This is a genomic window from Sulfurimonas sp. CVO (genome assembly GCF_009883775.1).
In the GTDB taxonomy this organism is placed as follows: domain Bacteria; phylum Campylobacterota; class Campylobacteria; order Campylobacterales; family Sulfurimonadaceae; genus Sulfurimonas; species Sulfurimonas xiamenensis.
Map to the genome: position 1 here is coordinate 1 of NZ_CP033720.1, position 115,343 is coordinate 115,343.

Here is a 115,343-nt window from a genome sequence, read left to right on the forward strand (position 1 = left end):
AAAAACTCTTTCACAGATTAAGAAGCCATTAAGAATCATTTCTCTATAATTCCCCTCCACAAACAGAGAGACCTAAAGTTTAGGATTAAAAATCTAGGTTTGAGATCATTGAAAACTAAGCAAGTAAATAGACTTTAATAACTAGAGATAGTTAGATTGGTCATTAATAAGTTTACTTAGAAATAACTAAAATAACAACAACCGTCTATTCTATTTGGTCTCTATTAAATTAGAGATACCCAATAGTATAGATACTATACAAAGTCTATCAGATGTTCACGCACTGATAGCAACATAAAGCCAATGATTTAATAATCTTGGGCAAAGATTAAACAATTCAATTATGGAGAGTTTGATCCTGGCTCAGAGTGAACGCTGGCGGCGTGCTTAACACATGCAAGTCGAACGGTAACGCAAAGTGCTTGCACTTTGGCGACGAGTGGCGCACGGGTGAGTAATATATAGTTAATGTACCTTCAAGACCGGGATAGCCATTGGAAACGATGATTAATACCGGATACACCTTCATACCATAAGATATGAAGGGAAATGTTTTTTCGCTTGAAGATCAGACTATATCCCATCAGTTTGTTGGTGAGGTAAGAGCTCACCAAGACTATGACGGGTAGCGGGTTTGAGAGGATGATCCGCCACACTGGTACTGAGACACGGACCAGACTCCTACGGGAGGCAGCAGTGAGGAATATTGCACAATGGAGGAAACTCTGATGCAGCAACGCCGCGTGGAGGATGACGCATTTCGGTGTGTAAACTCCTTTTATATGTCAAGAAAATGACGGTAGCATATGAATAAGCACCGGCTAACTCCGTGCCAGCAGCCGCGGTAATACGGAGGGTGCAAGCGTTACTCGGAATCACTGGGCGTAAAGGACGCGTAGGCGGGATATCAAGTCAGGTGTGAAATCCTACAGCTTAACTGTAGAACTGCACTTGAAACTGGTAACCTAGAGTATGGGAGGGGGAGATGGAATTAGTGGTGTAGGGGTAAAATCCGTAGATATCACTAGGAATACCTAAAGCGAAGGCGATCTCCTGGAACATAACTGACGCTAAGGCGTGAAAGCGTGGGGAGCAAACAGGATTAGATACCCTGGTAGTCCACGCCCTAAACGATGAACACTAGTCGTCGTGATGCTTGTCATTGCGGTGATGCACTTAACAGATTAAGTGTTCCGCCTGGGGAGTACGGTCGCAAGATTAAAACTCAAAGGAATAGACGGGGACCCGCACAAGTGGTGGAGCATGTGGTTTAATTCGAAGATACGCGAAGAACCTTACCTGGCCTTGACATTGATAGAATACTGTAGAGATACGGTAGTGCCCTTCGGGGAGCTTGAAAACAGGTGCTGCACGGCTGTCGTCAGCTCGTGTCGTGAGATGTTGGGTTAAGTCCCGCAACGAGCGCAACCCTCGTCCTTAGTTGCCAGCAGGTTAAGCTGGGCACTCTAAGGAGACTGCCTTCGCAAGGAGGAGGAAGGTGAGGACGACGTCAAGTCATCATGGCCCTTACGGCCAGGGCTACACACGTGCTACAATGGGGCGTACAGAGTGTTGCAATACCGCGAGGTGGAGCCAATCACTTAAAGCGTCTCTCAGTTCGGATTGGAGTCTGCAACTCGACTCCATGAAGCTGGAATCACTAGTAATCGTAGATCAGCAATGCTACGGTGAATACGTTCCCGGGTCTTGTACTCACCGCCCGTCACACCATGGGAGTTGATTTCACCCGAAATTGGGAAGCTAACCTTCGGGAGGCTACCACTTACGGTGGAATTAGCGACTGGGGTGAAGTCGTAACAAGGTAACCGTAGGAGAACCTGCGGTTGGATCACCTCCTTTCTAGAGTAAAGAGAAAACATTCGTTTGTTTATCTCATACAAAGAAAATCTCACAAGAGAAATAGTTATTTTAGTCTTTTACTTGCTTAGTTTTCAGTGATCTGTGTTCATTTGAAATATTAGATTGTTAAGGGAATATCTCTCAAACATAAGTTTGGGAGGGATTTTAACTTTAATCAAGGCGGGTTCTTTGCTGAATGAGGAGCATAGTTATACTATGTGACGATTGAAGTAAAGGTTCCAACGAAGAGTAAAGCTAAAAGCACCCCAAAAGGGCCTATAGCTCAGCTGGTTAGAGTGCACCCCTGATAAGGGTGAGGTCCCAGGTTCAAGTCCTGGTAGGCCCACCATTTTTTGGAAATTTGCACTTGATAAGTTTGCTCACATACATTTAGTATGCTTCGCAACCTTATCAAGCACAACTTTCTCAAAAAACCAAATATAAGTCTTTAATTGAAAAGATTTATATTTGGTTTTATACCAAAAGTTCATTAAATTATCATTGTTAAAGTCAATAAAATATAGTTAAGAAAGATAACTGGATATATATTAAGTTATATATAAAGAAGTCAATTAATAATTATATCAACTAAATAACTACAATTAAACAGGCACTGTCTTACATTAAGTAAGGTAGTGAACGCAACATAGAATAAAAAAGATATTAAGGGCCATAGGTGGATGCCTTGGCTAGTAGAGGCGATGAAAGACGTACTAGGCTGCGAAAAGCCTCGGGGAGCTGCCAAGAAGCTTTGATCCGGGGATTTCTGAATGGGGCGACCCAGCATGGCGCGAGTCATGTTACCCTACGGGGGGCGAACTCAGGGAAGTGAAACATCTCAGTACCTGAAGGAAAAGAAATCAAACGAGATTCCCATAGTAGCGGCGAGCGAAAAGGGATTAGGGCACTTAGTGATAATATATTTGTTAGCTGAACACTTTGGAAAGAGTGAACATAGAGGGTGATATTCCCGTAAGCGAAAACATTTGTATGGTACTAGACTGAGGAATGAGTAGGTCGGGACACGTGTTATCTTGACTGAATATGGGGGGACCACCCTCCAACCCTAAATACTACTACTAGACCGATAGCGAACAAGTACCGTGAGGGAAAGGTGAAAAGGACTGCGGTGAGCAGAGTGAAATAGAACCTGAAACCTATGGCTTACAATCATTCGGAGCACTATTATATATAAGTGTGACGGACTGCCTTTTGCATAATGAGCCTGCGAGTTGTGGTATCTGGCAAGGTTAATCGAACGAGAAGCCGTAGCGAAAGCGAGTCTTAATAGGGCGAATTAGTCAGATGCTGCAGACCCGAAACTGAGTGATCTATCCATGAGCAGGTTGAAGCTGGTGTAAGAGCCAGTGGAGGACCGAACCCGCTGGCGTTGAAAAGTCTTGGGATGACTTGTGGATAGGGGTGAAAGGCCAATCAAACTCAGTGATAGCTGGTTCTCTCCGAAATATATTTAGGTATAGCCTCGAGCATTAGCATGAAGGGGTAGAGCACTGACAGGGCTAGGGCTGCTTACCGCGGTACCAAACCCTATCAAACTCCGAATACTTCATGTGTAACCTCGGGAGTCAGGCGGTGGGTGATAAAATCCATCGTCAAGAGGGGAACAACCCAGACTAGCAGCTAAGGTCCCAAAGTCTTGTCTAAGTGGAAAAGGATGTGAAGTTGCTGTGACAACCAGGAGGTTGGCTTAGAAGCAGCCACCCTTTAAAGAAAGCGTAACAGCTCACTGGTCTAGCGATTTTGCGCCGAAAATATAACGGGGCTAAGACAAGCACCGAAGCTCTAGGTTGTAGTACATCATTAAGTTCTCAGAGAAGAGATATTCAAAGAGATATATTTAAAACTTTACGGAGTGAAGTTTTAAAATGCCTCAGGGGATAAGAAGAGATACTTAGGATTTAATGATGTACTACAGCGGTAGGAGAGCGTTCCAGTCAGCGTAGAAGCCATACCGGCAAGGAGTGGTGGAGCGGCTGGAAGTGAGCATGCAGGCATGAGTAGCGAGAAAAGAAGTGAGAATCTTCTTCGCCGTAAACCCAAGGTTTCCTACGCGATGCTCGTCATCGTAGGGTTAGTCGGGACCTAAGTCGAGTCCGAGAGGGGTAGACGATGGCAAATCGGTTAATATTCCGATACCGACTGTTGTTCGCTTGAGTGATGGGGGGACGCATAGAGTTAATTGAGCTCACTGATGGAATAGTGGGTCGAAGGATGTAGGTTGTATCATAGGCAAATCCGTGATACATTAGACCGAGATCTTACAGGCAGAGCAATCTCTTCGGAGAGCGCTTTGAATCAATGATACTGTCGTGCCGAGAAAAGCCTCTAAACGAGAACAGCAGTTGCCCGTACCGTAAACCGACACAGGTGGGTGAGATGAGTATTCTAAGGCGCGTGGATGAACCCTGGTTAAGGAACTCTGCAAACTAGCACCGTATCTTCGGTATAAGGTGTGCCCTATTTGTAAATGGACTTGCTCCATGAAGCATTGACGGGTCGCAGCAAAGTGTCCCTCCCGACTGTTTACCAAAAACACAGCACTCTGCTAACTCGTAAGAGGATGTATAGGGTGTGACGCCTGCCCGGTGCTTGAATGTTAAATGGATTGCTTAGCTCACGCGAAGGCTTGAAATGAAGCACAAGTAAACGGCGGCCGTAACTATAACGGTCCTAAGGTAGCGAAATTCCTTGTCGGTTAAATACCGACCTGCATGAATGGCGTAACGAGATGGGAGCTGTCTCAACCAGGGATCCAGTGAAATTGTAGTGGAGGTGAAAATTCCTCCTACCCGCGGAAAGACGGAAAGACCCCGTGCACCTTTACTATAGCTTGACATTGCTATTGGGATATTCATGTGCAGGATAGGTGGGAGCCGTTGAATCTATGACGCCAGTTGTAGATGAGGCATCCTTGAGATACCACCCTTGAATATTCTGATAGCTAACTCGGTACGATTATCTCGTGCGAGGACAATGTCTGGTGGGTAGTTTGACTGGGGCGGTCGCCTCCTAAAAAGTAACGGAGGCTTACAAAGGTTAGTTCAGAAGGGTTGGAAATCCTTCGTAGAGTATAATGGCATAAACTAGCCTGACTGTGAGAGAGACAACTCGAGCAGAGTCGAAAGACGGTCATAGTGATCCGGTGGTTCTGTGTGGAAGGGCCATCGCTCAAAGGATAAAAGGTACGCCGGGGATAACAGGCTGATCTCCCCCAAGAGCTCACATCGACGGGGAGGTTTGGCACCTCGATGTCGGCTCATCGCATCCTGGGGCTGGAGCAGGTCCCAAGGGTATGGCTGTTCGCCATTTAAAGCGGTACGCGAGCTGGGTTCAGAACGTCGTGAGACAGTTCGGTCCCTATCTTCCGTGGGCGTAGGAGAGTTGAGGAGAGCTGACCCTAGTACGAGAGGACCGGGTTGGACATGCCACTGGTGCACCAGTTGTTCTGCCAAGAGCATCGCTGGGTAGCTACGCATGGATGAGATAACCGCTGAAAGCATCTAAGCGGGAAGCCAACTCCAAGATGAACTCTCCCTGAAGTACGCTTGAAGACTACAAGCTTGATAGGCTGGATGTGTACGCAGAGTAATCTGTTTAGCTGACCAGTACTAATAGTACGTTTGTCTTTTTTACATATCGTTCACTACCTTACTTAGTGTATAGGTGTCTGAAGTAGTTATTTAGTGATTAGTGATTAGTGATTAGTGATTAGTCGGCGGTTTTACCTAAACCCTAACATCTAAACCCTAAACCCTGAAATGTTGACTTTAACAATGAAAATCTTCTCTAATCTTTACAGATTATATATGAGGGCACACAATAAGCTCGGTTTACTGAGCGTGAGCCTGACGCTTAGTCAAACTTAGCGTTAGCGTAGACAAAGGAATTACTTCCTTTGTCGTGTCTTTATATATGATCTGTCTAGGTGGCTATAGAGAGAGGGAAACGCCTGGCCCCATTCCGAACCCAGAAGCTAAGCCTCTCATCGCTGATAATACTGCATCTTTCAGGTGTGGAAATGTAGGTCGCTGCCTAGTTGATCATTTCTTCTTTTATTGACAATCGATTAAAATTATTAAATTACAATCAAAGGTAAAGCGTGATAATCTGATTATTACAATATAATTTTGCAGTAAAATCCCAACTCTTTTTTTGAGTTAGAATTTTTATAAATTATATTAATTTAGCTTCTCTTTTTCCTTCTTTAATTTCACCAATTAAATAACCGTCACATTTAGCAAGAACAGTATCAACATCTTCTTCTTTGACAACCAAAATCATACCGATACCCATATTAAATGCTCTATACATTTCATCTGTATCTACATATTGTGACATTAGTTCAAAAATCGGTAAAACTCTTATATCATCTTTTCTTATTTCAGCTCTTAAATTTTCTGGTAATACACGAGGCAAGTTCTCAACTATTCCTCCCCCGGTTATATGGGCAAGAGCAACAATTTTATTTTTTAGCTCTTTAAATGTTTTTACATATATTTTTGTAGGTTCTAGGAGGGTTTCGATAAGTGGTTTTCCATCAAAATCATCATTAAAATTTAGATTCATTTTTTCAAAAAGAACTTTTCTTGCTAAAGAAAATCCGTTTGAATGCAAACCTGAACTCGGAAGTGCTATCAACTTATGTCCTGCTTTTACAAGAGAAACTCTATCCATTTCACTTTTTTCTGCAACACCTACTGCAAAACCTGCTAAATCATAATCATCATGAGAGTACATACCTGGCATTTCTGCTGTTTCTCCACCAATTAACGCACACTCACTTCTTCTACATCCCTCAGCAATTCCGGCAACAACATTTGTTGCAGTAGCTACATCAAGTTTTCCTGTTGCGTAGTAATCTAAAAAGAAAGAGGGAGTACCGAAATTGCAGATAAGATCGTTTACGCACATGGCAACTAAATCAATTCCGACAGTGTTATGTATACCTGAGTCAATAGCAAGTTTTAGTTTTGTTCCAACTCCGTCAGTTGCTGCAAGCATTACCGGCTCTTTGAAGCCGCTAGGAAGTTCAAATGCTCCTGCAAAAGAGCCAATTCCACCAAGAACACCTGGAATTTTTGTTGATTTTACTAAGGGTTTGATATTTTCTACAAAACTATTGCCGGCATCTATGTCAACACCGGCATCTTTATAGCTTATTTGGCTCATTTTTGGCTCCAATATTAAAATATGAAATTATATCTAATGAGAGTTAAAGCCAGAGTTAATTTATTTAATAGAGCATTTTTTAGTAATAATGCAAAGCGGGCAGAAATTTACAATTCCTGCTATAAGGGGAATAACTCCTAGATAAAACCAAGCGTTACCCATAAATAAACCTACTGCTATTAGAGTTAAACCGACTATTATTCTGATAACTCTACAATTTTTTCTTATTTTGTCATAATTCATATAATTTGAATCCTTAATTGTTTTAATATTAAGATATTATTATATTTATACAAACAAATAATTGACTTAAAGTTATCTATTATTTAAACTTTTTAAAGCTTTTTAATGCAAATATGCTAAAATCGCACTAAAACAAACTAGGAATTATAAATATGAGAGATTTTATATATGCGGAGATGATGGTACATGTGCCTGTTTGTACCTCTAAAGAGGCAGAGGATATTTTAATTATAAGTGATAATGCAAAGAAGTTGTCTGCTGAAACAGCAAGACACAGTGAAGCTAATTTAAAAGTGATCAATTGTTCACTTAATGAAATAAGTGCTTTAGACAATAAGAGTTACGATGTAATAATATCTGAAATGCCTAGTGACGAAATATTTTTTTCTCAAGTAAACCGAGTTTTAAAAGATGATGGACAATTCGTCACTACGCATCCATCTCTGGATGATGTTGAATCAAATAAAAAATTAATGATTATCCTAGCAAAATATTTTAAAATAATTATGCCATATAATATAGGAGATGGTTCAACTGCGCTCTTTTGTTCGAAAGAGTATCATCCGACTGCAGATATAAATCTTCAAAGAGCAGATATGATTGACGGATTGAATTATTACAATAGTGATATTCACTATGCTGCTTTTGCGATGGGTAACTATATTCGCAAAGAGTATTTAGGGTTTATTAAAAACTAATGGCTTTTCGTTATGCTATAGCACTTACAGGAGGGATTGCAACGGGAAAGAGTACTGTTGCATCTCTACTTGCCCTTAATGGAATGAGGGTTATAGATGCAGATAGTATATCTCATGAGATTTTAGATGCTTCAAGTGAATGGGTGAGAAAAACTTTTGGGGATGAATTTTTAAATGATTCAAAAGTAGATCGAGCAAAACTTGGTAAGTTAATTTTTTCTGATAAAGAGGCAAAAAAAAAATTAGAAGAGTTTTTGCATCCAAAGATAAGAGCTGAGATAGAGCGAAGAAGCAAGAAGCAGGACAGTTTTAAATTTCCATATCTTATAGATATTCCTCTTTTTTTTGAAAATGGCGGATATGATATAAAAGATAGTGTTGTTGTTTATGCCCCGCCTAAAATTCAACTTGAGAGATTTATGAAAAGAAACGGCTACTCCAAGGAGGAGTCGCTTAGACGAATAGAGTCTCAGATGGATATAGAAGAGAAGAGAAAAAGAGCAACTTGGGTTATAGACAACTCAAAAGATTTAAAGCATCTTCAGCGTGAGTGCGAAGAGTTTGTTGAGAAGATAAAAGCCAAATATCTGGAGAAAAAATGATAGTTTCAAAATATAGCGCAAGTGGAAATGACTTTGTGATTTTTCATACTTTTGTAAAAAAGAACAGAAGTGAACTGGCGAAAAAACTTTGTCATAGACAAGAGGGAGTAGGGGCTGATGGCTTAATTGTTTTGATTCCAAAAAGTTCATTAGATAATGATTATGATTTTGAATGGCAATTTTACAACTCTGACGGGAGTGAAGCAGAGATGTGCGGAAACGGCTCAAGAGCATGCGCTCACTACGCATTTGCAAATGAGCTTGCTCCTGGTAAAATGAGTTTTTTAACGGTTGCTGGAGTTATAAATGCAGAGGTTGAGGCATCTAACGCAAAGGGCGGAATGGTTTTGAGTGAGCTGACTCCTCCTCAAATCTTAGAGACAAATATAGAGCATAACGGCAAAAGATGGTTCAAGTTAAATACCGGAGTGCCGCATCTTGTGCATATTTGCGATGATATAGAATTCTTTGATATAGCAGAGGCAAGAGAGCTAAGAAAAAAACATAATGCAAATATAAATATAGTTTTTGTAGATGGCAAAAATCTGCGTGTCAGAACATACGAACGCGGTGTGGAGGATGAAACTTTTGCATGCGGAACGGGAATGGCGGCATCTTTTTATATTGCTTATAAAGAGGGGTTAGTGTCAAATAACATCAAGGTCTATCCAAAAAGCGGCGAGACTCTTTATCTCGGTGTAAATGAGAGAAGTATTACTTTTAAGGGTGAAGTAAAAAAAATTTTTGTAACAGAAATTTAAAAACAGACAGGTTCTGTTTTTAAATAATTTAGAGTCCGGCTGCCTCGACGATTTTAGCTTGATGGTCTGCAATAAGCGGCTCTATTATTTCATCAAGAAGTCCGCCGTGCATAATTTCACTTAGTCTATAGAGAGTTAAGCCGATTCTATGATCAGAGATGCGATTTTGCGGGTAGTTGTATGTTCTAATTCGCCCACTTCTATCTCCCGTTCCAACTTGAGCAGAACGGTTTGCACTGTCTTTTGCAAGTGCTTCTTGCATTTCAAGGTCATAAAGTCTCGCTTTTAAAACTTTCATCGCTTTTTCTCTGTTTTTGTGCTGCGACTTCTGGTCTTGGTTTGTTACGACCAAGCCAGTCGGCAAGTGGGTTATCCTAACGGCAGAGTCTGTCGTGTTGACACTTTGTCCGCCGCACCCGCTTGATCGCATAACATCAATTTTAAGATCATTTTCGTTTATTTGCACTTCTACATCTTCTACCTCAGGCATAACCGCAACAGTAATTGCCGAGGTATGTACACGACCTTGTGATTCTGTTGCCGGGACACGCTGAACACGATGTGTTCCGCCTTCATATTTCAATCTGCTATAAACCTGATCACCTTTTATAAGCGCAATTACCTCTTTAAATCCGCCTGCATCAGATGGAGATGAGCTTAAAAGTTCAATCTTCCATCCTTTAAGATCAGCATAGCGGGTGTATGCTTCAAAAAGATCACCAACGAAGATAGCCGCTTCATCACCGCCTGCTCCAGCGCGAAGTTCAACAATAATATTTCTATCATCATTTGGGTCTTTCGGAAGAAGCAGAAGTTTTATGTCGTTTTCAAGTTGAGGAATTTTTGGCTCAAGTGATTTAAGCTCCTCTTTTGCCATCTCAAACATATCCGAATCGCCAAGCATAGCTTTTGCATCTGCAATTTCAGCAAGTACACTCTTGTACTCTCTTGCTTTTTCAACTATTGGTAAAAGTGAAGATTGTTCTTTTGAGAGAGCGGTCATTCTTTTGATATCAGAGGTTATGTCAGGAGAACTTAGCAGTTCGCCAAGCTCTTCATAACGATTGATAAACGGGGTAAGTTTATCGGCTAACATTTATAGTGTTAACCTTATAGTGCGTTTACAGCTCTGTGTAGACGACTAATCTTTCTAGCAGCAGTCTCTTTTTTTAAGACACCTTTGCTTACAAATTTTTGAATTTGTTTGTTTGCTACTGTCATTGCCGATGTAGCTTCTTCTTTGTTACCTGCTGTTACTGCAGAACGAACATCTTTTACAATGTTTTTAAGACGAGTTCTGTAAAAACGATTACGCTCAGAACGAACGATTGTTTGGCGAATTCTCTTAATTGATGACTTGTGATTTGCCATGCATGAGTCCTTCTCATAAAAATTTAGTGCAGAATGTTAGCTTAAATATAATTAAAATTAAGTTAAAGCCAAGGTAAATGAGAAAAATTTAAACATTATTCTTTAAATATGTTAAAATACAGCACTTAAAAATTATGGAAATGGCATGAAATTATTTGGAACAGATGGTGTAAGAGGTGAAGCCGGTACTTTTTTAACAGCAGAACTTGCAATGAGAGTGGCAATGGCTGCAGGGATTTATTTTAAGGCACACTCTAAAACCAATAAAATTTTAGTTGGAAAAGATACGCGCAGAAGCGGGTATATGATAGAAAATGCAATAGTTAGCGGACTTACAGCTATTGGATATGATGTGATTCAAATTGGGCCAATGCCTACTCCTGCAATTGCATATATTACAGAAAATATGCGTTGTGATGCGGGAATAATGATTAGTGCATCTCATAACTCCTTTGAAGACAATGGAATTAAATTTTTTGATGGTAATGGAGACAAACTTTCCAATAATGCTGAAAGAGAGATAGAGAAAATATATTTTAACAATGAATTGATTCAAGATGCGCAGGTTAGTGGTAAAAATATAGGTAAAGCTAAAAGAATTGATGATGTTATAGGCCGTTATATAGTGCAGCTTAAGAACTCGTTTCCAATGGATCTTTCTCTTAAAAACATACGCATAGTTCTTGATACTGCAAATGGAGCAGGATATGTAGTCGGGCCAACTGTTTTAGAAGAGTTGGGTGCCGAGGTTATAGTTTTGCATAACACTCCTGACGGTTTTAATATAAACAATGGATGCGGAGCACTTCATACGAAAGAACTTTGTGAAAATGTGGTTAAATACAGGGCAGATTTAGGAATAGCTCTTGATGGTGATGCAGACAGAGTTGTAATAGTTGATGAAAATGGCGAAGTTGTAGATGGAGATCAGCTTCTTGGTGCTCTTGGAGTGTATATGAAAGAGAGCGGCACTTTAAAAGGCGATGGCATTGTCTCAACTGTTATGAGTAATAAGGGATTAGATGACTTTATGGCTGAAAAAGGGTTGAAACTATTTCGTTCAGATGTTGGTGATAAAAATGTTTTAGAGCTGATGAAAAAAGAGAAGATCAATTTTGGAGGGGAGCAGAGCGGTCATGTTATTATAAGCGATTTTGCAAAAACGGGAGATGGTTTAGTCTCTTCACTGCAAGTACTTGCTCTCTTGTTAAAAACAAAACAAAAAGCATCTGTCGCTCTTAGGCCTTTTAAACTTTATCCTCAAAAATTGGTAAATATAAATGTAAAAGTTAAAAAACCGCTTCAGGATATAGAAGGTCTTGATGAAAAGTTAAAAGAGCTTGATGCTCAAGAAATTTATCATTTGGTACGATACTCAGGAACAGAGAATAAACTTAGAGTGCTTTTAGAATCCAAAGATGCTAAAAAAATGAATTTATATATGCAAAATATGGTGCAATTTTTCCAAAAAGCTTTAAATGCATAGTAAAATTATTCGTCTTATAACAATACTTTTTTTTACAACGGTTGGAATTTTTGTAATAGACCAAAATATTAAGTCACTTTTTTTAGATGGTTTGAGGTATTACGGCGAGTGTATTGATTTGATTTTGGTTTATAATAAAGGTGTGGCATTTTCAATGTTCGCTTTTTTAGATGAATGGCTAAAATATATCCAGCTGGTGTTAATTTTGGGCATACTAATTTATATTGTTTATTTAAGAGAGGTTTGTTATGCTTTTCCGGCGGGATTGTTGCTTGGCGGTGCATTTTCAAATATATATGACCGCTTTATTCACGGCGGTGTCGTTGATATGGTCTATTGGCATTGCGGATTTGATTTTGCAGTTTTTAATTTTGCCGATGTAATGATAGATGTTGCTGTTGTTTGGATATTGTTTCTTAACTTAAAACCCAAGTTTTGTAAAAACTGACTTAAAGATAGATAAAAGCAGATTTAGGATATTATTGCTAAAAATATATAGTTATAAACTTATAATAAAGGAAATTGATGAAAATCAAAGTAAATAGAATAAATAGCGCTAATGCTGAAATCGAAGCAGAGATTTCAAAAGAGACAATTAACTCAAAGTTAGAAAAAATAGCTAAAGAGTTAACAAAAACTGCATCTGTTCAAGGTTTTCGTAAAGGAAAGGTACCTGTAGCTGTTGTAAAAAAACAGTATGGAGAGCGTCTTATTCAAGATGCAGAATCAGAAGCATTGCGTGATGTTTTAAACAAAGGGCTTGATGAACTAGAAGTTGCAATGAGTGCTTTAATCGGTGAACCAAATATTTCTAAATTTAACAAAAGCGATGATAAAATTGAAGCAACTGTTAAAGTTGCAATGAGACCACAAATAAATTTAGAAAGCTACATTGAAATGGTTGAAGAGTTTGACAAGCCTGTTATTACTGATAAAGAGGTTGGCGAAAGAATTGAAAAAATTGCTGACTCTCAAGCAAAATTTGTTGATTTAAAGAGAAAAAGAGCAGCAAAAGATGGTGACAGTGTAACTATCGATTTTGAAGGTTCAATTGACGGAGAGCTTTTTGAAGGCGGAGCAGCAAAAGAGTTTGCTTTAGTGCTTGGTTCAGGTCAATTTATTCCAGGCTTTGAAGATCAGATAATCGGAATGAAAATTGGCGAAGAGAAAGTTGTAAAAGTCACTTTCCCTGAAAATTATGGTTCTGACAAATTAGCAGGTAAAGATGCTGAGTTTAAAGTTACACTTCATAATATTCAAGAAAAAGAAAAAGTCGAAATTGATGATGCATTTGCTGAAAAACTTCTTGCAGGACAAGATGATAAAAGTTTGGAGAATTTAAAAGCTCAAGTAAAAGCTCAATTAGAAAATGAAGCAATTGGAAAACTATATAATGATGAGTTGAAACCTGCACTATTAGAGACATTTGTAGCTAATATCAATTTTGATTTGCCGCAGTTTGTTGTTGATCAGGAAATTGATGTTGCGCTTAATAAAAAAGCAGGCACAATGAGCGAAGATGAGATTAAAGAGCTTCGTGAAGACGCGGCCAAATTAGAGGCACTTCGTGAAAGTTTCCGTGAAGAGGCAGAGAGAAGTGTAAAAGCTACTTTTATTATTGATGCACTAGCAACTGCTGAAAATATAAAAGTTGACGAAAATGAAGTTATGCAGATTGTTTATTATGAAGCAATGCAAATGGGGCAAGATCCTAAAGAGGCATATGATAAATATAAAGAAGCTGGTTATCTGCCTGCTATTCAAATGTCAATGGTTGAGGATAAAGTACTTTCACAAATTCTTAACTCTAAAATGAAAGAAGTTTAGTAAAAATGAGTTATGTTCCTTATGTAGTTGAAAAAACAGCGCGCGGTGAGCGTTCTTATGATATCTATTCTCGTCTTTTAAAAGATAGAATCATTATGTTAAGCGGAGAGGTTAATGATGCAGTTGCCTCTTCTATCGTAGCGCAGATGCTTTTTCTAGAAGCAGAAGATCCGGAAAAGGATATCTACTTCTATATAAATTCTCCAGGCGGAGTTGTAACCGCCGGTATGGCTATATATGACACAATGAATTATATCCATCCAGATGTAGCTACTATTTGTGTTGGTCAAGCTGCATCAATGGGAGCATTTTTGCTCTCAAGCGGAACAAAGGGTAAAAGATATGCACTTCCGCATGCCAGAATAATGATACATCAGCCTTTAGGTGGAGCGCAGGGTCAAGCGACTGATATAGCTATTCAAGCGAAGGAAATTCTTCGTATGAAAGAGGAATTAAATACTATTTTGGCAAAAAATAGCGGTCAAAGTATCGAAAAAATAGAGAAAGATACAGATAGAGATAATTTTATGAGTGCGGCTGAATGTAAAAACTATGGGATTATTGACGAAGTTTTAGTACAAAAAAACAAAAAATAGATAACATAAGGAGTTTGTCGTGTCAGGAACATTTAGAAGTGAAATAGATTCTAATGTTACAGATTCAGAGACATATTCAGAAGCAAAAAATAGTGTAATAATAGAATCTGAGTATGATTTGGGCGTATATTCAAAAGAAGTTTTAGCAATCTTAATAAAAAATGATATACCTCCAACTCCTAATAATTTTTCAATATATTTTGATAAGCTTTTAAAAAAAAAGAGTCAAACTTTTCGTGATCATATTATTTCTATACTTGAGTTTGAAGAGAACACTAAAGATGAAGAGAGTGTTTTAGCAGAGCAGAGTTTAAAAGAAGGTTTTTTGTTAATGAAAAACATTCTTAGTGCCACTGCAAATTTATATAAAAATATATTTTTTATGACAAAAATACTTACAAAAAGAAAACAAGAGCTTGAAGAATGCTCAAATATCCAAGAAACAAAAAGTGTTTTATTATCTTTAGAATCAGACATTTCAAAATTAACTGTTATTTTGAAAAAACGCGGTAGTAGTATAAAAAGTGTATATAATAATAGTATAGAAATTTTAAAAAATATTCAAAGCAATACAAAATTTCATGATAAATATGGTATTTATAACAAACGGTATTTAATAACAAAAATAGAGCAAGAGATAGAACTTGTGCGCAAATTCAAATATAAAAGTTCTCTTATTATGACTGAAGCAATTTATGAGCTTGGAGATGTAAACAATGATAAAGCTGTTGTATTGTTAAGAAAAACAGTTGCACGACTTCTCTTTAAAACATCAAAAAGAAATGATATAGTTGCTTATTATGAAAATGATCTGTTTGTAATGCTTTTAAAACATACAGATATTGAGGGTGCAAAACAAGCTAGCAAAAGAATTTATGACTTGGTTTCAAATAGTAGTTTTCTCTTAGCAGATCGTGAAATAAAACTAAAAATTTCTATAGGAATTACAAACATTACTGAAAATAATTCAGTAGAAGAGATTATCTCCAGTGCAAAGAACGGAATTAAAAAAGTATATGAAAATCCTGATTTAGATTTTGCAGTTTTACTTAGAAATAGTTAATAGTGAGTATAAAAAATGAAGTTAAAAATAGTAGAGTATCCGGACAGAAAGTTAAAAGAGAAATCTGAAATAGTTAAACAGTTTGATAAAGAGTTGCACAAACTGCTTGATGCAATGTATGAGATGATGATCAAATCAAACGGTATCGGCCTTGCAGCAATTCAAGTTGGATATGCAAAACAAGCTCTTCTTTTAAATCTTCCTGATGAAAATGATGAACAATCTATAGATAATTTAATTGAGATGATAAATCCAACAATTATCAAAACAAGTGGAGAGACAACTTATCAAGAGGGATGTTTAAGTGTTCCCAGTTTTTACGAAGATGTAGATAGATATGAGAGTGTAACGGTTAATTATCAAGATAGATATGGGAATAAAAAAACTTTAGATGCAGATGGGCTGCTTAGTATCGCTATTCAGCATGAAATAGATCATTTAAAAGGCATTTTATTTATTGACAAACTCTCATATTCTCGCAGAAAAAAATTTGAAAAAGAGTATAAAAAAATGCAAAAAGAGAAAAAACCTTCTAAAAAATAAGATTTCACATGACACATTGTCATATTTTTTCACATTTAAAAATTATAAGAGTAAAATAGTACCAACTTAATAAAGGTTGGCATTATGAAGATGGTCTCTTGTGCTACATACGAAGGCATTGAAGCAAAAGTTGTGCATGTTGAATCTACTCTTACAAAAGGTTTGCCATCTTTTAGTGTAGTTGGGATGGCTAGTGCTTCTATAAATGAAGCAAAGGAGCGTGTTAAATCTGCACTTCTTAGCAATGAATTTACATTTCCTCCAAAGCGCATTACAATAAACCTTGCTCCAAGTGATGTTAAAAAAGAGGGAAGCCAGTTTGATCTAAGTATCGCACTATTAATCGCACTTGATTATATTGAGGATGATTTTAGTGAGTGGTTTGTTTTTGGAGAACTCGGTCTTGATGGCGTTGTCAAGGAAAATATACAGCTTTATCCTCTTCTGCTCTCACTTGCAAATCAAAAAATTATAAAAAAAGCGGTTGTTCCTTATGAGAGTTTGGAGAAGCTTTCTAACATACCAAAAATTGAGTTTTATGGAGTAAAAACACTTAATGAAGCTATAGAACTTTTAAAAAATCCAAACAATGCAGTGCCAAATATTATTTATAAAAAAATAGAGTATCCAAGTTATACAATAAATGATAAAGAGTACTATTTTTATGATAACTATATTGAAGATTTTTTAGATGTAAAGGGTCAAGAAGTTGCCAAAAGAGCAGCATTGATAAGTGCTGCCGGATTTCATAACTTGCTTTTAGAAGGTAGTCCGGGTTGTGGAAAAAGCATGATCGCACAAAGGCTTCGCTATATTTTGCCTCCACTTAGCAGTGATGAAATTTTAGATATCGCAAAACTTGATGCGCTTGAAGCAAAAGAACCTAATTTTAAACCGCTTAGAAGCTATAGAGCTCCTCATCACTCATCTACAACTGCAAGTATATTTGGCGGCGGAAGCAGCAGGGCTAAAATTGGTGAAGTGGGGCTGGCACATAGAGGTTTGCTCTTTTTTGATGAGCTGCCTCACTTTCAAAAGAGCGTTTTAGAGGCGCTTCGTGAGCCTTTGCAGGATAATAAAATAAGAGTATCAAGAGTAAATGCAAAAGTAGAGTATCCAAGTGATTTTTTATTTGTAAGCGCTATGAACCCGTGCCCATGCGGTAATCTTTTAAATAATCAAAAAGAGTGCAGGTGCAGTGAATTAGAGATACAGAGATATAAAAACAGGCTCTCAGATCCATTTTTGGATAGAATAGATATATGTGTTGTTATGCAGCACTCTAATGTAAATGACAGGGCGAGTATAAGTTCAAAAGAGATGCATAAACAAGTTATTGAAGTTCATAAACGAGTAAAACTGAGAGGACAGGAACATTTTAATGCAAAATTAAGTGATGCTCAAATAGAGAAATATTGTATTTTAAATGCTGAGGCAAAAGAGATTTTAGATATAGCTGTTACGCGTTTTGCTCTCTCTTTTAGGAGTATTAAAAAGATTCAGAAAGTTTCACTTACTATTGCTGATTTAGAGGGAAGCGATATAATAGGTAAAAACCATATTTTGGAGGCGTTAAGTTACAGAAAAAGAGGATAGAGAGAGTTGAAATTTCTCTATCCTTATTGGGTGAATTTAAAATTCATCTTCAGATTTTAAAATACCCTGTATCTCTACATTTAATTTTACAATTTCGCTTACAACAACGCCACCTGCTTCTAATGCTTGATTCCATGTAATATCATAATCTCTTCTGTCAATCTCTCCGCTAAGGCTTAATCCTGCTCTTTGTTTGCCCCATGGATCTGTAATAGTTCCTCCAAAATCATAGTCAAGAACAACATCTTTCGTTGTATTTTTTATAGTAAGTTTTCCATAGGCTTTATCGCCTTTTACTTTATCTAGAATAAAAGTTACTTTTGGAAATTGCTCTGCATTAAAAATCTCAGCTGATTTAAGATGTGCATCTCTTTTTGCAATATTTGTATTAATAGAGTTAACATCCATTTCGCCTTTTAATGCAACAAGATTGTTTTTTTCATCAAGCTCAAAGTTGCCATCAAACTTTTGAAATTCTCCATTTACAGTGCTTATCATCATATGTTTTACCGAAAAACCGACATTTGTATGAGAAGCGTCAATACTATAAACACCTCCAAATAGTGTGCTAACTCCAAGCAGTAATAATACAATTAATAATTGCAATTTTTTCATCTTTTCATCCTTTTCTTGTATTTGAAATATTATAGTATTAAATAGCTCTAAGAGGCTATTAACTTTATCAATTAATATTGTTTTTTAAGTAAAATAACAAAAAATTATACATTATAATATGTTGCATTTGGATGATATACCACTAAAGCAGATGTTGACTGCTCGGGGTGGATTTGAAATGTTTCACTCAGCTTGATTCCGAACTCTTCAGGTTTTAAAAGATTGAAAAGAGGACGGTTTAGTTCAAGGTCAGGACATGCAGCATATCCAAATGAGTATCTTGAGCCTTGGTATTTGTTCATCTGCACATCGCTTAGTTTGTTTCCCTCACCTTTAGATATATTTAAATCTAGCCGTATTTGTTTATGAGCTATCTCTGCCAATGCTTCTGCAAGCTCAACTCCAAGTCCATGAAACTGATAATATTCTGTATAGTTTCCTTTATCATAAATTTCTCGTTCGATTTCGCTTAGTTTTGAGCCTGCGCTTACACATGTAAATGCTACAACATCATGTCTGTCTCTGTGAAAAAAATCACTTAGCGCACGATGAGGTTCTTTGGATTGTCTTGGAAAAGTGAACTCCTCTATCGCTCTGCCTATTACTTTATTTAACGGTTCATGATTTATCTCATCTTTTGAGTTATATCCTTCGCTTGAGTCAAAAATTAAAAGGGTGTTGTCATCGCTTCTGCATGGCCAGTATCCGTAAAGAATAGTTGGTTCAAAAAGTTTTTCTTCAATGAATCTTTTCTTTAGTTTTTCATACGCCGGCCAAACAATCTCATCAAGCTGTTTTTGGTACGCCTCTTTTGTCATTCCTTTTGAGCTGTATCCCCAGCGAGATTTGAAAAGAAGTTTATGGTTGATCCACTCAAATGCCATTTCAATTTGATGAGGAGCAAGTTTTAGTTCTCTTCTGCCCCAAAACGGCGGAGTAGGTACTTCAATATCGCGAGAAGGCATCTTTAGCTCTTCAAACGGGGGAATAACTATCTCCTCTTTGACCTTTACGACCTTCTCTTCGCCCTCTTTGCCGTGCAGATCGGTATCAAAATTTCCAGCCTCGATGCGACTCATGGCGGTTACTCCGTCAAACGCATCTTTGCAGTAAAAGATTGGACCGTCATAGAAAGGGCGGCAAAAGTCATCTATAAAAGAGCGGGTAAGTGCCGCACCGCCAAGCAGGATGGGGATCTTTATCCCTTCTCTCTGGAGCGCTTCAAGATTCTCTTTCATCACCTGTGTGGATTTGACCAAAAGACCACTCATCCCGATAGCATCGGCATTTGACTCTTTAAGTGTTTTTACAAAGTCGTCAAGTTCGACTTTAATGCCCAGGTTAATAACCTTATATCCGTTGTTCGAGAGAATGATGTCTACAAGATTTTTACCTACATCGTGAACATCGCCTTTAACCGTTCCAAGAATGAGCGTAGTATCTACTTTTTTGTCAATTTTTGGCAGGTACGGGTTTAGATAATCGACCGTTTTTTTCATGGTCTCGGCACTCTGAAGAACAAACGGCAGTTGCATTTGCCCTGAGCCAAATAGCTCTCCCACCACTTTCATAGCGTTAATGAGTATCTCGTTTACGATTTTTTCGGGTGCGATCTTATGGCGTACCTCTTCAACAAGCGGGATCATCCTCTCTTTATCGCCGTCCATTAAAAGCTTGGCGATCTTCTCCTCATCGCTCATAGCAAGATATGTCTCATCAACTGCCTGATTGTCAACCGCCTCTTTTGTGCTGAAGTGCTCTATAAACTCAAAAAGAGATGCAGAGTTTGGTTTGCGGTTAAAAATAAGGTTGTCACAAATCTCTTGATCCTCTTTTGAGATCTTGTTAATGGGAATAATATGCTGTACATTTATAATAACGCTTGTAAGTCCTGCCTCTATACAGTGGTGCAGAAACATAGAGTTGAGGTAGGGACGCGCATCTTTGTCAAGTCCGAAGGAGATATTTGAGAGTCCTAAAATTGCTCCGACTTCAGGGTGCCTTTTGCGCAGCTCGCGTATCGCTTCAATAGTGTTTATTCCGGCATCTACATACTCTTCGTCACCGCTCCCAAGTGTAAATGTAAGGAGGTCAAAGACCAGATTTTCGGCTCTTATGCCGTGCTTTTTGATGGCAAGCTCGTAGATACGCTCTGCGACTTCAAGCTTACGCTCAACCGTTTTTGCCATTCCCTGCTCATCAATGGTAAGACAAACAAGCGCGGCACCAAATTTTTTAGCCAAAGAACAGACCGCATCAAACTTCTCTATGCCGTCTTCAAGATTTACGGAGTTAATGATAGGTTTTCCTCCTATAAGCTTTAGAGCTTCTTCAAGTGCTGCCGTCTGCGTGGAGTCCGGCATAAGAGGAAGTGCTATCTTTTGAGCATAAAGGCTCATTACGCGGTTCATATCTTTTGTTTCATCACGCCCAGCAAACCCTACACTTACATCTAAAACATGCGCGCCGACTCTTACTTGCTGCTGCGCAACACTAAGTGTGCCTTCATAATCCTCTGCCAAAAGAAGTTCTCTAAATGCTTTGGAACCCGTTGCATTGCTTCTCTCGCCGACAAGCAAAACAGATGACTCTTGTGTAAGCGAAACAGTGTTAAAGAGTGAAGCGAGCCCATTCTCTTGAGCCCCGGAAGGCTCTTTTGGCGCACTGTTTGATACTCTGTTTACAAGAGCGCGGATGTGCTGAGGTGTTGTTCCGCAGCATCCGCCTAAAAAGCTCACTCCGTCGTAGCTTAAGAACTTCTCCTGCTTGTCTGCAAACTCATCGGGACCCATCGGGTAGTATGTGTAACCTCCGCGGTTTTGCGGAAGACCTGCATTTGCGTGAACGCTTATCGGTTTATGCCACAGTTCGCTTAGCGTCTTTATATGTTTCTCAACCTGCTCGGGTCCGGTACCGCAGTTAAATCCAAGCGAGATAATGTCAAAAGGCTCTAAGATAGTGGCTATTGTAGAGGCGTCAGTTCCGATAAGCATCGTCCCGCTTAACTCAATGGTAACCGAGACCATGATCGGGATCTCCACCTCTCTTTGTCTGCATGCCTCTTGGCACGCATGAAGAGCGGCTTTTATCTGAAGCGGGTCTTGGCAGGTCTCAAGCAAGAAAACATCTACTCCGCCGTCAATCAAAGCCAGACAAAACTCTGTATACCCCTCGTACATCTCATCATAAGTAATATGTCCTAGTGATGGGAGTTTTGTGCCCGGTCCGATAGAGCCCAGAACAAATCTCGGGTGCTTGGGAGTACTGAACTTTGCACACTCTTTTTTGACAAGCTCCGCACCGGCACGGGTGAGCTCATAGGCTCGATTTCCGATACCGTACTCATCCAAAACCCATGAAAATGAACCGAAGGTGTTTGTCGTGATAAGGTCTGCGCCCGCTGTTAGATAGGCGTGAAAAATTTCGCTCAAAACTTCAGGGCATGTGACATTTAGAAGTTCGTTGCACCCTTCGTTGCCCTCCCAAGACTCTTTTGGGATCTTTTCATCACGCTGTTGAAGCTGTGTACCCATCGCCCCGTCAATGATAAGAGGCCTATTTTTTATAGTTTTTAAGATATACTCTTTTGTTGTCATGTTATCGCCATAATATATAAATTGGCTAAATTTTATCAAAATTGAGCATAAACGACACTTTTAAAAATTGTTCAATTAGTTATAATTATTATTATTACATATAATTTTAAAAATAATTTGCTATAATGTTGGCAGAAAAATGTCAAGGAGTGGATATGAGTGAAAAGAAAACCAATATAAAGCTGCCAACCCCATGGAGAATAAAGCGATACTATTTTTTTATTTTTTTAACAGTGGTTTCTTTAATATTACCATGGATAAAGATAGATGAGAGTCACTTTTTTTTACTAAGTTTTGATAAATTACAACTGCATCTTGCGTTTGTTCAGTTTGATATGCAAGAGTTATATCTTATGCCATTTTTACTTATGATCCTTTTTTTAGGTATTTTTGGCATGACTGTTCTGGGCGGGCGTGTTTTTTGCGGATGGATCTGTCCTCAAACGATATTTCGCGTAATTTATCGTGATTTGATAGAAACAAAACTTTTAAAACTTAGAAAACGAATAAAAAACAAACAGCAAGAACCTGATATGAGTCTTACTGAAAATAAAATAAAAAAAGTTATAGCAATTTTAATTTGGACTGCTCTTTCATTGCTTGCGAGTGCTAATTTACTCTGGTATTTTGTTCCTCCTGAAGATTTTTTTAGTTATTTGGCAAATCCTTCTGATCATATGATTTTGGTCGGAACACTTCTGATATCAGCACTTTTTCTTATTTATGATATAGTTTTTTTACAAGAAGATTACTGTATTTATGTCTGTCCATATTCAAGGATTCAATCTGTTTTATATGATGAACATACTGTTATGGCTCTTTATAATACAAATAGAGGCGGACATATTTATAATGAAGCCAAAGAGAAAATATTTACAAAACAAAAAGATCTTCAAGCATTTGAACCTCATGCAGAGTGCACCGCATGTGAGAGTTGTGTAACCGTATGCCCCACCCATATTGATATAAGAAAAGGATTGCAGTTAGAGTGTATCAACTGTTTGGAGTGTGTGGATGCTTGTACTGTTGTTATGGGAAAACTCGGCAAGCCATCACTTGTTACATGGTCAAGTAATTATGAGACAATAGAGAAAAAAGGAAAAACACAATACTTCCGCCCCAAAGTTCTTGCTTATGTCGCTTTGCTTGTTGGTCTAGCTGTAGGCATGGTTATAATGGGGAGCAAAAAAGAGAATATGCTTTTAAATATAAATAAAGAGAATCGACTCTACTCTATCAGTACATCTTCTGATGGAAGAGTAATTGTTGATAACGCTTATGAGTTCTTACTTCAAAATACACAAAATGAGAAGATGAAATACTACTTTGAGGTTATTCTGCCAAAGGATATAAAAGGAGGGCTAGAGATACTTAAACCAAAAGAGCCTTTTTATGTTGTTCCCGGAGTTAAAAAGAAAAAAATTGTAGTTTTAAGAACATATGACAAACTTGCTGATGATGCAAGACATGATACTATCGTTCCTATTACGATTCGAGCATATGCTCTTGGTCATGAAGATGAGATAGTAGTTTTTAGAGACTCTACTTTTACCTATCCAAGAGCCGATGTTATAGAGGATAAAAAATAATTTACATTTAAAAGATAATTCGGTAGACTTTAAAAGTTGCGTTTTAAAGGTCTATCGATGTTTAAAAAAATTTTACTCTCCATTTTTGTGCTATATAGTTTTTTAGGTTTTATAGTTCTGCCATATGTTGTAAAGCCTCAAATTGAAAATATTGTAGCATCAGAGACAAAATCCAAGCTCTCCATAGAGGATATATACTTTAATCCATTTAATTTTATAATCGAGATTAGCGGTATTTCTCTTAAAACTTTTGATGGCGAGAAGATAGCATCGCTAGATATGCTGGCAGTAGATTTAGAACCGCATTCTCTTTTTAAAGCAGCTTTGCATGTAAAAAGTATCATACTTTACAAACCTCAAATTTTTGCTGTTTATAACAGCGATAAAACATTTAACTTTAGCAAAATAATAAAAGAGAATAGTAATAAAGATGCAGAAGTAAAAGAGCCTGTAAAACTTCCTAGAGTTATTGTTGGAAGTATACGAGTTGAGGATGGAAATTTAGAGTATGAGGATTTTACAAATAGTTCAAAATTTGAATTGGCGTTAAATCCTATAAATATAAAATTGGTTAATATAGATACAAAAGATTTTAGTTCCAGTGATGCGACACTTAGATTTTATACTGTTTTAAGTGACGGAGGAGAGATAGATTTTAGAAGTAATATAGTAAGTTTAAAGCCTTTAAAACTTGAGGGAAATTTTAAGTTTGATATGATTAAACTTTATACAAATTGGAAATATATACAGGATAAAATCGGTATTGAAGTGGCTGATGGAACTATGTTTTTAAGTGCAAAATATTCCTTAAATATAGATGATTTAAATGCTACAAAGATAGATGAGGTCTATTTTAGTTTAAATAATTTAAGGGTAAAACCAAAAGATGAATATAAGGATATCTTAAATCTTGAGTTACTTCATATAGATAATGCTGTAATAAAACCAATGATACAGTATGTGTATATACCAAATATTGATTTGTACTCATTAACAGCAACAGTAAAAAGAGATAAAAATGGCGATGTTGACTGGGTAGGATATTTAAAAAATCAGCAAGAAATACCGGAAAAAAAGCAAGACAAAAAGCAAGAGGGCAACCCTGTTTTATGGAATGTTTTTGCAAAAAATATTACTCTTAAAAAAATAGGAGTTGATTTAGAAGATAGCAGCGTTATACCTTCTGTTCATACAAAATTAAATGAATTGAATATTGCTTTAAATAATGTTACTTTATCTGGCGAAAAGCCATTTTTATATGATATAAATTTTCTTATAAATGATAAATTTGCATGTGATTTAAGAGGAGATGTCAAACATAAAGAGCTAGAAATAAATACATACATTCAATGTAAAGATTTTGATTTTGTTCACTACAATCCATACATAGACCAAATTGCTTCAAAAGAGTTAAAGACTTATAATATTGTTTTAAAAGACGCTGTGACCTATTTTGATGTTAATGCCACTTTAAAAGATGAAAATTCAGAGTTGTATGTTTTTGTAAATGATTCTAATTTTTCTCTTAATAATTTTGTTTTAAATAAAAAAGATAAAAATGAAAAATTGGTAAATTTTAGCAGTCTTGATATAAAAGGTGTCAATTTAGATACAAAAACAAAAAATGTAGCGATAGAAAATATTGCGCTTAATGCCCTTGGCATATATGCTAAAAGAGATAAAAACGGAGTTATGAATTTTGAAAAACTTATAGAGCCAAAACAGAGTCCTTCAAGCAGTACTGAAAAAGAGAGTAATAAAAATGAAGAGGGATACAGAGTAAAGGTAGAATCTTTTGATATTAATGCTGCAAAAGTTAGTTTTGATGATATTGCTATCCAAAAGAGTGCAAAAACAACGCTTGATAAAATCAATCTGCATGCAAAAAATATAGACTCTAAAGAAAACAGCTGGCTGAAATATGATTTGGCACTGAAAGTAAATAATCAGGGAGTTGTAAAATCTAGCGGGGATATAATGCATACTCCACTGGAGCAAAAGGGTATGTTTGAAGTAAGTAAAATATCGCTTAAAGAGTTTAATCCCTATCTTCAAGAGAATACATTTTTAAAAATCAATGATGGTTATTTAAGCTTAAACGGCAAAACAGTTTTTAAGCAGGAGAGTGCAAAAAAAGATGCAAAAGTTGACGCAGATGTAAAAGTGGAGAAGTTTTTTTTACATGACAGCAGGGACAATAGTAAAATAGCATCTTTTTTAAAAGCTGATTTAAAGTCGTTTCATTTTAAAACTGCTCCAAACTCTTTATTTATTGATGAGGCACTTCTTGACTCTTTTTATCTTGATGCAGTTATAGATAAAAACAAAAGCATGAATCTTGCGAAACTTGTAAAACAAAAAGAGTCAAAAAACCAAGAAACACAGAAGCAAACAACTAAAACAAAAAGCGAAGATAATGAAAAATTTATATTTAAATTATCAAAGTTCAGGGTTACAAATGGAAGGGCTGATTTTGCAGATTATTCACTTCCTGTTGATTTTAAAACATCTATACATGATTTAAACGGGGATATTTATGCTATTTCAAACAATAAAGGCGAAGAAACAAAAATAGAGATAGATGGGGCAGTGGATACATATGCTTCAACAGAGTTAAAAGGAAGTTTTGATAGTTCAAATATAAAGTCGTTTTTAGATATAGCTTTTAATTTTAAAAATTTAAATCTTAACTCCATAAGCGGTTATAGTGCACAATTTGCAGGATATAAAATAGATAAAGGTAAACTTTTTCTTGATTTAAAATATCAAATAAATAACTCTGAGCTTAGCAGTAGAAACAATATTGTGATAAAAAGCATTGAACTCGGAGACACTATAAAGGATAAGAACATTAAAAAACTGCCGCTTGGTTTTGCTATTGCACTTCTTGAAGATAAAAACGGCGTTATTGATATAAAGTTGCCGATTGAGGGAAATATAGATAAGCCAGATTTTAAGTATGGGTCTTTGGTAGTTAAAACCTTAGCAAATCTTATAGTAAAAGCTGTTACATCGCCTTTTAAATTTTTGGGTGAAGTTATGGGCATTAATGGAGAAGAATTAAAAAATATAGATTTTGAAGCTGGTGAAATTATTGTTATAAATTCTCAAATAAACAAACTTGATAATATTGCAAATATATTGTTGAAAAAACCAAAACTTAATATTTTGATTGCAGGCAGTTATGATAAAGCAAAAGATTTTAAAGCAATTAAGTCTAAAAAACTCAAACAAGAAATAGCAAAGACAAATAAACAGAATCAACCGACAATTAAAGTTCTAGAAAAAATATACACACAATCAGGCAGGGATATAAAAGCTTTAAAAGATGAGCTTAAAAAGAGAACTAAAAGCGAGATGTCGGCTGATGAATATCAAAAAGAGCTATATGCCAAATGTTTAGAAATTCAAAATGTTACTATGGATGAGTTGAAAAACCTAGCAAATTTAAGGGCAAAATATATTCAAAACTATTTAGTAATTAAAAAAAATATTGAAGCAAAAAAAATATTTTTAAGAGAAGTTAAAGAGGTGAGTAATTCACAAAGTAGTGTTGTGAGCATAGAGCTTGAACTTGGAGTAAAATAGAATTTAAAGTAATTTTGATATAATTTTCTTTTATATTAGTTAAGATAAAGGGGGTTGTATGCCATTTTCGGAAGAAAATAGAAAAGGTACTTTTAGTGGCATTATTTTTGTAGCAATTTTTGCTGCAGCGGCTACTATGATTTCAGATATTGGTTTTGTAAAAGCTCTTGGAATTTCTCCTCTTGTTATAGGTATAGTTATAGGTATATTTTATGCAAACACGCTTCATAATAAAACTCCAAAAGAGTGGAGCCCGGGAATAACTTTCTCCGCAAAAAAAATTTTACGCTTTGCTATAGTATTTTATGGTTTTCGCATTACATTTCAGCAGATTGCAGAAGTCGGATTAGAAGGGTTTATGGTCTCTCTTATTATGCTCTCAACAACTTTTTTACTTGGAACCTGGGCAGGACAAAAACTTTTTAAAATGGACAGAGATACCTCTATGCTAAATGCTTCGGGAGCTTCCGTTTGCGGCGCAGCGGCAGTTTTAGCAACAGAGCCTGTTTTAAAAGCAGAGGAGCACAAAGCTGCAATTGCTGTTTCAATGGTTGTTTTGTTTGGAACAATAGCAATGTTTGTATATCCTGTACTTTACAATATGGGCGTGTTTGATATGACTGCAAAAGAGTTTGGAATCTATGTCGGAGGAACCATTCATGAGGTTGCACAGGTTGTTGCAGTTCCGGCTTCCATACCTGGTGCACCTGAAGAGATGGCAAATTCTGCAGTCATTGTAAAAATGACAAGAGTTATTATGATCGCACCTATGTTAATTATATTGGGAATTTATCTCTCATATAGCTCGAAAAAAAGCGGTAGCGAAGCTGGCGGTGTTAAACTTGTGATTCCTTGGTTTGCAGTTTATTTTATTGGTATGGCGGGATTTAATTCACTTGGCTTTGTTCCGCAGAATATTGTTGATATTATAAATGAAATAGATACTTTTTTATTGACTATGGCGATGACAGCACTTGGAATAGGAACTGTATTTTCAAAATTTAAAGGTTTAGGTTTAGCCCCTGTTTATACATCAGGATTAATGTTTGTCTGGCTGATGGTAGGTGGTTACTTTATAACAAAATGGGTTGTAGGGGTATTTTAAGTGTTTGTAATTTTTAACTAAAAAAGTATATAATAAGATTAAATCTAAACATATACAGAGTCGGTAAGATTGCTATATCTATCAAGTGCATTTAATTATTTTTACTGGTTCTTTAAAAATTTTTTGTGTAAAAAGAGTGTGTGTTTTACTGAAAGCACAGAGATATTTTTTAGAGATTTTAGAAAAAAATAAAAAATAATAGTGGTATAAAATATGGTATATAAATAATGGATACATTTTTTTTAGAGTTTCATGACCCGTTGTTTGGGGTAATAATCTTTTTCGTTCTTATTTTTGTAATAACATTTTTTTCATATTGGTTTGCTAAGTTTAAGAAAAAAGAGGATTATAAACACCTTGATAAATTTTTAAAACAGTTTCATTCTCTTCCTTCTCAAAATGAGTTAAAAGTATTAATTACAAAAGGGGAACTTTCTGAAAAATCATGGCTTCTACTTGCAAACTCTTATGTAAAAAGCGGTAATTATGAAAAAGGCATTGAGATTTATAGTGAACTTTTAAAAGTTGGCGATAAATCAAATTACAGAGATACTATGTTTTTGCTTGGAAAAACCTATTTTAAAGCCGGTTTTTTAGAGAGAGCAAAGCAGGTTTTTTTAGAGATACTTAAAAACAACCCTCGTACTCCTCAGGCACTTAACTATCTTCTTTTAGTTTACGAGCAGATGCAAAATTATAATTTAGCTCTTGAAGTACTGGAACCTTTGAGCGAATTGAAAAAAGATATAACAACACAAAGCGCTTATTTGAAAGCGCTGCTTATTCTTAATAATGCAAAGATGTCAACAGATGAGAAGGTTTATTCATTATTGGAGATATATAAAAATACTCACTGTTTAACATATCTTATTTTTGAGTATATTTTTAGAGTAAATCCTAAAGTTGCATGGGAAAATTTTGACCCATCAAAGGCAGAGCTGCTGGCGGATGTATTGTGGAATTGTGATAAAAAAGATTTAAATTTTGATATAATAATGCAAAATGGCTATTTAAGGGAACTTTATACCGCTAAAGGATATATCAAAGAGGCTAATAGAAGTTCTGTTTTTGAGTTTGATGTGCTTATAAATCTTAATTCAAATGTTAATGCAACTCTTGGTTTTGAGTATATTTGTGATAACTGTAAAGTGATTTATCCCTTTGCCTTTAACCGTTGCAGCAGTTGCCACGCAATAGATACTTCAAGAGTAGAGATATCTCTTGTTAAAGATTATCATAAGGATTTTAGTGAAGAAAATAACTCTTTTCAGTGATGGCAGCTCTTTGGGAAACCCGGGACCTGGAGGGTATGGAACAATTTTAAGATTTGGAAATAAAGAGAAAGAGATTTCAGGCGGAGAGTTAAATACTACAAATAACAGAATGGAGCTTTTAGCAGTTATTGAAGGCTTAAGAGCACTAAAAGAGCCTTGCGATGTTACTATAATTTCAGATTCATCTTATGTTGTAAAAGGGATAATTGAGTGGCTGGAGGGTTGGAAAAAAAGAGATTTTAAAAAAGTGAAAAATCCTGATTTATGGAAAGAGTATATAGAAGTTTCGAAAAATCATAAAATACATGCTTTATGGGTAAGAGGCCATAATGGGCATATAGAGAATGAGAGATGTGATATATTGGCAAAACAAGAGGCCCAAAAAATGAAAAAGGCTATACAATGAACAAAAATATAGAAGTTTTAGAAAAAACACTAGGTTATAAGTTTAAAGATGAGAAGCTCATTATCGAAGCGCTGACACACAAGAGTTATAAACAGCCCTACGATAATGAGCGACTTGAATTTTTAGGTGATGCTGTTTTGGATTTGATTGTGGGAGAGTACCTGTTTTTTAAATTTCCCACTTCTGATGAGGGAAAGCTTTCAAAAATTAGGGCTTCGTTGGTAAATGAAAATGGATTTGACAAATTAGCCCGTTCCATAAATCTGGGTAACTTTATTTATTTATCAAATGCTGAAGAAAATAACGGCGGAAGAGAAAAAGCTTCCCTGCTCTCTAATGCTTTTGAAGCAATAATGGGAGCTATCTATCTAGAGTCAGGCTTGGATGTCGTAAAGAAGATAGCGATTGAATTGATAGAGAAAAATCATAAAGAGATATCATTAGACTCTCTATTTAGAGACTTTAAAACAACACTTCAAGAGCTTACACAAGCTAGATTTGGTGAGACTCCGGAGTATAAAGTTGTTGCAAGCCGTGGACCAGACCATAAAAAAGAGTTTGAAGTAGCGGTTATTATAGAGAATAAAGAGTATGCAAGAGCCATAGGAAAGAGTAAAAAAATTGCGCAGCAAGAAGCTGCGGAGATGGCTGTAAAGCTTTTAAATAAGGAAACAGAGTGAATAGTTTTGGTCAAAAGTTAAAATTTAGTACTTTTGGAGAGTCTCATGGAGTTGCAATCGGATGTTTGCTTGATGGAGTTCCCGCAGGTTTGTGTATAGATGAGACCTATATTCAAAATGAACTTGACCGCAGGAAACCTGGAAAAACAGAGTTTGAGACGGCCAGAAAAGAGGAAGATAAAGTAGAAATATTAAGCGGTGTTTTTGAGGGCAAAAGCACCGGTACTCCGATTGCAATGGTAATATATAATACAAATCAAAAGTCAAAAGATTACTCAAATATAAAAGATGTTTTTCGTCCAGGTCATGCAGATTTTACCTATTTTTATAAATACGGCATAAGAGATTATCGCGGCGGCGGACGAAGTTCTGCAAGAGAAACTGCAGCAAGAGTAGCAGCGGGTGCAATCGCAAAGCTGATGCTAAAAGAGCTAAACATCGAAGTTTTAAGCGGTATTTGTGAAGTAGATGGAATTAAATCAGAACAGCTTGATTATGAAGCTGCTAAAAAAAGCGTTATATATGCGCTTGATGCAGGCAAAGAGCAAGAGCAAAAAGATGCAATAATAAGAGCCAAAAATGACCATGATTCAGTTGGTGGTGTCTCCAGGGTTCTTGTAAAGGGTGCACCAAAAGGTTTGGGGCAGCCGCTATATTATAAACTTGATGCAATTTTAGCAGATGCTATGATGGGTATTAATGCAGTGAAAGCTGTTGAAATAGGTGATGGAGTTTTAAGTGCATCGGTCAAGGGATCACAAAATAATGATGCTATAAGAACGAATGGATTTGTAACAAATCACTCCGGCGGAATTTTAGGAGGCATAAGCAACGGTGAAGATATTGTAATGAATGTCTATTTTAAACCGACACCTTCTATCTTTAAGGAGCAAAAAACAGTTACAACCAAAAATGAAGAAGTTGATTTTTCATTAAAAGGACGACATGACCCTTGTGTTGCCATTAGAGGAACAATTGTTTGCGAAGCAATGGCAGCACTAGTAATAGCTGATATGCTGCTTTTAAATATGGGTTCTTATATGGAAGGTGTATTAAAATATTATAAATAGTAGTATAAAAACTACTATTTATCTTTTGGTTCTATAGCATTTTTAGCAGATTTTATCGCACTTCCAATTGCTGTTTTTGCAACTCCCCATGCTTGAATACCCATTCTTTTTGCTTCTTTGGCAGCATCTGAGTGAAGAGCAGTATCTGCTTTTTTTACTGCTGTTTTTGCAAAAGAGGAAAATCTGTTTTTCATTACTTGCGCAGTCTCTTTTGAGATATAAATAAGCTCTTCTAAATCATAACGCATTTTTTGGCTCAAATCTAGTAATATTTTTCTTGTAGTTGGAGTGCTTTCATCTGCCTGCGTTTGAATAACTTGCAAAAATAAAATATCTGTTTGATTTAAATCTTCCATAATAGTGTCATAATCTTCTATAAGTATATGCTTTGCTTCAAGAGGCATATATGCCAATCTCTTTTTAAACCTATCTATAGAGTGAAGAAGACCAGCTCTCATGCCTTTTAAGGTTGCTTCTAAAATCTCTTCAGAAATATTTGGTGTAGCTTCCGAAATATCAATACTTGAGTGCAAAATTGTAGATAAAATTTTTCTAACTCTTATAGTATTTAATGTTCCCTCTTTTATGGTTTCGTATGTTAGCTCTTTTATCACCTCTTCTATGATTTCTTTAGCTTCGGAATCTTTTGATTTTTCTAAAGCTGTAATAATGGCAGATTCTACAGTCTCGCCAAGAAGGTCAAAAAGATCAATTGATTGCAGTTTTGCTTGATGCAGCTTTGAAATAGTTTGAGTATCTTTTTTATCTATAATAGACTCAATTTCGTTAAAAATTCTATATTTTGTCTCTTGAAGTTCGTTTAATTTTTTTTCTAAATCTCTCTCTAAAATCTCTTTTTGTTGTATCAACTTTTCTAGTTCATTCCGTAAATCTTTAGTATACTCATTTATAATAGCAGATGTTGTCTCTTTTATCTTATGTAAAGACATATTTTCAAATTCAATATTTTGCAACTCTTTTAAACTCACTGTAAACTCCTTTTTAAAGTACCATTTTTATATGTTGATGAGCTTTAAGTGCTTCATAGATGAAATTCCTGTCATCTTCATTATGTACAAGTATATCTAAATTCATGCTTATATACTTCCCTCCCTTGCTGCTTTTTGAGTGAGTTAGTTTGTGCTCTCTCTTATCAATAACATCACTTACGGCTTCTTCAAGTGCCTCTTTTTCATTCGCAATAAGTTTATAACACCAACTGCATGGATATGTAAGTTCTAATTTTTCTTCTCTATCGTTGATAATCTCCACTCTTGCCTCCTGATTTTTTTTCTAACTGTATATTTCTTATAATCATGCCTTTGTCAATTGCCTTAACCATATCATAAATTGTTAAAAGACCTACGCTTGTTCCCGTTAAAGCTTCCATCTCAACACCGGTTTGACCTGTTAATTTTGCTGTTACGATAAGTTTGAAACCTGGAAGTTCAGGCAACTCTTCTATATCACAATTGATCCCGCTCAGATTTAAAGGATGACACATAGGGATAAGTTCACTTGTTTTTTTTGTTCCCATAATTGCTGCAATAACTGCCGTTTGGATTACAGGACCTTTTTTTGTTTTTTCACCTACTATAGTATTATATGCCTCTTGACTCATCTCTATCAAACCACTTGCAACAGCTACTCTTGTTGTCTGACTTTTGTCTGATACATCAACCATTTTTGGTCTGTCTTTTTCATCTAAATGTGTTAATTTCATATTTTCTCTTTTTATTTAATTTTATTACCATGACAAATTTATTATTTTTATTCTAAAAAAAATTATTTATGTAACTCAATATTATATCAAAAGTAAGGTAACTTTAAATAAGCTGCAATGCTTCTTGATACTCATGAGGATGATTTAAATTTAAAAATGATTTTTTATTCTCAAAATCAACGAATATAGTATTTGAAGAGTAAAGCAAAAAACTTAACTTATGATTGTTTTCTTTTAGCATCTTTTTGAATTTATTTTGAAGGGAAATATGATATATCCCGCACATCGGCTGTATTGCATCATTTATTTTGGCAATCGTAGCATCATGATTCGGTTTATCAGCTTTTATTAGTTTTTGTATTTCGGTTTCACCTACAAATGGAGAATCTACACTTAATGCAAAAAAATTTTCACATTTTAAATTTTCAAAAACAGAGATAAAACCAGCTGTAGGCGCATATGTGGAATCTGTTTTAATATCTTCTATAAAAGAAGCTTCAAAATTAAATTTATTTTTATCTTTGCATGAAATGTAGACATTTTTAAAAATTTTATTAAGACGAGAGAGTTGAAATTGTGCTAAAGTATCACAATTGCCAAATGGAAGAAGAGATTTATCTTCCCCCATTCGTGAGCTTTTTCCCCCTGCAAATATAATGCATGGTATATCAAACATCTATTTTACAAGCAATTCTGCTTCTATTCTTCTGTTTTGGGCTCTTCCTTCATCAGTATCATTTAAAGCAGCAGGAGCTGATTCACCCATACCTACTGTTTTGATTCTGTTCGCTTCTATACCATGTTGAACAATAAGTTCTTTTACGGCATTTGCTCTGTTCTCAGAAAGCGTTTGATTGCTCGCTTCACTACCTACATTATCAGTATGTCCAATTATTTTTGCATTAAAATTAGTTCTGGCTTTTAAGAAATCAGCGAATTTTTTAACATTTTGCTTTGAAGCTTCATCAACAGTATACGATGCAGTTTCAAAATTTATATGTAAATTTACTTTCTGTGTGCAGCCATCACTATCTACAACATTGCCTGCAGGAGTATTTGGACATTTGTCTTTAGAGTTTAAAACTCCATCTTTGTCGTCATCACCGTCTATTTCGCATCCTGCACTGTCAACCTTAGCGCCTGCAATAGTATTTGGGCATCTGTCTCTAGAGTTTAAAATACCATCATTATCATCATCACCGTCAATCTCACACCCATATGCATCTACTTTTACACCTGCTGGAGTGCTAGGGCATTTATCAGCAGAGTTTAAAACACCGTCATTGTCATCATCCCCATCAACAATTTCTGCTGCAACTTCTTGAGCTTTAGGTCCAAATGCAAAATTAAGACCAGCTAGAAGTGCTAAATTGCTATCCATACGCGAATGGTTGTTTTTTAACATATAAACAGCTTCAAGTTTTAAAGCAATAGCGTCTGTAAAAGGAACTTTTGCTCCGACACCCATATCTAAAAAAATACTGTCTGTATTATCTGCTAAATGATTATCTATAGTTTCATAACCAAAACCTATTTTTGCAAGCGGCTTAATAAAGCTTATCGCATCATACTCATAAACTCCGTTGAGAGCAATACGATAAATATCTGTACTTATCGTTGAATTTTCATAATCAGCATCTGAATAAAGCACACTTAACTCAGGTTTTAAAAGTGAGTCAAAACCATTATACTGAACTTCAGCTCCGTAAAGAGTCTGATTTTCTAGTTCAAGATTCCCTTCTGCTATGTTATAACCAACAACTGGAGTTATTTCATAATTATACTCCTGTGCTATTGCAACACTGCTCAATAGAAGAGCCGGTACTAATAATAATTTTCTCATATAAATCCTTTATTTTGTATATACTTTAATTGTATCACTTGGTGTCTTAAAAAATTATTTGCTATTAAAAACTAATTTAATTATTTAATTTATCTAGGATCTGTTATATAACCATTAATCGCAGAAATTGCCGCAACTGCAGAGTTCGCCAAATAGACTTTAGAGCTTCGGGAACCCATTCGTCCTACAAAATTTCGATTTGTTGTAGCGACTGCCACTTCATTGTCTCCTAAAATTCCCATGTATCCGCCAAGGCAAGCACCGCATGTGGGATTGCTTACAACTCCGCCGGCATCGATAATGATGTCTATATATCCTAATCTTGAAGCCTCTTGAAAGATATGCTGTGTTCCCGGGGTGACAATAAGGCGAACATCGGGATGTACTCTTTTGCCTTTTAAAATCTCTGCAGCAGTTTTTAAATCACCAAGTCTGCCATTTGTACAGCTTCCTATAAAAGCTTGATCTATTTTGATTCGATCTTTTACGGCTTGCGTTATTGAGTGTCCGTTTGACGGCAGGAAAGGATAAGCAATCACAGGTTCAAGGTTTGCAACATCTATCTCCAAGATTTGCGTATAAGAGGCATCTTCATCCGAGTAGTGTATACGAGGTTCGCGTGCCAAATTTTTATCAGCTAGGAAATCTTTTGTAACTGCATCAAATGCAACAATACCGCTTTTTGCTCCCGCTTCAATTGCCATATTGCACATAGAAAATCTGTCATCCATATTTAGATACTCAATTGTGCTTCCTGTAAACTCTAAAGTTTTGTAAAGCGCACCATCAACGCCAATCATGCGGATAATCTCCAAGATAATATCTTTTCCGGTTGTATATTTTCCCGGTTTTCCGCTGAGGATGACTTTTATAGACTCTGGAACTTTAAACCAGTTTCCACCCGTAATCATGGCAAACGCCAAATCCGTTGAACCCATTCCGGTAGAGAATGCTCCAAGCGCTCCGTGCGTACATGTGTGTGAATCTGCTCCGATAATTACATCCCCCGGGACTACAAGACCTTTCTCAGGAAGAAGAGCGTGCTCAATTCCCATATCTTTTTCATCAAAAAAGTTTTTTAAGTTATATTTTTTTGCAAAGTCACGACTGATTCTAGCTTGATTTGCACTTGCTATATCCTTAGCGGGAATAAAGTGGTCAAGAACTATAGAAAATCCGTCCGGATTAGCTAGTTTTGTAGCGCCGCTATCCTCAAAAGCTTTGATAGATATAGGCGTTGTAATGTCATTTCCGATAACCATGTCAATGTTACAACGGATAATCTCTCCCGCATAAACAGCGTGACCTACATGCTCAGAAAATATTTTTTCGGTTATAGTTTGTCCCATAATAAACCTTTATAAAAGAGTAATAATTTTGAGATTATACCATTTAAGATTTAAAGTTGCTATATCTGATGTTTTAGAGCTTTTTTCATATATTCGGTTGAACAAAAGAAGATTGCGATAAAAATAGGATTTATTTTTATAGAATCATTTTCAATAGTTTCAAAAATTTTAAATGTAAATCCTATTCCATATTGAGGGTCTTTAGGTGTTACTATAAATTCAATAGGTGCTAAAGTTTTTACCATATTTAAAATTTTCTTCTTCTTCTTCTTTTCACTGTCATTTTCAAGAATATTAAAATTTTGATTTTCTGAGCTTTTATGAGAATGGATGATCTCTTCTAGGACATCAAATTTATCTTTAAAAATTATTTTGTTCCATGTCATTTTAAGTTCTTTAGACTCTATTTTGCATGCGTTATATATAAGAGCATTTGGTTTTTTTTCTTTGATTGCTTCTAAAAGTCCTAAAAGAAAATTTGTTCCGCCAACCGATTTTGCACAATTTTTTAATAAAATATGTATTAATGCTTTTGTATCTTCATTTTGTTTGTTAAAATTACACATTGATTTTTCCTAGTTTGTTGTTTATAAGATATTTCTAAAAATTATTAATAAATTTTTGAAGTGCTCACTGCTATAATTATAGCTTAAATATTTTATAAGTACAGTTTTATTTAAGCTTAATCAAATAACAAACTTATTATTATATCAAAACGAAAAAAGACAAAAATTGTCTTAATTAAAATAAGTCAATTTAATGAGGTAGAATATGCAAGTTTATTTAGATAACAATGCTACGACAATGGTTGACCCTTTGGTTGTGGAAGCTATGCAGCCATTTTTTAGCGAAATTTATGGCAATCCCAACTCTCTTCATAAGTTTGGTACAGCTTCACACTCTGCTCTTAGAAAAGCGATGGATCAAGTTTATAAAGCGTTAAATGCGAGTGACAATGATGATATAGTTTTTACATCATGTGCAACAGAATCAAATAACTGGGTTTTAAAATCAGTTTTTACAGATCATATAGTAAATGGTGAAAAAAATCATATCATAACAACAGAGGTTGAACATCCATCTGTGCTTGCCGCATGCAGGGCACTTGAAAATGAAGGTGTTAAAGTCACTTATCTGCCTGTAAATAATCAAGGCGTAGTAGAACCTCAAGTTGTGAAAAGTTTTATAACAGACAAGACAGCTTTAGTTTCTGTGATGTGGGCATCAAATGAAACCGGAATGATTAACCCAATCAAAGAGATCGGAGAAATTTGTAAAGAAAAGGGTGTTTTATTTCATTCAGACGGCGTTCAGGCAGTTGGTAAAATTCCTGTTGATTTGCAAGATGTGCATGTAGATTTTGTATCCATGAGTGCTCATAAATTTCATGGTCCAAAAGGAGTAGGCGCACTCTATATTAAAAATTCACAGCCACTCTCTCCTCTTCTTCACGGGGGAGAACATATGGGCGGACGCCGTTCTGGAACACTTAATGTTCCATATATTGTTGCAATGGGCAAAGCAATAGAACTTGCTACAACAAATATAGAAGAAAAAATGGCTTCTATCAGAGCAAAAAGAGATCGCTTGGAAGATGCATTACTAGAGCTTAGCGATACATTTGTTGTCGGTGACCGAGACAATAGAACTCCAAATACAATACTAATTTCCATAAAAGGAGTTGAGGGTGAAGGAATGCTTTGGGATTTAAATAACTCTCTAATCGGAGCTTCTACGGGTTCGGCATGTGCAAGTGAAGATCTTGAAGCAAATACGGTAATGCTTGCTATCGGAGCTGACAATGAATTGGCGCATACGGGCATCCGCTTAAGTCTCAGCAGATTTACAACTGATGAAGAGATTGATTATACGATAGATCAATTTAAGAAGGCTGTGTTTAGACTTAGATCAATTTCAAGTTCGTTCGCAAAAGTAGGTCCGACACCGGGCGGCGAATCAAAAGCTTGTGAGTTACATCATTAGACTAACAAATATAATAAAAGGAAAGCGTGATGGCAAAAAATGATTTACTGGGTACTTCCTTATGGGAAGCTTACTCAAATAAAGTAACAACCTTAATGAACAATCCAAATCATCAAGGCGAAATTACAGAAGAAGAAGCAGCTGCACATGGCAATAAACTTATTGTTGCAGATTTTGGTGCTGAGAGTTGCGGTGATGCTGTTCGTTTATATTGGGAAGTTGATCCAAAAACAGATAAGATTGTAGATGCAAAATTTAAAAGTTTTGGGTGCGGAACTGCTATTGCAAGTTCAGATATTATGACTGAGCTTTGTATCGGCAAAACGGTTGATCAGGCAGTAAAAATAACAAATATTGATGTTGAGTTTGCTCTAAGAGACAATCCTGAAACTCCGGCTGTTCCACCTCAAAAAATGCACTGTTCTGTTATGGCATATGATGTAATTAAAAAAGCGGCAGGATTGTATAAAGGTGTTGATGCTGAGAGTTTTGAAGATGAGATAATAGTTTGTGAATGTGCTCGTGTTAGTTTAAAAACTCTTCAAGAGGTTATTAGGCTAAATGATTTAACTACAATTGAGCAGATTACAGACTATACAAAAGCAGGCGGGTTTTGCAAAAGCTGTATTAAACCTGGCGGACATGAAGAAAGGGAGTACTATTTAGTGGATATTTTAAGAGACACGCGTCGTGAAATGGATGAGGAAAAGATGAAAGCAGCAGCTGATGCCGGTGCAAAAGGTGATTTTGAGTCGATGACTCTTGTTCAACAAATTAAAGCTATTGATGCAGTGATTGATGAGAATGTTCGTCAATTTTTAATTATGGATGGCGGAAATATGGAAGTAATTGATGTAAAACCAAGTGATGAGTATGTGGATGTTTATATAAGATATTTAGGCGCATGCAGCGGCTGTGCTTCATCTGCAACAGGAACTCTTTATGCAATAGAATCAACTTTAAAAGAGAAGCTTTCTAAAAAAATAAGAGTATTGCCGATATAATTTTTATACGATGCCGGAATGATTTCCGTCATCGTATCTGTTAAACTTTAGTTTTTAAGTATTTTTTTGCAAGGATTAAGAAGTGGTGAATTTTCGCCCATATACCTCTTGTCTAAAACCGCAATTTCACACTCAAGCCAAATTCCAAACTCTTTATAAACTCGTTTTTGCGCCTCTTGAATTAAAAAAACAGCTTCATCAAAAGTGCCGTTTTGTACATTTACTAAAAAATTTGCATGCTTTTTGCTAAACTCCATTCCGCCTACTCTAAAACCTTTTAAACCAACTGCTTCTATTAATCTGCCGGCATAATCACCTTTAGGGTTTTTAAAACAGCTTCCGGCGCTTGGATTGGATGGTTGATTTGAGCGCATAACTTTAAACATTGTGACTTTTTCTTTGTCAAATCCATGCTCTAGATTAAAAGAAGCTTCTAAAATCGGAGTTTTTATATTTGTAAATCTATATCCGTAATTAATCCCTCTTTTTTGTAAACTTCCTTCGCATGTGAGTATAGAGATAAGATGATTAAATATTTCATACTCTTTTAATCCTGCATTCATAAATACAAGACCGCCCAATGTTCCAGGCAGATGAGAGAGAAATTCAAAATTTGCAATATTGTGTTTTTTGCAAAATGAAACAATCTTTCCCGATGGTGTCGCTGCACCTATAATTAAAGTGTTGTCTTTTATTTTGATGTAATCATATTTTTTGTCAAGTTTTAAAAGCGGCGGAGGTTGTGTGCCTATCAAAATATTATTGCAGGCACCCAAGAGGTAATAATTTTCATATTTAGTATTGCAATCTTGCAGCAGTGAAACCTCTAAAGTATCCCCGATTTTTATAGAAGAAAATTTAGAGAAATTTATATTTTGTTTTTTCATCGTTTTATAAAAACTAATAGTGAAATATATATTTTTTTGCAAAATACATCAAATGTTTAGCACTCATTATGAGTATCTAAGCTCTTTATATTCAGTTGGTATCATAAAATCTTCAACTTTTATAAGTGAATCATAAAAGCCGTGTTTGTAGCCTATCTCAAAGAGTTTATTTATTGCTTTGAATTGTGTCTCATTTAGTGTTATTGAGTCATCATTTGCATAAAGTTCAAGATATTTATCCAGTGTAGATGCATCTATACGAACCAGATCTCTTTCTAAAAGCATTTGTGATAATTTATGTTTATGATCTCTTGCAACTTTTACAGCTTTTGTGAGTGTTTGTTCATACTCTATAGCTTTGTTAAGCGGAACTGAGCGGCTAATTGCCATGCCGCCAAGAGGGAGAGGAAGATCTTCTCCTGCCAGCTCTTGCCATATATCCCACATTTCACATTCAACTTCCAGTTTGCTGTCATAGGTTAAAATGCTCTCATGGATTAAAACGCCGGCATCAACTTTGCCATCTAAAACAGCTTGTTCTATCTCTAAAAAATTCATGTAGGTTATTTTGGCATCAGGATAAGCGATGCGAAAGAGCAAGGCATTTGTAGTATGTTTGCCGCTAAGAGCAACTTTAAAATTAGATTTTAGAGTCGCTCCTCTTTTTTTAATAATTTTTGGTCCGTATCCATCACCGAAACTTACTGCAGTTCGCAGCAGTGCATAATCTTTTCTAATATGAGGATAAAGTGCAAAGCTAATAGCAACTATTTCATATTCACCATTTAAGGCTTTTTCATTCAGGGTTTGTATATCTTCGGCGATATTGTCAAACTTTGTGTTATTCATATCTACCCAGCCAAATTTTATAGCATAGTACATAAATATGTCATCAGCGTCAGGAGAGTGTGCAATTAATGTTTTTTTCAAATTAGGTGCCTATTATAGATAGAGATTAAAAATATAAACTAAATTTTAACCAAATAAGGATAAAATCTCACTAATTTATATAGAAATTTCTATATAAAAATATGACAATTTGCAATATTTTTATATAAAAAAATAAAGTTGTCATATAATAAGTCTAAATTTAATATAAGAGAGCCAACAATGGACGCAAATAAACAAAAATCATTAGACTTAGCTATGAAACAGATTGATAAAGCATTCGGTAAGGGTGCGCTTATGAGACTTGGTGATAAAGAGATAATACCTATAGAGTCGATTAGCACAGGCTCTCTTGGACTTGATCTGGCACTTGGTATAGGCGGAATTCCACAAGGAAGAGTTGTTGAAATATATGGACCTGAGAGCTCAGGAAAAACAACTTTAGCACTCCAGATAACAGCAGAGTGTCAAAAAAAGGGCGGAGTTTGTGCCTTTGTTGATGCAGAGCATGCACTTGATGTCGCTTATGCTAAAAATTTAGGTGTTGATGTTGACAATCTTCTTGTATCTCAGCCGGATTATGGTGAACAAGCTTTAGATATAGTTGAAACTATTGCTCGCAGCGGCGCAATTGATTTAATAGTTATCGATTCGGTTGCAGCGCTTACTCCTAAGTCTGAGATCGAGGGTGAGATGTCAGATCAAAATGTCGGTGTTCAAGCGCGTCTTATGTCAAAAGCACTTCGCAAACTAACGGGTATTTTGCATAAGATGAACTGTACAGTTATCTTTATCAATCAAATCCGCATGAAAATCGGCATGATGGGGTATGGTTCTCCAGAGACGACAACAGGCGGAAATGCGCTTAAGTTTTACGCTTCTGTTCGTATAGATGTGAGGCGTATAGCATCTTTAAAGCAGGGTGAGAGCCAAATAGGCAACCGTGTTAAAGCAAAAGTTATAAAAAATAAAGTTGCACCTCCATTTCGTCAGGCTGAGTTTGATATAATGTTTGGAGAAGGTATTTCAAAAGAGGGTGAGCTTGTTGATTATGGTGTTAAACTGGACATAATTGATAAAAGCGGTGCTTGGTTCTCTTATGGAGAAACAAAGCTTGGTCAAGGGCGTGAAAATGTTAAAGCTAAGTTTATAGAAGAGCCTGAGCTGGCTCGTGAAATAGAAGAAAAAATAAAATCAGCCATGGGCATAAGCAGTCTTATGACAATGGATACACTTGAGATAGAAGAAACTGATGTATAAGTAAAATAAAATCAGTATAAAAGTATAAAATTTCATAGAAAGAAGGGGTAGATAAATAATGTTTATAGATAATATCAGCGCAATAGAAGTAATGGATTCTCGCGGAAATCCAACAGTAAAAGCAACGGTAGAGTTGAGCGATGGAACGAAGGAGAGTGCTGTTGTGCCATCGGGTGCTAGTACAGGAAAGCGCGAGGCATTAGAACTTCGTGACGGCGACGATAGATATATGGGAAAGGGTGTTCTTAAAGCGGTTGAAAATGTAAACAGTCAAATTGCCGATGTGCTTATTGGTCTTTCTCCTTTTAATCAAGCTGTAATCGATGCTACTATGAAAGAGCTTGACGGAACTGAAAATTATGGAAACTTAGGTGCAAATGCGGTTCTTGGAGTCTCTATGGCTGTGGCACGAGCTGCTGCAAAAAGCTTGGGTGTTCCTCTTTACCGATATCTTGGCGGAGCAAATGCTATGGTTATGCCTACTCCAATGCTCAATATTATCAATGGCGGCTCGCACGCAGATAATTCTGTGGATTTTCAAGAGTATATGATTATGCCTATTGGATTTGAAGATTTTGCAACTTCACTCCAAGCTAGTGCAGAGGTTTATCACAATCTAAAAGCTATTTTAAAAGCTAAAAAACACAATACGGCTTTAGGAGATGAGGGCGGTTTTGCACCTGATCTAAGCTCAAATGAAGAGCCTATCCAGATCATTATGGAAGCGATAGAAAAGGCAGGATATAAAGCTGGAGAGCAGATGGCGATCGCTCTTGATGTTGCAGCAAGCGAACTTGTAGCAGATGGCGGATACAGACTTGATAGTGAAAACAGAACAGTTACTTCTGCGCAGCTTGTTGACTATTATGTTGACCTATGCTCAAAATATCCGATCGTATCTATTGAAGACGGTTTAAGCGAAGATGATTGGGACGGTTGGAAAATATTGACTGAAAAACTTGGCGATAAAGTACAGCTTGTCGGCGATGATCTTTTTGTTACGAACGCTAACATTCTCAATGAGGGAATCCAAAAAGAGATTGCGAATGCAATTTTAATTAAACCAAATCAAATTGGTTCGGTAAGTGAGACTATGCTTACGGTGCGTCTTGCTCAAAGAAACGGTTATAAGTGTGTTATGAGTCATCGTTCAGGAGAGAGTGAAGATGCTTTTATTGCTGATTTTGCTGTTGCACTAAACTGTGGTGAAATAAAAACAGGTTCTACTGCAAGAGGCGAGAGAACTGCTAAATATAATCGTCTCTTAGAAATTGAGAATGAAATAGTTTATGGTGAATATTTAGGTTTAACGCTTTTTAACTAGGCATATCTATGAACAATGAGGAACTTTTTGAAGGGATAGACGATACTCAGAGTATTACTCAAAAATATTTCGGTTTATCTTTGACAAAGTTCTTAATGCTCGTTTTCTTAGTTTTTGCTACAGGAATCTATATTGGTATACTTTTGTATGGAACAAATTCTTTAGAGGTTTTTTTAGGACTTCAGGATTATGAAGAGTATTTGCAAAGTGAGATACAGAGACTAAGAACAGAGAACGCAGAGCTGCAAAAAGAGTATTTTGAATTAAAAGAGATCTCTGCAAAGTAGTTTTATAGTTCTCTTTTGTATACTAGATGCAGATAAATGAAAGGGGTGAGTTTGATTAAAATTTTGTTTATATCTTCTTTATTGTTTGTTTTGTTAAATGCTAGAGAAAATCCTTTTTTCCCTTTTGAAGGAGAAGAAGACAATTTTTTAATAACAAATGAAAACAGAACAAATTTACCGCTACAAAGGGCGACAATCACTCTTCCTGAACAAGCCAGAATACTACAAAAAGTAACATTAGAGTTTAAAAATGATGACGGAACAGTAACAAGTAAAAGTATAGAGCTTAATAATTCTGTTGATTGGCATCTTCCGATTTTTATATCACAAAGTTATATTGAGCCTCAAAAAAATATTCTGCTAAAAGCCACACCTTCTAAAGAGAGAGCAAATGAAAAAAAAGAAGCATATAAAAATATTTTATCTATAAAATACCTATCTCTTTTTTCACTAGATACAAATTTAAAATTAGTAACATCAGATAAAATAATAAAAGATTTTTTACTTGAAAATCCATACAGAATAGTTATTGATTTTAAAAGAGATACGGATTTAAAAAGTTATTTGAAAAAAAATCCAAAAAATGTTTTTAAGGAAATTAGGGTAGGAAGTCATAAAGGTTACTATAGAGTTGTTATAGAAATTGAAAAATATAAAAGCTATAAACTTGAAAAAACCTCTGAAGGGTATCTTATAAAATTAAAATAAGCATATTTAAAAATAGTAGTTTACATTAATCTTAAAAGTATTTTCTGAATCTTGTTGGTTAAAATAATTTCTCTCTTTATAATCATATTTGAATTTTAATTGAATATTTTGTAATACTTTAAAATTTTGTGAGATTCCCAAAAGATATTGTGTGTCACCGCTGTCATACCATCTTCTAGTAGCTTCTATATTTGTGTTCATATAACTATACATATCAAATACAGCACCGAGACTGCCACCTATTGCAGATTTTACCTCTCCACCAAGATAGAAAAGTGGGTCTGCCATAATGTAGATATAGCCCATTTTATTTCCCCAGCTTAAACCTATGCCTACAGTGCCTATAAAACTAGTTGTAGAATCAAGTGAATTTCTATCCCATCCAAATTTTGTTCTCCAAGAGAAATTTTCAAAAAATTCAGATCTTTGAGCTAATGAAACAATAGAGAGTATTGTCGCATTTTCAACTTCTAAATCATCATCTGAATAAGAAAGTTCGAGATTCATAAACTCTATTTGAGTTCCTCTTAAAAATCCATAGCTACTATCTTCAAGATCATGATATGCAGGGCGAATACCTAAAAACCCAATAACATCGCCGTCTCTTAAACCAGCACCGATGGTTGTTTTTATAGCACGATGACTCTCAATGGGATTTGGAGGAGTTTTAATATCTAGCTTTTCACCTTGTCCAAGTGTAGCTCTTGCTTTTGAGAGTTCATGGAAAAGTTTTAAATATCTCTTTTTTTCTATTTCGCTTTTGCTGAATTTATACTCAAGCAGTTCTATTGATGCTTCCATAATATATCTTTTTTGCTGTGTGTTTATATCTGAGTTATTCATGATTTTATCTATCTTCATCTTTGAATCACTAAGCAAAATAGGCATTTTTATATATTTTTTATCTATTAGCTCTTCATATTTTAAAAGAGTAGTTCTTTTAGAAGGTCTAAAAAAATTCTTTATTATTATATTTTCTAAGTTAGCTGCATGAGCAGTTTCAAGGGGAATTACCTGATAGTTAAAGTACTCTCTTAAATGTAGTGACGGCCTTGCTGTCTCTAGAAGCCAAAGCATATTGTAAGAGCAGTTTTCGGTAAAAAAATAGTAGTAAGAGCGTGTCTCATTAAGCTCCCAAATATGCTTTATCATCCTAAGAACCTCCTCTTCACTAAGGTCTAGGTCATACTCCCAAATATCTCTTTGTTCGCTGTCTCTATACTCTTTAAGTTTATCATAGTAGGGGAGCAGTGAGTATCTTCCATAGTAGCCTCCAAAAAGTCCTTTTACTGCAAAGAGTACACCATTTTCTTCGTCTGGATTTGCATCGGCAGCATAATTTACGGCATAAGAGAGAAGTTTGGAGTTGTATGCAGAGTTAATGCGTAAGAAAGTGTGTCCAAACATAGAAGCGGGTGAGTTGATATGCGCGGATGGGAAAACCAATGTAACAGACTTGGGATTTAATCTATTTACTATAGTGTTGTACTTTTGGCATACTACTTCTGGAAGTTGCGTTATATTTAACTCTTTTTTAAGCCAGTCTTTTCTTGCCGGAAATCTGCATGCAGTTGCATTGTCATCAAAGCTGCTTTCATTGAAAAGAGCATCAATTGTTGCATTTAATTCGCTGTTTGCATTGGTTTTTCCATCTTTTGCAATAAAAAACCTATCATCGTCTATTTCACTGATTCCTTTTTCCATGTGCAGCAGCAGATGCCAATATCGCGATTGTGATAAGTTTAATTCTTGTGCTTTTTGTTTGTAGATATCCGCGGAAGCATTTAAGAAAGTTAAGCAAAAAAGAATAAACAAAAAAAATTTAAGTAAAATGAAAAAATCCTAAAATTAATATCCGAAAATAGGGTATAACCAAACAAAAAATATGTTTGGTTATCTGTTTTTATAGAGTTGTAGCAGAGATGTTATCAAGTACATCAGCCATTTCTACATTTTGGCTTGTGTAAATTTTATTGTAATTTTCTTGAAGTGATGCACAAAAAGTAGCTTTGTCAGATATTTCTAAAAGTTCTGCTAAAGTATCAATACTTTCACCGTGTCCAATAGCAATCTCTTTTGCAAGTTGATCCATATTTGAAGCTACAAACTCTTGAGCTCTCTCATTCATAACGAATTTAGTTTTTTCACAGCCTAAAGTTCCTGATGTGATACCAAATGTTTGATTTCCGAAAATCCCGTTTGTGGTCGCCTGAAGTGCCAGCATAATCGCAGTTGAATCATCTTTGATAATCATTGAACCAAGACCACACCCTGTTTGATTGTTTACATTAGCCATCATTGAAGAGCTTAATGCCACAACTGCCGCTAAGCTTACTAAAATTTTTTTCATCTAATATCCTTTTAAATTTAAGATAAAACTATTGTAGGATTTATTAGCTTAATCAAAAATTAGTTTTTATTTAGCTCTTCATCTCTCCAATACTTTGTTCCTTGAATTGTAGCTTGCAGAGCCAAACCGTTTTGTGTCAGCTTGTAGAGTCTTACACCCGGAGCAACAGTAATTGCCGCATTGATTGAACCGCCTTTGTCTTCGTATTTTGCAGCAGCATCAGCCTGTGCATTTGCCTCCCAGCCGGAGTTTACAAAAGTGTCATAAGCTTTTTTGTTCTCAAAAAGAAAAACGGCTCTAAAATCTTTCACGCCCAATCCTAAACCAACACCTCCAGAAGCCATATTCATATAGGTATTTACTCCTGTTTTGTTGTTATGTGCAAGACCTTTTCCTCCCTCTGCAGAGAGGAGGATAAGATTTACTCCGACATTGCTAAATGTAGCATATCCGTAAGAGCGAAACACCATTCTTTTTGCTTCTGGGGCATATTTATATAATAACTGCAGGGTTTGGTTGCTCTGCTCAATGCGATTTGCCCTCTCAAGCCTATTCTCTTCGCGTACTTCATTTTTGCTCTTACCTGACCAAAAACCGTTGAATAGTATAATAATAAGAAGTAAGCTAAAAATAAGTTTTAAATGTTTCATCAATCGCCACCTTTGATATTTGTCAAAATAATAATATCATAAATTTTTGAAAATGAGTCAAAGTGACAAAGGATAGTAGTATGTCTATACAAAAAGGGTGGAAAGAATTTCCGTTTAAAAATGTTTCACTTACTTTAGAAACTTTTTGCCTATCCCCAAAAAGTTTAAAAATAATTCAGTTGTCTGATTTGCATATTACGCCAAAAGTCAATCCTTCCTATCTTGAAGAACTTGTGGAGAGAATCAACCAAATAGAGCCTGATCTTGTACTCTTTAGCGGTGATATAATTCAAACTTCTGCTCTTAATATTCAAAAGCATTTGGGGAGTTTTAAAAATTTAAAAGCCAAGTCATATTATGTTACCGGTAACCATGATATGGTTTATGGAGCTGGAAATTTACAAGAAATCATGGTAGAGAGCGGAGTGGAGCTTTTAGATAATAGGATAGTGTGCTTAAATGTAAAAGGCACAACTATTCAACTCGCAGGGCTGAGCGATAGATATGGTTTTATATGGGGAATAAAAAGACCTATTAAAGATATTTTTAAAAATCTTGATTCGAATTTTCCGACTATACTGCTTACACATCAGCCAAAAGATGTTTATTTAATTGGTGAGCATCGCGTAGATCTCCAGCTAAGCGGACATACGCATGGCGGTCAAATTTATCCCTTTTCTTTTTTAGTTAAACTTTTTCAACCCTATTTTAGTGGATTCTATATGCACAAAAAAACAGCTCTTTATGTTAGTAATGGAATTGGATATTGGGGTTTAAATATAAGATATAAAGCACCAAAAGAAATAACGGTGTTAACAATCAATTAGCAAATCTTGTGCATAATAAAATTTTATTTAAAGGAAAATATTGTGTATAAGTTTTTTCTATTTTTAACTCTCCTTTTTTCAACGCTTTATTCAGATTTTTTGCAGGTAAAATCCTCCATCTCAAGAGTTAATGACTTTGAGTTTAAGATGCCAAGCGATGAGATAGTTACAATTCCAAAAGAGACAAAGATAATTATTGTAACTTTTGAAAAAGAGACAGGCAAGTTTGTCAATAGTTATCTTGATGAGCAAGATGCAACATATCTTCAGATGCACAAAGCCGTTTTTATTGCAGATATTAGCAAAATGCCAACATTTTTTGTAAATATTGTTGCCCTGCCAAAACTCAAAAAATACAAACACCTTCTTTATATAAACTATAACAAAGGTTTTGATACGGTTGTGCCGAGCAAAGAAGATAGCGCAACACTTCTCTTTATAGAAGACTCAAAAATCAAAGAGATACGATATATTTCGACGCAACAAGAGCTAAAAGAGGCGATTGAAAAGTGACGGCAATAAAAGCACTCCGTAAAAATCCGCTTAAGAGTCTTTTGATATTTTCATCCATTACCATTGCTGTAATGGCTATTTTTCTCATCAGTTCCGTATCTCAGGGTGTAATCGGAATGTACTCCAAGATGATTAATAGTGACGGGGATATTATCGTCACACAAAAGGGCATCTCGGATACTTTTTTCTCCAATGTGGATATCGGCTTGATTCAAAAGATAAATGAGCTAAAACATGTCTCCTCAAGTTACGCCATGATAGTGGGAGCTTCCCCTGTAGGTCATATTCCGATTGCAGGAATCTACGGTACGACCGCCAATCATTTTGAGCATTATAAGCTTCTTAGAGGGGTTTATCCTAAAGAAGGCGAGGTGATACTGGGTGAAAATCTTGCAAAGCAGTTTTCTGTCTCAAACATAAATATAGGAAATAAAAAATTTGAAATATCTGGTGTTTATAGCAGTGAAATAGGTTTTGAAGAGGGCGGTTTGGTTATGAATATATCCGATGCGGGAGTGCTGTTTAACCGCTCTGCCTCCATGCTCTTTGTTTCATCTTCCTCTCCAAATGAAATAGAGAGTATTGCCAAAAAAATCTCTGATTTAAGCAGCGAAATAGAGGTAAAGACAACGCAAAATTTTGTCAAAGAGTATAACCAGTTTAAAATCATCGAAAACTCATCTCTTGTTATCTCAACGCTTGCTTTTGCTATGGGTCTTATGGGGATTGCTTCAGTCATGAGCATGATTGTAAACTCCAGAAAAGAGGAGTTTGGTATTATGCGTGCATTGGGGAAAAGCCGCTTTTTCATTATAAAAAATTTATTTTTTGAAACACTTATAATGAGTATTTCAGCATACATCTTTGCACTTCTTTTAAGTCTGGGTATTTTGGCGCTGCTGCCGCATATTGAGATGCTTCAAGGGTATGTAAACGGCACACTCTCGTTAAGTACCGCTTTGTATGTTTTAGCCTCTACTATTTTTATGGCGCTTTTGGGTTCGCTGCTTCCTGCATGGATAGCATCTAAAACAGACCCGATACTTCTTATAAATCAAGGATGTGCATGATACAGGCATCACATGTTTCACACTTTTACGGCGCGGAGCAGGTTCTTTTTGACCTCTCGTTTGAGATAAAAAACGGCGAATTTCTCTTTTTAAGCGGAGAGAGCGGAAGCGGAAAATCAACGCTTCTCTCCATTCTCTCAACTCTTTTAAAACCCTCAAGCGGGGAACTTTTCATAGAAGGCGAGTCTGTTCTTGAGATTAAAAACATAGACTATTTTCGCCAAAGCAAGATAGGATTTGTTTTTCAGTTTCACTATCTCATAAATTATCTCAGTGTTTATGAAAATATAGCTCTGGCTGCATTAGAAGATAAGAAACAAAATATAAACAAGATACTTGAAGAACTCGGTATTTTAGAGCTCTCCTTTCGTTATCCAAATGAGATTTCAGGTGGGCAGAGGCAGCGCGTGGCACTTGCACGCGCACTTGTAAATGAGCCAAAAATTATCTTTGCGGATGAGCCTACCGGAAGTCTGGATTCGAAAAACTCTAAGATAGTTTACTCTCTTTTAGCCCAAGCGGTAAAAAAAGGTACGACGGTAGTCGTCGCCTCTCATGACATGCAGATAGAAAATTATGCAACTCAAATAATCAGGTTAAAAGATGGACAAATTTTATAAATTAATAGATTCGGTTATCCCTGTTTGGGCTTTTATATTTTTAGGCTCTATTACAGCGGGTGTCATTTATGCTGCTCAGATGTTAGGATTTTCGTATTTTGACAATACTCTGCTTAATGCACCGACTACTCGTTCGCTTCATATTACGCTGATGCTCTACGGTCCGGTTATGCTCGCTCTCTCTTTGCTCCCTTTTGCCCTTTTTGCAAAAGACAAGTTGGACTTAAGAAGCGCGGTAGAGCCGCTTAGAGCTTACTTTTTGTTATGGCATCTCTTTTTGTTTATGGCGGTTATATCTATCTCTTTGGGGGCTCAAAGAGGTTTGCCTTTTTATGATTTTGCTTATGAACTCAACTTTATACTTGCGGCTTCGGGTATTTTTTATATAGTCGGTATCTTTAAAACTATAAAGCAGTACGAGATAACGCCGCTTTGGGTAAAAGTGTCAAAAGCGCTTCTTTTTGCGGCACCTATATCGCTTCTGGTTTTGATGAATCCGACTTACGGGCAGGTTGAAAAAACTCTTATCGGACCTCATGGCGATAATACTTTGGGCATGAGCTTTACGCTTATTCCTCTTTTTTACCTTATGATAAAACTACATGCAAAAGAGAACTTCACGGCGCGCTGGCATATCTTTTGGATTCTTCCGCTTGCAGGATACGCTCTCTCGGTTGCGACGCGTATCTTTGCAGGAGAGCTTTCATATAACGAGGAGTGGGTTTATCAGTGGCTGACTTTTGCATACGCCCCGCTTTTGCTAAAGTGGTGTAAAGACGCAAAACTTACTCTCAAATCCACACCTTATTTGGTTATCTCAATCTGGGTGTTTTTGTTTGTCATGATTCAAGGCAATATCCTTTTTATTCCCGAGATTCGCTGGCCGTTTCATAGAAACGATTTGGTAGTAGCTCATGCTCATGCCGCTATCGGTCTGGGTATATTTTTTATGTCGCTTAGTATTTTAAACTATTTTTATAAGCTGCCAAAGAGTTTTATGCACTTTTGGCTCTCTGTTATGGGAGTTATTTTTATCTCGCTTACGTTGGCGGGTTTTGATGAAGCGGGAGTTTTTAAAATTGATGTCGTCTCAATGTGGTGGATTCGTCTTTTTGGCGGTATTATCGGAGTTACCGGTTTGGTCTATTACATAATTAAAAAGATGAACATAAAGAGAATTTCGCTGCTTCAACTCTACCATTTAAACGGCTTTGCATCGGATGGTTTGGGTGCGCTTATTCTCTTTTTATCAGCGCCGGTACTCTTTGAATTTTTAGGACTTCATTTTACTCCGTACTACTATCTGGTTTTTGGTTTCATGGGTTTTGTCGGTATCTTGCATCTTGCAGGCGTAACAAAAGAGGCGCATCTTTTGGCACATTTTACTTCAATTGCCCGCCTGATTACCGGAACTATCTTTCTTTGCCTCTTTTATCTAGGGACGATAGATATGCTCGGGCTTCTTGTGGGTCTTTATGATATCTCTTATGCTCTTTTATATCTTATCTTTAGAAGCCGCCTATGATTCACTCTGCAGCTCTTGTTTTACTCCTTGGGTTTGAGCTTTGTTACTATCTCTTGATAATTCAAACCGGAGTTGCCGAGCACTACAACTCTGATTTGCAAACACTTTTTCCTATGTTTATAGGGGGTGTTTTAGGAACGGTTTTAGGGGGCTTTTCTTGGGGTGGAATCAGTAATCCTCTTCATAAGATAATAATTGCTTTATGCTTGCAGTTAACACTCTCATTTTCATATCCCGACTACAATATAATTACCCTTGCTCTTTTGGGTCTATCCGTCGGCATTATGGCTCCGCTTGGCGTATATCTCTTTAAAGCAAAACAGCAGCGGGAGCTGCTTTTTGCACTTGCTATCGCCTATACGATAGGCACTTACTTTTTTATATATGATGCAAATAACAGAGTTTACATGGCAGTTCTTTTTAGCCTAATTGCGCTTTTAAGTGTATTTGCACTTAGAGATTACAGGGTTGAAACGGATTCTAAAGAGGTTTCGCACCCTTATTTACAATATTTACCTCTTATGATATGGATATTTTTAGACTCAAATCTTTTTGAAACGCTCTCTAGGCATTCGGGTATAGATATCTGGTCAGAGTACACATTTACAATCATAATATTTCATCTTTTGGGGCTTCTTGGTGCATATTTTATCAACTTCTCAAAAACAAAGAAGCATGTTTTAATAACTGCGCTCTTTATAGGAAGTTATGCACTTTCTTATTTAGAGTGGGCTTTTGCGCTTGCTATGCTCTACCCTTTTACCATTTCATACTACAATGTTGTGGTTTTTACGACTTTAAGCAAAGAAGCTAGTATGCTAAAACTCGCTTTTATGATGATATTTGTCGGTTGGATGGCGTCGGGTCTCGGCTTGGCGGTTGCTCTTTCGGGAATTCTGCATTAAATATATGCTAAAATAGTAATAACTTAAATAATAGGTAGGTTTAATATGAAAAAAATATTTACGATGTTGCTTTTGACACTCCCACTTTTTGCAATCAACTTAGAGTTAAAAAGTGGTTATGTAGCTGCACATACAGAGATGATAATGGATAAAACTATTGATCCCATAAATAATCATCTAAAAGCAGATATAACTATAGAAAACAGTGATATTACTACTATTAGGGGCAAATTTTGGGTTGAGATGACTCTTTTTACAAGCGATAAGAGCGATAGAGATAAGAGCATGTACAAAGAGATTGAAGCGGATAAATTTGCTTTTGCTACTTACACAATATCTAATATAGTAAAAACAGAGCAAGAAGATGGTTATGTCATCAACGGCACGCTTGATTTCCATGGAGAGAAGAGAGAGTTGAGCGCAGAGGCTAAAATAAGAAGCGTTGAGGGCAGTTTAGTTATAGAGGCAACCTCGAATATTTTAATGAGCGATTACGAAATTGAGATGCCTTGTTTGATGTTTATGTGTGTTCGTGACCAAGTTGATCTATTTATTAAAGCTGCATTTTAAGGGAGCTTTGGCATGAATAAACTAGAAGAGTACTTAAATGCCCATGAGCGAAGTGAAATCCATCCTTCAGATATAGCAAAAATATTAAAACAGCTTGATGATGCTGAATTTAGTGCAGCAATAAAACTTGTACCAAAAGATTTAATAGGCGATGTGGCACTTGCTCTCCCAGATAGATATTTTGATGATATTGTAGAAAATCTCAGTGTAGATGAGTTAAAACATGCAGTATCTGAACTTGAATCAGATGATCAAGTTGATTTTATGCATGAACTTGAAGAGCTTGATGAAAATATTGCTTCTGAAGTTTTTGATACTCTTGATGAAGAGGACAGAAAAGAGATAATCAAACTTCAAACATATGAAGAAGAGGAAGCCGGTGCATATATGCAGCTTGAAATATTCACGGCTTATAAGAATGAGATTGTGCATGATGTTATTAGAAGATTTGCAGAACTTAGAAAATCCAAAGTAATAGAAAATATCCAAAATCTTTTTATTGTAAGCAGTGATAATAGACTTCTTTATACGGTTGGCTTGGATGATTTGCTGGTTTTTGATTTTAAAAAAACACTATTGGAAAATATAGAACAGAGTGAAGATAGTTTTGAGCCTAAAAAAGCAGAAGATAGAGAAAATATTAAAGATGTAGTACACTATTTTGAGGAGTATGATCTCTCTGTTATGCCAATTGTCAATGCGTATGGAATCTTGCTGGGGCGCATAACTTCGGATGATATTTATGATATTATCAATGAACATGCAACTGAGCAGATGTATCATTTAGCCGGAGTTGATGATGACGCTGAAGAGTATGATGAAATATTTAGAGCAGGTAAAAAAAGAGCATCATGGCTTGGAATAAATCTTTTTACAGCTATATTTGCCTCAATGGTTATTGGTCTTTTTGCTGATACGCTTGAGAGCATGGTTGCACTTGCCGTTTTAATGCCTATTGTTGCTTCAATGGGCGGAAATGCGGGAACACAAAGCTTAACAGTTGTTGTAAGGCAGCTGGCTCTTGGAGGGATCTCTAAAGGCGATGCTATGCGGATAATTAAAAAAGAGATTCTTATATCACTTATGAATGGATTGATTTTTGCGGTTGTTATGGGTATAGTAGCTGCAATATGGTTTAATATAAATATGCTGGGAGTTGTTATTGCTTTAAGCATGGTGATAAATTTGTTAATGGCAGGTTTTTTCGGAGCCGCTATTCCTCTTTTTCTTAAAAAAATAGATATTGATCCTGCAATCGGCAGTACAGTAATTTTAACTACGGTAACTGATGTTGTAGGCTTTTTTAGCTTTTTGGCTTTAGCAACATATATATTATTATAGAGTTGATGATTTTATGATACAAAAAATTAAAAAGTATTCCACAACTAACAGACTGGTTTTTTTAGGGATTGTTTTAGGGGTGCTTTTTGGAATTTTTTTACCGGAAATGGCACTAAAACAGCAAGTTATAGGGCAGATTTTTATCAGTTTTTTAAAAATGTTGGTAGTGCCGCTGGTTTTTTCAAGCATATATGTCTCTATAATGGGACTTGGAAACTTACAGAGTCTAAAAAATATCGGGCTTAATACAATTGGCTTATATCTTTTGACAACTGCATTGGCAGTTCTTACTGCTATAACAGTTATGAATATTGTACCTATAGGAAATGAGATATCAGTGCAAGGTTTGGAGTACTTAAAAGCTTCTGAAGTAGCGCCGTTTTCTTTTGATGCAATGATACTTAGTTTTATTCCAACAAATATATTTCATGCTTTGGCAGAGGGATCTATGATGCAGATTATCGTTTTTTCGGCTCTTTTTGCCATAGCCTCTTTGCACCTGAAAAAAGAGAGACAGCTTCTAATGCTTGATTTTTTTAGTGCTGTAACAAATGCGATACTTATAATGGCAGAGTGGGTTATTAAGATGACACCTATAGGTGTATTTAGTCTTATCTCTTATGTGATCGCTGAGCAAGGTGTTGATGTTATTGTTGGGTTGTGGAAATATGTAGTGATGGTTATATCTGTTTTGCTTGTTCATGCTCTAGTAACTTTACCTGCGATATTGGGCTTTTTTGGCCGTGTCAACCCCTTTAAATATTTGAGTGATGTTCGCGAAGCTTCGATAATGGCTTTTTCTACTGCATCAAGTACAGCAACACTTCCTGTATCTATGCGTGTTGTAGAGGAGGTTGGCGGAGTTGATAAAAAAAATGCATCTTTTGTTCTTCCTCTTGGAGCAACGGTTTCTATGGATGGAACAGCGGCATATTTAACAATAGCCGTTCTTTATATTTCTCATTTGGCAGGTGTTGATTTAAGTTTTGCGGATCAATTTCTTTTAGGAGTAACTGTTGTTGCTCTAAGTGTCGGCGTTGCAGCTTTGCCCAGCGCTTCTTTGGTTATGATGGTTGTTATTTTGAATCAGCTTGGCTTGGCAGTTGAATATATAGCTTTAATTATTGCAGTTGATAGAATTTTAGATATGGCTAGAACATCTTTAAATGTTACATCTGATTTGGTTGTTGTAAAAATTGTTGATCAATTACAAAAAATTAAAAAGCAAAATGTATAATTGTAAAAAAAGAAAAGAGTTTGCATGTTAAAACTTATATTGGTTGGAATTATATTGTTGCTTACTTTGGAAGCAGATAACAAAGAAGCCCTAGAAGCTTTTAAAAAAAGTGATTATGTCAGAGCCTTTGAGTTATATGAAAAGAGTGCAAAAGAGGGTGATACAACGGCACAGAGCGCTCTTAGTTATCTCTACGCAAATGGCTTGGGAGTAGAAAAAAATATTGATAAATCTATATATTGGCTGCAAAAGGCAGCATATGGCAACAATTCTGCAGCTCAATATGATCTGGGTATGATCTATTTGGGAGGTCACAATGTTAAAAAAGATACAAAAAAAGCGTTTGAGTATTTAAGTAAATCATCTGAACAAAACAATTCTAACGCCCAATACAATCTTGCGCTTATGTATTATAACGGTGATGGAGTTGATGCAAATGTAACAAAAAGTGTAGAGTTACTGGAGCGTGCCGCAAGTGCAGGACATCAAAAAGCCGAACAAAATATTGGGCGAATATATATGCAGCTTCTTAAGTTTGAAGAGGCGTCTAAATGGCTTGAAAAAAATGCAAAAAACGGAGATGATAGTGCCTATTATCTTCTTGCAGAACTCTATTGTCAATTAGAAGAGTTTGATAAAGCAAAAAAGTGGGCACAAAAAGCTATTGATATTGGAGATAAAGAGGCAGAAATACTTTATAAAGAGTATAAATTAGAAAAATATTAATAGCAAAGATTTTTTTAAAATCTCTACATAGGAGTTATTTTATACCCAGATCCATATATATTATGAATAGTATTATCTGGAAGTTTTGTACGAATTCTTTTCATAAGTGATGTTATGGCATGCATTGAAAACTCTTTTTTCTCTTTTCCTTCATGAAGAAATTTAAAAATTTCTTCAGCAGAAAAGCAGTGGTTAGGCTCAGAAAAAAGGAGTTTTAAGAGTAAATTTTCCATTTTTCTAAGTTTAATCTCTTTAGAGCCAGTCCAAAGTGTATTTGTGTCATTATCCCAGTAAGTGGTATCATTAATATAAGTTCGATTTGTAGTTTTTCTGATTAATTCTACTGTGTCAAAGAGTACCTGCTTTAATACATCCGTTTTTATTGGTTTGATAAGGTATGTTTCAAGATGAAGTTTTATTGCTTTAAGAAGTTTCTCCTGCTCAGAGTGAGCACTTATTACAATAATTTTGGTCTCTTGATCATCTTTTCTTATTTTGGCAATCATATCAAGCCCGTCAAGATTGGGCATATAGATATCTGTTAAAATAATATTTGGTCTCTTTTGTTTATAAATATCATACGCTTCATTTCCACATGCTGCCGTGTAGACTCTGCTAAAAAATATCTGCAAATATTCAGATAGAGTTTCACGCAATTCTGTTTCATCTTCAGCCAGTAGAATAGATATATCTTTAATTTTATTGATTTTCATTTTTCATCTTTATGGTAAATTTTGCCCCAATTTTTTCATTGTTAATATTATATATGTTTTTTGCACTTAAAGAGCCATTCATATTCTCTTCTATAATCATTTTTGCTATATGCAGACCAAGACCGGTTCCCATTGATTTATGTTTTGTAGTAAAATAGGGATCAAATATTTTATTTAAATTTTTTTCATTAATCCCTCCACAATTATCCTCTATTGTAAGAGTTGTATAGTCAGAATCTATATAAAGTGAGATTTTTACATCTGTATTTTTTAAATTTTTTATTGTTATTAAATCATTTATATTGGATAAAATCGAAACTATTACTTGAATAAACTCATTTATTAGTCCATAAATTTTATATTCATTATTAATGAAAAGATTTAATTTAACGCCTCTCTCATTAGATTTTATATTTACAATGTCAAGCGCTTTTTCTACAGCTTCGCATACGCTAAACCAAGATTTCTCTTTGTTTGGGGTATAGTAAGTCATAAAATCTTCTATCGTTTCAGACATATATATAACGCGTTTTTCCATTTTTTCTAATTTATCAGCTATCTCATCTTCGTTAAGCAATCCTGCTCTGTTTTTTTCTTTTAAGATTGCTAATGAAGTGTTGATAATTGCTAAAGGCTGCCGCCATTGATGTGCTATATTTCCAATCATTTCACCGATTTCTGCTCTTTTTGACTGTTCAAAAAGAAGTAAGTTACGCTCTTTTAAAGCGCGCTCTTTCTTTTGCAGCTCTTTTATAATGTCTATTAATTCTTGATTATACTTCTCTTCTATATATAACCCACAATCAAGATTTTTCATATCCTCAATCAATTTAGGGATATATTTTTTCTCTATCATAGAACCATGTTGAGGTGCTATTAAATTGATATCAAGTTTTTCTATTTTACAAAGAGCATAATTAAAAATATCTTTACTCGGCATATACTCCTTATGAAAAAGTTTTGCTTTTTCAAAATAGGTCTCATCTGCATAAAAATCCCAAGACTCTTCAAGACCTCCAAAAATATCACCTGAAAACAGAACCTTTGAATCTGGTTCGTATGTTACAAATGCACCTGGAGAGTGACAGTAGGGTGTTGTCAAAAAATCTAGTTTTAAACCGTTTGAAGTTAGCAGAGTATAGTTGTTTTTGTCTATATTATAGTAGCTTGATGTTATTAGATAGTGTTTAATTAAAAGAGATATTCTAGAGTGGGTTACTATCTGCAGATCTGCTCTGTTGATAAGCTTTTCAATCTCCGGAACTGCAGCTGCTAAGTCTGGATCTTGATGATGCAGTATAATATATTTGACGGCATTAATATCAATGATGCTTTTTACTTTTCTTATTGTCTCTTCAAACTCAAGCATGGAACCTGGATCAATAAGAATCGATTCGTTTGCATTTTTTATAAGGTAGGGATGGCACTGAAAAGGGTCATCTTTTAAGTGCATACCAACCCAGTAGATATTTGGTGCAATTAGCACTGCTTCTGAAGTATTAAGGTGTTTAGACATTTTCTCCAAACCATTTTAACTGTTCTCTTAATTGTACTACTTTGCCGACAACTATAAGTGCAGGGGTAGGAATATCATTTGTTTTTTCAACTATATTTTCAAGTGTTCCTACAACTACAATTTGCTCTTTTGTTGTTCCTTTTGATATAACAGCACATGGATAATCATTTGGTTTGCCAACCTCTATAAGCTTTTTAGATATTTCCGGAAGGTTGTGCAGACCCATTAAAAAAACAATAGTATCATCAGTTTTGAAATTTTTCCAAGGAATTTGAGACTCTTTTTTATTTGGAGATTCATGTCCTGTTACAACTCGAAAACTAACTGCAACACCCCTATGTGTCACAGGTATTCCGGCATATGCAGGAGCGCTTATGGCAGATGTTATTCCGGGGATTATGTCATATTTAATTCCGCGCTCTTGAAGATAAAGCGCCTCTTCTCCGCCGCGTCCAAATACAAAAGGATCTCCTCCTTTTAAGCGAACTACATTTTCATGTTTTAATGAATTTTGATAAATTATTTCATTAATATCATCTTGAGGAACAATATGTTTGCCATCTTCTTTTCCTACATAAACAAAATGGCAGCCATTTTTTGCCTCTTTTAGGATATCCGGATTGGCCAAGCGGTCATATATTATAACATCAGCCTCTTTTATAACTCTAAATGCTTTTAAGGTTAAAAGTTCTATATCACCCGGACCGGCGCCTGTTAAATAAACTTTGCCCATTATTTTGCCTCTTCGTAAATAAATATACCTGATGGTTTTTTAACATTAAATATTTCGCGGGAAAGATACCAATCTTTTGTATTTATAACCGCTATTTTATTTGTATCGTTTACGGATACATAAAGATTTGGTCTATTGCCCGACCATCTAACATGTAAAACTTTTCCATCAAATTCAAATCTTTTAATAATTTCAAGAGTTTTTGTATCAATAATTTGAATTACAGGAAATTTTTCACCACTAAATGTAACAGCCATATATTTTTTGTCGGGGCTAAGTGCAGTAAAGACCGGAAGACCTTCTGTCTCGATATTTTTTACAAATTTAAAATCAGAAGTGTAAACTAAAACTTTGTTATCTCCAACTGCAGGAATAAAGACATTCTCATCACTTATGCTCCAAAATCCAAAATGAGGAACTTTTAAAACTGGTTTTCTGTCTCCAAGTAAAATTTTGATTTTTGAGTACTTCATAGTATCCAAATCTACAACACCAAAAAAATCACTTTTGAAAAATCCTGTGATAAAGTTGTTGTTTTTTATCATTGCATCAAAAGGCATAACTCCAACATTTTCAAACTCTTTGTATATTTCAAAATGCGGTAGATCTTTGCCCTCATTTTTATCTTTTAGTACAGTAATTTTGTCATTATTCATTTGGGAGAAAACAAGATAATTTTTATATTTTTTTATACCTACATTTTTTGAACCTGTTTCAAAAGACTGAATAGGATTCAAATCTCTATCTAAAATATCAACACTTTTTTTAGCATAGTTTGCAACAGCTATGTAATTTTTCGCTACCGTAAAGCCAATAGCGCTGTCACTTGTTTTGCGCTCTTTGAGTATTTTTTCTGCTTCAGGGTCAAATTTTACTATATACCCGTCGCGTGAAATAACATAGCCGTCTTTGTCATAAAATTTCACAACACCGTGGTTCATATTATGAACTCCAGTTAAATAGCCTTTTGTCATGCCTTGCTCTATTATTGCTAAGGATTCGTCTTCTCTCTCAACGACAAAAAATTTCTCTTGCGTATTTAACATTGCAAGTACAGGATTTACTCCTTTTGCACTTAAAGTAGTGAAAATGGCCGCAATTAATGAGGCTCCCAGTAAAATTTTTTTTGTTCTCATTAATGCTTCCTTCTCTCTTGTTCAGTTAAATAACATGATGGATCTTCACTCCATAAATCACCTGTAATAGCATAAGCTCTCGCTCTTGAGCCGCCGTTACATATATCTATCTGTTGGCAGTTTGAACATATACCGCTGATTTGTGTTCTTGGATGGATGCGCAGTTGGTCTAGAAGTTCACCGCCTTTCCAGATATCACCGAAATTTTGTTCTATTATATTTCCAACGGTTAAGGGAAAGAATGGATCCGGTCTTACATCACCTTCGCTGTTTATATTTAAAAGTTTCCGTCCGGCACTGTTTCCGCCCCAGCTAACCAAACGCTCTCTCATTGTATCTTTTAAGTCAGGATATTCAAGAGCAAATCTATCTAAAAACAGAACTGCATCTTGTTCCATATTTCCGGTTACTATCTCAATGTCTCTGCCTGTTTTATGATATTCAAACGCTTTGTCAAGGATAAACTCTACAGACTTTCTTCTCTGCTCTTTTGAGAGATCCATTTTTAAGTTGTCTAAACCACGACCGGAGTAGACAAGATGAGAAATATAGATTTTTGGAATATTCTCTTGTTCAGCTAAGTTAAAAATATACTCTAAGGAATTTACCGTATCTTTTGTAAGAGTAAAACGGATCCCGATTTTAGCTCCGGTTTCTATAGCAAGACGAACAGCTTTAAGCGTTTGAGTAAATGCACCTTTTAGTCCGCGGAAATAGTCATGAGTAGGTTCATCTCCATCTATGCTTACACCGACATATGTAAATGTGTCCACTATGCGCTGTATATTTCCTGTTGTAAAATAGAGGCCGTTGCTGGAGAGATAGGTGATGATTCCATTCTCTTTGCAAAAATCGGCAATTTCAAAAAGATCTTTTCTTGTAAGAGGCTCGCCGCCAGAGAAGATGATAAATTTTACGCCGTTTTCTTTCATCTCTAGTATTGTTTTTTTAATTTGCTCAGTTGTAAGTGTGTCAACTTCATCCAAGGTTGATTTTGAGTAGCAGTGAAGACATGAGAGGTTGCATCTATTGGTAAAATTCCATATTGCTATTGAGCTCCCAAGAACTCTTTCTGGTTTGTCTTCAACAACTGAAGATATTAAATTGGATAATCTAAACATTATTTGCCTTTATATAAGAGTACATATTTTGCAATAGCCTCTCTCTCTTCGTCGGTTAGTTTAATTTTTGTCATAACTGTTCGTTTGTACCCAAAAGCCTTATACATTGATTCAGGGTCTAAAATATAAGCTTGTATCTCTTCATATGTTCGCTTGGAAGCAATTTCACTAAAAGATGGACCGAAAGCTTCAGCACTCTGGTGATGACAACCCCAGCAATAAGTTTCAAAAACTTTCTTCCCGTCCAACTCATTTGCAGATAAAAATGAAATTAAACTCAATATTACTGCTATAATTTTTTTCATAATTTTTCTTTTGCTTTGATATATTATTTTAACTAAAATAAGCTTGAATTATGGCTTATAAATGTCATAAATTACAAATTTTACATAATGATTTATAGTTATGTATGCATTAATTTTAGTTAAATAATTTAGATTTTGTGATAAAAAAAGACTTTCCCCAGCAAGGGGGAAAGAATAAGTTACACCTTTATTGAAAAGAGAGCAGATGCAACAATTTGGAAATTATGCTCCAGGAATAGTTTGTCTATGCTCGATAGAGTATGTAAAAGTAGGAGTTGTTAAACCATTGATATATTTAACAAATTTACCTGTTTTTGCTTCATAGATACCGATACGACCTGCATTCCACTCAGAAATCATAGTCCAGTGACCGTGATTAGCCGGTTCAGCATGTAAAATTCTTGGAACTATTACTTTACCATTTTCATCTTTAACAATTGGAACTTTCCATTTGTATAAAATTTTGTGAGTTACAGGATCCATAACAGTACCTTCAGTTGTACCAACTGTAAGTATTCTGTCTAATTCAAGAGTTTGTTTGTTGATCAAATGAACTTGATTCCAAACATCATCACCACCTAAAACATTATCTGCCCATAAAAATGGTGTATGCTCTGATGTACCTATAAATAATCCACCGCCGCCAGTTGGAATTTGACGAATTACATCAAAATGATCATCCCAGATAGTTACTTGACCAAGATTCATATTAACAGTTGCACCGAGCTGCTGTCCTAGAGTTTCATTATACCAAGAAGAACCTTGACCTGGGTGTGGCTTAGATGCAGGACCTGTATAGATTTTTGTTACTAATGATTTAGTTTTAAAATCAACTACACCGACAACATCACTTCCTTGAGAAGCGATAAATAAGTAACGACCAATCTCTTTACCTTCATTTAAGAAACCATCATGAAGAATATCACCGATATTTGGAATATCTCCAACGATTGGGAAATCAGGCTTAGAGTAGTCTACGATATAAACATGTCCACCATCTTTAAGTGCAAATGCAAAATAAGGACCGTATGGAGTATCGAAAATACCAGCTACACGAGATGAATCAATATTTCCATTTGGTTGAATAACACTTGAAGTAGGATAAACTTTTAACGGCTCAAGCGTCATAGCATCCATAAGCACAGCACCGCCCGGAGTGTAGTTACCAGCCATTAAGTATTTACCATCCGGAGAAACTGCAAGACCACGAGATTCAGAACCAACCTGACACTCAGCAATTTTTTGTTGGCCCGGAGTGTTAAGGTCGTACATTGTTACTAAACCTGAGCGAGAGATTGAGTAAGCATAACGAGGCTGACGCTTGTTTGTAACTGTTACATGGACAGCAAAACCTGCTGGATGTCTAGATAAAATTTTACCGCTTGTTCCATCAACAAACACTACGCGTTCAGCATCACGCTCTGTTACAAAACAGATATCCGTATTTTTCTTAACATCTACTGCTTTTGGATATTTTTTGAAAAATTCCATTCTGTCATTTAGCGGCTTCCAACCATCTTTTACAGCTTCAAGAGTAAGTTGTTTGATTACTCTGCCTTTAAAGTGTTGTAAATAATCAACCATTTTATCAGCATCAGCCTTGCCAAATTTATCTTTAAACTGAGGCATAGCTGTACCTGCTTTACCATTTAATATAGTTTCTGCAAGTTCATAAGCATTTTTTTTGCCAATCACACTTGGACGAAGGTCTGAACCAACACCGCCTTCGTGATTAGGACCATGACATCCCTGGCACTCTTTTTCAAAAACAGCTTCTACATCCATACTTGATGTATCAGCAACTAATCCTGAGCCAACGATTGCCATTGCAGCAACCGACATAACTAACTTGTTTAATCTCATTTTATTTCTCCTTTTTCAGAATTAGGAGTAGTTTAATCTTTTTTTACCAAATGTTTCTTGATACAAATCAATTTTTTTATTAGATTACAAAATTAAGATTTGTTTTATTATTTATGTAACTAAATGAATCATATAAGCATATTGAAACTTTTGAAAGTATTTTTACATAAAAAATGCCTTATGTATAATTATAGAATATAGCGCACTGATAAAGAAAAAAGAGCAGTAGATAATAGAATTGTAATAATGTTAAAAACAAATTTTTGTTTTATATTGTTTCTATTATAAAGATGATAGACAAGACTTTACTTCTATAATATTTAAGATATAAGATAAGAAAACAGACAATTAGAATAAAAATGCTAAAAAATATTATGTAACTCTTTTTAAATTTTATTTTAAGTTTGGTGTTATATTATTCACTAATTAATTTTTATAAATAAAATTAATTTTTGTGAAATTTACTTAAAAAGCATAAAGGAAAAATATGAATAAAGCTTTATTAATAGTTGTTACATCTGTTGCAACTTTATTATTAACAACTGGTTGCAGTACATCTACAGGAGTTTCGAGTAGTCCTGATTTACAAAGCGGCGATAGAACAATTTGTAAAACAGCAATTCATACACAAGAGCACAGCAGTGACAAAGTTATGCAAATCATAAAATCTGCCGGCGAAAAAGAGGGATGGAGAATGACCCCGTTTAAATCAAATGCTATAATCGCTGAGAAGTTTGTTGATGGAGAGATGATTTCAACAACAATTACATTTGCAAAAGAGCATATATCTTGCACAAAATGCAAAGAGTCTGAAGATGAGTTGAAAATCTTGAGAGCAGCGATAGTTGATGAATTAAAAAAAGAAGATGCTCACCATTGAGTTAATCATTTACTTTCATTCACCTAGATGATTTTAATTATCTAGGGGTATTATAAATATAATAAAAATTTTGTACTAAATCAAACTCTCTTTCATAATTTAATATCTCTTTTATTATTTCATATTAAGCAAATAGTTATATCATACGAAAAAATAAAAAATTTAAAAGTAGAGAAAAATGGATTTTTTTAAGTATATTCATGCAGTAGGAACCGGAGCAAAAGCCAATAGAGATTTAACTTTTGAAGAATCAAAAGATATGATGAGTCAGATTTTAAATCAATCAGTTTATAGTGAGCAGATAGCTGCTTTTTTACTTGGATGGAGACTCAAGCCTGAAACAACACAAGAATTTAGAGGTGTTGTTGAAGCATGTGATATGTTTATTGAAAAAACACCGGTGGCAAATTCTATAGAACTGGGATACCCCTTTGACGGTAAGGTAAATAACCCTTTTATGTTTCCTCTTATTGCAAAAGTTTTAGAAAACTCAGCGTTGAATCTTGTAGTCGTCGGAGATGATTTAGCACCTGCAAAAAAAGGGATTACACTAAAAGAAGTCGCAACAAATATAAAACTGAATAAAAATATATACTATTTTGACAGAGCAGATTTTTTTAAAGAGATGCATAATTTAACAGATCTTCGTATGAGACTCGGCCTTCGCACGGGATTAAACACAATTGAGAAATTGACACATGTGGGAGAGAGCGAGTATGCAATAACGGGAGTATTTCATAAGCCGTTTGTAAAAAAATATGTTGAAATTTTTGCTCATAAATATAAAAGACTTGCCTTAATTCAAGGGAATGAGGGAACTCCTGAACTCTTTAGCAAAGGGCGTTTATGGATTGTAAATGGATCTGATGTTGAAGAGTTTATAGTAGATCCGCAATATTATGGTATAAATTACTCAAAATCTTGGGAAAAAATAACTTTGCAAGAGTCCTTGGAGCAGACAAACAATCCCTCTGATGGTTTATTAAAGCTGGCACGATTAAATGCGGCTGTTTTTCTTTTTGTGGCACAAAAAGCCAGTAGTATAGATGAAGCTTATGAAAAACTAAATGGATAAGTTCTCTAATCATATAAAAAATATTTTACATGGATTTTTTTTGGCAATTGGGACAACGATTGCTGAGCCGTCAACTATTTTACCTCTTATTGTAAATCATTTTGGCGGAAGTTCTATGCTTGTCGGATTTTTTGCATCTTTGCTTCGAGGCGGAGCTGTCGTAGTGCAGCTTTTTGCCGCATTTCATGCACAGAGCTATACCCGTATGCTGCCATATCTGCGTAAAATCTTTTTTATTAGATTTATATCATGGTTTTTTATCGGCGTTGCCATTATTCTTTTTGGTGAAAATTATCCAAATATAACACTGGCTTCTATCGGATTTGGACTTTTTATGTTCTCCTTTAGTGCAGGTTTTGCAGCAATCTATTTTAGAGAGATAATGGCGAAGATTTTTTCTCATAAATTTCGTGGAAAAACTATGGCATATCGTCAGTTTTTCAGCGGAGCAGGAGGACTTTTAAGCGGTGCTTTTGCAGCATGGATACTTGAATCGTTTGATGCACCGCAAAGCTACGGCTATCTTTTTATAATAAGTTCTTTTATTATGGGTTTTGGTTTTTTTGCTTTTTCTTTAGTTGATGAACCGATAAAAAAAGAAGTTTCTAAAAAAGAGAGAACATTTAAAGAGTTTTTACAAAATTCCTATCTGCTTTTAAAAGCGGATAAGAATTTGCAAATACAGGTTGTTACCTTTCTTTTAGCATACGGATATCTTATCGCTTTGCCATTTATCATACTTGATGCCAAGCAAAAGATAGACCTTGGAGGTGTGGCAATTGGTTCTTTGATAACGACACAAATGGTAGGCGCAATGATTAGCAACTTTTTATGGGGTAATCTGAGCGGAAAAGGGCGAAACACATTAACGGCAAAATTTTCAATAATAATGCATGTTTTTGCTGTTATTTTAGCAGTTTATGCAACTTCTTTATATGAGTATATGATTATCTTTTTTTTAATCGGTGCTTCAATTGATGGTAATCGTATAGCATCTAGCAATCTTATATTAAAGATTGCACCTGCTGAAAAAAGACCTGTTTACATTGCTCTTCAGATGAACATCGTCTCTTTGGGTCTATTTTTTTCAATTATCGGCGGGGTAATTTTGCACTATTTGAACTATACAGTGCTTTATGGCAGTTCAATAATGGTGCTTCTTGCAGCATTATATTTGTCTTTTAAATTAAAAGATTAGATGTTGTAGAGATCTTTTTTTAAAATAAGATGATTTTTGGTCTGTTTTTTTTCAGCTTAATCCATAATATCACAGCTTTTCTATAATTTATTTATCACTCCAGCTGTTGATATAATTTTGTGCTTTTTTATCAAGTATTTTCATTCTCTCTTTGCCTTTTGGCAAAGTTTTTCTTAACTCTTTCATCTCTTGCAAAAATTCGCATATATTAGAAGGTATTAGTTTTTGAAGATATCTTTTTAAATGTTTTGCAACCGCCGGTGATGATCCTGATGTAGATATGGCAATAGTTAAATCATCTTTTTTTATATATGAGGGAAAAATAAAATCACAATATTCTGTTGAATCAACAGAGTTGCAAAGGCATTTATACTGTTTTGATTCTTCAAATATTTCAGCCTGTAGCGGGATGTTGTCAATGGCAATAATGACTATATCAAACTCTTTGATATCACCCTTTTGATAACTTCTTTTTTCAAAATGAAGTTTTTTTTCTTTAATTACAGTACTCATTTCATTTGAGAATTCAAGTGCAATAAGCGAAATGTTTGAGGTAAAATCTAAGAGATGTTCTAATTTTTTAAAAGCTATACAACCGCCGCCGATAATAAGAACTTTTTTATTATCAAGTTTTAAAAAAGCTGGAAAGTAATTCATTTTTTTCTTTCTTATATTCTTTTGTGTGACATAATATCATACTTTTAAAAAAAAGTTTTATTGATAAAAATCAATTAGCATTTACTCAAATTAGACTACAATCGATAAAATAAAACAATGAATGGAACAATATATGAAAGATGAAATCTTATCACGAATTCAGAAAAATTTTCCTTTAGTCGCAAGACCGTTTAAAGTAATTGCTGATGAGTTAAACAGTAGTGAAGATGAGGTTATTGCTATTTTACAAGAAGAGAAAAATAACAACATTATTCGACAAACATCGGCGATATTTGATACAAAAAGATTGGGATATGAATCTTCTTTGGTTGCATTTAAAGTTTCTGAAGAGAAGATAAATGATGCGGTGAAAATAATAAACTCTCATCCAGGTATTTCCCACAACTATGAGAGAAATCATGATTTTAATATTTGGTTTACACTTGCAGTAGCTCCAAATTCAAAACTCGGACTTGAAAAAACTGTACAAATTTTAGCAAACGCTGTACAAGCAGATGACTATATCACTCTTCCGACACTAAAACTATTTAAAATCAATGTAAAATTAAATACTACCGGTAAAGATGATAAAAAAGAGAAAGTAAAAAAAGCTAAATACAAAGATATAGAGCTGACTCCGCTTCATCATGAAATAATAAGAAGCACTCAGTATGATATAGAGATAATAAGAGAGCCCTTTAAAAAGATAGTTGAAGCGTTAGAGATAGATTATGATACATTTTTTTCGATTTTAAACGAATTGCAAGAAGCTGGTGTTATGAGAAGATTTGCTTCTATTCTTAACCATAGAAAAGCAGGTTTTAGTGCAAATGCAATGGTTGTATGGGATATAGATGAAGCAAAAGGAGAGGAGATTGGTAAAAAAGCTGCTGAATTTAGCGCAGTTTCACACTGTTATCTTCGTCCAAAGTATCCAAATTGGCCATATAACCTTTTTACTATGGTTCATGGAAAAAGTACGGATGAGACAAATGCGATTATTGCTGAGATGGCAGAAGAGATTGAATCAAAAGAGCATATGCCGCTTTATAGTTCACGAGAATTTAAAAAAGTAAGAGTAGAGTATTTTACCCCAGAATTTGAAGATTGGGAAGAGAAGTATAATAAATAAAAAATTATAAAGAAGTTTTAAAAAAAAATGAAAAAAAGCATAGGAATAATTGGATGCGGATGGCTTGGAAAACCTCTTTTTAAGAGACTCTCAGATGATTTTGATGTAGAGTGTTTTTCAAGAGAAAATACCACGGACACCTCTTCTTTTTGGAAAAGAGACACCATAATAATTGCCATACATACTAAAGATGAGTATCTCAAAACGCTTCAAAAAATAGTTGCATTAACTAAACCTGATTGCAATCTTATTTTAATGAGTTCTACATCGATATACAGAGAGTTTGATTGTGATGTAGATGAGAGTTTTGAGATAACAGAACCATCACTTATAAAAGAGGCTGAAGAGTTGGTATCTAACTCAAAAGAGAATGCTCTTATCTTAAGGCTTGGCGGTTTAATGGGAGATGATAGAGTTGCCGGAAAGTGGAAAAATGCAAATGTATTTAGCGATGGTTTTGTAAACTATATTTATAAAGATGATGTTATTGATATTGTAAAAATGATGATAAAAAAAGATATAACGAAAGGTATTTATAATTTAGTTGCTCCAAAACACCCTCTTCGTTCTGAGATACATAAAAAAAATAGTAAAAATTTTGGATTTGAACTTGGAGTATTTGAAGGTATGACAAAACGCAGGGTTTTGTCTCATAAGCTGATTAAAGATTTAAATTATACTTTTTTATATCCAAATCCGCTTAATTTTTGGGATTAGTTGCTTCTGGCTAAAGCGGCAAAATCAATCTCTTCACTGCTCTTTTTTTCAGCCGCTTTTTTATCTTCTTCAAAACTTCCTGTGCTAAATATATACTCACTGCGTTTTAGGATGCACCCTTTTGTTCCTGGCACACACTCTTTTTGAAGTAATTTACAATATCCTTTGTGATCATGTTGACATGTCCATCCCATACCAAACCTCGTTTTTGATAATTATGCTATAAATTTTTAAATAAATAATAAAAATAAAGAGCTAAAAAAGCTCTTTATTTTACAGAGAGTATATTGATATTAAAGTTTAACTCTTTGCCCGCTAAGGGGTGATTGAAGTCAATAACTACTTCATTGTCTAAAATCTCTTTTACAACAACTTGAATAGGGTTGCCATCTGGTCCTTGACCTTGAAGCTGAAGACCTGCTGATAGTTCTATTCCCTCAAACTGCTCTTTTGGAAGCTTTTGTATTGCTTCTTCGTTATACTCACCATATGCTTCATTTGCTGGAACTACGATAGAAGCTTCTTCACCTTCTCTCATATCTGCTATTCTGGACTCTAATCCAGGGATGATTTGACCCGTACCAAAAGTAAACTCTAACGGCTCTTTATTAACATTGCTATCAACAACATTTCCTTCAACTTTTACTTCATACTCCATAGAAACTACTTGATTGTTACTAATAGCCATGTTTTTTCCTTTTATTTTAGTTAAGCGGCACTATAACAAAATAGGTTTATATGAAAGTTAAAGTTTGATATTAAGGTGATTTTTGATTTAGTTTTATTTGATGATAAACAAGAAAATAAAGAGATATTTAAAAAATTTGTTTATAAAAGTTTATAAAAAAGATTAGGTATGGAAGATCCATACCTAAATGTTATGACAATATCTCTTCGATAGTAATATAATCACCTACTTTGCCGGTCATCTGTTCTACATCAGTGTTTACCGGAAGTGTTTTTTTACCAGGTCTCCATCCCGCCGGACAAACTTCACCTGTAGCAGTTGCATGTTGCCAAGCTCTTACTTGTCTTAGAAACTCGTTTACATTTCTTCCAACAGAGTCAGCCTGTACTTCTTGAGCTACACAAACACCATCTGGATTAAATAAAAATCTTCCTCTTAAAGCAACACCTTCCTCTTCGATAAGCACGCCGAAAGATTCAGCTACAGATTTTGTAGTATCTGCACCTATTGTAAGTTTCAAGTCTTTTAAGATTGGTTCAGTCTCTACAAATCTTTTGTGTGAGAATTTCGTGTCTGTTGATATAGGAAGAATTTCTACTCCTAACTCTTGAAACTCGTCATATTTTGCATTCATAGCAGCTATCTCAGTAGGACAGACAAATGTAAAATCTGCAGGATAGAAACAGACCACCGTCCACTTACCTTTATAATCTTCACTTGATACCGTTGTATAGTGACCTGTTTTTGAATCGTATGCACTCATTTTAAATTCCGGCATTTGTCTTAAAACCATTGTTGAACTCATTTTTTTCTCCTTTTTTGTTTCTATTTGGTTATTTTCTGCTACTTCTTTTTTATCTTCTCTAGCTTTTACGCCTGTATCACAAGCCATATTTTTCTCCTTTTAAAAACTCTTTTATGAATTTTTAATAACATTACTAAATTTTAAAACTTTAATCAATATTAATTTTGATTAACTTTATTATAATATAAAAAAATAAACACTAGACTTAAACTAAAGTGTATATATTAAAATTAACTTTATTTTAAAAAAAGGAGAAAAAATGAGAATAGCTATAGTTGGGCTTGGCGGTGTTGGCGGATATTTGGCAGCATCTTTGGTAAAAACTTCTCATAAAGTGGCTGGATTTGCAAGAGGTGAACATCTTGCAAAGATACAAACTAGCGGACTTAAAATAGTTGAAGATGAAAAAGAGTGGCAGGTAAATCTTTGTGCGAAGAGCCTTCAGGAAGCTGATGGGTATTTTGACATAGTGATTTTTTGTGTCAAAAGCTATGATCTTGAAGAGTCTTGTAAAGCAATTGCATCTCATATTGATTCAAACTCGATTTTGATCAGTTTTTCAAACGGAGTCTCAAATGCCGATCTCTTAAGAGAGCTCTCAGATGCAAAAGTTTTAGAAGGATGCATTTATATACTTTCACATATTCAACAAGCAGGAGTTATATGTAAAAAAGGGGATGTTTTTACAGCTGTTTTTGGAGGAGACAAAGATGCTGTTCAAAAACTCTCATCTGTGTTTGATGAAGCAAATTTAAGATATAAAATTCCATCAGATATTAAAGCGGCAGTATGGAAAAAATATATATTTATTTCGGCTTTTGCAACTTTGACAACTTATTATGATGCGAATATACGAGATGTTTATGAAAATCACTACAATGAAGCAAAAACGCTCTTAAGAGAGATAGCAGAAGTAGCACAAACAAAAGGGGTAGATATTTATGATGAGATAGAAAACTCACTTCAAACTGCAGGTAAAGTTCCGTATGATTCAAGCACATCTATGCACTTGGATTTTAAAAATAGAAAAAGAGATGAACTTGAGACTCTAAGCGGCTATATAGTCAAAGAGGCAAAAAGGAACAATATAGATGTTCCTTTTATGAAGAAGATGTATTTAGAGTTGCAAAAACGACGAATTAGCTAAGCTTGGCAATCTGTTTTATAGCACTTAATTGTTTTTTATCCAGATTTGGATGGATACTTTGAACAAAACCGACTAAAGAGTCATAAGAGTTTAAATCACAATATTTATCAAACAGAGCCTGTTTTGCAAATGTATCAATTACTATATTTTTTGATAATGCAAGATCTGGATGTTTGTAAAGATAAGCCAATTTTAGTGATGTCTCTTCTTTGAAGAGTTTTTTTACTTTTGCCTCGGCAATCTCCTTTTGCAGACCTTTAGAAGTTAAAGCGTTTTGAATATCTAAGTACGAAACCGCTCTCTCTTGATAGCTTTGCGAAGCTGAATCTGGATAAAGAGGCGAAGCCAATAGTGGGTTGATTGTATTTGAAACTAAAACTATTAAAAAAATAGAACGCTTTGTTAAGATGAAAATCTTTACCATTGCCTGTTTCCTTTAATTTATATAACCCATTTGAGTTGAGTATATTGTAAAGAAGATTTGTAAATTTTTGGACAATATTTTGTAGAACTATACTATGTTTAAAATAGTTTGATTAAAGTGTTTCAATATCAACCAGTTCTACGCGGGAACACTCTTTTTTTAAGAGCTTTTTGCTGTTTGCATCATCTTCTGCTAAACTTAAAAGATCTGCAAAGTCATTTTTAGATACTTCGACAGTATGAAGCTGTTTAAGTGTTTCAATGCTGAGCGTTGCCTCTTCTGTTGAATTAAGCGTAATATTGCGATGCCCTTTGGCAAACTCTGATTTTATGGCTTTTGCCACTTTTTCATTGCTAAGCAATTCTTTAAGTGAAATCTTTTGGTTGAGGTCATTATCGCAGAGTACTTTATAAGTAATCATTATCTTTCCATCCATTTTGCTAATTTCCTTTACAAGTTTTAGAAAAAAACATTATAGTTAAATCTACAAAATTAGCAAAATAGTTATGAGATTTTAAAATTAAAGCTTTTACTGTTCTTGAATCGTCCAGATAATTTTTGTTTTATCATATCCCAAAAATGGAAGTTTGGCTAAAATCATATTTGTGGTCTCTTTATCTAGAGTAGGTGTGCGGGAGAGAATCCAAAAATATTCTCTTGAAGGCTCTCCGATTACTGCATAAGTATATTCGTCATCTAGCATCAAAATTTGATAGTCTCCATAAAAAGGGCCAAAAAAACTGACTTTTAGTTTTGCGTTTGTATTGTCTACAGCGTAAGCTTTTCCTACGGCCTTGCTTAGCGTATTGTTTTTAAAACACTGGTTTAAAACCTTTATCTTTGAATCTTCTTTAAAAGTGTATGTTGCATTTACATTGCTGCAACCTTTTTCAAATGAGTGATCATATCTCGCTATCTCATACCATTTTCCAAGATATTTTTGCAGATCTACCGACTCTACGGTAGGAAGAGGTTCATACTGTTTTGTGCAGCCAACAAGTGATAAGAGAAAACTCAATGCCAATACAATACGCTTCATTTAAAATCCTTTTTATTTCCGTTGTTAAAGTTTATGGAGGATATCATAAAAAAGAGCTTATAAGGTTTTATTTTTATGCCAATTTTAACAATTTTTTTGACATCAAAAAGGAGCTGATAAATTTATTATCGGCCTTTTATGGATTCATTTGGAGGATTTTCGTAATATTGATATAATGTTTCAAACCCACAATAAGGAAATACATAATATAAGGAAAGACATAAAATATGGAAACACCGGTAATTATTTCATTTATAGCTTATATGCTAATAATGGTAGGGATAGGATTTTATTTTTATTTTAAAACAGATGATTTGAGTGACTTTGTTTTAGGAGGACGAAATTTAGGTCCAGGAGTTACAGCGCTGAGTGCTGGAGCATCGGACATGAGCGGATGGCTGCTTTTAGGGCTTCCTGGTATGATGTACTCTCAGGGTCTTGTCGGAAGTTGGATAGCTGTGGGTCTTATAGTCGGGGCATATCTTAACTGGCATTATGTGGCAAAACCGCTTCGTGTTTACACCCATTATCTTCAAGATGCGATTACTATTCCTGACTATTTCTCAAACCGCTTTAATGAAAAAGGTGATTCTCTTCGGGTTGTAACGGCTGTAGTTATTCTTATCTTTTACACTCTTTATACCTCTTCAGGACTTGTCGGTGGTGCAAAACTCTTTGAGGCAACTTTTCATCTTGACTATGATACAGCACTTATTGTTGGAAGTTTTATTATAGTCTCTTACACTTTTTTAGGCGGCTACAATGCAGTAAGTTGGACAGATTTTATTCAGGGCATACTTATGATGCTTGCATTAGTCGTTGTGCCTTTTGTTGTTCTTTCAGATATTGGCGGCTTAAGTGAGGGACTCAAAATTATAGAATCTATTGATCCCTCAAATCTGGATATTTTTAGCGGAGCATCTATAATTGGGGTTATCTCTTTAATGGCCTGGGGTCTGGGTTACTTTGGTCAGCCGCACATTTTGGTTCGTTTTATGTCTATTCGCCATGAAGATGAGATGGAGCGTGCAAAAACCATAGGCATGACATGGATGGTTGTCTCGGTTATCGGTTCATTGGCAGTAGGATTTTTTGGACTAGCATATGTAGTATCACACGGAGTGGGGCTTCAAGACAGCGAAAAAATTTTTATAACACTCTCTCAACTTCTTTTTAACCCATGGATAGCAGGCTTTTTACTCGCAGCAATCTTAGCGGCAATTATGAGCACTGTTGACTCTCAATTGCTCGTCTCCTCTTCTGTTCTTACAAGAGATCTTTACCATGCCATATTTAGAAAAGATGCAAGTGATAAAGAACTTGTGTGGGTGGGAAGAGTTACAGTAATAGCTATTGCTCTCATTGCCTGGTACATCTCCACAGATGAGAACTCCAGTGTATTAAAACTTGTGTCCTATGCATGGGCAGGATTTGGTGCTGCATTTGGTCCGCTTATTATTCTCTCTCTTTACAATAAGTCCATAACTAAAAATGGAGCTATCGCGGGAATGATAGTTGGTTCTCTAACAGTTATAATATACAAACAACTAGTTGGAGGTATTTTTGATTTGTATGAACTCCTTCCAGGCTTTATAGCTGCTTGGATTGCTATATTAGTGTTTAGTAAAATAGGTTCTAAAAATTCTGAAAATGTTGAAGAGGTATTTAATGAAGTTCAAGAGAAATTGAAAGAGTCTAAAAGCTAATTAAGTGTGTTTTTTGAAGTAATAGGTGGTGGACCCTCAGAGATTCGAACTCTATTTAAAAGAATTCCTTAAGTTTCTTAAAGTTGTCTATTGTCTCTTAAAGTCCCATATTTTAGGGATTTAAACCTTGTTTTTATTATATCAAGTTTGCTATACTTTTATATAGATTTTTAAATTTTGGGTAGCAATAGGGTAACAATTTGGCAAGAGTAAGAAGTAAAAAATATTCAGGCGTCTATCTTAATAAATTAACAGATGGAGATATAACATACTCCATCAATTACAAAGACGCAGAAAATAAAAAAACTTGGTTCACGGTAGGTAAAAAATCAAACGGTATTACCGAGACATATGCTTACAACAAAAGAAATGAGTTTATAAATAAAATAAAACTCGGAGAAGAACCGCCAGCTGTTCTTAAGAGAAAGAAAAAAGATATAGTTTCGCTTGATAGCATTGCATTAGAGCATTATAAATCAAAAGAGAACCATAACCGTAACAATAAACTATCTAAAAGAAAGTATGAAATGCATATATCCCCATTATTGGGTAAAAAAGATATAAAAAGCATTACATCAGAAGAGATACAAAAATTACAGACTCTTAAATTAAAAGAGTTTGCTCTAAAAACTGTCAACACTATTTTGGGAGAAATGAGTGCCATTTTTAACTATGCTATCGAAAAAAATATCGCTACTCAGAATCCATTGAAAAAAATCAAATCATTAAAAGTTGATAATATAAGAGAAAGATATCTAAGTAAAGAAGAGATTTTTACTTTGCTAGATCATACTAAGCTAGATGAGCAGCTACACATATTTACACTGCTTGCTTTGACTACAGGAGCTAGAGTTGGAGCTATTTGCAAGATTACACCAAGAGATATAAATTTTGTAACAAAGACCATAAGTGTGTTGGATGAGAAAAACAATGAAAAATATATAGCATTTTTAGGTAGCCAAGAGCTTGAAGAACTTTTAAAAATAAGAGTGAAAAATATAAAACTTGATACTCCTGTTTTAAAAGAAAATGAAGCAAACCTGTATGATCAAATAAAATTAAAAGCTAGAACTATTCTTGATAGGCTTTTTAATGATGATGATATTGATGCAAAGCACAAAGTTGTTATACATACTTTGCGACATACATTTGCTTCACATTTAGCAATTAACGGTACACCGATATTTACAATTCAAAAGCTGCTTAACCATAAAGATATAAGGATGACTTTGAGGTATGCAAAACTAAATACCGATACAGGAAGAGATAGTATTTTAAAACTAGGATTTTAATAATAGAAGAGAGTAAGGCTAAAAACCTGTACTATTTTTGTGTTTTTTGTTGGTGTATTTTACCTCTGCACTTGACAATAAGAGACCGTTCAGAATTTTGTGTCAGTAACCGATAGTCATTAAAATTATATTATAACTCAACAACTTAGTTTGAAACTTGGGGTAAATTCCAAAACTTACAGGTCATGGAAAATACTATTGTTGCATTTTTTTGATAATGTATTGTCTCGAATACTAAATATTATAAAGCAACATAACAAAATTACAAAAGATCAAAACAAGGGCTTTATTTCTTTACCAAAATCTTGTAACTTCATTTTAAATAGTTATTTCTGGATGTAGGTATGGTATAAAAAATATAATTTATTAATATATATTATGGAAGCATAAAAGTATCAAAATAGTACAATGATGAAATATAGATATTTTTTTAAGGATTACTGAGTTGAAAAGAATAAAGAATTACTTATATCTACTTCTCTCTCAACATGCAGTTTTTTGGTCTATTCAATCAAAAATTAACAATTTTATATTTAAAACTAAAAAGGCTAACTTTAATTCAAAAAGATTTATTGAAAATAAAAAAGAAACATATGAAACATATACTGTCTTTAAAAATTGGTCTTTTTTAAATATTTTTTTTATTGTACTTGGAACATATTTCTTGCAAATAGTAAATCCTTTTATTGAAATGATTTTCAAATTTGTACTTAATGAATTTATGACACCAACTTTTGTGTCATTCAAATTAAATTCAATTACGGATTCTGAATATGTAACTTTTTTAGGTGCGATAGCAACACTTGGCGGAGTATTTATTGCACTATATTTTTCATCACTAAGTGCTATTAATGCAACTCTATATTCAACATTTTCTAATAATTTAAGAGATTTACTTTATAGGGAAAAACTTGGTAATTCATATATAAAATTTTTATCAAATACAACTTTTTTTGCATTTAGTTTAATAGTGTTTTTCCTACTAGGTTATGAAAAAATTTATATTGCCATACCAATTATGTTATTTCTGATTGGCATGACTATTTTTTCATATATAGAACTTGGTATGTACACATCTAAATTGCTTAATGTGGATACTCTCTCCAATTCTATATTTATGAATTTATACAAATATATAAATAATTCAATTAAACAAGATATGTACCATCAAGACAAAAATTTTCAAAATCATCGCTATACACTAGCATCACAAGAGCTTGAACTACTAAGATCATTAGTATACACATCATTAGTTAACTATAAAATACATAATGATTCATTATACATAATATCACTCAGCACTCTACGCTTACTTACATACTATCAAGGAAAAAAACGCTTGATACCATATGAAAGTTTATGGTATAAGCAAAAAGTTGAATATAAAGATTTGTATAAACCAGGGAATACAGGTTTAAATATATTTTTACAATCTGCAACAATGCCACAAGGAGATAGAAAGTATAATTTATTTTGGATAGAAGAGAAACTAATTCCATATACGATAAAAATTTTAATTAATAAAATACAAAATAATGAGATAGAGCATTATAAGAATATTTTATCTAGTTTTGATGAATATTTATCTTATTTAGTCCAGTTTGGAAATATTGAGTATGCTATAAAAATAATTACTCGGCTTAAAGAAAATATATATAAATTAGATTCATTAAATCACTCAGAGATGTTTGAATTAATCCAATATATTTACTCACTACCGTTAAATATAATATTTAATTTTTACCACAATATAAATATTTATTCTTATTCAGATGTTTCAACAGTAGTGAATAGTAATAATTTAGCAAAAGATAATTTACAAGATAAATTTCAAGAGAATTCTATAGAATCATTAAATTGGCTACAAAAAAGATTAAAAATTGAGTATGAAGCAGAAAATGGTAAAGAAATTACACCGAAATGGTATCAAATAGAAATATTAATGTTAACTATTTCAAGAAACTTCATTAGCAATATAGAAAGTATTGATAAATTATTAAATGAGTTTTTTAATAAAGATTTGGAAAACAAAGATTTACAACTTTACTCTATTATGCTGACTCAGAAGTGGGAAACAATCAATAAATATATAATACATTATCAGAAGATAGAAGAAATATTGAATGAATATCAAAAAGAAAGAAAAATTGATGGTTTAAATTGGAAAAAGTTCTCTATAGAAAAATTAAAAGAACAAAACAATCAATTGAGAAAAGAAACGATTCTTGAGATTGGTAAAATTTTACATAAAATTGGAAAAAGAGAAGATGAAAATTTCCCTGATATATTTGGTTATTTTCTTCAACTCACAAGCGATAATTTACTTGAACTTTCAATTGAAAAAAATTTTGTTTATTTAAAAGAAATTTACCCATCATTTTTATTTAGTAGTTTAATTAAATATGAAGAGCTAAGACCAGAATTTAATAATATTAATGAATTTGATTGGCGAAAAGAAAATGAATTTATTGTATCGTTTCATCCAATTATGAACTTAATAGAAATTACAGGATTAATCAAAACTGTACTTGAGTTTAATTACGAACAAGAAACTTGGATTTTTATTGAAAAACTATGGCTAGATTTATTTAATAATGCAGTGAGTACCTTTAATGTTCAGTTTCTTGAAACGATAATATTCACAACAGAATCTGCAATGGGGATGCCAATTGGCGACGAACAAAGGTTTAATTGGAAAAATAAAGTAAAAGATTATTTGGAAGCTAATATTGAAAGAGATTCTTTTGTCCAAGCAAATAAAGGAAAATATTCTTTTATGCATCATGAAAATATTATTTTACATGACAGTGCTTTAATAAGAGAATTTCTTGGAGATGAGCAATATGGAAATAATATTGATGGCATTGATGTTTTTATTTATTCAATCCTCAACAAAAATTTTAAAGATAAAAATTTTAATTTTGGATGGAAAAGAAATAATAAAAAATTTGAAGACTCAATGAAAAGAAATACAGAAATTTATGAAGAGTATCAAAATGCAAGAAAATAAATTAAAAAGTTATTTGCCACATGAATATAGTAGAGGTTCATATGACAATAGTTCTTTTTATAAAAAAATGTTTGTTGATGATGTTGCGACTGGAATCATTCCTATAAGATTAAATAAAAATGAAGATACAATTAAAATTACAATAGATGCTGATGAAAAAGATTTAAAATTAGTAGCAAGTATCTTAAATAGCTTTAATGCATATTCGGATACATACGATATTGATGAATTAGTTCAATATGCGATAGAAAGTATAGCAAGAGATATTTCATGGTATGGAGATGCTATATATGAAATATATGAAGTGCATAACAGTGATGAAAAACAAATAAGATTTATTAGTCTACTCCCTGACAAATTTTTTGATTTTAAATTTTTTTATATTCAACTTCCACCAAAAAATAAAGATAAGAAATTATTACCTAAGTTTATTGCTAATAAATCGTTATGGAAAATTTCTATACCAAAAAATCTTCAAAACATATATTCATACAAAAGAATCCTATCTTCCATAGATAAATTTGATTCATTAATGCCTAAGGCTTTCAAAGATAATTTATATAATGGAAATAACAACTATTACAACTATGATTCAAAGAAGTATAGAGAAAAGCAGTTTTTATATGTTAATGACTTAACAAGTGAATGGGGATGGAGTCAAAGAAGTATGAGTGACGAGCTTACAACTGAGTTTTACAAAAATTATAAATATATTAAATTTAATTTATCACAAGCTATATTTAGAGAACATATTATTAATGAATTAAATAGCTTATTTAAAAGACTTAATTTAAAAACTTTTATTAAACTGGAAGGATTACCAACTTCTAAAGACTATGAGCAACATATAGAAAAATATATTAGTAATGATATTGGATATGATAATGTATTTGATGTTGCATATGGAATATCCACGATAAATTAGAGAGTATTTGTTTTTACGATTATTAATCTCCGTAGATAAATGAGATTCAATTTCAGCATCGAGAACTATTACTTCATAAGTCATTCCCTTAGAATTTAGTATTCTGTCTGCCTGACACAAAGTTTTGAACACTTCCCTAAATATATTACTAATAGTAACACTTTTAGTAATATATCCAGATTTGCTAAATTTAGTGAAAAATTACGCCTAATCGCGTTTATTTGTTTCTAAAGTACGTCTAAATCCACTAAGTTTTAAATTGTTAATGTTGCTAAATACGCCTAAATACAGCTATTTCTTTCTTTAGATTTTTGCCATTTTTTGGCTCTTTATCTATACTTTTCTCATGTTAAACAAAAAGGAGAAAAGTTATGCAAAGTGATGAAGATTTACAAAAAGAGAGACTCTATGAGTATCTGTTAAAAAAATATCAAAGAGCAGTAATATCGAAAGTTGAGATGGCAAATGAGCTAGGTATAAGTAGCTCAACATTAGATCTCTACATCGCTAAAGGTACAGGATTACCTAACTACAAAAAGCTAGGTAAGGCTAAAAATGCAAAAGTTGTATTTAATCTTTTAGATGTCGCCGACTTTTTAACAAAAACAATCAAAACATACTGAGAAATTTCGATGAAGAAAAGGGAAAAGTTTGATGTATTGTACACGACTATAATCCATAAATATCGTATAAAACATGGACTCAGTAATAATGATTATTGTATTGCCAATGCTATCTATAATCTCAGTAATAATCCAGAGAGTGAGTTTAGAGGTTGGTATTACGGGAAAATTGAAACGCTTGGCAAGATGTTTGATTTTTCACGAGCGACAGCATATAACAGTGTACAAAAACTGATAGATAGAGGCTTGGTAGAAAAGGATCTCACAAGCGGTTTTTTGCGAACAACTAAACTATGGTGGAGCGATTTTGTAAATAATACGATTGTGGGCGAGTCTAAAAATTAGATAAGTGTCTAAAAAGTATATTCTAAAATCTAAATTTTAGATTTTTTAGTCTAAAAATTAGACATATATATAAATAATAATAACAATAACTCATAAAGAAGAGGAAGAAGATGAAAGAAAACTATAAAGATTTTGATGAGTTTATAGCATGGCTTAAAAAAGATGGTCTTAAGCCACTCAAGAGTGAAAGGATATGGAGAAAAAAGATTTTTGCTAATCTTTTAAATAATCATGCAAAATCCGTTGAAAATTATAATGATTTTTTACAAGATAAGAAATTGAATAGCCTTGTGGGTCAAAAAACTACATATAAGGATTTCAATAAGCTTGTTTGCAGTGTAGAGTCCTCACATAATTTTTATACATTAAAGCTAGAGGACAGGTCTATTTTAAAAGTAAAAAATAAAGATATCGATGAATTTATAAAAAACCATATAGGAGGAAGATAAAAATGAAAAGTAATGGTTCTTTGCTTGACATACATAAATATTCAGTTGATGCATTTCAGCATCTCTACGACAAGTTAACCGATGAAGATTTTAAGCGACCATACATCATAAAAGATAAGCCAATTAATGCGGTTACTGGAATAATATGGGATATTACACAAGGCGATGAAGAGCTAAGAAAAATCATTTATAAAATGGATGAAATCGATGGTATAAAAGCTCAAAACAGTAAAAGTGGAAATGAGAAACGAGTTGAAACTTGGCTCAAAAAAGCCTATTATGAACATCTTTACAGGGGCTATTCTATCGCTAGAAACTCTCTATTGTCTTTCATGATAACAATCATAAAGCCTAATAGTAATGAGGGAAAGAAAAAATTAAAGTATTCAAGTACCAGATACTTTGAAAAGCATAATGACAAGTTCAAAAAAAGACTTAATCGTTGCAGAAAAAATGTAAGAGTGCTTGAAGTGCAAGAGAAGTTTCCAGAGTTAAATATAGCAGATGCATTTGCTTATGGACAGATAATTGATAAATTTAGCACCACTAATGAAGATCTGGAATGGTTTGAAAAGCTAGTCAAAATATTAACTAAAGAACAAGAAGAATATATTTAGATTTACATAAAAAATACTGCAAAAAGTTTTTTTTAAAAATATGATCTGTTTTGTAAGGGAAATTTTTGACAATCTTCAAAAAAGCCCATAAATAAGGGATTTGTAGAACATATTTGAGTGACGATTTTTTCTCAAGGGACAATTTTTTATCAAATTTTATTAAATTGAGTAAGGATTTTTTTTGAACACTTTGAGTAAAGTCCTTAAAATAGGTGCTTTTGAGATGTTCTTTTGTAACGATTTTCTCGTAGAGGACAAAAACGAGTAATATATAATACAAAGAACTTGTCCCTTTCAGGGGATGAAATTAGCCTATATATGAACGACAGTGAATAGTCTCGGACAAAATCATTTTAACGGGGTTTGTATAGGAGGTATAAGATCAGTTACTTCGATGCCAAATTCATAAGCTATTTTATATAGGTGAGAGAGGTTGTAACTTACATCATGTTTTCTAGTTTCAATTTTTGCAATATAGTTGGGAGATTTATGTCCTAGAATTTGAGCAAGAGCCAATTGGCTAATATTTCTTTTTACTCTTTCCTCTTTTACTTTTAGAACAATTTCATCTAAAAATTTATCTATATTTTTTTCCAATACTAAACACCTATAAGTTTTCAAAGATGATAGCTATATGGCTAAAATCTAACAAACACTTATAAGTGTTTAGTAAGTTAATTTGAGTTATTATTTGATGTAAAAATAATATTTCAGGAGCAAAAAATGGCAGAGTATTTCGCAAATGTAATAGCAAGACTGATTGTTGGATATTTGACATTTGTAGCCATCTTATTATCTATTTTGGCAGGTTACTGGATCATCGAAGATTATAATGCAATGGTTGAGTTTATAAACAGCGTACATGACAATACTTTTGCACATATTGTTGTATGGATGCCGTTTGTATTTTCGTGGTTCAAACCAGCCAAAAATGGTAGAACAAATGCGTATTACAACCGACAAGCAAATTTTTGGGCGATGTATGACACTACTGGAGGAAGATGGTAGTGTCGAAAGTTTATCTCTTTTTACTATTGACATATTTTTTTGGAAATTCCCATCTACATGCTGATGATATAGGAAGAATAATCGATTGTGAAACTTCAACTATGACTTATGAATATTTAAAATGCAAACCAAGCAATAAGCTCTTTGAAGTTATAGACATTTTACAAGATGGTTGGATTGCAGTTAATAAACATTCATTTTATGTGACTTTTAAAAAGGTAAAAAATTCTCAAAAGGTCATGAGGTGTCTTGAGTCAAATAGATTTCAAAACTATTTAGGAAATTGCAAGAGTGATGATTTTGATAAACCAAAAACTTGGCTGAGAGAAGATGCTATAAAAAACGGTTGGAAATTTACATTAGCCATAGGCGATACTGTTTATTATGTTAAAGAATAGTGTTATAATGTTAAGCAATTGTTAGCTTATAAAAGGATGTTTTGATGCCATTACAAAATAGAGTTAACCCAAAAGGTGAAATTAAAGCTGTAAAATCAAGAGGTGCATTTCTTGGAAATCGTGGCATTATCCATAATGAGGAAAAAGAAATTATTTCACCTTTTAAAATAAAAGGTTGGGTGACTTGTCAATTAGAATTCAAAGGTAGAAAACGAGAGTTAATGGCAAAAGGTAAATATACTGAGCTATTTTTTTTAGATGAAGCAACAGCATTTTCAGCAGGGCATCGTCCTTGTGCAGAATGTAGAAGAACAAGATACAATGAATTTAAAGAAAAATGGCTAGAAGCAAATCAAGGCTTACTTCTTGATAATTCAACAAGTATAGCTAATATTGATAAAATTATTCATCGAGATAGAATCAACAAGAAACAAAAAGTTACATATCAAGATAAAATGCATTTATTGCCAAATGGTACAATGATAGAAATTGATTCTATTCAATATCTTATTTGGAAGAATAATGTATTTAAATGGACATTTGAAGGCTATGAACCAACAAATATAAACATTACTCATAGTGATGTAACAATTTTAACACCAAAATCATATGTTGAAATGTTCAAGAAAGGATTTACTCCTACTGTTCATATCAGTTTACAAATAGAAACTTAACGAGATATTGGAAAGAAATATGAAACCAACTGATACTTGAGTGTATTAAATTGCTTCATTTAGGAGGTTTTTATGCCGTTTTTACTGCTTTTAATTGCACTGTTTATTTTCGCATTACTTCGTGGTGAGCAGAATGCGTCGTTTGTTATTTTAATGATGATTGTTGTTGCACTACTTGCAACATATTACAAACCATTTAGAGACTCTTTGAGAGAGTTTTTTTAGGAGGTATTTATGTCAGCTTTAGAAATTGCACTTTTCCCCTTTTTGTTTCTAAAATTACTGCTTTTATAAACTAATATTTTATAAAAAGATATAAATTGAAAACAAACTTCTTGCTTTTGTTTTAAAATATAGCTAAAATATAAATTATGAATTTACAAAATGATATAAAAATAAAACAACTATATCAAATGTTACCAGATGGGGTAGTCGCTCCAGCTTCTTGGCTTGCAGAGCAGGGCTATTCTATGCAACTACTTTATCAGTACACTAAAAGCGGTTGGCTTAAAAAAACTTCAAGAGGCTCATACATAAGAGGCGATGCAAACCCATCTTGGCAGGGAGCTGTTTTAGGACTGCAAAAACTTAGCCATGAACCATTTCACATCGGCGGCGTAACAGCACTAAATCTTCAAGGCTACGCTCACTATCTTCCCCTTAATGACTCGCAAACTATATATCTATATGGCACTCAAAAACTTCCAGCATGGTTTAAAAACATAGAGCTTGAACAAAAGTTTAATGTGATGAAAAAACCCTATTTTGAGACACTAGGCCTTAAAAGCATACCATCAAATATAAAAGATTGGGAAATGGTGGTCTCCTCTCCTGAGAGAGCTATCATGGAACTTCTTTATCAAGTAAAACCTGATGGACTTAGCTTTGAGTTTGTAGCAGAGATATTTGAGGGATTAACAACACTTCGCCCATCTTTAGTCAATGAACTTTTAAATATGTGTGAAAATATAAGAGTCAAACGCCTTTTTCTTTTTCTGAAAAGCTATTTTAATCATCCTTGGGCAAAGCATATAAAAACAGACGGCTTAGAACTTGGAGTTGGCAGAATGCAGATAGTAAAAAACGGTGTCTTTGACAACGAGTTTTTAATAACAGTACCAAAGGAGTACCATGCTAGATAAAAATTCTATTTATTATAAACAAGTGCAGCTACTTTTAGAAGTATTGCCTTATGTCTCACAAGAGGAATGCTTTGCTCTCAAAGGCGGTACGGCTATCAATATGTTTGTAAGAGATATGCCACGACTCTCCGTAGATATAGACCTTATGTATCTTCCAGTAGAAGATCGACAAACAAGCCTTCAAAATATTGCCGAGTCGTTTGAAAGAATTGCTCGCTCTATAGAGTCTTCAATGCGAGGTGCAAAAGTATATAGACTAGATCAACAAGGAGATGGAATACTCTCTAAACTTCAAGTTGAAAAAAACAGTGTTCGTATCAAAATAGAAGCATCACCAGTGATCAGAGGAACAGTGAGAGAACCGAGCGTGCTCAGTGTATCGGCAAGGGTGGAAGAGGAATTTGGTTTTGCAGAGACTAGCGTAGTTCACTTGGATGATTTGTATGCTGGAAAACTGTGTGCAGCACTTGACAGACAACACCCTAGAGACTTTTTTGATGTCAGAGGACTGCTCGACAATGAGGGTATAAGCGATACTCTCATGGATGTGTTTATAGTGTACTTGATAAGTAGTAATCAACCTATATCCAAACTATTGCAACCAAACTTGATAGAGATCAAAAGAATTTACGCTGAACAATTTGTAGGGATGCCGATAGAACCAATGCCATTGGAAGTTTTAGAAGCAACCAGAGTTGAGTTAATTAGCACAATTCGTTCTAAACTTACCCAAAACCATCGTGATTTTTTGATAGGTTTTAAAGAGGGAAATCCAGACTGGAGTTTGCTTCCTTTTGAGAATATAAAGGAACTTCCATCTGTAAAGTGGAAAATGCTCAACCTTGAGAAAATGACAAAAGCCAAAAAAGTTGAAGCTATACAGAAGCTAAAAGATACACTAAAGATCTAAAATAAGGAGAAGGAGCAATGGAACAAGTTAAAACTGTAATGCAAGAAGAGTTTACGAAGAACTATGATTTTTACAAAGATTATGATGATATGGTGATCCACAAAGAGACAGAACAGATTTTTAAAACCAACTTCATCAACGGTATAGTTCAGCTAGTGCCAATGAGCAATAATACGGCTATGGAAAAAATAGAGCAAGGGCTTAGTGAGTTTGCAAAAGAACTCAAAAGACAAGGTTTTTAAAAGCAAAAAATAACGCTTTTATGCAAGATATGATAATATAAAAAACAATAATAATTTTAGGTTTATGGTATGTCAAAGAAAAATTTAACAGAACGAGATATTTGTACAAAGTATATTACTCCAGCACTTGTAGAGTCTGGTTGGAATTTACACTCTCAATTTAGAGAGGAAGTAACCTTTTTTACAAATGGTCGCATCTATGTTCACGGTAAGATGGTACGCCGAGGTGAGCAAAAAAGAGCGGACTATATTCTTTACTACAAACCAAACATTCCTATAGCTATCATCGAAGCAAAAGACAACAAACATAGCATCGGTGATGGTATGCAGCAAGGTCTAAGCTATGCAGAGATTTTAGATATACCTTTTGTGTACAGTACAAACGGTGATGGCTTTTTAGAGCATGATCCGACCTTAACGCATTGCGTACTTGAAAAAGAGATCTCACTTAACAATTTTCCGTCTCCAGATGAGCTTTGGCAAAGATACAAAAAATACAGAGGTATCGAGGAAGATGAAGCGGAAAAAGTGGCACTTTCCCCTTATTACATCGACGATCCAAAAAGAGAACCAAGGTATTATCAAAAAAATGCCATTAACAGAACTATAGAAGCTATTGCTAAAGGACAAAAAAGAATCTTGCTTGTGATGGCAACGGGTACTGGAAAAACTTACACCGCATTTCAGATCATCTACAGACTTTACAAGTCAAGAAAAGCCAAAAGAATACTCTTTCTAGCAGATAGAAACATACTTGTAGATCAAACCAAAATAGGTGACTTTAAACACTTTGGCGACAAGATGACTAAAGTCACAAACAGAACTATCGACAAATCTTTTGAAATCTATCTCTCACTCTATCAAGCTATCACTGGAAATAGTGAAGAAAAAAAAATATTTAAAGAGTTTAGCCGTGATTTTTTTGACCTTATCGTCATAGATGAAGCACACCGTGGAAGTGCATCAGAAGACAGTCAATGGAGAGAGATACTGGAGTATTTTGATAGTGCAGTTCAAATCGGTCTTACGGCAACTCCTAAAGAGACAAAATATGTGAGCAACATCTCATACTTTGGCGAACCAGTCTATACTTATTCATTAAAACAAGGGATTGATGACGGCTTCTTGGCTCCTTATAAAGTGATCAGATTGTCGTTAGACAAAGATGTGGAAGGCTGGAGACCATACAACGGACAAACAGATGATAAGGGTGAAGAGATCGAAGACAGAGAGTACAACACTAAAGACTTTGATAGAAATCTAGTTCTTACTCAAAGAACAAACCTTGTTGCAAAAAAGGTTACTGAATATCTAAATGCAAATGACCCTTATATGAAAACGATTGTCTTTTGTGTAGATATAGATCATGCGGAAAGGATGCGACAGGCTCTTGTAAACGCTAACCCTGCTATGGCAAAAGAGAGCCGAAAGTATGTTATGCGTATCACAGGTGACAATGATGAGGGAAAAAAAGAGCTAGACAACTTCATAGACCCAGAATCTACATACCCAGTCATAGCAACTACTTCAAAACTTATGACAACAGGTGTGGATGCTCAAACGACAGGGCTGATTGTACTAGATAGCAACATCGGTTCTATGACTGAGTTTAAGCAGATCATAGGTCGCGGTACTAGGATAAACGAGACTTACGGAAAACTCTACTTTACGATCATGGATTTTAGAAATGTTACAAGACATTTTGCCGATTCAGATTTTGACGGTGATCCAGTGCAAATCTATGAGCCAAAAGATGATGACCCTATAACACCTCCAGATGAAGAGATGCCAGAAGAGTTTAGCGACACAGTAAATGAACCGAGTGAACCATATGGAGAGACTCCTGATATTTCTATAACAGATGGCGAAGAGGGTACTTCTAAACCTACCCGTCACACAGTAAGCGGTGTGAAAGTAAAAGTTTTAAATAAACGAGTGCAGTATATCGGAGCAAATGGTAAGCTCATCACAGAATCACTTGTGGATTACAGCCGTAAAAACATCAAAAAAGCCTATGCAAGTTTGGATGAGTTTTTACAAGAGTGGAGTAGTGCAGAACAAAAAGAAGTGATCATCAAAGCCCTAAGTGATCAAGGTGTGTTTTTCGATGAGCTTGAGAGCGAAGTTGGCAAAGAGGGGCTTGATCCGTTTGACCTTATATGTCATATAGCATTTGACAGACCAGCACTCACAAGAGCAGAGCGAGCTGGAAAACTAAAACAAAACAGTTATTTTGATAAATACTCAGACAAAGCAAAAGCAGTTATAAACGCACTTCTAGACAAATATACCGAATCAGGCATAGAGAGTATCGAAGATATTGCAGTGCTAAAAGTGCCACCATTTAACGAGTACGGAACTATGACGGAACTTACAAAACTTTTTGGCGGCGGAAGAGCTGGGTATCAATCACTCATCAAAGAGATAGAACAACATTTATACGCATCATAAACAATTTTAAAAGGAACAAATAAATTATGGCAGATATTTCAAATATCGTAAAATCAATTCAAAACATTATGAGAACAGATACGGGTGTCGATGGAGATGCTCAAAGAATATCACAGCTTGTATGGATGCTTTTTCTAAAAGTATTTGATGCAAAAGAAGAAGAGTTTGAACTAGAAAGTGAAAATTATAAATCTCCGATCCCTCAAAAACTTAGATGGAGAAGTTGGGCTACGGATGATGAGGGGTTAACTGGTGAAGAGTTAATGCTTTTTATAAACAATGAGCTTTTTCCTACGCTAAAAGAGCTTGACATCACTACATCTAACGCTTATGCTCCACTTGTTAAGGGGATGTTTGAAGATGCTTACAACTACATGAAGTCCGGAACACTTCTAAGACAAGTGGTAAACAAACTTGAAGAGATACATTTTGACAACCTTTCCGAGCGACACCTTTTCAATGACATGTACGAGCAGATACTAAAAGATCTTCAAAGTGCAGGAAATGCAGGAGAGTACTATACGCCAAGAGCCGTGACAGAGTTTATAGTGCAGATGGTTGATCCAAAACTTGGTGAAAAAGTATTTGACCCTGCATGTGGAACGGGAGGCTTTCTAATCAGCTCCATAAACCACATCATGAAAAGCGATGTAAAAACGGCAGAAGATAAAAAGACACTAGAACATACGATCCAAGGGATAGAGAAAAAGCAACTCCCTTACATGCTGTGTCTTACAAACCTCATACTTCACGATATAGAAACACCAAATATCAGACATGATAACTCGCTATCATACCCTCTAAAAGACATCACTCCAAATGAAAGAGTGGACTGCATCGTGGCAAATCCACCTTTTGGAGGAACGGAAGAGCAAGGGATAGAAAATAACTTCCCAGCAACTTACCGTACAAGAGAAACGGCTGACCTGTTTTTACTACTGTTTATACAGATGCTAAAGCCAAGAGGAAGAGCTGGGATAGTTCTGCCAGACGGTACACTTTTTGGTGACGGTGTAACGGCAAGGATAAAAGAGAAACTCCTTGAAGAATGTAATCTGCATACCATAGTAAGACTTCCAAACGGGATATTTGCTCCATATACGGACATCAACACAAATCTGCTTTTCTTTACAAAAGGTGAGCCAACAAAAGAGATATGGTACTATGAACAACCACTTCCACAAGGATATAAAAAATACACAAAAACAAAACCAGTAAAATTGCAAGATTTTGATGAACTGAAAAAGTGGTGGAACGATAGAGCTGAAAATGAACAAGCTTACAAAGTGAGTATAGATACTATCAAAGCAAATAATTTTAATCTTGATGTGAAAAATCCTCATAAGGGTGAAGAAGAGGAAGAGCTTACAACAAATGAGATTATAGATAAGATCGAAGCTTCAATGAGCAAAAGTGTAGAACTGCTTGAAGAAATAAGAGGTTTAGCTAATGCGAGAGGTTAAATTCTCAGAAGTCTTAAAGCAATACAAAATATACCATTTTGTTGAAGATGATACAGAATACAGACAGGTAACTATTTCTATACATAAGGGGGTTTCATTTCGTGGAACTAAATTTGGTAGAGATATTGGGCGTAAGAGACAATTTGTTATAGATCTTGAAGCATACCCTAATACTTTCATTTTTACACGACAAGGTGTTCAAAATGGTTCCTATGGCATAGCTCCAAAAGAGGTGCACGGTTGTGTAGTAACCGAAAATATGCCTATGTTTTCAATTGAACCGACTTTAAATCCAGAGTATCTTGAATACTATTTACAAACTAATCATTTTCAAGACCAGTTACAAGCTTTAAATGCTTCTGGTTCGGCACAAAAAAGTATTCATGAAAAAGTACTGTTGCAACTAAATATTTTATTGCCAGATATAGAAGAGCAAAAATCAATAGTAGATGAGATTAAATCTGTAGAAAATAAACAATCAAAAGTTTTAGAAGAACTTCAAACACAATCAAAACTAATAAACAAACTTAGAAGCTCAATACTCAGCGATGCAGTAAGCGGTAAGATAGTCCCACAAGATCCAAATGATGAAAGTGCAGAAGTTTTACTGGAGAAGATAAAAACCGAAAAAGAGAAGCTTATCAAAGAGGGAAAAATAAAAAAACAAAAACCTCTACAGCCAATAGACGAACATGAAATACCTTATGAACTCCCAGATGGATGGGTATGGTGTAGATTTGGTGATTCTGGACTTTTAGAAAGAGGAAAATCAAAACATAGACCTAGAAACGATAAAAGATTATATAAAGATGGTCACATACCTTTGGTGCAAACAGGGGATGTTTCAAGTGCAAAGAAGAATAATTTTTTTATAACAACAGCAACAGCGTATTACAATGATATTGGCTTAGAACAAAGTAGATTATGGGCTAAAGGTACTTTATGTATCACTATCGCAGCAAATATAGCTGATATAGGATTTTTAGATTTTGATGCTTGTTTCCCTGATAGTGTTGTTGGTTATCAATCATTTTTTGATGATTTTACTAGAAAATATGTTTCATACTATCTTATGAATGCGAAAGCTGATTTAATTCGTTTTGCACCATCAACAGCACAAAAAAATATAAATTTGGGAATATTAAATGAACTTTTATTTCCTCTTCCACCACTAGAAGAACAAAAACGAATAGTTGAAAAAGTAGAAAAACTAATGGCTACATGTGATGCACTGGAACTTGAAGTACAAAACAGCAAAATAGAAACAGAAAAACTAATGCAAAGCGTACTTAAAGAGGCATTTAAAAACTGATGGAAATCATAGAGATACCTGAATTACCATCACAAATAAAACAAGCCGCCGAAAGAGGTGAGCTAGTGATATTTATAGGTGCAGGCATGTCTTATGATTTGGATTGTGCTGATTGGGTCACTTTAGCAAAAAATTTAATCAGAAAATGCGAAAATACTTTAGGATTAAATGAACCATTACTAAATAACTTTGAGGCAACCCAATTAAGAAGCATGCTTGATCAAAGCGGTAATAGCAAAAAAGTGATTACTATATGTAATAAAATTTTATCTGATAGTGGAAATGATGATTTGTTTTTGGAAGAGATGAGGGAGTCATTAAATGACAATGAAGTTGCACCAACAAATCCAAAATTAAAAACTTACAGAGATCTCTTTAATTTAAATGGTATCTTTGTCACTACAAACGCTGACAGACACATAGATAAAATATTTAACCCTCAAAATATCATAACAAATAAGTTTACGGGAAGAACTGAACTTGTAAATAAAAATCTGTACAAAATACATGGAAGCATAAATGAACCTGCTAGTTTGATATTTACGGTCGAACAATATTTTACAAGATACAAAGACAAGGAGTTTATAAAGTTTTTAGAATCACTTTTTACCAAAACGGTTCTATTTGTAGGTTACGGACTTGGGGAATTTGAACTCTTAGAGCATATGTATAAAAATATTACTCTTAGTAAAAATCATTATTTTTATCTTGGTGGATACTATACCCATGAAAAAAGACTTTGTGATTTTGAACAGATGTACTTTGATCAGATGAAAGTAAAGCTCATACCATATTCAAAAGATAAAAAAGGGTTTAAGCAGTTGCCCCTTGTTATAGAAGAGTGGGTAAAGCAAATTCAAACCACAACAAATGTCTTGCAAAATAATTTTGATGAGATAGATGAAGTGTTAAGGAATCCGCTTTGAATAAAATCGAATCAACTATTCAAAAAATGAAGTTAAATCCAGATTATGAAAAATATTTTTTTCAAAATGCTTCTAAATATCAAAATCTCTATGTTTGGCTTGAACCTTTGTATAAAGAAAACTATTTTAAACCGCAAGAGGATATGAGAATTTTCTTGAGTTTTTTAGAAACAGTTTCTTTGCAAAATAAAGAAGAAGAGAGAAGTGAGACTACTAAGATTTTACTAGATATAGTCAATGCATTTTTTGAGTATAGAAAAGAGCATAAAAGTTATGATTATTACACTGATTATTCTATAGTCAAAATTTTATTAAATCTTTCAAAGGAGAATATAACACTAGAACATATTGATCTGATTCATATGCTTTTGAAAGACTCTGGAGGTAGCGGTCTATTAAACAGTGAAATTGAAAAAATTGTCTTACCTATGCTGATTGAGAATGGTATGATTGAATATATCTTAAAACTTTTAAGGGTTATTTTTGATTATGATATCCAAGATAAGGGGAAATCTTATCAGGAGAGAGAGCCATTACTTGAAAAATATTGGTTAAATAGCCTTTTAGAGAAACACTCTAAATCAATAGTTGAAATGATTGATATAGCTGGGCTTGAGATATTAATATCCATTTTAGAACAGGTTATTGAGGAAGATGAGGCTGCATTTAATAATGTCTGGATAGCTTCTATTGAAGATCACCCTCAAAATAGTTTTCCTGAAAGGTATGACAATCAGCTTATATCTTTTACAAGAGACTTATTAGAATATCTTGATGCAGATAAAGTAAAAAGTTTTGTAGAAAATTTTTTAGATGCAGAACATCCAATTTTTAAAAGGTTAGCATTTCATACTATCAACAATAAGTATGATGTATTAAAAGAGTTGTTCTGGAACTGGTTTGATGCTTATAAAGATACAATAGATACTACCTTCAAACATGAACTTTATAAACTTTTGGAAGATAGGAACGGCAAATTTAGTGAAGATGAATTTGAAAAGTTGATAGCTTGGATAGAAAGCTTGGATTATTCAAAATATTATTCTGGAGAGCAGTTAGAGAGTATTACTGCCTACAAGAAAAAAGAGTGGTTGTGGAGTATCAAAGCATCAAGTACAGAAGCAGAAGAGCTATATGAAAAATATAATGTTGTAAACTCTTCTGAACTAGGGCATCCAGGATTTGATCATTGGACAAGTGGTTGGACTTTGAAGACTGGATATGAAAGTCCTATAGAAGAGAAAGATGTTTTTTGCAATAAAACAGTAGATGAAATTATCCAAGAAATCAAAACATTCGATCCATCAAAAAAAGCAAAAGAGAGATTCACTAGAGATAGTGATCTTATTGAAGGATTGGCTAATGATTTAGCAGATTGTGTAAAAGAAGATCCAAGTAAGTACTCACTAAAGATGGAAAAGTTTATAGAGCTTGATTGGACCTATAAATATCATCTTATATATGGTCTTACAAACGCTTGGAATGAAAAGAAAAAATTTGAGTGGGGCAAAGTTTTTGAATTTATTTTAAAAATATTGGATGAAGATTTTTTTGCATCAGAAGAGCAATATGTATTATGGCTGAAAGGTCAAATAGCAAGTTTGATAGAGTATGGCACTAAAAGTGATGAAAACGCATTTGATAAAAAATATCTTCCACAAGCAAAAGAGATTATTTTTTTACTGCTAAAACATAAGGAAGAAGAGCAAATAGAATATGATAATGATATGAGTACTTATGTCCTAAATTCTATCAATGGCAAAGCATTGCATGCACTTATTAACTATGCATTGAGATATGGAAGATTAAACAGTTCTCAAAAGATAAAATGGGAAGATGACATAAAAGAATTTTTCACAAAACAGCTTGATGAAAATACCGAGTATTCTAAGTCTATATTTACTATCCTTGGGGATTATTTACCAAATCTAAAATTTTTGGATAAAGAGTGGGTAAATAATAATTTTAACCGAATATTTCCTATAGAAAATGATGACTTGTGGGAGATTGCCATATCTGGATATTTTTTATATTCATCTACAGTTTATACAGACATATATGAACAATTGAAACAGTATGGGCATATTGAAAAAGCACTGAAATTCAAATTTAGATCTGATCCTGCAAAACGAAAAGTCATACAACATATTTGCATAATGTACAATTCTTCTAAAGATAATAAAACAATCTTTGATGTTATAGAGTCAAAAGATCAAGAATCTATACTTGAGTTGATTAGATTTATGTGGCAAGTAGATAGAAAGAACATTACTGAAGAGGCACGAACAAAGATATTTATCCTATGGCAAAACATATATGAATTATTAAGAGAAGATGCTTCAAATAGTGCTCAGGCAATATTTTCAACTTTATCAAAATGGTTTGTTTTTATAGATACTATTGATGATGAGATCCTGCCTTATCTAACACTCACTGTAAAATATACGGAGAAAAATCATAACTCCTATTTTATCATTGAGGAATTTGAAAGACTTGTTCAAAATAGTCCGAAAAATGTTGGTTCACTTTATGTAGAAATGCTTACAAACGATATTTTTCCGACATATAAACAAGAGCAGATTGAGAATACTATTGAATTATTATATAAACTTGGTGAAAATGATAGTGCTAAAATGATTTGTAATCTCTACAGAAAAAAAGGGATATATTTTTTGAATGAGATAAGTAAAAAGTATGAGAGCTAAATTATAAAAGATTCCAAATGAATTGTCTTGTGAGGTTATCAAAGATCCTAAAAAAGTTTTGGATGAACAAAAGACAAAGGCTCTTTAATTCCATTGAATCTCATTTATAATCTATTGATAGTAGCAAGTTCTGACAATCATACTAACGAGAATATGCTGAAAATAATGCAATATCAGCTGTAGGATACTTGAGAGTTCTTTGATCTTGGCTTATTTTTTTAGGGATAGAGAGCCATTCCTGTGTTTTGATAAAAAGGCTAAGGTAGCTAGTCCTAGCCTTTTTAATTAAATTGAAGTGTCTCTATTATCAGATTTTTACTTTTAGAGTTAAATTTTTTTCAGTTATCAAATAATGATCACTTTTGATACTTACTTATATATAAATTTTGCTTGTATATGAGCAAAACCTCTCGATTTTCATTCATTTGTTTTTTATCTAGTTCAAATGTAAACTATACTCTATATTAGCCCTTTTACAGATAGAAGGGCACTTTGGTTGAAGAAATAACGCTTGCGACCAGACTCTCTGATTTTAACACGATAGTGCATATTTTCTTTCAATCTTTTTCCCTCCTTTAATCTATCTTGCAAAGTTTCTACTGAGATGTCTAACAGTTTGGCAGCTTTTTTTTGCCCCTTAATATTGAACTCATCAGTTAAATCAACTTTGTTGCATTTGCAAAGCATTGCAGTCTCTACAACTTTTCTTAGATCTCTTATCTCCTCGATAATGATCTGATTGACATTAGGAATATTTTCCATAATAATCAATACTAAAGATAGTTCGGGTCTAAACTAGATGTCAATCATTAGAAAAACTTTAAAGCTCATAGTGCTTTCAAACTTACTCAATATACATTTAAGTTCTCGTTTTCCTCTTAAATTCGCAGATAAAGCAAGATACGAATTCGTCTTTTTCCATTTAGAGTAAGTCGGCTACTTCCTGCATGAGTCGCACTTACTCTTCTTATTTTTATTATATAATGCAGAACCACTCTGCTTATTGTTTTGCGCTAAACTTCTAAGTTTACATCTTAATTAATTTAATTCATTATGCATAATCCGAAAGTGTTAACTATGACTTCACTCTCTCTTTGTGTCATGCATTTTATACTTTTAAAGTAGGAACTTCAATTTTGTCAAACTACTATGTTTGAACACAAAAATTTTAACCAAAAAAAGTAAATTTATAAAAGATGGGTAGCAATAGGGTAACAATGAAGTTTTTTTCGTAAGCTTAAAGTGTTGTTTGGAAGCCTATTTTAGGGAGTTTTAAAGGATTTTAAAGTGGTGGACCCTCAGAGATTCGAACTCTGGGAGGTATAACCCTCGCCGGTTTTCAAGACCGGTGCAATCGACCAACTCTGCCAAAGATCCACATTTATATTTGAAAAGATTTTTTAAGTCAATAACTGGAGGTGCCACCCAGATTTGAACTGGGGATAGCAGCTTTGCAGGCTGCGGCCTTACCACTTGGCGATGGCACCAGTCAAAACATCTAAAAATCAATGGTGCCCGAGGCCGGACTTGAACCGGCACAGTATTGCTACCGGGGGATTTTAAGTCCCCTGCGTCTACCGATTTCGCCACCCGGGCATTGTTGGGTGTCTTTTTTAACAGTTAATAATTTAAAAATGGAGCGGGAAACGAGGTTCGAACTCGCGACCCCAACCTTGGCAAGGTTGTGCTCTACCACTGAGCTATTCCCGCAGTTTTTACACTTATTTTTTTTAAGTGAGCGGAATTATAGCCATTTTATTTTTGTTTGTAAAGAGTTTTTGTAAAAAAATTTAAAAAAAATGGTATAATCATACTTATAATAAAAGATAACAATAATAGATTGAAGGATTTTTAATGAGAAGTGACACCATAAAAAAGGGGTTTGATAAGGCTCCTCACCGCTCACTGCTTCGAGCAACAGGATTAAAAGATGAAGATTTTGATAAGCCGTTTATTGGAATAGCAAACAGTTATATAGACATTATTCCTGGACATTTTTTCTTACACGAATATGGTGAAATTGTAAAAGAAGCTATTCGAGAAGCTGGCGGGGTGCCGTTTGTGTTTAATACTATAGGTGTTGACGACGGAATAGCAATGGGTCATGATGGAATGCTTTACTCTCTCCCTTCTCGTGAAATAATTGCAGACTCTATTGAAACTGTTATGAATGCTCATAAACTTGATGCAATGATATGTATACCAAACTGTGACAAAATTGTTCCTGGTATGATTATGGGAGCACTTAGAGTAAATGTTCCTACAGTTTTTGTTTCAGGCGGTCCGATGCCGGCGGGTCATAAGAAGGATGGAACTCCGATAGATCTCTCTACCGCATTTGAAGCTGTTGGACAATACAATGAAGGAAAAATGAGTGATGAAGAGCTTTATGATATAGAATGCAATGCATGTCCAAGTGGAGGAAGCTGTTCTGGAATGTTTACGGCAAACTCTATGAATACTTTGTGTGAAACAATGGGAATTGCGCTCCCGGGTAACGGCACTATTTTAGCAATGACACCTGCAAGAATTGAGCTGGTTAAAAAAGCGGCTAAGAGAATTGTAGAGATGGCAAAGGCTGATGATAGTAAATATAATTTAAAAAATGTGCTCAATGAAAAAGCTATTCATAATGCATTTGTTGTAGATATGGCTATGGGCGGAAGTTCAAATACTGTTTTGCACATGCTGGCAATCGCAAAAGAGGCTGGAGTAGATTTTGATATCACTCAAATCAATGAAATTGCTGATAAAGTAGCACACATAGCTAAAATATCTCCATCATTAACAACTGTTCATATGGATGATATTAACCGTGCAGGCGGAGTAAATGCTGTAATGAAAGAGGTAAGTCGTAGAGGAGGGCTACTCTATTTAGACAATCCTACTGTAACAGGAGAGACACTTGGAGAACGCATAAAAGATGCTAAGATTTTAGATGAAAATATTATTCATACAAATGAAAATGCATTTTCTCCAGTAGGAGGACTTTCAATTCTTTTTGGAAATCTTGCTGAAGAAGGAGCTGTTGTAAAAACTGCCGGAATTGAAGCAAATATGAGACAGTTCAAAGGTAAAGCAATCTGTTTTAACTCTCAAAATGAAGCAATTGCAGGAATAATGAGCCATAAAGTAAAGCCTGGCAGTGTTGTGGTTATTCGTTATGAGGGTCCAAAAGGAGGTCCTGGTATGCAGGAGATGCTTGCTCCAACGGCACTTATTCAAGGCATGGGTCTTGGAAGCAGTGTAGCACTTATTACTGATGGAAGATTTTCCGGAGCAACTAAAGGTGCTAGTATTGGTCATGTTTCACCTGAAGCCGCAGAAGGTGGTTTGATAGCACTTATAGAAGACGGTGATGAGATAGAGCTTGATGTTGATAAACATCTACTTGAACTTAATGTTAATTATGAAGTTCTTGAACAGCGCCGTCTTCACTGGAAGCCTATAAAAAAAGAGATTGCGTCAAAATGGCTTAAGCGATATTCACTTTTAGTTTCAAACGCTTCAAACGGCGCAGTTTTAAAAACTGAATTGTAAAAAAAGGAATATATTTTGAATGTAATCGCAATAAAACATAACGGTGAAATAATTGATTTGCAAACTGCTAAAGAGCTTGGTTTTGAGGGTGAGCAGATTCACTTGGACAACTCATCGGACTCTTTAGAAGTTCTTCGTCACTCAACGGCTCACCTTATGGCGCAAGCTATCAAATCACTCTATCCTGATGCAAAATTCTATGTCGGGCCTACTGTAAAAGAGGGGTTTTACTATGACTTCAAAACCAATGAAGAGATAGGCGAGGGTGATCTTAAAAAGATAGAAAAAGAGATGTTATCGCTTGCTAAAAAGAAGTACGAGATAGAGAAGTATGAGATCTCTATGAGCGAGGCAAAAGAGAAGTTTAAAGGTGACCATCTAAAGCTTGCAGTTATGGAGCGCATCCCTAGTGATACGGTCTCTATCTACAAGCAGGGTGAATTTGAAGATCTCTGCCGCGGTCCGCACCTCCCTAATATCGGGCTTATAAGATACTTCAAGCTTACAAAGATCGCAGGTGCATATCTTGGCGGAGACTCTAAAAACGAGATGCTTACCCGTATATACGGTATAGCGTTTGCAGATAAAGAGGCATTAAAAGCGTATCTTGATATGATGGCAGAGGCTGAAAAAAGAGACCATCGTAAACTTGGTGCCGAGATGAAGATGTTTACATTTCGTGAAGAGGTAGGGGCTGGTTTTCCTATCTGGCTTCCTGCAGGCGGGAGGCTTCGTGCAAGATTAGAGTCTTTGCTTTTTAAAGCGCACCGCAAGCGTGGTTATGAGCCTGTTCGCGGACCTGAAATGCTTCGTTCAGATTTATGGAAAACATCAGGGCACTATCAAAATTACGGCGAAAACATGTACTTTACAAACATAGATGAGATAGAGTTTGGTGTAAAACCTATGAACTGTGTCGGTCATATTAAAGTATATGAAGAAGATCTGCACTCATATAGAGATCTGCCTCTAAAATATTTTGAGTATGGTGTAGTACATCGTCACGAGATGACTGGGGCGCTTCATGGGCTTTTTCGTGTTCGTGAGTTTACTCAGGATGATGCGCATATTTTTTGTAGAGCAGACCAGATCGAAGAGCAGATTATAGAAGTTGTTGATTTTGTAGATAAAATTATGTCCACATTTGAGTTTGACTATAAGATGATGATATCAACCAAGCCTGAAAAAGCAGTCGGAAGCGATGAAGTGTGGGAAGTTTCTACACAGGCTTTAAAAAATGCAATGGATAAAAATGGTCTTGTTTATGAGATTGATGAGGGTGGCGGAGCTTTTTACGGTCCAAAGATTGATATCAAAATAACAGATGCAATCGGCAGAGAGTGGCAGTGCGGAACGATTCAGCTGGATTTTAATCTGCCTGAGAGATTTGAGCTTGAATATAATGGAGAGAACAATGACAAAATTCAGCCTGTAATGATTCATAGAGCAATTTTAGGTTCGTTTGAGCGTTTTATTGGTATATTAACAGAGCATTATGCTGGAGAATTTCCAATGTTTATCGCTCCTACTCAAGTAGCAATTGTTCCAATTGCTTCTACGCACAACGAATACGCGAAGGAGCTGGCAGACAAATTGATAGATTTGGGAGCAGATAGTGAAATTTACTCTAAAAATGATTCTTTAAATAAAAGAATTAGAACGGCAGAAAAGACAAGAGTACCTATGTTAGCAATTATAGGTGACGAAGAGGTTGCATCTCGAACTGTTGCTATACGCGATAGAAGAACAAGAGAGCAGTATAATTTAAGTGAAAGCGAATTTCTTTCACTTATCCAAACTAAAATAAATGGGGTAAATTTTTGAGTAAAAAAACAGACCGTGTCATAATGAATGACGATATCCGTGTACCAGAGGTGCGTTGTAATGTAGATGGAGCAGAATCTTTAGGGATAGTCTCAATTGATGAAGCTATGGAAAAAGCAAATGAGTTGGGTTTAGATTTGGTTTTAATCGCTCCGGATGCAAAGCCTCCTGTCGCAAAGATTATGGATTACGGTAAGTATAAATATCAAGAAGAGAAAAAACAAAAAGAGCAGAGAAAAAATCAGGTCAAGATTGATGTTAAAGAGATAAAGCTCTCCGTGAAAATTGCAGAAAATGATATTGCATATAAAGTTAAACATGCAAGGGAGTTTCTTGAACAAGGCAAGCATGTAAAATTTCGTGTATTTTTAAAAGGGCGCGAAATGGCAAATCCGGAAGCTGCTAAAGATGTTCTTTTGAGAATTTGGCCTATGGTAGAAGATATTGCTGTTATGGAAAAACCGCCAAAATTTGAAGGTCGCTACTACAATATGTATGTAATTCCGCAAAAATAGAAATAATAGGTAAGATTTTCTCTTGCCTATTATGTTTTATTTAGATATTGCCGCTTTAAGAGTTTCTTCTTCTATTGCATCTTTTGTATATTTTACAATAACAAGTTTTTCCGTATCATTTATATACCACTCTGCAATATGCTTATGCTCAAAGTTTGTCAGTTTATCCATATCTACACTTGTTTGTGGAAGATAAATATGAGAGTATTTAGTAGGATTTTGAAGTTTCAATGTCCATAAAAGCCATAAAGCCGCAATAGCTGCAACTGATACACCAATAGTTTCTCTGTCACTAAATCCCAAAAAGAGTCCTGCCGATGTACCGCCTATAAATGTAGAAAAATAGGCAACAGAATTTGAAATACCAAGAGCGGCTCCTTTTTGATGCACCTTAGCAAACTTTGTTATCATAGACTGAACTAATGGCTCCATCATATTGAAAGCTATAAAAAACAGCACAACTCCAACTATAAAAAATATACTTGAAGTTGTTAATCCCATAATTAAAAATGAAACGATAAAAAGAACAATAGAGAATAAAAATATCTCTTTTGGTTTGTTATGTTTTTCACCAAATATTACAGCAGGACCCATCGCGGCTAAGCCAAAAACCATAGCAGGAAGATAAGCCATATAGAGATCTGATTTTTGCCAAGAAAATGTATCGCTTGTTAAAATAATAGGTATAAGAACAAAGGCGATAGTCATTAAGCCTTTTTGCATCGCATTGACAATAATCATATTTAAAAGATTTGGATCTTTTAGGATATCAGAAGTTTTTGCTGTTGCATGATATATATGTTTGATTTTTGGTGGTGTCGGTACTTTTGTAAAAAGAAGAATAATAGCCAAAACAGCAAAAACAGCAGTCAATATAAAGAGCGATGCAATACCAAATTTAGCACCGAGTACAGGACCAAGGCCCATAGCAAGAGCAAAGCTCAAAGCTATAGATGCTCCCATAATTGCCATTGCTTTTCCCCTTATCTCCTCTTCAACCAAATCAGAAATCATTGCTGTGATAACAGAGCCAATTGCTCCTGCACCTTGTAAGAAACGACCTAACATAAGCGTATATATATCACTGGAGTAAGCACAAATAATAGAACCGGCTAAGAAGATAAGCAAACCAACCAGCAAAGTCGGTTTTCTGCCTATTTTATCGCTCATTGTTCCAAAAGGAACTTGAAAAAGAGCTTGAGTCAATGCGTAACCGCCGACAACTATACCAACAAGAAGAGGAGTGGATCCTTCAAGTTCAAGCGCAAAAATTGAAATAACCGGTAATACTAAAAAGAGGCCTAAAAATCTGAGAGAAAGAATTGCTGAGAGAGGAAATACTTTTTTAAACATTATCTGCCTTAAATATTATATAATTTTGCAATTATATTAAAAAGATTGTTTACAGAAACTTTGTGGATGAAAAAAACATATATTTAAAGTAAATTATAAGGATAAGATGTGAAATTGATATTGGCTACATCAAATAAAGGGAAAGTGAGAGAGATAAAAGCGCTTTGCGAAGAGTTTGAGGTGATTCCATATAGTGAGCTTTTAGAAGAGTTTGAAATAATTGAAGACGGAGATGATTTTAAAGAGAATGCGCTTATAAAAGCAAGAGCTGTTTATAAAGCTTTAAATGAAAAATTGGGATATGAAGATATTATAGTATTAGCTGATGACAGCGGGATTAGTGTTGATCTTCTTAATGGCAAACCCGGGATATATAGTGCAAGATATGCAAGAAAAGGCGCAACTGATAAAGATAACTTATATAAACTTATTCAAGATATAAAAGATAAAAATGTAAAAAAATCACCTGCTCATTATACAGCAGCAATAGCAATAGTTACAAATAAGGGTGAATATTCAGTACATGGCTGGATGTATGGAGAGGTAGTTGCAGAAGCTGTTGGAGATGGCGGATTTGGATATGATCCTATGTTTATCCCCTTAGGCTACGACAAAACATTAGGTCAATTAGATGATGAAATAAAAAAACAGTTGTCACATCGTGCAAAAGCACTTGAATTGGCGAAGATTATTTTGCAAACTCTATAGAACTAATGAAAAATAGTCAATAAAATAACTCCAAAAAGTATGCGATAAATTCCAAAAGAGACAAAGGTAAATTTATCTAGAAATTTTAGAAATAGTTTTATTGTTAGATATGCAACGATAAAAGATGTGACAAAACCGACTGTTAGAACCATAATATTAGTATCGGTAAAGTCTTTATAATATTTTAGCAAATCGTAAGCGGCAACAGCGCTCATAACTGGAAATGCCAACAAAAAACTAAACTCTGCACTTGTTTTTCGATTGAGTCCTACAAGAAGAGCACCAATAATTGTGGAACCAGCCCTACTAGTTCCGGGAATGAGTGCGAATACTTGAGCGAAACCTATTATTAGAGATTGTTTCAGGGTGACATCCTCAACACTGTGGGTTGTATGAGCATCTTCATGTATAAAAAATTTCTCTACTATCAAAAAAAGTATTCCGCCGGCAATAAACATAACTGCCACAATAGTTACATTAAAGAGTTCTTTTATTTGTGAAGAGAAGATAAAGCCGATAATAGCCAAAGGAAGAAATGCAATAAAAACTTTCATCCACAAATCAATTTTTTTTATGCTAAATTTATCCTTATAGTTAAAGATAACAGCCAAAATCGCAGAGAATTGAATGATAACCTCATATGCCTTGTTTACACTATTTTGTTCTATATCTAAAAAATGGCTTGCAACTATAAGATGACCTGTAGAAGAGATAGGCAAAAACTCCGTAAAACCTTCAATTATGCCTAAAATCACTGAATCAAATAGTGTCATAAAAATCCTTGACCTGTAAAATTTTAAAATTTTCAATGCAATTCTAGCATAAAAATAAAGTGTCAATTTAAGTTATTTGGATATAATGCGTGGTTTTAATAATAATCTATTTTAGGAATTTTTAAATGCTACTTTTTACTCCTGGACCGACCCCGGTACCCCAAAATGTTCGTAATGCAATGAGTGATGAGACGATGCATCACCGCACACCCGAATTTGAAGCTATTTTTGAAAAAACTAGAAAATATCTTTTTGATTTGTTTAAAAGTGATGAGGTTGTTATGCTTGCATCCAGTGGAACGGGAGCGATGGAAGCTGCTGTTATAAACTTGTGTCATAATACTCTTTTAAATGTAAACTCCGGAAAATTTGGCGAGAGATTTGGAAAAATTGCTGTAGCTCATGGACTTGGAAATATTGAGATAAAAAATGAGTGGGATACTCCTGTAAGTGTTGAAGAAGTTGTTGCATTGATAAAAAGCGACTCTAATATCGATGCTATTGCGATTCAAGTTAGTGAATCAGCAGGTGGACTTCGTCATCCTGTTGAAGAGATTGCCAAAGCTGTAAAAGAGATAAATTCCAATATTATGATTATTGCTGATGGCATTACTGCTGTTGGTGTTGAAGAGATTGATGTAAGCAATATTGATTGTCTTATAGCGGGAAGCCAAAAAGCTCTTATGCTTCCTCCGGGACTTGCGATACTTGGCTTGAGCAATGCAGCGATAGAGAAGATCGGAAACGGAAGAGGTTACTACTTTAATCTTGCTACAGAGATAAAATCTCAAAGAAAAAATACTACTGCATGGACGGCTGCTACAACTTTGACTATCGGTCTTTTGGAGATTTTGGAAACTATCGAAAAAAACGGCGGACTGAATAAGCTTTATGAGGAGACCGCAGTTCGTGCCGATGCTGTTGTTTCAGCGTTAAAAGCGATAGGTTTGCATATATATCCAAAAACTCCTGCACTCTCTATGACGACAATTGATGATGTTGATGCTTCGCAAATTAGAAAAATTTTAAAAGATCAATTTGAAGTAAATGTAGCTGGCGGGCAGGATCATCTAAATGGTAAAATTTTTCGAATAAATCAAATGGGATTGATTCCTCCGTATGAGATGGCATGGGTTGTAAACTCTATTGAACTTGCTCTTGCAAAACTTGGCCGCAGATCTTATGATGGAACAGCAAATAGAATTTTTAATGAAAAATACTTCAAAGTTGGTAAATAGATGATACTAGAACATGAAATTCCCAGCGGTTCAAAACTCTACTTCGGCAATAGTGCTAAGATAAAAAGAGAGATAGAAAAAATCGCTAGCGATATTTTGTACTCTAAGGGATTTGAGGAGATCGCCACTCCTATATTTTCATACCATCAGCATAAAAGTATTGCAGATGAGAGAGAACTTATAAAAGTAAATGATGAAAAAAACAACGCTATCTCTTTAAGAGCGGATTCAACTATAGATGTTGTTAGAATTATTGAGAAAAGATTAGGAAGAAATACTGAACATAAAAAATGGTTTTATATCCAACCAGTTTTTCGATATCCTACAGATGAGCAGTATCAAATCGGTGCAGAATTTATGGGTGAGAGCAAAGTATCATCAATTTTAAATATAGCAACGGATATTTTTGATAAATTAGAAGTAGAACCCCTTGTTCAAATTTCAAATATGGTGATTCCCAAAATATTGGTTGAGATGTTTGATGAGTTGACTTTGGATGATTTTCGTTATGTAAATATAGAAAAATTATTAAATCTTAAAGTGAAATGGCTTGAAAAACTTGTATATCTCCAACATGTAGAACAAGTAGACGAGTTGCTTAAGATTGTTCCAGACGAAATAAAAGTTGAGCTGGAAAAGATGAAAAATTTATGCAATGCCATGGTTTGTAAAAAAAGTGTTCTAGCTCCGATATATTATGCAAAAATGCTCTATTATGATGAGCTGTTTTTTAGAGTCATAGATAAAAACGAAGTTTATGCAAGAGGCGGAAGATACAAAAATTCAGAGCTAACTTCTGTAGGTTTTGCAATTTACACAGATGTATTGATAGAAACAAAAGCGAATTAAAAGAGGATAATAATGAAAGCAGATTTAATAGTAGGTATACAGTGGGGCGATGAAGGAAAAGGCAAAATTGTAGATAGATTGGCCGGTAAATATGATATGGTTTGCAGAAGCCAGGGCGGACACAATGCAGGCCATACAATTTGGGTTGATGGCGTAAAATATGCACTTCACCTTATACCTTCTGGTGTATTAAATCCTAAAGCTGTTAATATTGTGGGCAATGGCGTTGTTCTCTCTCCAGAATCCATTATTAAGGAGATGACTCAGTTTGAAGGCTTAGAAGGAAGACTTTTTATCTCCGACAAAGCTCACTTAAACCTGCCTTACCACTCTCTAATCGATCAAGCCCGTGAAAAATTAAAAGGCGATAAAGCAATTGGTACAACAGGTAAAGGAATAGGACCTGCCTATTCTGATAAAATAAACAGAGTAGGCGTTAGAGTAGGGGAACTTTTAAATCCTGCGAGACTTTGCGATTCAATTATGGGCTATTTTGAACAAAATAGAGATATATTTGACATTTTGGATATAAAAACACCGAATAAAGCTGAACTTTTAGATGAGCTAGAGGGGTATAAAGCTAAACTCGCTCCATTTATTACTGATACGACTCAGATGCTTTGGAGAGCGTTAGATGAAGAGAATAAAAGAGTTCTTTTAGAGGGTGCTCAGGGAACAATGCTTGATATTGATCATGGAACATATCCTTATGTAACATCAAGCTCAACGGTTAGTGCAGGCGCCTGTACAGGTTTGGGAATAAATGCAAAAGATATCGGTAAAATTACCGGCATTGTTAAAGCATATTGTACGCGTGTTGGAAATGGACCTTTTCCAAGTGAAGATTTGGGTGAAGATGGAAAAAGACTCGGAAAACAGGGGCATGAGTTTGGCACAACAACAGGGCGCGCAAGAAGATGCGGATGGTTTGATGCGGTAGCGTGCAGATACGCAAGCCGCTTAAACGGCTGTGACGAGCTTGCACTTATGAAGCTCGATGTTCTCGATGGATTTGAAGAAGTTAAAATATGTGTTGCTTATGAATTAAACGGTGAAAAGATAGACTATCTTCCGCAAAATTTAGATGATGTAAAACCGATTTATAAATCGTTTAAAGGTTGGGATAAATCTGTTGGAGCAAGAAGATTAGAAGATTTGCCAAAAGAGGCGCAAGAGTATATTAAAGTGATTGAAGAGATTACAAAAACGAAAGTGGGTATTATCTCAACATCTCCGGAGAGAGACGACACAATTATTTTATAAACAGCTTTTAAGTTATCAGCAATATTAAGTAAAGTAGTTTATTCTCTAATCATAAACTAACCTTACTTATTGTAAAATATCCAAATTTATTTTAAAACAAGTAGGGTCTATCGATGAAAATATCACTTAAAACTATACCTCATATAGCGAATAAGATTGCAGTTGATTTAAAGAAGAGTGGTGTTGTTACGATGACAAAGGGTCTTGAGCCAATTGCACAGGAATCTCAAAAAATATTAGCACATGATGTTAAGCAAGAGATTGCTTTGGAAGAGAAGGCGAGAGAGATTTGTGAAGCAAATGAAGAGCAGATAGAGTTTAATCTTGTTGATGAGAGACAGCTCTTTTTTATGATAAAGAAAAAGCTAGCTCCTGAATTTGGTGTTATCTTAAATTATGAAGAGCGTTATTCAGATATTTCGCATAAAATTTTAGATGAGCTTTATGAAGAGGATCTGATTCATTTTGATGTAACAGAAAATCGTATTAAAAATATTATTTTTAATGCGATTACATCTTTTATAACAGAAGCTTCTGAGCTGGATAATATAATAATGGACAAAATTAGAACATACAAAAAGAAGTATATTCCGGGAACTGACGAGTTTGATATTTTATATGAAAAGCTCTATAGAGAAGAGCTTACAAAAAGAGGCATGGAGTAGTGAATATGAAAGTTTTAACAAAAAAAGTTTGGCTATATTTTGAAAATGGAACTTTTTTAGAGGCTCATAGTTTTGGTGCAGAAGATACTGTAGTTGGCGAGATTGTGTTTAACACTTCTATGAGTGGGTATCAGGAAGTAATGTCAGATCCGTCTTATGCCGGTCAGTTTGTAACTTTTACAATGCCAGAAATTGGTAATGTCGGGGTTAATTCTCAAGATATGGAGAGTAAATCTGCACATGCAAAAGGAATGATAGTTAGAAAGTATCAGGATAGATACTCCAATTTTAGAGCAGAAGCATCACTGGCTAGTTTTTTAAAAGAACAAAATGTTATGGGTATTTGTGATATTGATACAAGATATATAACAAAAATGCTAAGAAAAGAGGGTGCTATGATGATGATAGCATCTACTGAAATAAGTGATAAAGAAGAGTTAAAAAATATTTTGGCTCAATCACCTAGAATAGAAGATATTAATTATATAGAGCAAGTAAGTACAAAAACAGCATATAAACATACTCAGTCAACTTATGATTATAGAGAGTTTGATTATAACTCTGCACCGACACCGGAGGCAAATATAGCAGTTTTAGATTTTGGTGTAAAAAGAAATATTTTAAATGAACTTGTAAATGCTAAAATGAGTGTTGAAGTAATACCAAATAATTTTAGTGCAGAAAATTTAATAGATAGATATAATAAAAAAGAGATAGACGGTGTTTTTCTCTCAAATGGTCCAGGTGATCCGCTGGTTTTAAAAAAAGAGCAAGAAGAGATAAAAAAATTAATAGCTGCAAAAGTTCCTATGTTTGGAATATGTCTTGGGCATCAGCTTCTTTCAATATCACACGGATATGATACATATAAATTGAAATTTGGTCATCATGGCGGTAATCATCCTGTAAAAAACATTAAAACAGGATTGGTTGAAATCACTGCACAAAATCACAATTATAATGTTCCTCAAAATATTGTTGAAGTAGCAGAGGTTACACATCTTAATCTATTTGACAATACAATAGAGGGATTAAAATACAATAATGCTCCAATATTTTCTGTTCAGCATCACCCAGAAGCCAGCCCTGGCCCAAAAGAGAGCAGATATATCTTCAATGAGTTTTTATCTTTAATAAAAAGATAAAAACTTCTTCCTCTTCCCTTTCAAAAATAATTTTTTACAAATTTATTACTTAAAAACAGGATAAAAACCATCAGTATGAAAAATATGTCAAAAAAATGTCATTGTTTAAGAAATCTTAAATATTTATACTGTTATCATATGTATGTTAATTAGTTTAATAAATTCAATTAAACTTAATTGTTTTAAATCTTAAGGAGTCTATATATGGAAAATCGTCCATTAGAGTATGACTATACAATTGCCAAAATGTTTATGATGACAACAGTGGTTTTTGGTATCATTGGAATGCTGATTGGTGTAATTTTAGCTTTTCAGCTTGCTTTTCCAGAAGCTAATTTATTCTTAGGGGAGAGTTTGGCAGAATATACAAATTTCAGTCGTCTCCGTCCTTTGCATACAGATGCGGTAATATTTGGGTTTACAATAAGTGGTGTTTTTGCTACTTGGTATTATGTAGGTCAGCGTGTACTAAAAGTGTCAATGGGTGAATCAGCCTTTTTGATGTTTTTAGGCAAGTTACATTTTTGGTTATATGTATTGGGAGTTCTTGCAGTAGTTGTTTCGCTGTTTGCCGGAATAACAACTTCCAAAGAGTATGCCGAATTTGAGTGGCCTATCGATATCGTTATAGTAATAATTTGGGTTATATGGGGCATAGGCATGTTTGGTTTAATCGGTATTCGCCGTGAAAAATCTCTCTATATTTCAATATGGTACTATATAGCTACTTTCTTAGGTGTAGCGATGCTATATCTATTTAACAATATGGAAATACCGACAATATTAGCAACATCTGCTGCCGGTGAAAGCGGTATAGGCGCATGGTATCATTCGGTTTCTATGTATGCCGGTACAAATGATGCTCTTGTTCAGTGGTGGTATGGACATAATGCAGTTGCTTTTGTTTTTACTGTACCCATTATTGCAATGATTTACTACTTTTTACCCAAAGAGTCGGGTCAAGCCATATATTCGTATAAGCTCTCTTTACTCTCTTTTTGGGGATTAATGTTTGTTTATCTATGGGCAGGCGGGCACCATCTTTTATACTCAACTGTTCCGGACTGGATGCAGACAATGGGTTCGATTTTTTCAATAATATTGATTCTTCCGTCTTGGGGATCTGCTATCAATATGCTTCTTACAATGAAGGGAGAGTGGCAGCAAGTTGCAGCTTCTCCGTTGATTAAATTTATGGTTTTAGCTTCAACTTTTTATATGTTTTCAACATTAGAAGGTCCGATTCAAGCTATTAAGTCTGTTAATGCAATTGCTCACTTTACAGACTGGATTGTTGGACATGTTCATGATGGTGTTCTTGGATGGGTTGGTTTTATGATTATGGCTGCACTTTTTCATATGGCACCTCGCGTATTTAAAAGAGAGCTATACTCTAAGTCATTGATGGCGGCGCAGTTTTGGATTCAAACATTAGGTGTTGTTTTGTACTTTACTTCTATGTGGATTTCAGGTATTACGCAAGGTATGATGTGGCGTGCACATGATGAGTTTGGTAATTTAGCTTACTCATTTATCGATACGGTAACAGTTCTTCATCCGTATTATGTAATTCGTGGTGTTGGTGGTTTATTATATCTAATCGGTTTTTTAATGTTTGCATATAACATTTACAAAACTATGACTGCTCGTCGTGTTGAAGAGATAGAGCTACAAAATGCATCGCCTATGGGCGCTTAATAGAAAGGATAAAATATGTTTCATTGGTTAGAAAAGCATCCGTTCTTTTTTGCGGTAGGTGTTTTTATAGTTATTTCTTTTGCAGGTTTAGTAGAGATTCTTCCGAGTTTTGCGCAAGCATCTCGCCCTGTTATTGGTACTGCTCCATACTCGACACTGGAGCTAGCGGGTCGTCAAGTTTATATAAAAAATAGTTGTAATGCATGTCATTCACAACTGATTCGTCCATTTAAATCAGAAACTGATCGTTATGGACATTATTCACTAAGTGGTGAGTATGCGTATGACCGTCCATTCTTATGGGGTTCTAAAAGAACAGGTCCGGATTTAATGCGTGTTGGTAACTATAGAACAACTGACTGGCATGAAAATCATATGAAAGATCCGCAAAGCGTAGTGCCTGGTTCTATTATGCCGGCATATAGATGGATGTTTACAAATAAAGCTGATATCGAGACTGCTTTTGCGGAGCAGCTTACTGTTGCTGAGTATTTTTCAGTTCCTTATAATCAAGAGGTACCTATGAAAGATGGTTCAACAAAAGTTGTTAAAATGGGTAAAAGCGTTGCCGAAGCAAAAGAGTTGGCTCTCGAAGAGGCAAAGGCTGTAGTGGCAGATATGAAAGATCAAGATGTTAAAGATGCAGTGGCTAGAGGTGAAATTCCTGAAATAGTTGCATTAATTGCATATATGAACAGTCTTAAATAAAAAGGGTTTAAAGTGGATATTGCACAGTTACAGGCTTACGGATACTTTGCACTGACATTCTTTCTTGTTGTTGCTTTGTATGCATATATATATCATCTCTATAGTAAAAAAAAAGATGCTGATGGGATTGATTATGAGCAGTATAGCAATATGGCATTAAAAGATGATATAGATGATACTCCGGTATCTCCTAAATCAGATAGTGAGGCACCTTCTGAAGGTGAAAAGAAAAGAGGAGAGATATATGAATAAGCTTTATCTTTGGGGAATTATTATAACTGTTGCAATGATTGGTGCTACATATTTGTCAGTAGCAACATCCAAAGGCGGTTTAAATAATGATATTGTAAATATACTTGCGGTAACGGGAGCGGTTGCATTAGTAATCATTACTGTTTTTGTCGTAATCAAGTATGTTCGTCAGATGCAAGTTGACACTGCATCCGGTGAGCTTGCAGATGAAAATTGGGATGGTATAGGTGAGTATAAAAATGAACTGCCTACTGGCTGGGCAGTTATGTTCTTACTTACTATGATATGGGGTATGTGGTATTTTACAATCGGATATCCTTTAAATGCCTATTCGCAAATAGGTGAATATAATGAAGATGTTGCAGTTCATAATGCAAAATTTGAAGAAAAATATAAAGATATTACAGGCGAAAGATTAGTTGAGATGGGAGAGTCTGTTTATTTGGCAGAGTGTAAAGTTTGTCATGGATTAAGTGCTGACGGTATTGATGGAAAAGCGGCAAATTTAAATATAAGAATTGATGAACAATCAGTTAAGTATATAATAGAAAATGGATCAAATAACAAGCTTTTGGGCATGGAGATGCCGATGCCTGATCGAAACGGTCTTTTTAATGTAAATACTGGAGCTCTTATTACAGATGCAGAGATTGATATAGTTTCAAAGTATGTCGCAAATGGTATGAGTGGCGAAGGTGCTGATGTATTTGCAGGTGCATGTATGTCTTGTCATGGAGAAGATGGAAAAGGCATGGAGTTTGTGGCTCCAAGTATAGTAACATATACACCGGTTTTAGTTAGCAATGTTCTTGCACATGGTAAAAAAGGTATTATCGGCACTATGCCTAAGTTTGACAGACTTAATGATAAGCAAAAAGAAGCAGTTGGTGCTTATATTACCAGCTTAAGCAAATAAGGAGTTGGTTATGAATGAAAATAGAAGTATATTCTCTCTTGATGGCATAACAGGGATGTTAATAGCAACGATTTTGCTGCTTGCAATTTTAGTTTTTTTATCAATTTGGGCTGTAAATGTGCAACAAAAAAGTTCTTCAAATTTTTACGATTTAAAAGATGAAACATCAATTAAAATGATTGGTTCAAAAGAATCTGATCATATTATTGATGTAAAGTAAAGGAGTATAGTAATGGATAAAATAATTTCATGGGGGCTTGTGCTTATGGCTCTATATACACTTTATGTGGTTTTAACACCAAATCATCTTTTTATCGGCTAGGAAGTTTCATTGTATTTTAGAAGAGGATTTTTTATAATTGTTCTTTTAACTGTTTTTAAATCTTCTTTAATAGCCGGGTATCTTTATAAAGATGAGATTATTTTTAACTCTTTATTTAAGAGTGATATTGAAAAATTAGGCTCAGAGCTATATCAAAAAACAGGTGTTTCGTTAAGACTTATTATGCTTAAAAAATTGCCTGATAACACAAATATAGTTGCCTATGAAAAAGAGTTGATAAAAGATTTTAATGAGCCGACTATCTTACTGACATTTTCAGAGATAGATTTGAAAGTAGATATTCTGGCAAATGACACTTCTTTATACACGCTTTTTGATAAAAAACAGGTTTTAAGCCCCGTTGCTTCGCCTATTCAGGCTTTTATTATGGCTCTTTTTTATAGCGAAGGCTGGTCTTCATTTAAAGAGATTGCAACGAACTCTAATGGGACAATTATTCCTCTTTTGGCTCAAAAAGCTAAAGATGATGAGCTGCTTGGCAAATATTCCGGCGCAATGTTTAACGGGTACGCAGATATTGCAGAACAAATTGCCAAAAGTAAAAATGTAGTTCTAGAAAATGCAGTCGGCAATGCTAATCAAAACAGTATATTTTTTGTAAAAATACTTTTTTACGGTTTTATACTTTATGGCATATTCTTATACATTAGAAGAAAACTATATATAAAAAGGCAAAATCTTGAGTAAAAAAAGCGCTAAAATATGGCCATATTCAATCGTAATATCCATAACACTTGTATTTATCGCATGTGTGGCTACTATTGTTATTGCCAATAAACTTCCTGTTGAAAAGAGTGATACCTATATGATGGGTTATCATGAGGCAGATGCAAAAGCAAATGAGATACTAAAATCTG

The 115,343-nt window shown here is 34.5% G+C and carries 111 protein-coding genes, 5 tRNA genes and 3 rRNA genes (1 of these 119 running past the window's edge); 79 read left to right on the forward strand and 40 right to left on the reverse strand.

Going from position 1 to position 115,343, the window contains the following annotated elements:
- The first annotated feature begins 340 nt into the window (after nt 1-340).
- The 4 genes from CVO_RS00005 to rrf all read left to right on the forward strand — a co-directional run bounded on the left by CVO_RS00005 (nt 341) and on the right by rrf (nt 5,918).
- A 16S ribosomal RNA gene (locus tag CVO_RS00005) occupies nt 341-1,860 on the forward strand.
- Nucleotides 1,861-2,132: 272 nt separating this feature from the next.
- Nucleotides 2,133-2,209, forward strand: a tRNA-Ile gene (locus CVO_RS00010).
- Between the two features lie 304 nt (nt 2,210-2,513).
- Nucleotides 2,514-5,514 (forward strand): 23S ribosomal RNA (locus CVO_RS00015).
- 288 nt (nt 5,515-5,802) lie between these two features.
- Nucleotides 5,803-5,918 (forward strand): 5S ribosomal RNA (gene rrf, locus CVO_RS00020).
- The 16S, 23S and 5S rRNA genes sit together here with 1 tRNA gene alongside, the layout of an rRNA operon.
- 136 nt (nt 5,919-6,054) lie before the next feature.
- Here rrf and purM read toward each other — a convergent pair.
- Together purM and CVO_RS00030 are read right to left on the reverse strand one after the other, a co-directional pair.
- Nucleotides 6,055-7,050, reverse strand: coding sequence for a phosphoribosylformylglycinamidine cyclo-ligase (gene purM, locus CVO_RS00025; RefSeq protein WP_159569265.1), 996 nt, complete (start codon nt 7,048-7,050; stop codon nt 6,055-6,057).
- Nucleotides 7,051-7,110: 60 nt separating this feature from the next.
- Nucleotides 7,111-7,293, reverse strand: a complete 183-nt coding sequence (locus CVO_RS00030; protein ID WP_159569267.1) for a YgaP family membrane protein — start codon at nt 7,291-7,293, stop codon at nt 7,111-7,113.
- 152 nt (nt 7,294-7,445) lie between these two features.
- Here CVO_RS00030 and CVO_RS00035 point away from each other — a divergent pair, with 152 nt between their 5' ends.
- The 3 genes from CVO_RS00035 to dapF are packed head-to-tail and all read left to right on the forward strand — an operon-like array spanning nt 7,446 to nt 9,354.
- Nucleotides 7,446-7,991 carry a class I SAM-dependent methyltransferase gene (locus CVO_RS00035; RefSeq protein WP_159569269.1) on the forward strand — a complete coding sequence of 182 codons (546 nt, stop codon included), beginning with the start codon at nt 7,446-7,448 and terminating at the stop codon, nt 7,989-7,991.
- Nucleotides 7,991-8,593 (forward strand): dephospho-CoA kinase, encoded by a 603-nt coding sequence (gene coaE, locus CVO_RS00040; protein WP_159569271.1) that lies wholly within the window; start codon nt 7,991-7,993, stop codon nt 8,591-8,593. Before CVO_RS00035 ends, coaE begins: the two co-directional genes overlap by 1 nt.
- Nucleotides 8,590-9,354 (forward strand): diaminopimelate epimerase, encoded by a 765-nt coding sequence (dapF, locus tag CVO_RS00045; protein ID WP_152300181.1) that lies wholly within the window; start codon nt 8,590-8,592, stop codon nt 9,352-9,354. The genes coaE and dapF overlap by 4 nt, the downstream gene beginning before the upstream one ends.
- A 28-nt stretch (nt 9,355-9,382) precedes the next feature.
- Here dapF and prfA read toward each other — a convergent pair whose 3' ends face one another.
- A complete protein-coding gene (gene prfA, locus CVO_RS00050) occupies nt 9,383-10,450 on the reverse strand; it encodes a peptide chain release factor 1 (protein WP_152300180.1) in 1,068 nt (355 codons plus the stop codon).
- A 14-nt stretch (nt 10,451-10,464) separates the two neighbouring features.
- Nucleotides 10,465-10,725, reverse strand: a complete 261-nt coding sequence (gene rpsT / locus CVO_RS00055; RefSeq protein ID WP_152300179.1) for a 30S ribosomal protein S20 — start codon at nt 10,723-10,725, stop codon at nt 10,465-10,467.
- Between the two features lie 145 nt (nt 10,726-10,870).
- Here rpsT and glmM point away from each other — a divergent pair, with 145 nt between their 5' ends.
- From glmM to CVO_RS00090, 7 genes are all read left to right on the forward strand, one after another.
- Nucleotides 10,871-12,211, forward strand: a complete 1,341-nt coding sequence (glmM, locus tag CVO_RS00060; protein ID WP_152300178.1) for a phosphoglucosamine mutase — start codon at nt 10,871-10,873, stop codon at nt 12,209-12,211.
- Entirely contained in the window at nt 12,204-12,659 is a 456-nt protein-coding gene (gene lspA, locus CVO_RS00065) for a signal peptidase II (protein ID WP_152300177.1), read from the forward strand. Before glmM ends, lspA begins: the two co-directional genes overlap by 8 nt.
- A 77-nt stretch (nt 12,660-12,736) precedes the next feature.
- On the forward strand, nt 12,737-14,038 hold the full coding sequence (tig, locus tag CVO_RS00070) for a trigger factor (protein ID WP_159569273.1): 1,302 nt from the start codon (nt 12,737-12,739) through the stop codon (nt 14,036-14,038).
- A 5-nt stretch (nt 14,039-14,043) separates the two neighbouring features.
- Nucleotides 14,044-14,634: an ATP-dependent Clp endopeptidase proteolytic subunit ClpP gene (gene clpP, locus CVO_RS00075; protein ID WP_152300175.1), complete on the forward strand. Its 591-nt coding sequence runs from the start codon at nt 14,044-14,046 to the stop codon at nt 14,632-14,634.
- 19 nt (nt 14,635-14,653) lie between these two features.
- A complete protein-coding gene (locus CVO_RS00080) occupies nt 14,654-15,697 on the forward strand; it encodes a diguanylate cyclase domain-containing protein (RefSeq protein WP_159569275.1) in 1,044 nt (347 codons plus the stop codon).
- A 15-nt stretch (nt 15,698-15,712) separates the two neighbouring features.
- Nucleotides 15,713-16,240 carry a peptide deformylase gene (def, locus tag CVO_RS00085; protein ID WP_152300173.1) on the forward strand — a complete coding sequence of 176 codons (528 nt, stop codon included), beginning with the start codon at nt 15,713-15,715 and terminating at the stop codon, nt 16,238-16,240.
- Nucleotides 16,241-16,321: 81 nt separating this feature from the next.
- Complete coding sequence (locus CVO_RS00090; protein WP_188093949.1) at nt 16,322-17,836, forward strand: YifB family Mg chelatase-like AAA ATPase; 1,515 nt, start codon at nt 16,322-16,324, stop codon at nt 17,834-17,836.
- A 36-nt stretch (nt 17,837-17,872) separates the two neighbouring features.
- On the opposite strand, the gene CVO_RS00095 is transcribed toward CVO_RS00090, so the two are convergent.
- Together CVO_RS00095 and metH are read right to left on the reverse strand one after the other, a co-directional pair.
- The gene (locus CVO_RS00095) at nt 17,873-18,451 is read right to left on the reverse strand and encodes a YceI family protein (protein WP_159569280.1); all 579 of its coding nucleotides are present in this window, start codon (nt 18,449-18,451) and stop codon (nt 17,873-17,875) included.
- Nucleotides 18,452-18,555: 104 nt separating this feature from the next.
- Complete coding sequence (gene metH / locus CVO_RS00100; RefSeq protein WP_159569282.1) at nt 18,556-22,047, reverse strand: methionine synthase; 3,492 nt, start codon at nt 22,045-22,047, stop codon at nt 18,556-18,558.
- 155 nt (nt 22,048-22,202) lie between these two features.
- On the opposite strand from metH, the gene ccoG reads away from it, so the two are divergent.
- From ccoG to aroC, 7 genes are all read left to right on the forward strand, one after another.
- Nucleotides 22,203-23,636 carry a cytochrome c oxidase accessory protein CcoG gene (gene ccoG / locus CVO_RS00105; protein ID WP_152300169.1) on the forward strand — a complete coding sequence of 478 codons (1,434 nt, stop codon included), beginning with the start codon at nt 22,203-22,205 and terminating at the stop codon, nt 23,634-23,636.
- Nucleotides 23,637-23,693: 57 nt separating this feature from the next.
- Entirely contained in the window at nt 23,694-27,224 is a 3,531-nt protein-coding gene (locus CVO_RS00110; protein WP_159569284.1) for a DUF748 domain-containing protein, read from the forward strand.
- Nucleotides 27,225-27,282: 58 nt separating this feature from the next.
- Nucleotides 27,283-28,329, forward strand: a complete 1,047-nt coding sequence (locus CVO_RS00115) for a YeiH family protein (RefSeq protein ID WP_159569286.1) — start codon at nt 27,283-27,285, stop codon at nt 28,327-28,329.
- 227 nt (nt 28,330-28,556) lie between these two features.
- Nucleotides 28,557-29,603 (forward strand): tetratricopeptide repeat protein, encoded by a 1,047-nt coding sequence (locus CVO_RS00120; protein ID WP_159569288.1) that lies wholly within the window; start codon nt 28,557-28,559, stop codon nt 29,601-29,603.
- The gene (gene rnhA, locus CVO_RS00125; protein WP_159569290.1) at nt 29,578-30,009 is read left to right on the forward strand and encodes a ribonuclease HI; all 432 of its coding nucleotides are present in this window, start codon (nt 29,578-29,580) and stop codon (nt 30,007-30,009) included. The genes CVO_RS00120 and rnhA overlap by 26 nt, the downstream gene beginning before the upstream one ends.
- Complete coding sequence (rnc, locus tag CVO_RS00130; RefSeq protein WP_152300164.1) at nt 30,006-30,689, forward strand: ribonuclease III; 684 nt, start codon at nt 30,006-30,008, stop codon at nt 30,687-30,689. Before rnhA ends, rnc begins: the two co-directional genes overlap by 4 nt.
- The gene (gene aroC / locus CVO_RS00135) at nt 30,686-31,759 is read left to right on the forward strand and encodes a chorismate synthase (protein ID WP_152300163.1); all 1,074 of its coding nucleotides are present in this window, start codon (nt 30,686-30,688) and stop codon (nt 31,757-31,759) included. Before rnc ends, aroC begins: the two co-directional genes overlap by 4 nt.
- A gap of 14 nt (nt 31,760-31,773) precedes the next feature.
- Here aroC and CVO_RS00140 read toward each other — a convergent pair whose 3' ends face one another.
- The 7 genes from CVO_RS00140 to CVO_RS00170 form a co-directional block, all read right to left on the reverse strand.
- The gene (locus tag CVO_RS00140) at nt 31,774-32,748 is read right to left on the reverse strand and encodes a DUF6781 family protein (protein WP_159569292.1); all 975 of its coding nucleotides are present in this window, start codon (nt 32,746-32,748) and stop codon (nt 31,774-31,776) included.
- A gap of 13 nt (nt 32,749-32,761) precedes the next feature.
- On the reverse strand, nt 32,762-33,031 hold the full coding sequence (locus CVO_RS00145; protein WP_152300161.1) for an HP0495 family protein: 270 nt from the start codon (nt 33,029-33,031) through the stop codon (nt 32,762-32,764).
- Nucleotides 33,012-33,482 carry a cyclic pyranopterin monophosphate synthase MoaC gene (moaC, locus tag CVO_RS00150; RefSeq protein ID WP_152300160.1) on the reverse strand — a complete coding sequence of 157 codons (471 nt, stop codon included), beginning with the start codon at nt 33,480-33,482 and terminating at the stop codon, nt 33,012-33,014. Before moaC ends, CVO_RS00145 begins: the two co-directional genes overlap by 20 nt.
- Before the next feature lie 103 nt (nt 33,483-33,585).
- Nucleotides 33,586-34,158 carry a molybdenum cofactor guanylyltransferase MobA gene (gene mobA, locus CVO_RS00155; RefSeq protein ID WP_159569294.1) on the reverse strand — a complete coding sequence of 191 codons (573 nt, stop codon included), beginning with the start codon at nt 34,156-34,158 and terminating at the stop codon, nt 33,586-33,588.
- Nucleotides 34,159-35,325 (reverse strand): OmpA family protein, encoded by a 1,167-nt coding sequence (locus tag CVO_RS00160; protein ID WP_159569296.1) that lies wholly within the window; start codon nt 35,323-35,325, stop codon nt 34,159-34,161.
- A gap of 89 nt (nt 35,326-35,414) precedes the next feature.
- On the reverse strand, nt 35,415-36,674 hold the full coding sequence (locus CVO_RS00165; protein ID WP_159569298.1) for a 3-isopropylmalate dehydratase large subunit: 1,260 nt from the start codon (nt 36,672-36,674) through the stop codon (nt 35,415-35,417).
- 59 nt (nt 36,675-36,733) lie between these two features.
- Nucleotides 36,734-37,240 (reverse strand): hypothetical protein, encoded by a 507-nt coding sequence (locus CVO_RS00170; protein WP_159569300.1) that lies wholly within the window; start codon nt 37,238-37,240, stop codon nt 36,734-36,736.
- 205 nt (nt 37,241-37,445) lie between these two features.
- Here CVO_RS00170 and CVO_RS00175 point away from each other — a divergent pair, with 205 nt between their 5' ends.
- The gene (locus CVO_RS00175) at nt 37,446-38,657 is read left to right on the forward strand and encodes a NifS family cysteine desulfurase (RefSeq protein ID WP_159569302.1); all 1,212 of its coding nucleotides are present in this window, start codon (nt 37,446-37,448) and stop codon (nt 38,655-38,657) included.
- A gap of 29 nt (nt 38,658-38,686) precedes the next feature.
- On the forward strand, nt 38,687-39,661 hold the full coding sequence (locus CVO_RS00180; RefSeq protein WP_152300154.1) for an iron-sulfur cluster assembly scaffold protein: 975 nt from the start codon (nt 38,687-38,689) through the stop codon (nt 39,659-39,661).
- 47 nt (nt 39,662-39,708) lie between these two features.
- Here the strand turns inward: CVO_RS00180 and CVO_RS00185 are convergent, their stop codons facing one another.
- Nucleotides 39,709-40,548 (reverse strand): UDP-N-acetylmuramate dehydrogenase, encoded by an 840-nt coding sequence (locus CVO_RS00185; RefSeq protein ID WP_159572056.1) that lies wholly within the window; start codon nt 40,546-40,548, stop codon nt 39,709-39,711.
- 66 nt (nt 40,549-40,614) lie between these two features.
- A complete protein-coding gene (locus tag CVO_RS00190) occupies nt 40,615-41,478 on the reverse strand; it encodes a menaquinone biosynthesis family protein (RefSeq protein WP_159569304.1) in 864 nt (287 codons plus the stop codon).
- Between the two features lie 180 nt (nt 41,479-41,658).
- On the opposite strand from CVO_RS00190, the gene recA reads away from it, so the two are divergent.
- Genes recA through CVO_RS00210 form a run of 4 tightly spaced genes read left to right on the forward strand, consistent with a single transcriptional unit; the run spans nt 41,659 to nt 45,015 of the window.
- Nucleotides 41,659-42,696 (forward strand): recombinase RecA, encoded by a 1,038-nt coding sequence (gene recA, locus CVO_RS00195; protein WP_152300151.1) that lies wholly within the window; start codon nt 41,659-41,661, stop codon nt 42,694-42,696.
- A gap of 58 nt (nt 42,697-42,754) precedes the next feature.
- On the forward strand, nt 42,755-44,020 hold the full coding sequence (gene eno, locus CVO_RS00200; protein ID WP_159569306.1) for a phosphopyruvate hydratase: 1,266 nt from the start codon (nt 42,755-42,757) through the stop codon (nt 44,018-44,020).
- An 8-nt stretch (nt 44,021-44,028) separates the two neighbouring features.
- Nucleotides 44,029-44,307 carry a bZIP transcription factor gene (locus tag CVO_RS00205; protein WP_152300149.1) on the forward strand — a complete coding sequence of 93 codons (279 nt, stop codon included), beginning with the start codon at nt 44,029-44,031 and terminating at the stop codon, nt 44,305-44,307.
- A 45-nt stretch (nt 44,308-44,352) separates the two neighbouring features.
- Entirely contained in the window at nt 44,353-45,015 is a 663-nt protein-coding gene (locus CVO_RS00210; RefSeq protein WP_241690976.1) for an AMIN domain-containing protein, read from the forward strand.
- 6 nt (nt 45,016-45,021) lie between these two features.
- Here the strand turns inward: CVO_RS00210 and CVO_RS00215 are convergent, their stop codons facing one another.
- From CVO_RS00215 to CVO_RS00225, 3 genes are all read right to left on the reverse strand, one after another.
- The gene (locus CVO_RS00215; RefSeq protein ID WP_502707874.1) at nt 45,022-46,830 is read right to left on the reverse strand and encodes an Lnb N-terminal periplasmic domain-containing protein; all 1,809 of its coding nucleotides are present in this window, start codon (nt 46,828-46,830) and stop codon (nt 45,022-45,024) included.
- 88 nt (nt 46,831-46,918) lie between these two features.
- The gene (locus CVO_RS00220; RefSeq protein ID WP_152300146.1) at nt 46,919-47,365 is read right to left on the reverse strand and encodes a DUF3015 family protein; all 447 of its coding nucleotides are present in this window, start codon (nt 47,363-47,365) and stop codon (nt 46,919-46,921) included.
- Between the two features lie 59 nt (nt 47,366-47,424).
- Nucleotides 47,425-48,015 carry a lipid-binding SYLF domain-containing protein gene (locus CVO_RS00225; RefSeq protein ID WP_159569313.1) on the reverse strand — a complete coding sequence of 197 codons (591 nt, stop codon included), beginning with the start codon at nt 48,013-48,015 and terminating at the stop codon, nt 47,425-47,427.
- An 80-nt stretch (nt 48,016-48,095) separates the two neighbouring features.
- Between CVO_RS00225 and CVO_RS00230 the strand changes: the two genes are divergently transcribed.
- The 10 genes from CVO_RS00230 to CVO_RS00275 are packed head-to-tail and all read left to right on the forward strand — an operon-like array spanning nt 48,096 to nt 57,349.
- A complete protein-coding gene (locus CVO_RS00230; protein ID WP_159569315.1) occupies nt 48,096-48,842 on the forward strand; it encodes a metallophosphoesterase in 747 nt (248 codons plus the stop codon).
- A 42-nt stretch (nt 48,843-48,884) separates the two neighbouring features.
- Nucleotides 48,885-49,355: a hypothetical protein gene (locus CVO_RS00235; RefSeq protein WP_159569317.1), complete on the forward strand. Its 471-nt coding sequence runs from the start codon at nt 48,885-48,887 to the stop codon at nt 49,353-49,355.
- A complete protein-coding gene (locus tag CVO_RS00240) occupies nt 49,352-50,425 on the forward strand; it encodes an ABC transporter permease (protein WP_241690977.1) in 1,074 nt (357 codons plus the stop codon). The genes CVO_RS00235 and CVO_RS00240 overlap by 4 nt, the downstream gene beginning before the upstream one ends.
- The gene (locus CVO_RS00245; protein WP_159569319.1) at nt 50,422-51,045 is read left to right on the forward strand and encodes an ABC transporter ATP-binding protein; all 624 of its coding nucleotides are present in this window, start codon (nt 50,422-50,424) and stop codon (nt 51,043-51,045) included. The genes CVO_RS00240 and CVO_RS00245 overlap by 4 nt, the downstream gene beginning before the upstream one ends.
- Nucleotides 51,029-52,570, forward strand: a complete 1,542-nt coding sequence (locus CVO_RS00250; protein WP_159569321.1) for a heme-copper oxidase family protein — start codon at nt 51,029-51,031, stop codon at nt 52,568-52,570. The genes CVO_RS00245 and CVO_RS00250 overlap by 17 nt, the downstream gene beginning before the upstream one ends.
- The gene (locus CVO_RS00255) at nt 52,567-53,475 is read left to right on the forward strand and encodes a hypothetical protein (RefSeq protein WP_159569323.1); all 909 of its coding nucleotides are present in this window, start codon (nt 52,567-52,569) and stop codon (nt 53,473-53,475) included. Before CVO_RS00250 ends, CVO_RS00255 begins: the two co-directional genes overlap by 4 nt.
- 45 nt (nt 53,476-53,520) lie before the next feature.
- Entirely contained in the window at nt 53,521-54,045 is a 525-nt protein-coding gene (locus tag CVO_RS00260; RefSeq protein WP_159569325.1) for a YceI family protein, read from the forward strand.
- 12 nt (nt 54,046-54,057) lie between these two features.
- The gene (gene mgtE, locus CVO_RS00265; RefSeq protein ID WP_152300143.1) at nt 54,058-55,386 is read left to right on the forward strand and encodes a magnesium transporter; all 1,329 of its coding nucleotides are present in this window, start codon (nt 54,058-54,060) and stop codon (nt 55,384-55,386) included.
- Nucleotides 55,387-55,399: 13 nt separating this feature from the next.
- The gene (locus CVO_RS00270; RefSeq protein WP_152300142.1) at nt 55,400-56,623 is read left to right on the forward strand and encodes a dicarboxylate/amino acid:cation symporter; all 1,224 of its coding nucleotides are present in this window, start codon (nt 55,400-55,402) and stop codon (nt 56,621-56,623) included.
- 24 nt (nt 56,624-56,647) lie between these two features.
- Nucleotides 56,648-57,349, forward strand: a complete 702-nt coding sequence (locus tag CVO_RS00275) for a tetratricopeptide repeat protein (RefSeq protein ID WP_159569327.1) — start codon at nt 56,648-56,650, stop codon at nt 57,347-57,349.
- A 23-nt stretch (nt 57,350-57,372) separates the two neighbouring features.
- Here CVO_RS00275 and CVO_RS00280 read toward each other — a convergent pair whose 3' ends face one another.
- The 7 genes from CVO_RS00280 to CVO_RS00310 all read right to left on the reverse strand — a co-directional run bounded on the left by CVO_RS00280 (nt 57,373) and on the right by CVO_RS00310 (nt 64,736).
- Nucleotides 57,373-58,062: a response regulator transcription factor gene (locus CVO_RS00280; RefSeq protein ID WP_159569329.1), complete on the reverse strand. Its 690-nt coding sequence runs from the start codon at nt 58,060-58,062 to the stop codon at nt 57,373-57,375.
- A complete protein-coding gene (locus tag CVO_RS00285) occupies nt 58,049-59,578 on the reverse strand; it encodes an oxygen-binding di-iron domain-containing protein (protein WP_159569331.1) in 1,530 nt (509 codons plus the stop codon). The genes CVO_RS00280 and CVO_RS00285 overlap by 14 nt, the downstream gene beginning before the upstream one ends.
- Nucleotides 59,571-60,311: a uroporphyrinogen-III C-methyltransferase gene (gene cobA / locus CVO_RS00290; RefSeq protein WP_152300138.1), complete on the reverse strand. Its 741-nt coding sequence runs from the start codon at nt 60,309-60,311 to the stop codon at nt 59,571-59,573. The genes CVO_RS00285 and cobA overlap by 8 nt, the downstream gene beginning before the upstream one ends.
- Nucleotides 60,311-61,447 (reverse strand): cytochrome D1 domain-containing protein, encoded by a 1,137-nt coding sequence (locus tag CVO_RS00295; RefSeq protein ID WP_159569333.1) that lies wholly within the window; start codon nt 61,445-61,447, stop codon nt 60,311-60,313. Before CVO_RS00295 ends, cobA begins: the two co-directional genes overlap by 1 nt.
- The gene (locus CVO_RS00300; protein WP_159569335.1) at nt 61,447-62,568 is read right to left on the reverse strand and encodes a radical SAM/SPASM domain-containing protein; all 1,122 of its coding nucleotides are present in this window, start codon (nt 62,566-62,568) and stop codon (nt 61,447-61,449) included. Before CVO_RS00300 ends, CVO_RS00295 begins: the two co-directional genes overlap by 1 nt.
- Nucleotides 62,568-62,873, reverse strand: coding sequence for a c-type cytochrome (locus CVO_RS00305; RefSeq protein ID WP_159569337.1), 306 nt, complete (start codon nt 62,871-62,873; stop codon nt 62,568-62,570). Before CVO_RS00305 ends, CVO_RS00300 begins: the two co-directional genes overlap by 1 nt.
- A gap of 222 nt (nt 62,874-63,095) precedes the next feature.
- Complete coding sequence (locus CVO_RS00310) at nt 63,096-64,736, reverse strand: nitrite reductase (RefSeq protein WP_159569339.1); 1,641 nt, start codon at nt 64,734-64,736, stop codon at nt 63,096-63,098.
- A 487-nt stretch (nt 64,737-65,223) separates the two neighbouring features.
- Here CVO_RS00310 and CVO_RS00315 point away from each other — a divergent pair, with 487 nt between their 5' ends.
- The 3 genes from CVO_RS00315 (at nt 65,224) to CVO_RS00325 (ending at nt 67,889) form a co-directional block, all read left to right on the forward strand.
- Nucleotides 65,224-65,616 (forward strand): hypothetical protein, encoded by a 393-nt coding sequence (locus CVO_RS00315; protein WP_152300133.1) that lies wholly within the window; start codon nt 65,224-65,226, stop codon nt 65,614-65,616.
- Between the two features lie 178 nt (nt 65,617-65,794).
- Nucleotides 65,795-66,691: a glycosyl transferase gene (locus CVO_RS00320; protein ID WP_152300132.1), complete on the forward strand. Its 897-nt coding sequence runs from the start codon at nt 65,795-65,797 to the stop codon at nt 66,689-66,691.
- Nucleotides 66,684-67,889, forward strand: coding sequence for an MFS transporter (locus CVO_RS00325; RefSeq protein ID WP_159569341.1), 1,206 nt, complete (start codon nt 66,684-66,686; stop codon nt 67,887-67,889). The genes CVO_RS00320 and CVO_RS00325 overlap by 8 nt, the downstream gene beginning before the upstream one ends.
- Nucleotides 67,890-67,976: 87 nt before the next feature.
- Here the strand turns inward: CVO_RS00325 and CVO_RS00330 are convergent, their stop codons facing one another.
- On the reverse strand, nt 67,977-68,546 hold the full coding sequence (locus tag CVO_RS00330) for a precorrin-2 dehydrogenase/sirohydrochlorin ferrochelatase family protein (protein ID WP_152300130.1): 570 nt from the start codon (nt 68,544-68,546) through the stop codon (nt 67,977-67,979).
- Between the two features lie 133 nt (nt 68,547-68,679).
- Between CVO_RS00330 and ahbA the strand changes: the two genes are divergently transcribed.
- Together ahbA and CVO_RS00340 are read left to right on the forward strand one after the other, a co-directional pair.
- Complete coding sequence (ahbA, locus tag CVO_RS00335; protein ID WP_159569343.1) at nt 68,680-69,678, forward strand: siroheme decarboxylase subunit alpha; 999 nt, start codon at nt 68,680-68,682, stop codon at nt 69,676-69,678.
- Between the two features lie 27 nt (nt 69,679-69,705).
- On the forward strand, nt 69,706-70,395 hold the full coding sequence (locus CVO_RS00340) for a Rossmann-fold NAD(P)-binding domain-containing protein (protein WP_159569345.1): 690 nt from the start codon (nt 69,706-69,708) through the stop codon (nt 70,393-70,395).
- Here the strand turns inward: CVO_RS00340 and CVO_RS00345 are convergent.
- From CVO_RS00345 to CVO_RS00355, 3 genes are all read right to left on the reverse strand, one after another.
- A complete protein-coding gene (locus tag CVO_RS00345; protein WP_152300127.1) occupies nt 70,392-70,589 on the reverse strand; it encodes a hypothetical protein in 198 nt (65 codons plus the stop codon). The genes CVO_RS00340 and CVO_RS00345 overlap by 4 nt on opposite strands.
- A 74-nt stretch (nt 70,590-70,663) precedes the next feature.
- Nucleotides 70,664-71,083: an FKBP-type peptidyl-prolyl cis-trans isomerase gene (locus CVO_RS00350; protein WP_159569347.1), complete on the reverse strand. Its 420-nt coding sequence runs from the start codon at nt 71,081-71,083 to the stop codon at nt 70,664-70,666.
- 190 nt (nt 71,084-71,273) lie between these two features.
- Nucleotides 71,274-71,975: a peroxiredoxin gene (locus tag CVO_RS00355; protein WP_152300125.1), complete on the reverse strand. Its 702-nt coding sequence runs from the start codon at nt 71,973-71,975 to the stop codon at nt 71,274-71,276.
- A gap of 172 nt (nt 71,976-72,147) precedes the next feature.
- Between CVO_RS00355 and CVO_RS00360 the strand changes: the two genes are divergently transcribed.
- Nucleotides 72,148-73,035 carry a ketopantoate reductase family protein gene (locus CVO_RS00360; RefSeq protein ID WP_159569349.1) on the forward strand — a complete coding sequence of 296 codons (888 nt, stop codon included), beginning with the start codon at nt 72,148-72,150 and terminating at the stop codon, nt 73,033-73,035.
- Here CVO_RS00360 and CVO_RS00365 read toward each other — a convergent pair.
- The 3 genes from CVO_RS00365 to CVO_RS00375 all read right to left on the reverse strand — a co-directional run bounded on the left by CVO_RS00365 (nt 73,028) and on the right by CVO_RS00375 (nt 74,498).
- Nucleotides 73,028-73,459 (reverse strand): hypothetical protein, encoded by a 432-nt coding sequence (locus tag CVO_RS00365; RefSeq protein WP_159569351.1) that lies wholly within the window; start codon nt 73,457-73,459, stop codon nt 73,028-73,030. The two genes, CVO_RS00360 and CVO_RS00365, sit on opposite strands and share 8 nt — an antisense overlap.
- Before the next feature lie 112 nt (nt 73,460-73,571).
- A complete protein-coding gene (locus CVO_RS00370; protein ID WP_152300122.1) occupies nt 73,572-73,895 on the reverse strand; it encodes a hypothetical protein in 324 nt (107 codons plus the stop codon).
- Nucleotides 73,896-73,988: 93 nt separating this feature from the next.
- Complete coding sequence (locus CVO_RS00375) at nt 73,989-74,498, reverse strand: lipocalin family protein (protein ID WP_159569353.1); 510 nt, start codon at nt 74,496-74,498, stop codon at nt 73,989-73,991.
- A gap of 227 nt (nt 74,499-74,725) precedes the next feature.
- Here CVO_RS00375 and putP point away from each other — a divergent pair, with 227 nt between their 5' ends.
- From putP to CVO_RS00415, 8 genes are all read left to right on the forward strand, one after another.
- Nucleotides 74,726-76,204 carry a sodium/proline symporter PutP gene (gene putP, locus CVO_RS00380; RefSeq protein ID WP_159569355.1) on the forward strand — a complete coding sequence of 493 codons (1,479 nt, stop codon included), beginning with the start codon at nt 74,726-74,728 and terminating at the stop codon, nt 76,202-76,204.
- Between the two features lie 200 nt (nt 76,205-76,404).
- Nucleotides 76,405-77,496 (forward strand): tyrosine-type recombinase/integrase, encoded by a 1,092-nt coding sequence (locus tag CVO_RS00385; RefSeq protein ID WP_159569357.1) that lies wholly within the window; start codon nt 76,405-76,407, stop codon nt 77,494-77,496.
- Nucleotides 77,497-77,941: 445 nt separating this feature from the next.
- Nucleotides 77,942-80,506: a hypothetical protein gene (locus tag CVO_RS00390; protein WP_159569359.1), complete on the forward strand. Its 2,565-nt coding sequence runs from the start codon at nt 77,942-77,944 to the stop codon at nt 80,504-80,506.
- Nucleotides 80,493-81,431, forward strand: coding sequence for a hypothetical protein (locus tag CVO_RS00395; protein ID WP_159569361.1), 939 nt, complete (start codon nt 80,493-80,495; stop codon nt 81,429-81,431). The genes CVO_RS00390 and CVO_RS00395 overlap by 14 nt, the downstream gene beginning before the upstream one ends.
- 371 nt (nt 81,432-81,802) lie before the next feature.
- Nucleotides 81,803-82,054, forward strand: a complete 252-nt coding sequence (locus CVO_RS00400) for a hypothetical protein (RefSeq protein WP_159569363.1) — start codon at nt 81,803-81,805, stop codon at nt 82,052-82,054.
- A gap of 9 nt (nt 82,055-82,063) precedes the next feature.
- Nucleotides 82,064-82,399, forward strand: coding sequence for a hypothetical protein (locus CVO_RS00405; RefSeq protein WP_159569365.1), 336 nt, complete (start codon nt 82,064-82,066; stop codon nt 82,397-82,399).
- Nucleotides 82,400-82,509: 110 nt separating this feature from the next.
- On the forward strand, nt 82,510-82,848 hold the full coding sequence (locus tag CVO_RS00410; RefSeq protein WP_159569367.1) for a hypothetical protein: 339 nt from the start codon (nt 82,510-82,512) through the stop codon (nt 82,846-82,848).
- Between the two features lie 2 nt (nt 82,849-82,850).
- Nucleotides 82,851-83,465 carry a hypothetical protein gene (locus tag CVO_RS00415; RefSeq protein WP_159569369.1) on the forward strand — a complete coding sequence of 205 codons (615 nt, stop codon included), beginning with the start codon at nt 82,851-82,853 and terminating at the stop codon, nt 83,463-83,465.
- 348 nt (nt 83,466-83,813) lie between these two features.
- Here CVO_RS00415 and CVO_RS00420 read toward each other — a convergent pair whose 3' ends face one another.
- On the reverse strand, nt 83,814-84,062 hold the full coding sequence (locus CVO_RS00420; protein ID WP_159569371.1) for a helix-turn-helix transcriptional regulator: 249 nt from the start codon (nt 84,060-84,062) through the stop codon (nt 83,814-83,816).
- 126 nt (nt 84,063-84,188) lie between these two features.
- Here CVO_RS00420 and CVO_RS00425 point away from each other — a divergent pair, with 126 nt between their 5' ends.
- From CVO_RS00425 to CVO_RS00480, 12 genes are all read left to right on the forward strand, one after another.
- Nucleotides 84,189-84,473 (forward strand): hypothetical protein, encoded by a 285-nt coding sequence (locus CVO_RS00425; protein ID WP_159569373.1) that lies wholly within the window; start codon nt 84,189-84,191, stop codon nt 84,471-84,473.
- Nucleotides 84,473-84,871, forward strand: a complete 399-nt coding sequence (locus CVO_RS00430; protein WP_159569375.1) for a hypothetical protein — start codon at nt 84,473-84,475, stop codon at nt 84,869-84,871. Before CVO_RS00425 ends, CVO_RS00430 begins: the two co-directional genes overlap by 1 nt.
- Before the next feature lie 44 nt (nt 84,872-84,915).
- The gene (locus CVO_RS00435) at nt 84,916-85,545 is read left to right on the forward strand and encodes a hypothetical protein (protein ID WP_159569377.1); all 630 of its coding nucleotides are present in this window, start codon (nt 84,916-84,918) and stop codon (nt 85,543-85,545) included.
- A 72-nt stretch (nt 85,546-85,617) separates the two neighbouring features.
- Nucleotides 85,618-85,770 carry a hypothetical protein gene (locus CVO_RS00440; RefSeq protein WP_159569379.1) on the forward strand — a complete coding sequence of 51 codons (153 nt, stop codon included), beginning with the start codon at nt 85,618-85,620 and terminating at the stop codon, nt 85,768-85,770.
- Between the two features lie 146 nt (nt 85,771-85,916).
- On the forward strand, nt 85,917-86,687 hold the full coding sequence (locus tag CVO_RS00445) for a type IV toxin-antitoxin system AbiEi family antitoxin domain-containing protein (RefSeq protein WP_159569381.1): 771 nt from the start codon (nt 85,917-85,919) through the stop codon (nt 86,685-86,687).
- Nucleotides 86,677-87,597 carry a nucleotidyl transferase AbiEii/AbiGii toxin family protein gene (locus tag CVO_RS00450; RefSeq protein ID WP_159569383.1) on the forward strand — a complete coding sequence of 307 codons (921 nt, stop codon included), beginning with the start codon at nt 86,677-86,679 and terminating at the stop codon, nt 87,595-87,597. Before CVO_RS00445 ends, CVO_RS00450 begins: the two co-directional genes overlap by 11 nt.
- A 17-nt stretch (nt 87,598-87,614) precedes the next feature.
- On the forward strand, nt 87,615-87,839 hold the full coding sequence (locus CVO_RS00455; RefSeq protein ID WP_159569385.1) for a hypothetical protein: 225 nt from the start codon (nt 87,615-87,617) through the stop codon (nt 87,837-87,839).
- A gap of 69 nt (nt 87,840-87,908) precedes the next feature.
- Complete coding sequence (hsdR, locus tag CVO_RS00460) at nt 87,909-90,290, forward strand: EcoAI/FtnUII family type I restriction enzme subunit R (RefSeq protein ID WP_159569386.1); 2,382 nt, start codon at nt 87,909-87,911, stop codon at nt 90,288-90,290.
- 26 nt (nt 90,291-90,316) lie between these two features.
- Entirely contained in the window at nt 90,317-91,753 is a 1,437-nt protein-coding gene (locus CVO_RS00465; RefSeq protein WP_159569388.1) for an N-6 DNA methylase, read from the forward strand.
- On the forward strand, nt 91,740-93,065 hold the full coding sequence (locus CVO_RS00470; protein WP_206672416.1) for a restriction endonuclease subunit S: 1,326 nt from the start codon (nt 91,740-91,742) through the stop codon (nt 93,063-93,065). Before CVO_RS00465 ends, CVO_RS00470 begins: the two co-directional genes overlap by 14 nt.
- Nucleotides 93,065-93,991, forward strand: coding sequence for an SIR2 family protein (locus CVO_RS00475; protein ID WP_159569389.1), 927 nt, complete (start codon nt 93,065-93,067; stop codon nt 93,989-93,991). The genes CVO_RS00470 and CVO_RS00475 overlap by 1 nt, the downstream gene beginning before the upstream one ends.
- Nucleotides 93,988-96,696 carry a hypothetical protein gene (locus tag CVO_RS00480; RefSeq protein WP_159569391.1) on the forward strand — a complete coding sequence of 903 codons (2,709 nt, stop codon included), beginning with the start codon at nt 93,988-93,990 and terminating at the stop codon, nt 96,694-96,696. Before CVO_RS00475 ends, CVO_RS00480 begins: the two co-directional genes overlap by 4 nt.
- Before the next feature lie 459 nt (nt 96,697-97,155).
- Here CVO_RS00480 and CVO_RS00485 read toward each other — a convergent pair whose 3' ends face one another.
- The 5 genes from CVO_RS00485 to CVO_RS00505 all read right to left on the reverse strand — a co-directional run bounded on the left by CVO_RS00485 (nt 97,156) and on the right by CVO_RS00505 (nt 98,406).
- The gene (locus CVO_RS00485) at nt 97,156-97,458 is read right to left on the reverse strand and encodes a hypothetical protein (protein ID WP_159569393.1); all 303 of its coding nucleotides are present in this window, start codon (nt 97,456-97,458) and stop codon (nt 97,156-97,158) included.
- 526 nt (nt 97,459-97,984) lie between these two features.
- Nucleotides 97,985-98,073, reverse strand: a tRNA-Ser gene (locus CVO_RS00490).
- 36 nt (nt 98,074-98,109) lie between these two features.
- Nucleotides 98,110-98,183: transfer RNA gene (locus CVO_RS00495), tRNA-Cys, on the reverse strand.
- A 22-nt stretch (nt 98,184-98,205) separates the two neighbouring features.
- Nucleotides 98,206-98,292: transfer RNA gene (locus CVO_RS00500), tRNA-Leu, on the reverse strand.
- A gap of 39 nt (nt 98,293-98,331) precedes the next feature.
- A tRNA-Gly gene (locus tag CVO_RS00505) sits at nt 98,332-98,406 on the reverse strand.
- A gap of 144 nt (nt 98,407-98,550) precedes the next feature.
- Here CVO_RS00505 and ilvD point away from each other — a divergent pair.
- Genes ilvD through infC form a run of 3 tightly spaced genes read left to right on the forward strand, consistent with a single transcriptional unit; the run spans nt 98,551 to nt 102,575 of the window.
- Nucleotides 98,551-100,236 carry a dihydroxy-acid dehydratase gene (gene ilvD / locus CVO_RS00510; RefSeq protein ID WP_152300114.1) on the forward strand — a complete coding sequence of 562 codons (1,686 nt, stop codon included), beginning with the start codon at nt 98,551-98,553 and terminating at the stop codon, nt 100,234-100,236.
- A 15-nt stretch (nt 100,237-100,251) separates the two neighbouring features.
- Nucleotides 100,252-102,060, forward strand: a complete 1,809-nt coding sequence (gene thrS / locus CVO_RS00515) for a threonine--tRNA ligase (protein WP_159569395.1) — start codon at nt 100,252-100,254, stop codon at nt 102,058-102,060.
- A gap of 23 nt (nt 102,061-102,083) precedes the next feature.
- Nucleotides 102,084-102,575, forward strand: coding sequence for a translation initiation factor IF-3 (gene infC / locus CVO_RS00520; protein ID WP_152300313.1), 492 nt, complete (start codon nt 102,084-102,086; stop codon nt 102,573-102,575).
- Nucleotides 102,576-102,611: 36 nt separating this feature from the next.
- Here the strand turns inward: infC and CVO_RS00525 are convergent, their stop codons facing one another.
- Nucleotides 102,612-103,928, reverse strand: a complete 1,317-nt coding sequence (locus CVO_RS00525) for an MFS transporter (protein ID WP_152300112.1) — start codon at nt 103,926-103,928, stop codon at nt 102,612-102,614.
- A gap of 108 nt (nt 103,929-104,036) precedes the next feature.
- On the opposite strand from CVO_RS00525, the gene rdgB reads away from it, so the two are divergent.
- Entirely contained in the window at nt 104,037-104,636 is a 600-nt protein-coding gene (gene rdgB, locus CVO_RS00530; RefSeq protein ID WP_159569397.1) for an RdgB/HAM1 family non-canonical purine NTP pyrophosphatase, read from the forward strand.
- A 2-nt stretch (nt 104,637-104,638) separates the two neighbouring features.
- Here rdgB and CVO_RS00535 read toward each other — a convergent pair whose 3' ends face one another.
- Nucleotides 104,639-105,409: an undecaprenyl-diphosphate phosphatase gene (locus tag CVO_RS00535; RefSeq protein WP_152300110.1), complete on the reverse strand. Its 771-nt coding sequence runs from the start codon at nt 105,407-105,409 to the stop codon at nt 104,639-104,641.
- A 125-nt stretch (nt 105,410-105,534) separates the two neighbouring features.
- On the opposite strand from CVO_RS00535, the gene CVO_RS00540 reads away from it, so the two are divergent.
- The 12 genes from CVO_RS00540 to CVO_RS00595 all read left to right on the forward strand — a co-directional run.
- Nucleotides 105,535-106,647 (forward strand): pyridoxal-phosphate-dependent aminotransferase family protein, encoded by a 1,113-nt coding sequence (locus tag CVO_RS00540; RefSeq protein WP_152300109.1) that lies wholly within the window; start codon nt 105,535-105,537, stop codon nt 106,645-106,647.
- Nucleotides 106,648-107,496, forward strand: a complete 849-nt coding sequence (locus tag CVO_RS00545) for an ATP phosphoribosyltransferase regulatory subunit (protein ID WP_152300108.1) — start codon at nt 106,648-106,650, stop codon at nt 107,494-107,496. It begins immediately after the preceding gene.
- Nucleotides 107,497-107,508: 12 nt separating this feature from the next.
- Nucleotides 107,509-108,759 (forward strand): adenylosuccinate synthase, encoded by a 1,251-nt coding sequence (locus CVO_RS00550; RefSeq protein WP_159569399.1) that lies wholly within the window; start codon nt 107,509-107,511, stop codon nt 108,757-108,759.
- A 113-nt stretch (nt 108,760-108,872) separates the two neighbouring features.
- On the forward strand, nt 108,873-109,424 hold the full coding sequence (locus CVO_RS00555; protein ID WP_152300106.1) for a DUF507 family protein: 552 nt from the start codon (nt 108,873-108,875) through the stop codon (nt 109,422-109,424).
- Nucleotides 109,425-109,429: 5 nt separating this feature from the next.
- Nucleotides 109,430-110,569, forward strand: coding sequence for a glutamine-hydrolyzing carbamoyl-phosphate synthase small subunit (gene carA / locus CVO_RS00560; RefSeq protein WP_152300105.1), 1,140 nt, complete (start codon nt 109,430-109,432; stop codon nt 110,567-110,569).
- A 204-nt stretch (nt 110,570-110,773) separates the two neighbouring features.
- Nucleotides 110,774-112,267, forward strand: a complete 1,494-nt coding sequence (gene ccoN, locus CVO_RS00565) for a cytochrome-c oxidase, cbb3-type subunit I (protein WP_152300104.1) — start codon at nt 110,774-110,776, stop codon at nt 112,265-112,267.
- A gap of 15 nt (nt 112,268-112,282) precedes the next feature.
- Nucleotides 112,283-112,975 (forward strand): cytochrome-c oxidase, cbb3-type subunit II, encoded by a 693-nt coding sequence (gene ccoO / locus CVO_RS00570; RefSeq protein ID WP_152300103.1) that lies wholly within the window; start codon nt 112,283-112,285, stop codon nt 112,973-112,975.
- Nucleotides 112,976-112,987: 12 nt separating this feature from the next.
- On the forward strand, nt 112,988-113,227 hold the full coding sequence (locus CVO_RS00575) for a cytochrome c oxidase, cbb3-type, CcoQ subunit (protein ID WP_152300102.1): 240 nt from the start codon (nt 112,988-112,990) through the stop codon (nt 113,225-113,227).
- Nucleotides 113,220-114,143, forward strand: coding sequence for a cbb3-type cytochrome c oxidase N-terminal domain-containing protein (locus tag CVO_RS00580; RefSeq protein ID WP_152300101.1), 924 nt, complete (start codon nt 113,220-113,222; stop codon nt 114,141-114,143). The genes CVO_RS00575 and CVO_RS00580 overlap by 8 nt, the downstream gene beginning before the upstream one ends.
- A 10-nt stretch (nt 114,144-114,153) precedes the next feature.
- Nucleotides 114,154-114,363 (forward strand): DUF4006 family protein, encoded by a 210-nt coding sequence (locus CVO_RS00585; protein WP_152300100.1) that lies wholly within the window; start codon nt 114,154-114,156, stop codon nt 114,361-114,363.
- Nucleotides 114,364-114,474: 111 nt separating this feature from the next.
- Nucleotides 114,475-115,173 carry a 3-dehydroquinate dehydratase gene (locus tag CVO_RS00590; protein WP_152300099.1) on the forward strand — a complete coding sequence of 233 codons (699 nt, stop codon included), beginning with the start codon at nt 114,475-114,477 and terminating at the stop codon, nt 115,171-115,173.
- Nucleotides 115,166-115,343: the 5' end (the start) of a FixH family protein gene (locus tag CVO_RS00595; RefSeq protein WP_159569401.1), read on the forward strand. It continues 329 nt past the right edge of the window; the window shows 178 of its 507 coding nt (coding positions 1-178); it begins with the start codon at nt 115,166-115,168; its stop codon lies beyond the right edge, outside the window. The genes CVO_RS00590 and CVO_RS00595 overlap by 8 nt, the downstream gene beginning before the upstream one ends.

What these genes read in the sequence shown, in the direction of transcription:
- purM (WP_159569265.1), bottom strand. Translation starts at nt 7,050, where the DNA reads ATGAGCCAAATAAGCTATAAAGATGCCGGTGTTGACATAGATGCCGGC.
- CVO_RS00030 (WP_159569267.1), bottom strand. Translation starts at nt 7,293, where the DNA reads ATGAATTATGACAAAATAAGAAAAAATTGTAGAGTTATCAGAATAATA.
- CVO_RS00035 (WP_159569269.1), top strand. Translation starts at nt 7,446, where the DNA reads ATGAGAGATTTTATATATGCGGAGATGATGGTACATGTGCCTGTTTGT.
- coaE (WP_159569271.1), top strand. Translation starts at nt 7,991, where the DNA reads ATGGCTTTTCGTTATGCTATAGCACTTACAGGAGGGATTGCAACGGGA.
- dapF (WP_152300181.1), top strand. Translation starts at nt 8,590, where the DNA reads ATGATAGTTTCAAAATATAGCGCAAGTGGAAATGACTTTGTGATTTTT.
- prfA (WP_152300180.1), bottom strand. Translation starts at nt 10,450, where the DNA reads ATGTTAGCCGATAAACTTACCCCGTTTATCAATCGTTATGAAGAGCTT.
- rpsT (WP_152300179.1), bottom strand. Translation starts at nt 10,725, where the DNA reads ATGGCAAATCACAAGTCATCAATTAAGAGAATTCGCCAAACAATCGTT.
- glmM (WP_152300178.1), top strand. Translation starts at nt 10,871, where the DNA reads ATGAAATTATTTGGAACAGATGGTGTAAGAGGTGAAGCCGGTACTTTT.
- lspA (WP_152300177.1), top strand. Translation starts at nt 12,204, where the DNA reads ATGCATAGTAAAATTATTCGTCTTATAACAATACTTTTTTTTACAACG.
- tig (WP_159569273.1), top strand. Translation starts at nt 12,737, where the DNA reads ATGAAAATCAAAGTAAATAGAATAAATAGCGCTAATGCTGAAATCGAA.
- clpP (WP_152300175.1), top strand. Translation starts at nt 14,044, where the DNA reads ATGAGTTATGTTCCTTATGTAGTTGAAAAAACAGCGCGCGGTGAGCGT.
- def (WP_152300173.1), top strand. Translation starts at nt 15,713, where the DNA reads ATGAAGTTAAAAATAGTAGAGTATCCGGACAGAAAGTTAAAAGAGAAA.
- CVO_RS00095 (WP_159569280.1), bottom strand. Translation starts at nt 18,451, where the DNA reads ATGAAAAAATTGCAATTATTAATTGTATTATTACTGCTTGGAGTTAGC.
- metH (WP_159569282.1), bottom strand. Translation starts at nt 22,047, where the DNA reads ATGACAACAAAAGAGTATATCTTAAAAACTATAAAAAATAGGCCTCTT.
- ccoG (WP_152300169.1), top strand. Translation starts at nt 22,203, where the DNA reads ATGAGTGAAAAGAAAACCAATATAAAGCTGCCAACCCCATGGAGAATA.
- CVO_RS00110 (WP_159569284.1), top strand. Translation starts at nt 23,694, where the DNA reads ATGTTTAAAAAAATTTTACTCTCCATTTTTGTGCTATATAGTTTTTTA.
- CVO_RS00115 (WP_159569286.1), top strand. Translation starts at nt 27,283, where the DNA reads ATGCCATTTTCGGAAGAAAATAGAAAAGGTACTTTTAGTGGCATTATT.
- CVO_RS00120 (WP_159569288.1), top strand. Translation starts at nt 28,557, where the DNA reads ATGGATACATTTTTTTTAGAGTTTCATGACCCGTTGTTTGGGGTAATA.
- rnc (WP_152300164.1), top strand. Translation starts at nt 30,006, where the DNA reads ATGAACAAAAATATAGAAGTTTTAGAAAAAACACTAGGTTATAAGTTT.
- moaC (WP_152300160.1), bottom strand. Translation starts at nt 33,482, where the DNA reads ATGAAATTAACACATTTAGATGAAAAAGACAGACCAAAAATGGTTGAT.
- mobA (WP_159569294.1), bottom strand. Translation starts at nt 34,158, where the DNA reads ATGTTTGATATACCATGCATTATATTTGCAGGGGGAAAAAGCTCACGA.
- CVO_RS00160 (WP_159569296.1), bottom strand. Translation starts at nt 35,325, where the DNA reads ATGAGAAAATTATTATTAGTACCGGCTCTTCTATTGAGCAGTGTTGCA.
- CVO_RS00165 (WP_159569298.1), bottom strand. Translation starts at nt 36,674, where the DNA reads ATGGGACAAACTATAACCGAAAAAATATTTTCTGAGCATGTAGGTCAC.
- CVO_RS00170 (WP_159569300.1), bottom strand. Translation starts at nt 37,240, where the DNA reads ATGTGTAATTTTAACAAACAAAATGAAGATACAAAAGCATTAATACAT.
- CVO_RS00175 (WP_159569302.1), top strand. Translation starts at nt 37,446, where the DNA reads ATGCAAGTTTATTTAGATAACAATGCTACGACAATGGTTGACCCTTTG.
- CVO_RS00180 (WP_152300154.1), top strand. Translation starts at nt 38,687, where the DNA reads ATGGCAAAAAATGATTTACTGGGTACTTCCTTATGGGAAGCTTACTCA.
- CVO_RS00185 (WP_159572056.1), bottom strand. Translation starts at nt 40,548, where the DNA reads ATGAAAAAACAAAATATAAATTTCTCTAAATTTTCTTCTATAAAAATC.
- recA (WP_152300151.1), top strand. Translation starts at nt 41,659, where the DNA reads ATGGACGCAAATAAACAAAAATCATTAGACTTAGCTATGAAACAGATT.
- eno (WP_159569306.1), top strand. Translation starts at nt 42,755, where the DNA reads ATGTTTATAGATAATATCAGCGCAATAGAAGTAATGGATTCTCGCGGA.
- CVO_RS00205 (WP_152300149.1), top strand. Translation starts at nt 44,029, where the DNA reads ATGAACAATGAGGAACTTTTTGAAGGGATAGACGATACTCAGAGTATT.
- CVO_RS00220 (WP_152300146.1), bottom strand. Translation starts at nt 47,365, where the DNA reads ATGAAAAAAATTTTAGTAAGCTTAGCGGCAGTTGTGGCATTAAGCTCT.
- CVO_RS00225 (WP_159569313.1), bottom strand. Translation starts at nt 48,015, where the DNA reads ATGAAACATTTAAAACTTATTTTTAGCTTACTTCTTATTATTATACTA.
- CVO_RS00230 (WP_159569315.1), top strand. Translation starts at nt 48,096, where the DNA reads ATGTCTATACAAAAAGGGTGGAAAGAATTTCCGTTTAAAAATGTTTCA.
- CVO_RS00245 (WP_159569319.1), top strand. Translation starts at nt 50,422, where the DNA reads ATGATACAGGCATCACATGTTTCACACTTTTACGGCGCGGAGCAGGTT.
- CVO_RS00250 (WP_159569321.1), top strand. Translation starts at nt 51,029, where the DNA reads ATGGACAAATTTTATAAATTAATAGATTCGGTTATCCCTGTTTGGGCT.
- CVO_RS00255 (WP_159569323.1), top strand. Translation starts at nt 52,567, where the DNA reads ATGATTCACTCTGCAGCTCTTGTTTTACTCCTTGGGTTTGAGCTTTGT.
- CVO_RS00260 (WP_159569325.1), top strand. Translation starts at nt 53,521, where the DNA reads ATGAAAAAAATATTTACGATGTTGCTTTTGACACTCCCACTTTTTGCA.
- mgtE (WP_152300143.1), top strand. Translation starts at nt 54,058, where the DNA reads ATGAATAAACTAGAAGAGTACTTAAATGCCCATGAGCGAAGTGAAATC.
- CVO_RS00270 (WP_152300142.1), top strand. Translation starts at nt 55,400, where the DNA reads ATGATACAAAAAATTAAAAAGTATTCCACAACTAACAGACTGGTTTTT.
- CVO_RS00275 (WP_159569327.1), top strand. Translation starts at nt 56,648, where the DNA reads ATGTTAAAACTTATATTGGTTGGAATTATATTGTTGCTTACTTTGGAA.
- CVO_RS00280 (WP_159569329.1), bottom strand. Translation starts at nt 58,062, where the DNA reads ATGAAAATCAATAAAATTAAAGATATATCTATTCTACTGGCTGAAGAT.
- CVO_RS00285 (WP_159569331.1), bottom strand. Translation starts at nt 59,578, where the DNA reads ATGTCTAAACACCTTAATACTTCAGAAGCAGTGCTAATTGCACCAAAT.
- cobA (WP_152300138.1), bottom strand. Translation starts at nt 60,311, where the DNA reads ATGGGCAAAGTTTATTTAACAGGCGCCGGTCCGGGTGATATAGAACTT.
- CVO_RS00295 (WP_159569333.1), bottom strand. Translation starts at nt 61,447, where the DNA reads ATGAGAACAAAAAAAATTTTACTGGGAGCCTCATTAATTGCGGCCATT.
- CVO_RS00300 (WP_159569335.1), bottom strand. Translation starts at nt 62,568, where the DNA reads ATGTTTAGATTATCCAATTTAATATCTTCAGTTGTTGAAGACAAACCA.
- CVO_RS00305 (WP_159569337.1), bottom strand. Translation starts at nt 62,873, where the DNA reads ATGAAAAAAATTATAGCAGTAATATTGAGTTTAATTTCATTTTTATCT.
- CVO_RS00310 (WP_159569339.1), bottom strand. Translation starts at nt 64,736, where the DNA reads ATGAGATTAAACAAGTTAGTTATGTCGGTTGCTGCAATGGCAATCGTT.
- CVO_RS00315 (WP_152300133.1), top strand. Translation starts at nt 65,224, where the DNA reads ATGAATAAAGCTTTATTAATAGTTGTTACATCTGTTGCAACTTTATTA.
- CVO_RS00320 (WP_152300132.1), top strand. Translation starts at nt 65,795, where the DNA reads ATGGATTTTTTTAAGTATATTCATGCAGTAGGAACCGGAGCAAAAGCC.
- CVO_RS00325 (WP_159569341.1), top strand. Translation starts at nt 66,684, where the DNA reads ATGGATAAGTTCTCTAATCATATAAAAAATATTTTACATGGATTTTTT.
- CVO_RS00330 (WP_152300130.1), bottom strand. Translation starts at nt 68,546, where the DNA reads ATGAATTACTTTCCAGCTTTTTTAAAACTTGATAATAAAAAAGTTCTT.
- ahbA (WP_159569343.1), top strand. Translation starts at nt 68,680, where the DNA reads ATGAAAGATGAAATCTTATCACGAATTCAGAAAAATTTTCCTTTAGTC.
- CVO_RS00340 (WP_159569345.1), top strand. Translation starts at nt 69,706, where the DNA reads ATGAAAAAAAGCATAGGAATAATTGGATGCGGATGGCTTGGAAAACCT.
- CVO_RS00345 (WP_152300127.1), bottom strand. Translation starts at nt 70,589, where the DNA reads ATGGGATGGACATGTCAACATGATCACAAAGGATATTGTAAATTACTT.
- CVO_RS00350 (WP_159569347.1), bottom strand. Translation starts at nt 71,083, where the DNA reads ATGGCTATTAGTAACAATCAAGTAGTTTCTATGGAGTATGAAGTAAAA.
- CVO_RS00355 (WP_152300125.1), bottom strand. Translation starts at nt 71,975, where the DNA reads ATGGCTTGTGATACAGGCGTAAAAGCTAGAGAAGATAAAAAAGAAGTA.
- CVO_RS00360 (WP_159569349.1), top strand. Translation starts at nt 72,148, where the DNA reads ATGAGAATAGCTATAGTTGGGCTTGGCGGTGTTGGCGGATATTTGGCA.
- CVO_RS00365 (WP_159569351.1), bottom strand. Translation starts at nt 73,459, where the DNA reads ATGGTAAAGATTTTCATCTTAACAAAGCGTTCTATTTTTTTAATAGTT.
- CVO_RS00370 (WP_152300122.1), bottom strand. Translation starts at nt 73,895, where the DNA reads ATGGATGGAAAGATAATGATTACTTATAAAGTACTCTGCGATAATGAC.
- CVO_RS00375 (WP_159569353.1), bottom strand. Translation starts at nt 74,498, where the DNA reads ATGAAGCGTATTGTATTGGCATTGAGTTTTCTCTTATCACTTGTTGGC.
- putP (WP_159569355.1), top strand. Translation starts at nt 74,726, where the DNA reads ATGGAAACACCGGTAATTATTTCATTTATAGCTTATATGCTAATAATG.
- CVO_RS00395 (WP_159569361.1), top strand. Translation starts at nt 80,493, where the DNA reads ATGCAAGAAAATAAATTAAAAAGTTATTTGCCACATGAATATAGTAGA.
- CVO_RS00400 (WP_159569363.1), top strand. Translation starts at nt 81,803, where the DNA reads ATGCAAAGTGATGAAGATTTACAAAAAGAGAGACTCTATGAGTATCTG.
- CVO_RS00405 (WP_159569365.1), top strand. Translation starts at nt 82,064, where the DNA reads ATGAAGAAAAGGGAAAAGTTTGATGTATTGTACACGACTATAATCCAT.
- CVO_RS00410 (WP_159569367.1), top strand. Translation starts at nt 82,510, where the DNA reads ATGAAAGAAAACTATAAAGATTTTGATGAGTTTATAGCATGGCTTAAA.
- CVO_RS00415 (WP_159569369.1), top strand. Translation starts at nt 82,851, where the DNA reads ATGAAAAGTAATGGTTCTTTGCTTGACATACATAAATATTCAGTTGAT.
- CVO_RS00425 (WP_159569373.1), top strand. Translation starts at nt 84,189, where the DNA reads ATGGCAGAGTATTTCGCAAATGTAATAGCAAGACTGATTGTTGGATAT.
- CVO_RS00435 (WP_159569377.1), top strand. Translation starts at nt 84,916, where the DNA reads ATGCCATTACAAAATAGAGTTAACCCAAAAGGTGAAATTAAAGCTGTA.
- CVO_RS00440 (WP_159569379.1), top strand. Translation starts at nt 85,618, where the DNA reads ATGCCGTTTTTACTGCTTTTAATTGCACTGTTTATTTTCGCATTACTT.
- CVO_RS00445 (WP_159569381.1), top strand. Translation starts at nt 85,917, where the DNA reads ATGAATTTACAAAATGATATAAAAATAAAACAACTATATCAAATGTTA.
- CVO_RS00450 (WP_159569383.1), top strand. Translation starts at nt 86,677, where the DNA reads ATGCTAGATAAAAATTCTATTTATTATAAACAAGTGCAGCTACTTTTA.
- CVO_RS00455 (WP_159569385.1), top strand. Translation starts at nt 87,615, where the DNA reads ATGGAACAAGTTAAAACTGTAATGCAAGAAGAGTTTACGAAGAACTAT.
- hsdR (WP_159569386.1), top strand. Translation starts at nt 87,909, where the DNA reads ATGTCAAAGAAAAATTTAACAGAACGAGATATTTGTACAAAGTATATT.
- CVO_RS00465 (WP_159569388.1), top strand. Translation starts at nt 90,317, where the DNA reads ATGGCAGATATTTCAAATATCGTAAAATCAATTCAAAACATTATGAGA.
- CVO_RS00470 (WP_206672416.1), top strand. Translation starts at nt 91,740, where the DNA reads ATGCGAGAGGTTAAATTCTCAGAAGTCTTAAAGCAATACAAAATATAC.
- CVO_RS00475 (WP_159569389.1), top strand. Translation starts at nt 93,065, where the DNA reads ATGGAAATCATAGAGATACCTGAATTACCATCACAAATAAAACAAGCC.
- CVO_RS00485 (WP_159569393.1), bottom strand. Translation starts at nt 97,458, where the DNA reads ATGGAAAATATTCCTAATGTCAATCAGATCATTATCGAGGAGATAAGA.
- ilvD (WP_152300114.1), top strand. Translation starts at nt 98,551, where the DNA reads ATGAGAAGTGACACCATAAAAAAGGGGTTTGATAAGGCTCCTCACCGC.
- infC (WP_152300313.1), top strand. Translation starts at nt 102,084, where the DNA reads ATGAATGACGATATCCGTGTACCAGAGGTGCGTTGTAATGTAGATGGA.
- CVO_RS00525 (WP_152300112.1), bottom strand. Translation starts at nt 103,928, where the DNA reads ATGTTTAAAAAAGTATTTCCTCTCTCAGCAATTCTTTCTCTCAGATTT.
- CVO_RS00535 (WP_152300110.1), bottom strand. Translation starts at nt 105,409, where the DNA reads ATGACACTATTTGATTCAGTGATTTTAGGCATAATTGAAGGTTTTACG.
- CVO_RS00540 (WP_152300109.1), top strand. Translation starts at nt 105,535, where the DNA reads ATGCTACTTTTTACTCCTGGACCGACCCCGGTACCCCAAAATGTTCGT.
- CVO_RS00545 (WP_152300108.1), top strand. Translation starts at nt 106,648, where the DNA reads ATGATACTAGAACATGAAATTCCCAGCGGTTCAAAACTCTACTTCGGC.
- CVO_RS00550 (WP_159569399.1), top strand. Translation starts at nt 107,509, where the DNA reads ATGAAAGCAGATTTAATAGTAGGTATACAGTGGGGCGATGAAGGAAAA.
- CVO_RS00555 (WP_152300106.1), top strand. Translation starts at nt 108,873, where the DNA reads ATGAAAATATCACTTAAAACTATACCTCATATAGCGAATAAGATTGCA.
- carA (WP_152300105.1), top strand. Translation starts at nt 109,430, where the DNA reads ATGAAAGTTTTAACAAAAAAAGTTTGGCTATATTTTGAAAATGGAACT.
- ccoN (WP_152300104.1), top strand. Translation starts at nt 110,774, where the DNA reads ATGGAAAATCGTCCATTAGAGTATGACTATACAATTGCCAAAATGTTT.
- ccoO (WP_152300103.1), top strand. Translation starts at nt 112,283, where the DNA reads ATGTTTCATTGGTTAGAAAAGCATCCGTTCTTTTTTGCGGTAGGTGTT.
- CVO_RS00580 (WP_152300101.1), top strand. Translation starts at nt 113,220, where the DNA reads ATGAATAAGCTTTATCTTTGGGGAATTATTATAACTGTTGCAATGATT.
- CVO_RS00585 (WP_152300100.1), top strand. Translation starts at nt 114,154, where the DNA reads ATGAATGAAAATAGAAGTATATTCTCTCTTGATGGCATAACAGGGATG.